A 102,898-nucleotide genomic window follows, 5' to 3' on the forward strand; every position below is an offset into this window, starting at 1 on the left:
GGCTGCGTTTCATGGCGTTCACGGACTGGTTCCACCACGACACGGCGGACGTGGCTTTCGGCGTACTCGATCCCGGTGGTACCCGGGTCGCGGTGCTGGCGGCGACGGACACTGACAGGGAACCGGCGCACTCCGTTTCGGCCTGACGCGCGCCAGGCGCCGCGCGTGCCGGTCGGGAGGCGGAGGCGTCACCCCGTGGTGGTGATGAGGTCGTCGAGTATCTGCTCCGACAGGCTGTTGTCGCCGAGGAAACTCTTCACCGAGGCGTCCTCGTTGCGCTGGGGGTCGGTGCCCGACCAGTTCAGGTCGTATCCCGCGTCCGCGCTGAGCTGGGTCAGGAACGCCCGCTGGGCACGGCCGTTGCCCTCGCGGAACGGGTGGAGGACGTTCAGGTCGCCGTACAACGTGGCCAGTTGGATGACGAATGCCTGCCGGTGGAGATTCTGCAGATGACCGGAGGAGGCGAGACGACCGAAGAACTCGCCGGCGTAGGGCACCAGGTTTCTCGCCGGACAGAACGGTGTGCGCTTGGCGATGTTCACGGTGCGTAACTCGCCTGCCCACGGATAGATGTCACCGAAGATCGCGGCATGGAACGCCTGGAGATGGCCGAGGTCGTACGCGCCGGGTAAGGGGCGTTCGGCGAGCATGACGAGGCGCGCCCGGGTGATGTCCGCCTCCGCAGCCGCGAGCAGCTTATGGTCGGTGATGCCGAGCTTGTTGCGCAGCACGCCGCCCGGCATGGCGTACGGATCGTTCACCCTGCCCGCCGCTCCGAAGTCTGTCGGTGGCGGGCGATCGCGCGGGCGACAAGGGTGTCCACGTCGAGGTCGCCCTTCACGTACGCCTCGGTGTCGCGGTCTGAGGCATTGGATGCCTGGAGCCCCTCGGCCTCGATGGAGCCGGTGGCCGAGGCGACGGCCGCACGTCGTGCCGCTCGTCCGCTCAGCGCCTCGAAGGCCTCGACGGACAGGAGGACGCCCTGGGGCTTGCGGTGGGCGCCGATCAGGACCGGGTCGGCATCCGCGCCGGACTCCGACAGGTCGGTCAGGATCCGCGACAGTCTCGTGCGCGCGTCGCTGACGGTCACGACCTCAGGAATCTCCATGCTGTCACCGTACCCATATAGAGGCTTGATTCTGTACAGATTCTAGTACGGATTCCGGTGAGTGTCCCGCCTCGGGCGGCTCTGGAGGCATCCCCAACCCCGTCCCGGAGGCGGCCGTCAGCCGAGACCGCGAGGTCCTCGCTGATGTCGGCGGGGTTGAACCGGACCACCGGCACATCGCGCCGATTGAGTTCGGTGATCACCATGCCGGCGGTGATGCCGTCCGCCTCGGTGGCCGCCGAACCGGCTTCTCCGAGAACGACGAAGCCCCGTCCGGACCGCTCCGGCGTGGGGCGCCTCCTTACGTAGCCATCAAAAGTAGTCACGGAAACGTCCTGCCTGTACGTTTGTGCAGGTCACAGCGTTTCGGTGATTCTCCCCGGCGTACAGCCCGACTCGTCTGCCGCCAAGGGTCCCTGACCAGGGAACATACTGGTCAGTGACCCTTTTTTGCCGGATCGGGAGCTTGGTCGAACTCCGGTCCGTACCGGTTCAAACCGGACCTCACGGCTACGAACGCAGCCACGAAGGTAGCCACCCACGCGGCCACTGTGGGCACTCGTCCTGATCACTGATCTGCGGTGATTCTCCGTGCATTACAGCCCGGCTTGCCGAACCCCTGACACCCTCCACCAGCCTTCCGCTGTTGGAGGGCGTCAGGGGTTCGATGCGGGAAGCCTGGGAGGCGTCACGCGGCGATGAGGGCGGCGGCCGGGAGCCGGCCCCGGCGCACATCGCGCCCAGCAGCGACATCACCTTGGCCGCCGGATGGGCCCCGCCGCTGTTGTCGGCCGCCTCGATGCGAACGGTGGCGGCCAGCTCGGGCAGCCCGGCCTGCTCGGCGAGAGCGACCAGCGGCAGCAGGCCCGCGTCCGCGATCAGATTCGGCTCGTCGAAGAGCGCGGAGACATGGACGGCGGCATGAAAAGATTGCGTCTCGGAAGAGTCTTGCCATCGTGCGTGCTGGAAGCCTCAAGAACCCCCATCATCGCAGCTCACAAGGCTCTTCCTCGTTTTCGGAGAACCCATCCACAGGCATCAGCCGGTGGATCCGGGCTGAATGTCGCCGCTCCACTTTCGGTTGACCGGCGACCTTGATCGAATTCGACGCTGTCTGGGGAGACGTTTTCAAACCACCCGGATGAGTAGCCTTTTGGCGGAGGGAACGTCGTCGGCTCTACCTGATTGGGTGGTGACGACCGCAGCACCCGCGATGAATGTTGAAACCACAACTGAGGCGAGCCCGTACGAATGCAGGGTCGTCGTAGGCGTGGGAGGTGCTGCGAGTGTCGTCGACTGCCGCTGTGGACGAGGGCCGTTCGTATCTGGTGGTGCTGTCCGCCAAACGGGCCCGGGAGCTGGTTTCCGCCGCCGCCGACCTCGCAGACCGGCTGCGCGGCCTCCCTGCGCCCGAACTCGCCGACGCCGCCTACACCTTGGCCACGGGACGCAGAAGCCACCGGTACCGGTTCGCCGTCGTGTGCCACGGCCCGGGGCAGGCGTCCCGGGCATTGACGGAACTGCTCGCGGGCGGCGTCGGGCACGACACCGCCTGCCGCCCCGGTGCCCGCCTCACGTTCGCACTCCCCGCCAACTTACCCGACAGCGGACGGCAGGCGGAGGAGGCCGCGCGTCTCCACCCGGCCTTCCACCGGTATCACCGTGCCTGCCGCCGGGCGGGCGCCCTGCGCCACGGGGACCGTGGAGCGGCCTTCGCCTTCCAGTACGCGACGGCCCGCCTGTGGATGCGGTGGGGGCTGTCACCCAGCGCCCTGCACGCCGACGGAGTGGGTCGGCTCGTCGCCGCCGTGGTCGGCGGGGGGCTGGGACTGCGCCGGGCGATCACCCTGCTCGACGATTCCGGTGGCTCCGGAGACTTCGGGGACGAGGTGTGGGCCACGGTGCCCGGCCTCGAACGCGGTGTCGCGAGTTCACGCGTTCCGGTGGAGCCCCTGGGAGCCCCGGAAACCCTGGAGCAGGACCCGGAGTCGCCCGTCGGCCTCCTTGTCCTTACGCCCGGCGTCGACTCCCCGCTCGAAGGGTTGCGGCGGGCCTGGCTCGCAGGGGCGGACGTCGACTGGGAGCAGGTGTACGAGGGTGAGGGGCGCCGACGGATCAGGCTCCCCGCCCGTGGGAGCACCGGGTCCGAAGGGGGCAGCGATCGAGCCGGTTCCGCCCGGGCCGATGTGAGCGACGACGTGCCCGAGGCGCCCTGGGTGCTCACTGCGCCATCGGCAGCCGAACTGGCGCTGCGGGCAGCCGAGTTGACGGAGCTGACGGACTTCACCGGGGCCGCCCCCGAGCCGCCGTGCGCCGGGGAGGGGCACCGGCACCGGGCCGTGGTGCTGGGCCGTCGGCCCGAGGACTTCCGGCGCGGGTTCACCGCCGTCGCGTCCCGCAGGCCCGCCGCCGGGGTGATCCGGGGTGCGGCTACGGTGACCGACGGGCGCATCGCCTTCGTCTTCCCCGGCCAGGGCTCGCAGTGGCAGGGCATGGCCGCGGACCTGCTCGCCGCCGGCCCCGTCTTCCGGGCGGAGGCGGAGCGCTGCATGGCGGCCTTCGCGCCGCTGCTGGACTGGTCGTTGACGGACGTGCTGTACGACCGGCCCGGCGCTGCCTCGCTGGAGCGGGTCGACGTGGTGCAGCCCGCCCTGTTCACGGTGATGGTGTCGCTCGCCGCGCTGTGGGACTCCTGGGGCGTCCGCCCCGACGCGGTGATCGGGCACAGCCTCGGCGAGGTGGCCGCCGCCCATGTCAGCGGCGCGCTGTCGCTCCAGGATGCGGCGACGGTCGTCGCCCAGTGGAGCAAGGCACAGGCGACGCTGGTCGGCACGGGCGACATGGCCTCGGTGGAACTGCCCCCGGAGGCGGTGCGCGAACGGCTGGCCGGCCGCGGTGGACGGGTCGGCCTCGCCGCGGTGAACGGGCCCGACTGGGTCCTCGTCTCCGGCGACCGGGGCGAGGTCGCGGCTCTGGTCGACGACCTGCGCGCCGACGGCGTACGCGCCCGGGTGATCGACGTCGGCCTGGCCGCGCACTCGGCCCATATCGACACCATCACCGACCGGATGACGCGCGACCTGGCCGGTATCGTCCCGCGCCCGGCTCGCATCCCGTTCCGCTCCACCGTGACCGGCGAACCGCTGCACGGCACCGAACTGGACGCCGCGTACTGGTGCCGCAACCTGCGGGACACGGTGGAGTTCGCCGACACCGTCCGCGCCCACGCCGAGGACGGCTTCCGGACCTTCGTCGAACTCAGCCCCCACCCGGCCCTCGTCATGGGCGTCAAGGCGGTCCTGGAGAGTGCCGGGACCGAGGCGGAGAGCGTGGCCGTGGGATCACTGAGACGCCAACAGGGCGGCCGGACGGCGCTGTTGACCGCGCTTGCCGAGATGTACGTGCGCGGGGTGCCCGTGGACCGGGCCGAACCGTTCGGCCGGGAACCGCGACCGAGCCGCGCCGGCGTGGAAGGTGTGGACGGCAGGGGAGTCGGGAACGTCGGGAGCCCCGGGGGCGAGGACGAGGCGGGCCCGGCGCGCGTGAACCAGGCCGGCCCGCAGGACACGCCGTCCGCCGCGACCGGGGTCCCTCCCGCCCCCGACCTCTCACACGCCGAGGCGGAACACACGACGCTGGACCTGGTGGGTGCCCATGTCGCCGCCCTGCTCGGCACGGACTCGCCCGACACGGTGGAACCGGAGTGGGCCGTCCGCTCGCTCGGCGACCTCGGCTTCACCTCGATGCTCGCGGTCGAGCTCCGGGACCGGCTGGCCCAGGACACCGGCCTGCGACTGCCGCGCACCCTGGTCTTCGACCACCACGTCCCCCTGCACCTGGCCCGCTACCTGGTCGCCGAACAGCGACGCACCCAGGCCGCGGAAAGCGCGGAAAGCACAGCGGTCCCGGCGGGAACGGAGGCCGCGCGGCACACCCGGGACACGGGAGAGCCCCGGGAGACGGGGGCCCCTCGGGACACGGCCGGGTCGCCGGCGGTCCTCATCCCCCCGGCCCCCGGTGCGGCCGGCGTCCGCGACGCCGTCGCCGTCGCCGTCGTGGGCATGGCCGCCCACGTACCCGGCGCCCGGGACCTGGACGCCTACTGGGAGCTGCTCAGCGGCGGCCTGGAGGGGATCACCCGCTTCGGGGACGACGAACTCGCCGCCGCCGGTGTGCCCGCGGAGCTGATCCGCGATCCGCGGTACGTGAAGGCGTACGGCGCGCTCCCGGAGGGGGAGCTGTTCGACGCCGCGTTCTTCGGGCTGAACCCCGCCGAGGCCGAACTGACCGACCCCCAGCACCGGTTGTTCCTGCAGACCTGCCACACGGCGCTGGAACACGCCGGTTACGACGCGTCCGGGCCCAGCGGCTCCGTCGGCGTCTTCGGCGGCGCAGCGAACAACACCTACCTCCAGGACAACGTGCTCGCAGCGACCGACCGGACGACCACCTCCGAGTATTTCCGGGTCCTGTTCGGCAACGACAAGGACTACCTGGCCACCCGCGTCGCCTACAAGCTGAACCTGACCGGCCCCAGCTACACGGTCCAGACCGCCTGCTCCACGTCTCTCGTCGCCGTCCATCTGGCCTGCCAGGCCCTGCGCTGCGGCGAGTTGGACATGGCGCTGGCGGGCGGTGTGGCGTTGCGGGTGCCCCAGACCCGCGGGCACCTGTTCGAGGAGGGGGCGATCCTCTCGGCCGACGGGCAGGTGCGCGCCTTCGACGCCGACGCGAGCGGCACGGTTTTCGGCAACGGGTCCGGGGTCCTCGTGCTGAAGCGGCTGAGCGACGCCGTCGCCGACGGTGACACCGTGCACGCGGTCATCCTGGGCACCGCGACCAACAACGACGGTGCGCAGAAGATCAGTTACGCGGCGCCTGCCCGGGACGGGCAGGCCCAGGTGGTCGTCCGCGCGCAGGCCGCGGCCGGAGTGGACGCGGACTCGATCGGCTACCTGGAGGCGCACGGCACGGGCACCGCCCTGGGCGACCCGGTGGAAATCGCGGCGCTCACGCAGGCGTTCGGGCAGCCGGTGGACCAGGGCCGCCACGTCCCCGTCGGCTCGGTCAAACCCAACATCGGGCACCTGGACGCCGCTTCGGGCGTGGCCGGTCTGATCAAGGTGGCACTGATGCTGCGCCACCGCACCATCGTGCCGAGCATCAACTACCAACACCCCAACCCCGCCATCGAGTTCGAGGACAGCCCGTTCCGGGTCGCCACGGAACTGCGTCCGTGGCCCGATGCCGGGGCGCCGCGCCGGGCCGGGGTCAGCTCCTTCGGCGTCGGCGGCACCAATGCCCACGCGGTGCTGGAGGAGGCGCCGCGGCGCCTCCCGTCCGGCCCGTCCCGCCCGGGACAGCTCCTGCTGCTTTCCGCCGCCACGCCCACCGCCCTGGACCGGGCCACCGCCGACCTCGCCGAACACCTGCGCCGCCACCCCGAACTGCCCCTGGCCGACGTCGCCCACACCCTGGCGGTGGGTCGCACCGCCCACCGGCACCGGCGCGCGCTGCTGTGCCGGGACATCGCCGAAGCCGTACGGCTGCTCGAAGACACCGCTGGGCACACCGACCGCACCGCGCGGGCCCCCTACACGCCACCCCGGCTCGCCCTCGCCCTACCCTCGGGCGGGGCCGGCACAGGCGACACTGCCGCCGAACTCGCCGCCATGGAAACGGAGTTCGCCCGGCTTTACGAGGCCTGTCGGACCGCCGGTTCGCAGCGACTCGGTGCGCGGGGACGGGAGTTCGCCTTCCAGTACGCCCTGGCCGGGCTCTGGCAGGAGTGGGGCCTGCTCCCCGGCGCGCTCTACGCGGAGGGCATTGGGGAACTGGTCGCGGGGTGCCTGACCGGCGCCCTGACCGTCGAACAGGCTCTCGCCGCGCTGGACTCGGGGGCATGGCCGCAGCCGGGGCCGCGGATCCTGCCGTACGGGGACCTGGGTGCCGTGAAGAAGGAGCTCGTCCTCGTGGTGGACGCCGGCGCCTCCCCGCTGACGGCCGTCCGCGACGCCTGGCTGGGCGGTGCGGACATCGACTGGGCGCGGTTCTACCGGGGGCAGCGCCGCCACCGGGTGCCGCTGCCGACGTATCCCTTCGAGGGGCGGCGCTTCTGGCTGGAGCCCTCGGCGGAACGGGGCGCCGGTCAGGGCGATGTGGCGGGCCCGCTCCCGGCCGCCGTCCAGGGCGTGCCCGCCCCCCGGCTGCGGACGTCCGCGAAACCGGTCGGAGCGCCGCTTTCCGTTCGTCACGAGATCACGCTCACCGGCGCCGAACCGTACCTGGCCGACCACACCGTACGCGCCACGCCCGTGCTGCCGGCTGTCGTGTACCTCGAACTGGTGCGCGCATTGGGCGAGTCGGCGACCGGGATGCGGTACGGCACGCTGCGGGACGTCGCGTTCCAGCGGATGCTCTCCTTCGGCAGTGATTCCCGCACCCTGCGGATCGTGCTCGAACCCCGCGACGGAACACACCACTTCACCGTCCTGGCCGACGGCACGGACCCGGGCAGGGAGGACCCGGCGCAGGATCGCGAGGGTGAACGGACCTATGCGACAGGCGAGTTCGTCCAGTACGGCTCGGGTGGCGCCCCGGAGCGGTTCGACACCGCCGCCTCCTTGTCGCGCTGCCCCACACGAGTCACCCCCGACGACTGCTACGACCTGCTGCGGCAGCGCGGCATCCTGCACGGGCCCGGGATGCGCACCCTGCGGGAGTTCGCCCACCGCGCGGGCGAGGAGGCGGTGGCGGTCGTCGAGGTACCGCCGATCGATGCCCCGTGCGTCGCGGACGGCGGCTTCGCCGGTCCCGGCACCCTGGTGCTCCACCCCGCCCTCCTCGACGGCGCCCTGCAGGCCGCGGCGTGTCTGCTCGCGGCCTCGGGCGGGGACGGCGGGGCCGCCCAGCTGCCGATCCGGATGGGTTCCCTGCGGCTGCTCGCCGAACCCGGGAACCGGTGCACGGTACACGTCACCCGGTCGGCCACCGGCGGCAGCGGGGTGGCCCGGCTTGACCTGGCGCTGGTCAGGGAGGACGGAACCGTAGCGGTACGCATCTCCGACCTGGTCCTGCGCCGCCTCCCGGACGGCGGCACGGGGCCGGGCGCGGCCGAACACCATGAGGCGCAACCGGGGCCGCGCTTCCTGCGCGGCGAGTGGTCGCCCGCGCCGCTCGCCGCCGGCAACAACGACAGCACCGGCCCCTTCCTGCTCCTCGCGGACAGTGCTCGGACGCGCGAGGATCTGCGGCGCGCGCTCCGGGAGGCCGGCGAGCAGGACACCCCGGTGGCGCTCGCGCTCCCCGGCACCGGATTCCGCCGTATCGACGGACACACGTACGAGATGGACCCGGCCCGGCCCGATTCCTTCACCGATCTGCTGACGGCCCTGCACACGGACGGGATCGCTCCCCGCCGCATCCTGCACATGTGGAGTCTCTCGGCCCCGGCCGGCCCGGCCGATCCCTTCGGCGCCGGTCTGCTCGACACCGGAATCGGTTCGCTGTTCCTTCTCACGAAGGCACTGCTGGCCCGCCGCCCGGCGGAACGTGTCCGGCTGCTGTACGTCCATCCGCTGACCCCGGACGACGGGGGCGGTGAGCAGGTTTCGGCGCACCCCGCCCACGAGGCCGTACCGGCGTACGAGGCCGTCGTGGCCTTCGCGCGCACCGCGCGGCTGGAGAACCCCGCGCTGGAGTACCGGGTGGCGGGACTCGCCCCCGGCCCTCTCGAAACTCAACTGGCTTTGGTGCTGAGGGAGTTCGGCACCGGGACCACCCCCGCCGAGGCCGGTCCCGTACCCGCGGTCCGCTATGAGCGGGGCATCCGCCTGGCCCGTACCGACCGGGCGGTGGTGCCGCCTGCGGTAGAGCGGGGGAGCGTCCTGCGCGAGCGGGGTGTCTACCTGATCACCGGTGGCGTCGGAGGGCTGGGCCTGCTGCTCGCCGAGCATCTGGCCGCCCGCGTCCGGGCGCACCTCTTCCTGGTCGGCCGCTCCGAGCCGGACGCGCGCACCCGGGCCCGGCTCGACGCGCTGACCGCGTCCGGGGCTACGGTTCGTCACCTGCGCGCCGACACCGGCCGCGAGGAGGACGTCCGCACGGTGCTGGCTGCGGTGGCGGCCGAGCACGACACGCTGCACGGCGTCATCCACGCCGCCGGCGTGCTTCGGGACTCGTTCCTGGTCGCCAAGACGCCCCAGGACCTGCTGGACGTACTCGCCCCCAAGGTCCAAGGCACGGCCCACCTCGACCGGCTGACCGCCGGGCACGACCTGGACTTCTTCGTGACCTTCTCGTCGGCCGTCTCGTCGTCCGGGAACGTGGGCCAGGCCGACTACGCCTTCGCCAACGCCTTCATGGACCAGGCGATGGCCGTCCGCGAGCGGATGGCGGCGGACGGGCGCCGCCGCGGCCGGTCCCTGTCCCTCGCCTGGCCGCTGTGGCGGGACGGCGGGATGCGCCCCGACGACACCTCGGCCGCCCTGCTCGAAAAGGCGCTCGGCTCCCGGGCCCTGCCCACCGAGGTCGGCCTCGCCGCCTTCGAGACCGCACTCACCCTGCCCGGCGGTGCCGTACGCGTGGCACTCGACGACCCCGCCACCCCGACCGTCGCGTCCCCCGTCCTTGAGGAGAGTGCCCAGGTGCCCGAGCCCGCTGTCGCCGAACCGGGGCCGGACCCGCGCGTCGTCGCCGAGGACCTGCTGCGCGGTGTCCTCGCGGCCCACACGAAACTCGACCCCGCCACGCTCGACCCCGAGGTCCCGCTGGACCGGTACGGCATCGACTCCCTCCTCGTCGTCAAGCTCAACGTCGATCTGGAGGAGCGATTCGGGGAACTGTCCAAGACCCTCTTCTTCGAGTACGTCACCCTCGCCGAACTGGCCGAGTACTTTGCCGCCCACCACGCCCCCCGCCTCCGCGAACTCGCGGGCGGCGAGCGGCAGTCGCCGCCCGGCGACAGTGTCCGGGCCCGCCCTCCCGTGGTCGCCACCGCCACCGCGTACGACGACTTCGCGTCGGACGACTGGCCCGAGGACGCCGTCGCTGTCATCGGCCTCAGCGGCCGCTATCCGCAGGCCGCCGACCTCGACGCGTTCTGGGAGAACCTGGTGGCGGGCCGCGACTGCGTGACAGAGGTGCCGCCGGAGCGCTGGGACCACCGCCGGTACTTCCAGGAGGGCGACCCGGCCCCCGGCCGCGCCTACGCCAAGTGGGGCGGATTCCTTGACGACGTCGACCGGTTCGACCCGCTGTTCTTCGGTATCTCCCCGCGTGAGGCCGAGCTGATGGACCCGCAGGAACGGCTGTTCCTGCAGACCGCGTGGCACACCGTGGAGGACGCCGGATACCGGCCCGCCGAACTCGCAGGGCGGCCCGTCGGGGTCTTCGTCGGCGCCATGTACGCGGAGTACCAGCTGTACGGCGCCGACCGCGTCCGGCGCGGCGAGGGCCCCGTACCGGCCTCGCTGCACGCCTCCATCGCCAACCGGGTGTCGTACGTACTGAACCTGTCCGGGCCCAGCCTGGCTGTGGACACCATGTGCTCCTCCTCGCTCACCGCCCTGCACCTGGCCTGCCGGAGCCTGCGCGACGGAGAGAGCGAACTGGCGATCGCGGGCGGCGTCAACCTCTCCCTCCACCCGCACAAGTACGTCTATCTCAGCCAGGGCCGATTCGTGTCCACCGACGGCCGCTGCCGCTCCTTCGGGGACGGCGGCACCGGATACGTGCCCGGGGAGGGCGTCGGCGCGGTGCTGCTCAAGCCGCTGCGCCGGGCCGTCGCCGACGGCGACCACATCCACGGCGTCATCACCGGGGCCGCTGTGGGCCACGGAGGCCGTACGAACGGGTACACCGTTCCCAACCCCAACGCACAGCAGCGCGTCGTCGAACAGGCGCTGCGCCGGGCCCGGGTCTCGCCTCGCGACCTGGGCTTCGTCGAGGCGCACGGCACGGGCACCCCGCTCGGCGACCCGATCGAGATCACCGGACTGCGCAAGGCCTTCTCGACCGTCGAGCACGAGCACGGCCGCGGGGACGGCGACACCGGCGGACCCGTGACCCCGTACTGCCCCATCGGGTCGCTGAAGTCGAACATCGGCCACCTGGAGGCCGCCGCCGGCATCGCGGGCCTGACGAAGGTCCTGTTGCAGTTCCGGCACGGCCGGCTCGTCCCGTCCCTGCACTCCGAACGCCCCAACCCCAACATCGACTTCGCCCGCTCCCCGTTCCGGGTGCAGCGCGAACTCGCCGACTGGCCCCGGCCGGACGGCGCACCCCGCCGGGCCGGACTCAGCTCGTTCGGCGCCGGCGGCTCCAACGCCCACCTGGTGCTGGCCGAGGCACCGCCCGCCCCGGCCGCACCCGAGCCGCCCGCCGCCGGGCAGCGCACCCCGCGTCCGCTGCTGTACGTGCTGTCCGCACGGGACGAGGTGCGGCTGCGGGAGTACGCCGGACGCCTCGGCCGGTTCCTGCGCACCGCGCGGGTCGAACTTGCCGATGTCGCGCACACGCTCCGCGTCGGCCGCGATCCCATGGCCGAGCGGCTGGCCGTCGTCACCGACGACGGCGCGGCCTTCGCCGACGCCCTGACCGCCTTCGCCGAGGGCACCGCGGTACCGGACTGCCTGTGGCACCGCGACAGTGGGACGGATCTGCTTTCCGACGGCGGCGCGGAGACCGCTGTCGTGACCGAAGCCCGTCGGTGGGTGGGCGGGGCGGCCCTGGACATGGCCGTCTCCCTCGCACCGCTCGCCGACACCCGCGCGCCGCGCCGGGTGCCGCTCCCGGGATACCCCTTCGCCCGGGAGCGGTACTGGCTGGGCGGCGACCTCGCCGGGCCGACGGCCTCCACCGCCGGCGTGGCGCGCATCCATCCGCTCGTGCACACCAACGAGTCCACGCTCACCGAGACCCGGTTCCGCACCGGCCTGCGCCGCGACGACGACCTGCTCGCCGACCACGAGGTCGCCGGACGACGGCTGCTGGCCGGTACCGCCCTCCTGGAGATGGCCAGGGCGGCGGTCGAACAGGGCGCCGGCCAGGCCCCCGGACGGCTGCGCGACGTGATGTGGGGCCGGCCGGTCGACGTCGTCGACGGCACCCTCGACGTGTTCGTCGCCCTGCACGCCGGGGCCGCCACCGACGCCCACACCGTCACGTTCGAGGTGTTCAGCCGGGCGGACGACGGCGGACGGATCACCCACGTGCGCGGCGTCGCGGACGCCGGCGCGCCCGGCCCGGCCGGGCCGCCGGTCGACCTCGACGGGGTGCGCCGCCGCTGTGCGGCCTCGCGGCCCGGCCCCCAGGCCTACGCCGACTACCGGCGGGCGGGCTTCCACTACGGGCCCTCGTTCCAGGTGATGCGGGAGGTGCGGACCGGCCTCGACGAGGTCCTCGTCGAGGCCGCGCTGCCCGAACCACCCTCTGGGACAAGCGGGTTCACCCTTCATCCCGCCCTCCTCGACGGTCTGCTCAGGGCCGTGCACTGGATGAACCGGGGCACGGCTCCCGGCGCGGACGACCTGGTCGTCCCCTTCTCCCTCGGGGAGATCGAGATCCACGCGCCGCTGCCGCCGGTCTGCTTCGCCCACGCGGTGCCCGCGGCGGGGACCCGGTCCGCGACCGTCCAGCGGTTCGACGTGGTCGTCACCGACGAGCGGGGCGCCGTGGTGGTCCGCGTGCGCGACTTCGCGGGACGTGTGCTGACCGACACCCCGACGCCGGCGGCCCTTCCTTCGCCGGCCGCCTCCTTCGCCCCCGGCACCCCGTCCGACGCACACGAGGCGGGCGAAGCGCTGTTCTACGCCTTCGGCTGGGAGCCCAGGGCCATCCCGGCCGCGCCCGCCGCGCCCACGGCGCCGGGAGCCGACACCCTTCTGGTGCTGTCCTCGGACCCTGAGCCCGCACGGCTGTTCGCCCGCTCGGGACGCTGGTCCCGCGTGGTACGCGTACAGCCCGGCGAGCGCCTCCACACCGGCCCCGCTGCCGCAGACGGCTGCGGCACCTGGACCATCGACCCCCGGAACCCCGGCCACTACCGGCGCCTGCTGGCCCACCTGGCCGACAACGGCGTACGCCCCGCGCTGGACGTCGCCCACCTGTGGGACCTGACGGCCGAACTCCCGGACGCCGCAGCCGAGTTCACGACCGGCCTCTACTCCGTACTGCACCTGCTGCACGCGGCCCGCGACCACCACACCATCCTGCGGCTGCTGTACGCCCACACCGGGCTTCCGGAGCAGGAGGCCGTCGCCGGGCTGGCCCGAGCCGCCGAGAGCGGGCCGCCGCAACTGCGATTCCGTGCCGTTCGGTACGACGGCGGCGTGCCGTCGGCGGCGGAACTCGTCCGTACCGTCCCGGACGAACTGGCGGCCTGCGGCGCCGGGTCGAGGACCGCCGAGGTCCGCCGCACCGAGGACGGGCAGCGCCTGGAGCGCGTGGTGCGCCGGGCCGCGGCACCCGGGCCGGCGGCCGGCGCCGTCCCGTTGCGGGACCGGGGCGTCTATCTGATCACCGGCGGCAGCGGCGGCATCGGACTGGTCTTCGCCCGCCATCTCGCCGAGCGGTACCGGGCCCGGCTGGTCCTGCTGGCCCGCTCCCCGCTGGACGAGGCCGCCCGCGCCGAGACCGAGCGGCTCACCGCGCTGGGCGCCGAGGTGCTCGCGGTACGTGCCGACGTCACGGTGCCCGACGACGTCCGCAGGGCGCTGGCCGAGACCACTGCACGCTTCGGACGGCTCGACGGCGTCTTTCACGCCGCCGGAACCTACGACCCGACCCCGTTGCGCGACGCCGACCGCGACCGGTTCGAACGGGTCCTCGCCGCGAAGACCCGGGGCACCGAGAACCTCGACCGTCTCACCCGGGACGAACCGCTCGACCTGTTCGTGCTGTTCTCGTCGGTCTCCGGCCACCTCGGCGACTACGGCGCGGGCAGCTACGCCGCCGCCAACCGCTACCTGGACGCCTATGCCGAGCGGCGCGAGGAGTGGGTGCGACAGGGGCTGCGTCACGGCCGCACCCTGTCGCTGGCCTGGCCCCTGTGGACGGTCGGGGGAGTGGACGCCGCGCTGAGTCCGGCCGTGCTGAACCGTTACCGGGACGCCACCGGGATGCGTCCGGTCACCGCGGCCGAGGGACCCGGACTGTTCGAACGGGCCTGGGCGTACGCGTCGCCGGTGCTGCTGCCCGCGCTGGGCGAGGACGCGGCGGTGGACCGGGCGCTCGGCGTCCACAGCACGGACACCGACGTCACCACCCGCGTCGACGCCTCCGCCTCCGCCATCGCCGAGCCGCCGTCCGCTTCCATGGGTGCCGCCCCCGCCGACGGCCTGTTGCGCTCCCGTACGGCCGAGCACGTCCGCGCACGCCTCGCCGAGGTGCTGAAGCTGGCGCCGGCCCGGCTCGACAGCGGTACCCCGCTGGACGCGTACGGGCTCGACTCGGTGATGGTGATGGAGGCCAATACCCTGCTCGGCAGGGACTTCCCCGGCCTGCCAGGCACCCTCTTCTTCGAGTGCCGCACCGTGACGGAGGTCGCCGAGTTCCTCCTGCGGGAGCATCCGACGGACGTGACCCGACTGTTCGGCGAACCGCAACCGGCGCCGGCCGCTCCCGTATCTCCGCGGATCTCTTCCGCACCGGTGCCGACGGCCTCCGTCACCGCCGCCGCCCCGGACTCCGACGACGCCGTCGCGATCATCGGCATCAGCGGCCGCTACCCCAAGGCCCGTGACCTCGGGGAGTTCTGGGAGAACCTGCGGGCCGGGCGGGACTGTGTCACCGAGGTGCCCGCCGACCGGTGGGACGCCGACGCGCTGTTCGACCCGGACCGGACCGCGCCGGGCCGCAGTTACGGCCGCTGGGGCGGGTTCCTCGACGACGTCGATACCTTCGACTCGCTGTTCTTCCGGCTCTCGCCGGCCCAGGCGAAGGCGATGGACCCGCAGGAGCGGCTCTTCCTGGAGACCGCCTGGGCCACCCTGGAGGACGCCGGCTACCCGCTCGACGCGCTGCCCCGGCCGCGCTTCGGGGGCGAGGGACGTGATGTCGGTGTCTTCGTCGGAGTGATGTGGGGCGACTACGCCGTCCTGGCCGCCGAGGAGTCCTTCCGCGGCAACCACGTCACCGTCCCGGCGAACCGCTCGACCATCGCCAACCACGTGTCGTACTTCGGCGACTTCCGTGGCCCCAGCATGGTCGTGGACACCGCCTGCTCCTCCTCCCTGGTCGCCGTCCACCTGGCGTGCGAGAGCATCCTGAGGGGCGAGTGCGGCTACGCGCTCGCGGGCGGGGTGAACGTCGCCGTCCATCCGGACAAGTACGTACACCTCAGCCGGATGACCATGCTCTCCCAGGACGGCCGCTGCCGGTCGTTCGGCGACGGCGGCAGCGGCTACGTGCCCGGCGAGGGCGTCGGCGCGGTCCTGCTCAAGCGCCTGTCTCGGGCCGAGGCGGACGGCGACCGCATCCACGCCGTGATCAGGACGAGCGCCGTCAACCACGGCGGCGCCACGAGCGGACTGACCGTGCCCAACCCGCGTGCCCAGCAGGCGCTGATCGAGGAGGCGCTGCACCGGGCCGGCGTCGACGCCCGCGGCATCGGCTGTGTCGAGGCGCACGGCACCGGCACCGCGCTCGGCGACCCCATCGAACACACCGCGCTGGAACGGGCGTTCCGCACCCACACCCAGGATCGCGGATTCTGTTCCCTCGGCTCCGTGAAGTCGGCCATCGGCCACCTGGAGGGCGCCGCGGGCATCGCGGGGCTCACCAAGGCGGTCCTGCAACTGCGCCACGGTGAACTCGTACCGTCGCTGCACGCGCAGGACCTCAACCCGGTCATCGACTTCGCAGCCTCCCCCTTCCGGGTGCAGCACGAACTCGCCGACTGGCCCCGGCCGTTCGCCGAGCCGCGCCGGGCGGCGGTCAGCGCCTTCGGCGCCGGCGGCACCAACGCCCACGTCATCGTCGAGGAGTACACCGGCGTCCGGGAGGACGGGAACCCCGCCGACCCGGAGACGAAACGCCCCGAACTCCTCGCTCTCTCGGCCCGCACCGAGGACCGGCTGCGCGCCCACGCGGCCCGGCTCGCCGCTCATCTGCGCCGCGAACGCGACAAGGGCCGCGCCCCGGCCCTCGCCGATGTGGCCCACACCCTCCTCGCGGGCCGCGAGGCGATGACCGAACGGCTGGCCGCCACGGTGTACGGGCTCGACGACGCCCTCGACGTCCTGGACGCGTTCGCCCGTGGCGAGACCGGGGACCGTGCGATGCGGGGCCGTGCCGCCAGGGCGGATGTCTCCGTCAGCGACCTGCTCACCGGCCTGCCGGAGGGCCGCACCCTCGCCCTCGCCCTCGCCTCGGCGGGAGACCTGGACCGGCTCGGCAGGCTGTGGACCTCCGGCATGTCCCTGGACGCGGAGATCCTCCAGCACGTACGGCCCCACCCGGCCCGCCGGGTGTCCCTGCCGGCCTACCCCTTCGCCCCGGAAAGGCACTGGCTCACCCGCCGACCGGCCGCCGCGCCGCTCACCCCGGCCCTTTCGGACCCGCGCGGCGCCGAACGGACGGACCTGTCCTCCCCGGACGCCTCCCGCGACGCCCACCTGTGGTCCCTCGACCCCGCCGACCCGGTGCTGCGCGACCACGTCGTCCGGGGCTGGAGCATCCTGCCCGGCGTCGCCCACCTCGACCTCGTGCTCTCGGCGCTGCCAGACCGGCCGAGTGCCCTGCGGGACGTCCGCTGGCAGGCGCCGGTCACCGTGACCGGGGGTGCGACGACCGCCCTCGCGCTGCGCACGCAGGAGCACGACGGCGTCGTACGGTACGAGATCCGTGGCGGCGAACTCCTCTGCTCCCAGGGCGTCCTCGCCGATCCGCGGCCGTCCGCCGGTGGCACCGTGCGCGTCGACGCCGTACGCGAGCGCTGCCCGCGCACCCGGACCGGCAGCGACCTCTACGCGTCTCTCGACGGCGGAGGGCTGCGTTACGGCCCGTACTTCCGGCTGGTCGAACAGGTGTGGACCGGCGACGGCGAGGCGCTGGCCCGGCTCGCCCGGCCCGCCGCCGAGCACCTCTCGTCCCTCGCGCCGCACACCCTGCACCCGGGCCTCGCAGACGCCGCCCTGCACACGATCGGCGCGCTCCTCGGCCCCGACGACGGCGTACTGATGCCCTTCGCCGTCGAGGAGGTCCAGGTACTGCGCCCCGTCCCGGATGGGGGCTGGTCGCACGTGACCGCACTCGGCGGACACCGCTACGATGTCGCGCTGCTCGACGCGAGCGGGCGGGTCTGCGTGAGCTTCCACGACGTGGCCTGCCGGCCCGCGCCCGCGGGGGAGGCCCAACAGACCCTGGAACACGAGACGTTCACGTACCGGCCCCGGTGGGTACCCGCCCCGCCGACCGCCGAGCCTCTGCTCCCGGGCCGGGAGAGCGTCCTGATCGCCGCCCCCGAGTCGGCGCGCGAGCCGGCCCTGGCGCTCGCCCGGGAACATCTGCGCCGGGGCGACGAGGTACGCCACCTGTGGCGAGCGGCGGACGACGGCGGCGGGACCGATCCGTCGGCCCTCCCGGTCCCGGCAGGAGGCCTGGTGTACTTCCTCGCCGGCCACCACGAAGTACCCGAAGGCTCCGGGGGTGAGGCCCGCGCCGAGGTCGTCGCCCTGCACCGTCTGGTGCGTGGTCCGCTCGCGGACGGCGCCGGACCCGCCCGTCTCAAGATCGTCACCACCGACGTGCTGCCCCTCGGCGAGGACGAGCCGTCCCGGCCCTGGGCGGCCGGACTGTGGGGCTACTGCTCCGTCCTGGACAAGGAGTTCCCGGCGCTGCGCACGGCCTACGTGGACCTGCGCGGCGACGAGGCCGCCGGTGCGGCCGTCCGGATCGCGGCCGAACCCTTCGAGACCCGCGCCCGCGCGGTGTCGCTGCGCGGCGGAGTACGCCGCATCCTGCGTCTGGAGCCGGTCGAACCGCCCGCCCTGTCCGCCGCGGACGGCGCCGTCCGCTTCCGTGACCAGGGCGTGTACCTGATCCTCGGTGGCCTCGGCGCCATCGGTCTCGACACCGCCGAGCACCTGGCACGCATCCACCGGGCGAAGCTCGTCCTGCTCAGCCGTACGGCACCCGACGCGCGACGCGCGGCGCGCATCGCCGGCATCGAGCGGTCGGGCGGCGAGGTCCTGCACCTTGTGTGCGACGCGACGGACCCGGCGGCCCTCCTGAACGCCGTGGAGCTGACCAGGCGGAGGTTCGGCGCGCTGCACGGCGTCATCCACTCGGCGATGCTGCTCGGCGCCACCCCGGTGCGCGACCTCGATGACGACGCCCTGCACGCCGTCCTGGCCGCCAAGACCGACACCACCTGGAACCTGGTCCGCGCGGTGTGGGACGAGCCGCTCGACTTCCTGCTCCTGTACTCCTCCGGCACCGCCTACGCCGGCAACACCGGCCAGGCCGGCTACGCGGCAGGGTGTGCCGCCGCCGACGCTCTCGCCCGGCACCTGGACCGCACCGCGCTCTTCCCGGTCCGGGTCCTCGACTGGGGCTACTGGCACGACGGCGGGGACCCGGAGCGCCAGGAGGCGCTGCGCCGCCTCGTCGCGGCCGGCATCCGCCCGCTCGGCGCCGCCGAGGGCATGGCCACGGTGGAGCGCTTCCTCGCCTCCGGCCTGCCCCGGATCCTCGCCACGCGCGCCACCGAACCCGTCCTCGAAGCGCTGGGAGTCGACACCGCCGTACGGGTACGCCCGCAACCCGCCCTCGGGGCAACACCGTTGGCCACCGCGGCCGTGGCACCGCCGCCGGCCGGCGACGCGGACCCGGCACGCGTCGGCGAGCAGCTCGACGCCTCGCGGGCCCTGGACCGGCTGGGCAGGCTGCTGCTGCTCGGCGTGGTGCAGCGGGCGGGTCTGCTGCGCCGTACCGGTGACCGCCGTACCGTCGCCGAACTGCGCGCCGCACTCGGTGTGGTGGAGCGGCACGAGGGGCTGTTCGGTGTGCTGCCGGACCTGTTGGCCGAGGCCGGATACGTCCGCCGGGAGCGCGACGAGATCGTGGCCCTGCCCCCGGTGGAGGGCGAGGAGGCCCGCCGGGCCCTGGCCGATCCCGCCGTCGCGCGTGCTCTGCTGCCTGCCGGGACACCGTGGACCGGCCCGGTCGCCGACCTGCTGCTGCGCTGCGTCCGGGAACTGCCCGGCGTACTGGCCGGGACGACCGAGGCGACCGAGGTGCTCTTCCCCGGCGGCTCCCTGGACGCCGTGACCGCCGTCTACCGGGGCAACGCCCTCACCGACCGGGTCGTCGAGGACCTGGCCGCCACGGTCGCCCGGTACGTCGGGCAGAGGCTCGCCCAGGACCCCGGGGCCCGGATCCGTGTCCTGGAGGTCGGCGCCGGTACCGGGAGCACGAGCGGCGCGGTACTGGCGGCGCTCGCGCCGCACGCCGGGCGTGTTCAGTACACGTACACCGACATCTCCGCCGGATTCGTCCGGCACGGGCACCAACTCTTCAACGCCGCCCACCCGTTCGCCGAGTTCCGGGTCCTCGACATCGAGGGCGACCTGGCTGCCCAGGGGTTCGAGCCCGGCTCGTACGACATCGTGCTCGGCACGAACGTCTTCCACGCGACCCGGCGCATCCACAGAACCCTGGAACGGGTCAAGCTCCTGCTCGGGACGGGCGGCCTGCTGCTCGCGGGGGAAGGCACCCGGGCGGACCACACGATGACCCTTGTCTTCGGCCTGACCGACGGCTGGTGGGCCTTCGAGGACCCCGAGCACCGCATTCCCGGCACCCCGCTGCTCAGCGAACGCTCATGGCGGGACGTGCTGCACGACACCGGGTTCGGGCCGGTGGCCACTCACGGGCTCCCCCGGGACGGGGAGGCCGCGCAGAGCCTGATCGTGGCGGTGAGCGACGGGCTGGTCGTCCGGCCAGTGGTTCAGCAAGTGGTTCAGCCAGTCGTCCACTCGGCCGCCGCGCCGAATGCCGACACCCCGGCCGGCCCGTCGGTCCCGGCGGAGCACGGGCAGCCGGGTACGCCCCGGCCCGCCGAGGATCGCTACCAAGCCGCCGAGGAACTGCTCCGGCGCGTCTTCGGCCAGGTCCTGGAGATGGCACCCGACCGGTTCGACCCGGAGGCGACCTTCGAGACGTACGGCATCGACTCGCTGGTGGTGCTCCAGCTCAACAAGGCGCTGGAGCCGTACGTGGGCCGGGTCCCGGCGACCCTGCTGTTCGAGTGGATCACCATCGGGCAGCTGGCCCACTGGCTGGTCGCCGAACACCCGGACGCCCTGGACCGGGCGGCCCCCGGGACACGGACCGTTCCCCCGGTCCGGACCGCCGCGCCGCCACCACCCGCGCCACCACCACCCGCGCCGGGCACCCTCGCGACGACGGAGCTGGAACAGATGGTCGACGCGATGTCCGACGCCCAGGTCGACGACCTGCTGCGGCTGTTGGCCACCGACGGTGACGCGACGGACGGACGGGCGGTGACCAGGTGACGGAAGGAACCAGCGGGTCCGAGCGGCCCGGCACGGCGGACCACGGCGACACGGCGCGAGCCGGACGGTACACGGCAGGCGGGAACGCGGAAATGGCAGGCACGGACATGGGGACGAACGACAAGCGCACGGCACTGCTGCGCCTCCTGCGGGACGCCCAGGCCGCCGGCCCCAAGGCGCCCGAGGCGCCCGAGGGGATCGCCGTCATCGGGCTGGCCGGCCGCTACCCGCGGTCCGCCACCCCCGACGAACTGTGGACCCGCGTACGGGACGGCGAGAACTGCGTCACCGAGTTCACTCCCGGGCACGGCCGCGGAGAGCCCGGGACACAGGCGCGCGGGACGTCCGACAGCGACGGGGGCCCGGCGGCGCGTCGTTGGTGGGCCGGGCTCATCGACGACGCCGACGCCTTCGACCCGCTGTTCTTCGGTATCGCGCCCGTCGACGCCGAGAACATGGACCCCCAGGAGCGCGTCTTCCTGGAGACCGTCTGGGCCACGCTGGAGGACGCCGGATACCCGCCCCGGCGACTCGCCCGCGAAAACAACCCCGTGGGCGTCTTCGTCGGCGTGATGAACAGCGACTACGAGTGGATGGGCGGCCATGCCAACGCTCTCGGCGCGACCAACAGCGCCCGCTCCAGCCACTGGTCGATCGCCAACCGGGTCTCCTACGTCCTGGACCTGACCGGCCCCAGCCTCACCGTCAACACGGCGTGCGCCGCGTCCCTCACCGCCATCCATCTGGCCTGCGAGAGCCTGCGCGCCGGCGAGTGCACGACCGCCGTCGCCGGCGGCGTCAACCTGATCCTGCACACCTCGCACCTGCGCACCCTCGCAGACAACGGCATGACCTCCCCCGGAGACGTCCTGCGCAGCTTCGGCAAGGGCGCCGACGGCTTCGTCGACGGCGAGGGAACCGGCGCCGTCCTGCTCAAGCCGCTCGCGCGGGCGGTGGCCGACGGCGACCGCGTCCACGGCGTCATCCGGGCCTCCGCCGTCAACGCGGGCGGCAAGACAGGCGGTTACACCGTGCCCAGCCCGCGCGCCCAGGCCGAGGTGATCCGGGCCTGCCTGCGCCGGGCCGGGATCGACCCGCGCACCATCGGCTTTGTCGAGGCCCACGGCACCGGTACGCCGCTGGGCGACCCGATCGAGATGTCCGGGCTGGCCGAGGCATTCCGCGAACGGATCGACGCCGGGCTGGTGCGAGGCGTGGAGCGCTGCGCGGTGGGCTCGGTCAAGTCGAACATCGGGCACCTCGAATCCGCGGCCGGCATCGCGGGCCTGACGAAGGTGCTCATGCAGTTCCGGCACGGGACCATCGCGCCCTCCCTGCACTCGGCCGAGCTGAACCCGGCCATCGACCTCACCGGCACGCCCTTCCATATCCCCCAGGAGGCGCTGCCCTGGCCCCGGGCGATCGCCGAACACACCGACGGCAGGCGGGAGGAGCTGCCCCGCCGGGCCGGTGTCAGCTCCTTCGGCGGGGGCGGCGCCAACGCGCACCTCATCGTGGAGGAGTACCGAACCGCCGCCGCGCCGCGTGTTGCCACCGGCCGCCCCGAACTCGTCGTCGTGTCCGCGCGCGACGAGGAACGCCTGCGCGCGTCCACCGCCCGGCTGGCGGCGTTCCTGGAGCCCTCCACGGCCGTGCCCTTCCCGTCCGGCACCGTGGCCGCCGTGCCTGTCGAGGCCGAAGCGGACGTTCTGCGCCTCGCCGCCGAGGTCGTCCAGGCCGACGCCGTCGACCTCGACGTTTTGACACCGCTGGGGGAGTACGGCTTCGGTGCCGCCGAACTGGCGCTGCTCGGCAAGAAGATCGACGCTGCCTTCGGCGTACGTCCGAGTGGGGAGACCCTGGTCGGCAGTGCCACCGTACGGGCGCTCGCTCTGCGGTCGGCCGGCCCGACGGCGGACCGGGACGCCGCCCGACCCCTCGCGCTCTCCGACGTCGCGCACACCCTGCAGACCGGGCGTGAGCCGATGGAGGCCCGGCTGGCCTTCGTGGCCACCGACCTGGCCCAGACCCGCGCCGTCCTGCGCGCGTACGCCGCCGACGGCTCGGCAACCGGCGTCAGCACCGGTCGCGCGCCCACCCGTCCCACCGCCGAGGACCGGGACCGCGTGGCCGTCGCCCTGCGGGAAGGGGACCTGGAGGCGGTGGCACGCTGCTGGACGCGCGGCGCCGATGTGGACTGGGGACAGCTGCGGGGCGAGTCGCCGGACGCGGGGGCGGTGCGGCGGGTCGGGCTGCCTGCGTATCCGTTCGCACGCAAGCGGTACTGGCTGCCCGAGCCTCCGGCGCAGGCGGCCGAAACGGGCGCGTTGCCGGCCGCCGGTGCGGCGGGGGAGCCGGCTTCGGGGTCGGCTGTGGGTGCGGCGCAGGGCATGACGGGCGTGGGTTCCGTGTCGGTCGGCCCGGGGGCCGTCTCGGGTACGTCGCCAGTGATTGCCGACGCCGTCGTGGAGCCGGCCGCCGAGCGAACTACCTTGGAAGCGCGGGCTGTTGCCGCTGTCGTGCCGGTCGGCGTGGACGCCCGGCCGGTGTTCGCCGGCCTGGGAGCCGGCCCTGCCCCGGCCGTGTCTTCTGCTACCCCGTCGGCCGTCGCGCGGACCGCGTCCGCCCTTTCGGACAATCTTGCCGCCGCCCCGTCGCCGCAGGCCCCGTCCGCCGTACCGCCGCCGGGCATGGTCTGCCACCGCCCCACCTGGGTATCGGAGCCGGAACCCATGGCCGGGGCCCCGGTCGGCCGACGCCTGCGGGTGGTGGTGCTGAGCACCGCCGACGCGGGCCGTCTCGCCGACGGCCTCGTCCGGCACCATCGGCACGACGACGTCCGCACGGTCGACCTGGACCGCGACGACCTGCCACGGGCCCTGGCCGAGGCCGGCCCGGCGGACCGGGTCTACCACCTCGGAGGTGTCCGAGCGGATGGAAGTGGGGTTGGCAACAGCAGTGGTACGGGGGAGGGGCGGTCCGGCGGGCCCGGTTCGCTCGACGACAGTCTCCGCCGTGGTGTGCTCGCCCTCTTCCAAGTCGCCCGGCAGCTGCCCCGCGCCGAGCGGCCGACCCAGCTGACCGTCGTCACCAACGACGCCGTCGCGGCCTTCGGCGGGCCGGTCGCCAACCCGTTCGCCGCCGGGCTGCACGGGTTGGCCCGGGTGCTGCCGAAGGAGCGGGCCGACATCAGGGCCGTATGCCTGGACTTCGCCCGGCAGGAGACGGCCGACGATCCGTCCGCCTGGGACGCCCTGGCAGTCGCCGTGGCCGCCGAGCCGTGCGACGCGTCCGGCCGTACCGTGCTGCTGCGCGGCGGCGGACGCTACACCCTCGCGCTCCAGCCCGTGGAGCTGCCCGCGCCCGAGCGGCCCTCGTTCCGTGAACGTGGCGTCTACGTGATCGTCGGTGGCAGCGGCGGCATCGGTCGTGAACTCACCGCGCACCTGGCCGAGTCGTACCGGGCCCGCGTCGTGTGGATCGGCCGTGGCGAGCTCACCGCCGAGCAGCGGGAGTGGGCCGAGCGCGCGGAGCGGCTCGGCGGCGAGGTGCTGTACCTGCGTGCCGACTGCGCCGACGTCGCCCAGCTGCGGCAGGCCGCCGCCGAGGTGACGGCCCGCTTCGGCACGGTCCACGGAGTGATCCACTCGGCGATGACCTTCGCCCCCGGCTCCCTGGCCACCCTGAACGAACGGGACTTCCGGGCCGCGCTCGCCGTCAAGGCCGACGGCAGCGTGGCCCTCGACGCGGTCTTCGGCGACGAACCCCTCGACTTCCTCGCGTTCTTCTCCTCGGTGGGCGCCTTCGCCGGTACGACGTCCAACGGCGCCTACAGCTGCGCCGCCGCCCTCCAGGACGCCTACGCCCTCCACCTGGGCCACCGGCGCCCGTACCCCGTCCGGGTCGTCAACTGGGGCTACTGGGGCGGGGTCGGCTCCGGTGCCCGGCCAGGCCTGAAGGAGACCTTCCAGGGCCTGGGTATCGGCGAACTCTCCGTCGCCGAAGGACTCGGAGCCGTGCACCGGGTGCTCGGCAACCGGCTGCCGCAGGTGATACCGGTCAACGCCCGCGACTTCGCCCTCGCCGCCCTCGGTACGCGCGCCGCGGCGCCCGCCGAGCTGGTCGCCGGCGGGGGCGCGCCCTCCTTGCGGGACACCGCCGACGTGCTGCGCCACATCCGCACCGACGGCGCCGCCGAGGTGGACCACGTGCTGACCGGGCACCGGCGCCTCGCCGAACTGTGCCGTCCCGCCATGCTCGGTGTCTTCCGCCGCATGGGGGTGCTCCGTGCCCCGGGCGACAGCCACGACCGGGCCACGCTGCCGGAACGGCTGGGCATCCAGCCGAAGTACCGGCGCCTGCACGAGGCGCTCCTCAACATCCTGCTGCACGCCGGATACGTCGAGTTCGACGACGGTCTTGTACGGCTGCTGCCGGGCGCCCCGCCAGAGGGGCCCGACCCGGACCGGGCGGAGGCGGAACGGGAGGCGGAGTTCGACCGTATCGCCGCCGACCACCCCGGCCTGGCCGCCACGGTGACCCTGACCCGGCTGTTCCTGCGCTCCTACCCGGAGATCCTGCGCGGTGAGACCCGGGCCACGGAGATCATGTTCCCGGGTTCGTCGCTGACGCTGGTCGAGGGCTTCTACAAGGCCAACGCGCTGAGTGACTCATTCAACGAGCTGGTCCGCGACGCGGTGAAGGCCCATCTCAACCGCAGGGTAAGGGAGTTGGCGCCCGGTGAGCGGCTGCGCCTCGTCGAACTCGGTGCGGGCACCGGGGCCACGACCGATCGGGTGCTGCCTGTGCTCGCGCCCTACGCCGACCGGGTCACGTACTACTACACCGACATCTCACCGCGGTTCCTCGAACTCGCCGAAGAACGCCTCGCCCCCACCTACGGCACCCCCGGCTTCGTGGAGTACAAGGTCCTCGATCTCGAACGCTCCATCGAGGAACAGGGATTCATCGCGGGCGGCCACGACCTGGTGCTCGCCACCAACGTCGTCCACGCCACCGGCGACCTGCGCGCCTCGCTCAGCAAGGCCAAGTCCCTGCTGCGCCCGCACGGCTGGCTGGTGCTCAACGAACTCACCGAGGTGTGGGACCACACCACGGTCGTGGGCGGGCTGCTCGACGGCTGGTGGCTGTTCGACGATGAGCAACTCCGCATGCCCGACTCGCCGTTGGCCACCGCGGCGACCTGGCGGCGGCTGCTGGGGGAGGAGGGCTTCGGAGACGCCGTGGTGGCCGGCGGTACCGGCCCCGACGGCCACACGCGCGGCCAGCACGTGATCGTGGGGGAGAGTGACGGCCTGCGCCCCGCCATCCCCCGCCCGGCCTCGGCGCCTGCTGCGGAGCCGGTCCCGGCCACCGCGGAGTCACCGGCCGGCCCCGCCTCCCCGGAGCTGCTCGGCACCCTCACGACCCTCGTCGCACGGGCACTGAAGCTCGACGACGAACTCGACCCCGACCGCGAACTGGCCGCCTACGGCTTCGACTCGCTCACCGGCATGAAGATCGTCTCCGCCATCGTCGAGGAATTCGGCGTGACGGTCTCGCTGGGCGACTTCTACGATCACCCCACGCTCCGCGAACTGGCCCGCCACTACGAGGAACAGGACGTCCTCGGCCTCAAGGCGGAGCCAACTCCGGCGAAAACGGCGGTGGCGGCGGCCGAGGTCCCGCCGGCGACTGGCGGGACCTCGGCCGCGTACGCCGTCCATCCCGTTCCCGCTCCTGCGTACGCCACCCTGCCCACGCCCGCTTCCACCCCCGTGGTGCCGCCTCGCCCTCGCACCCTCCGGCCCGCCCCAGCCGTTCCGCTGCCGCCCGTGGACCATCCGCTCTCCGAGGGGCAGCGCGCCCTCTGGGTCATCGAGCGCACCGCGCCGGGCACCTACTCCTACAACCTGCCACTGGCCTTCCGGCTGGACCCGGACGCCGATGTCGCCGCCCTGCACGAGGCGTTGCAGCACATCGTCGACCGGCACGACAGCCTGCGCTCCACGATCCGTTCCACCGTCGACGGGCCGGTGCGCACCGTCGCCTCCTGGCAGGAACTGCACTTCCAGCAGCGCTACTTGGCCGTCGCCGACGAGGAAGCCGTACGGCAGCGGATCGTCGAGGAGGCCCGCCGCCCCTTTGACCTGGAACACGGTCCGCTCCTGCGGGTGACCCTTTTCACGACGGCCGACGGTGACCAGACACTCCTGCTCCTCTTCCACCACATCGTCTTCGACGGGGTGTCCATCGCCGCGTTCCTGCGCGAACTCACCGCCGGATACCGGTCGGTGCGCGCCGGAGTCGACACCCGCTCGGCGACGTCCGCCGCCACCTTCGCCGAATTCACCGAATGGCAGCGGAAGTTGCTCACCGGAGCGGAGGGTGAACGGCTGCGCACCTACTGGCTGCGCCGGCTGGCCACGCCCGCCGAGCCGCTCGCACTGCCCTACGACCGGCCGCGACCGGATGCCCCCGGCCACCGGGGGGCCGCCGTCGAGGGCCGGATCGACGCTCAACTCGCATGCCGAGTACGGGAGTTCGCCGCCCGGCAGCGCATCTCACCGTTCACAGTGCTGCTCTCCGGGTTCTTCACCCTGCTGCACCGCTACACCGGGCAGAGCGACATCCGCGTCGGCACCCCGGCGGCCGGCCGGCCGACGGCCCGGTTCGACGACACCCTCGGCTACTTCATGAACATGGTCGTCCTCCAGGCCGACGTCGACCCCGACCGCGGCTTCGACGCGCTCGCCGGGCAGCTGCACCGCACGGTCCTGGAAGCCCTGGAACACTCCCACTACCCGCTGCTCACGCTCGCCGAGGAGCTGCGCCGGGCGGGCCGCACGGACACCGCCGAACTGTTCCGCACCGCCTTCTACTTCCAGAACTGGGTGGAACCCGGCGACCAGGACCCCGTACGGGACGTCTTCCCCGGCGTCCACCAGGAGGGCGAGTTCGATCTCACCCTGGAGGTGATCGAGGGCGAGGACGCCTGCGGCCTCACCCTCAAGTACGACCCCGACATCTTCGACGAGGACACCGTACGGCGGCTGTGCGCCCACTATCTCCGGCTCCTGGAAGCCGAGTTGGCGCAGCCCGGGCATGCCCTGGCCCAGCTGCCCCTGCTCACGGACGACGAGCGGCGCGGGCTGGCGGAGAGGTGGCGGCAGGCCCGCCGGGACTACCCGCGCGAACGCACCCTGACCGACCTGATCGATGAACAGGCGGCGCGCACCCCCGACGCCACCGCTGTCACCTGCGCGAACGAGGCGCTCACCTATGGTGAGTTGACGGCGCGTGTCGATCAACTCGCCGCGCACCTGCGGGAACGCGGGGCGGCGCCCGGCAAGGCGGTCGGCGTCCTTGTGGACCGCTCCCCCCAGCTCCTCGTCGCCCTGCTGGCGGTGCTGAAGTCGGGCGCCTGCTACGTGCCGCTCGACCCCACGTATCCCGCGGACCGGCTCCAGTACATGGCCGAGGACGCGCACCTGCACCTGATCGCGACGACCACGACCGCCGAGGCCGCGCTCGCCGACATCCCCGTACCTCGCGTACGCCTCGACCGGCTTGACCTGGGCCGGGGCGCCGTCGGCGGCGGGCTGCCCAGCGCCGCCTCGCCGGAGGACACCGCGTACGTCATCTACACCTCGGGCTCCACCGGACGGCCCAAGGGGGTCGCGGTGCCGCACCGCGCCCTCGTCAACTTCCTCACCTCGATGCGCCACGAGCCCGGCTTCGGCCCCGGCGACACCCTGCTCGCCCTGACCACCGTCTGCTTCGACATCGCCGGCCTGGAGCTGTACCTGCCCCTGATCGCGGGCGGCCGGGTGAACATCGCGCCCGACGGGACCGCCAAGGACGGTATACGGCTGCGGCGGTACCTGGAGGAGAGCGGCGCCACCGTCGTCCAGGCGACCCCGACCACCTGGAAGATGCTGTTCGCCGCGGGCTGGGAGGGCGACCCGGCGCTGACGGTGCTGTGCGGCGGCGAAGCCGTCGACCAGGACACCGCGGACGTCCTCGCCACCCGTACCCGCGCCGCCTGGAACCTCTACGGCCCGACCGAGACGACCATCTGGTCCGCGGTCGGCCGACTGCGGGCCGGAGACCCCGTGACCCTCGGCGGCCCCGTGGCCAACACCCAGCTGCTGGTCCTCGACGCGCGTCGCCGCCTTCTACCGGCCGGCGTACCGGGCGAGCTGTACATCGGCGGCGACGGTCTGGCCGAGGGCTACTTCGGCCGCCCCGAGCTGACCGGCGAACGCTTCGTGCCCAACCCGTACGACACCTCTCTCTCCGCCCGCCTGTACCGCACCGGGGACCTGGTCCGGGCCCTGCCGGACGGCCGCCTCGAATACCTCGGGCGCGAGGACGCCCAGGTGAAGATCCGCGGTCACCGCGTCGAACCCGGCGAGGCCGAGGCCGCGCTGCGGCGGCTGCCCCGGGTCGCGGAGGCCGTCGTGGTGCCGGCGCGGGCGGCGGGCGGTACCGGCCTGATGCTGCGCGGCTTCTACACGCTGACGGACGGCGACCCCGCCGCCGCGCTCGACGCCGGGCCGCTGAGCGACTGGCTGCCCGAATACCTGGTCCCGGACGTCCTGGTACCACTGGTGGCCTTCCCCCAGACCCTCAACGGCAAGATCGACCGCGGCTGCCTCGGCACGACACCCCTGGAAGACCTCCGTACACGATTCGGAACGCCGGACCCGGCGCCCGGGCCGACCACCGCGCCGGACGCGGCCCGGTCGGCCTCCGGTGCCCCCGACGGCAGCGTGGCGGCCTGCCTCACGGAGGAACTGATCCAGCTGGTCGCGGAGGTCGCCGAGGTGGCGCGGGACCGGGTGGCCCGGGACCGTCCGCTGGGTGAACTCGGCCTGAACTCCGTCGGGTTCACGACACTCAGCACCCGCCTGGGCGCGGCCCTGGGCATCGAGATCTACCCAACGGCCTTCTACCGGTACCCCACCCCCAGGGCGATGACCGCCCACCTGACACAGACCCACCCGGAGATCCTCCGGACGCGCTACGGCACGTCGGCCGTGCGGACCGGGGCGAGCGACTCTCCGGGGGACGGGACGTGGGCTGGGGCGGAGGCGTCGGCGGGGCGTGCGGGGTCGTCGTGGGCCGGTCCGGCCGCGACCGGACGGACCGCCCCCCTCACGACCCACCCGGCCGCACTCTCCGCCGGGACGGCAGCCCCCCGCGCCGCTCCAGGTGCCGTTGCCGTGATCGGCATGGCGGGCAGGCTGCCGGGGTCGTCCGATCTGGCGACCTTCTGGGAGCACCTGGCCGCCGGGCGTGATCTGGTCGAGGAGATTCCGGCCGACCGGTGGGACTGGCGCGCCCTCCAGGGCGATCCGCGCGAGGGTGAGTTCTCACGTTCCCGCTGGGGCGGCTTCACCCCGGACGTCGACCGTTTCGACGCGGCCTTCTTCGGGATCTCGCCGCGCGAGGCGGAGTTGATGGACCCGCAGCAGCGGCTGCTGCTCGAAGTGGTGTGGACGGCCCTGGAGGACGCCGGGCTGCGTCCCTCGGAGCTGGCCGGCCGCCGGGTCGGGGTCTTCGTGGGTGTCACCAACTCCGACTACCTGCAAGTACAGCGCGCCGCCGGGCGCGGTACCGACCCGCACACGATCACCGGTGCAGCCCACTCGGTGATCCCCAACCGGGTCTCCTACCTCCTCGACCTGCGCGGTCCGAGCATCGCCGTGGACACCGCCTGCTCCAGCTCCCTCACCGCGATCCAGCAGGCGACCGCCGCGCTGCACGACGGCAGTTGCGAACTGGCGATCGCCGGCGCGGTGAGTCTGATCCTCGACCCGTCGCTGTACGTCGCCCTCAGCAAGAACGAGATGCTCAGCGAGGACGGCCGCTGCCGTGCCTTCGACAGCCGCGCGAGTGGCTACGTGCGCGGCGAGGGCGTCGGCGCGGTCGTCCTGAAGGACCTGGCCGTCGCCGAGCGCGACGGTGACCCCGTGCACGCGGTGATCCGGGGCGTGGCCGTCAACCACAACGGCCGCACCAACTCGCTCACCGCACCCGGCCCCGACGCCCAGGCCGACGTCATCGTCCGCGCCCACCGCGCGGCGGGCACCGATCCGGCCACCGTCGGCTACGTCGAGGCGCACGGCACGGGCACACCGCTGGGCGACCCCATCGAGGTCACCGGCCTCAAGTCGGCGTTCGCCCGGCTGTACGAGGAGGCGGGCCGCCCGCTGCCGGACAGGCCGACGTGCGGGATCGGGTCGGTGAAGAGCAACATCGGCCACCTGGAGGCCACCGCGGGCCTGGCCGGGCTGTTCAAGGTGGTCCTCGCCCTGCAGCACGGGACAGTGCCGGCCAGCCTGCACGTCGTGGAACAGAATCCCTATCTGGACCTGGACGGCAGCCCGTTCAGGGTGGTGACGGAGGCCGCCCCCTGGGAACGCCCGTACGACGACCGGGGTGAGCCGCTGCCGCGCCGGGCGGGTCTGAGCTCCTTCGGGTTCGGCGGGGCCGGTGCCCACCTGGTCCTGGAGGAAGCCCCCTGCCGGGACTTCGTCGACGGCAGGGAAGCGGACGGCAGTAGTCCGGTCCTGCTGGTGCTGTCGGCCCGCACCCGCTCCGCCCTGAACGCCTGCGCCACCCGCCTCGCCGCCCTGCTCCGACAGGACCCCGACACGGCCTCCGAGGCGGAGCCGCCCGGGCTGGCCGACATCGCCTACACCCTCCAGCTGGGCCGCGAGCCCATGGAAGAACGGCTGGCGTTGGTCGCCGAGGACCGGGAGACCGCCGCCCGGTTGCTGCGGGTGTTCGCCGACGGTGACGCGCAGCCGGTGCCCGGCCTCGTCCACGGCCGGATCGGCGGCGGTCGTCCGCAGGACCGGTCCCGGTCCCGGGGCGCGACCTGGCAGCGGTACGTCGAGACGGTCGTCGCCGAGCGGGATCTGGACACCCTGGCCGAACTCTGGACCGGCGGCGAGCAGATCGACTGGCGGCTGCTCCACGAGGGTGCCGAACGGCGCCGGGTGCGGATTCCCACGTACCCCTTCGCACGTGTCAGGCACTGGATCTCCGCGTCCGAGAGCATGAGCGGGAGCGCGACCGGGCAGGGGGCTGCTGCTGCCGGGCCGCACCCGCTGCTCGACGCCAACGTCTCGACCTTCGGCCACCAGGAGTTCGTCAAGCGGCTCACGGGGCGCGAGTTCTACCTGCGCGATCACATCGTCGGCGGCACCCCGGTGCTGCCCGGCGTGGTCCTGGTGGAGATGGCTCGCGCGGCGGGCCGGCTCTCCCGGACGGACGGCGCGCCGCTCAGCCGTATCGAGGAACTGTCGTGGGCGGCCCCCATTGTCGTCACCGGCGAAGCGGGTGTCACCCTGCGCATCCGGCTCGTCCCGCAGCCGGACCGCCCCGACCGGGCCGGCTTCGAGATCCTCACCTCCGGCGACGACAGCCACGTCGAACAGCTGCACGCCCGCGGAGTCCTGGTCGCCGCCCCGCCGACGCCCGGGGAACGGCTGGACCCGGCGGCCGTCCGGGCGCGCTGCCCGCGCGAGGCGTCCGGCGCCGAGTGCTACCGCGACTTCATGGAACTGGGCTTCGGCTACGGGCCCTCCTTCCAGGTGGTGCAGCACATGGCGGTGGGCACCACGGAGGCCATTGCCCTGCTCCGGCTCCCGGCCCACCTGCGCGCCGAGGCCGACGAGTACGGCGTTCACCCCGCGCTCTTCGACGCCGCCCTGCAGACCGCGGGCAGCATCCTCACCGGGCCGGTCACCACCGGACAGCCCGCCTATCTGCCGTACTCGGTGGGCGCCGCCGAACTCGTCGCCGAGCACCTCCCGGAGACGTGCCACGCCTACGCCCGCCGTACGGATGACGGTGCCGCCGCCGGGATCCGGACGTTCGATGTCCTGCTGCTGGCCGAGGACGGGACCACGGTGGCCCGTATCGAACGGTTCACCCTCCGCGCCGTCCCCACCACGGCCACGAGTGCGGAGCCGCTCTGCTTCGAACCGTACTGGCAGCCCGCCGAGTCCCCCGGTTCGCCGCCGCGCGTCACCGGGGGAGACGGCGGACACCTGGTGCTCCTCGACGGCAACGGCGACCGCGACGCGGCGGGACGGGATCTCGCCGCCGCGCTCGCCGAGTCGACCGGTGCCGTGGTGACCCGGGTGGACCTGACCGCCCGGCCCGACCTCGCCCAGCTGGTGGACACAGTGGTGGAGCGCGGCCCGCAACCCGTGCGGATCGTCCATGTCCCCGCCCGGGACGGCGAGTTGGAGCAGCTTCTCGACAGCGGCTTCCACACCGCGCTGGCCTTCTGCCGGGCCTGGATCGCCCGCCGCGCGGGCCGCGCCCGCTATCTGTACGTCCACCCCGAGGGCACGCCGGCCCACGCGGCGATGAGCGGCTTCGCCCGCGCGGTACGCGCCGAACACCCCGGCCTGGCACTGACCGCCCTGGCCCACCCGGCCTCGGCCGACCTGCCTCGGCTGATCGCCGCCGAGCTGGCCGCCGACGACGCCCCCGCCGCCGTACGCACCGAAGGCGACCTTCTGCACCGGTCCGTGCCCGCCTGGCGGTCGCTGACCCTGCCGCCCGCGCCTGTCCCCTCGCCGTTCGCCGCGCCCGGCGCGCACCTGATCACCGGGGGGACGGGCGCTGTCGGTCTGCACCTGGCCGAGCGGCTGGCGGGTGAGGGAGCCGGCATCGTCCTCGTCTCGCGCTCCGAGCCTTCCTCTGAAGTGCGCTCCCGAATTGGGCAGTTGACGGACGGCGGCGCGCGCATCATGCACGTACGCGCCGATGTGACGTCCCGTCAGGACGTGGCCGAGGTAGTGCGTGTGGCCCGGGAGCGGTTCGGCCGGGTGGCCGGCGTGCTCCACGCGGCCGGTGAGCTGCGCGACGGGTTCGTGCTGCGCAAGGACCACGCCGACGCCGAGGCGGTGCTCGCGCCGAAGGTACGGGGCGCCTACCTGCTTGACGAGGCGACACGGGGCGAGCCGTTGGAGTACTTCGTACTCTTCTCCTCGACCGCCGCCGTCCTCGCCAGCGCCGGACAGAGCGACTACGCCTTCGCCAACGCCCACCTCGACCACTTCGCCGAACGGCGTGAACAACTGCGCCGCAAGGGCGAGTCGACCGGCCGTACCCTCTCCGTGAACTGGCCGCTGTGGCGCGACGGCGGCATGGCCATGGACGCCGCGACGCAGGAGGCCATGCGCCGCGAACTGGGCTTCCGCCCGCTCCCCGCCGACCTGGCCCTGACCGCCCTGGAACGCGCCCTCGCGACCGACGCGCCCCGCCTGCTGCTGGCCACCGGCGACGCCACCGTGATCGCCCGCGCCCTGCGGACCGGCGGTGTACCGGACGCCGTGGAACCGGTCCACGGGACCGCCGCCGTCAGCCCGGTGGCCGGTGCCGGTGACGACTTCCGGCCCCGTATGGAGCGCCACCTCGTGGAACTCCTCGCCGCGGAACTGAGGATGCCCGCCGCCGACATCGCCCTGGACGAGCCGTTCGACCGCTACGGCATCGACTCGCTGATGGTGATGGGCCTGACGCGTTCCCTGGAGGAGTCCTTCGGGACCCTGTCCAAGACGCTGTTCTTCGAGTACTTCGACGTGGCCGAACTGGCTGGCCACTTCCTGACCGAACACGCCGACCGGCTCCCGGAGGTCCTGGGTGCCGGCGAGCAGACACCGACCGTAGAGCTTCTACCTCCAAAGGCGCCGCCGATTCCCGTACAGGAAACGGAAGTCGAGCCGCCCAACCGTCAGCCCAACCGTCAGTCCACCCGGAAGGCCGCCCGGCACGACGACGACATCGTGATCGTCGGAGTCAGCGGCCGCTATCCGCAGGCCGACGACCTGCGGGAGTTCTGGCAGAACCTGCGCTCGGGCCGCGACTGTGTCGAGGAGATCCCCAGGAAGCGCTGGGACCACTCCCTCTACTACGACCCGGACCGGAGCAACTCCGGCAAGGCGTACGCCAAGTGGGGCGGTTTCCTGCGGGACGTCGACCGGTTCGACCCCCTGTTCTTCCGCATGTCCCAGCTGGAGGCCGAGCACATCGACCCCCAGGAACGGGTCTTCCTGGAGACCGTCTGGCATCTGCTGGAGGACGCGGGCATGCCCCGCGACCGGATGGCGGGCTCCCGCACCGGTGTGTTCGTCGGCATGATGTACGGCCACTACCAGCTCCACGGCGTCGGGGAGGCGCTGCGCGGCGAGGGGGTGGCGACGTCGTCGTCGTACGCGTCCGTCGCCAACCGGGTGTCGTACTTCTTCGACTTCGACGGGCCGAGCGTCGGCCTGGACACCATGTGCTCCTCGTCGCTCACCGCCATCCACCTGGCCTGCCAGGCCATCCGCAACGGCGACTGCGACACGGCCGTGGCCGGCGGGGTCAACATCTCCAGCCACCCGCTGAAGTACCTCCAGCTAAGCCGCGGCGGATTCCTTTCCACGGACGGACGCTGCCGCAGCTTCGGCGAAGGCGGCGACGGCTATGTGCCGGCCGAGGGCTCCGGCGCGGTGCTGCTCAAGCGCCGCTTCGCCGCCGAGGCCGACGGCGACCGCATCCTCGCCGTGGTGGCGGCCTCCGCCGTCAACCACGGCGGTGCCGGGAAGGGCTTCAGTGTCCCGAACGCCCGCGCCCAGGGCGGACTTGTCGCCGACGCGCTGGCCCGCGCGGGCTGGACACCGGGCGACCTCGACTACATCGAGGCGCACGGTACGGGTACCGGGCTCGGCGATCCGATCGAGGTCACCGGCCTGATCCGCGCCTTCGGTGACCATGATCTGGGTGGCCGGAAGATCCCCATCGGCTCGGTGAAGTCGAACATCGGGCACGCCGAATCGGCGGCCGGTATGGCCGCCGTGACCAAGGTCCTGCTCCAGTTCCGGCACGGCGAACTGGTGCCGTCCCTGCACGCGGACCGGCTCAACCCGAACATCGACTTCGAGGCGGCACCGCTGCGCGTCCAGCGCGAACTCGCCGCGTGGCCCGCGCGTCAGGACGCGGCGGGCCGCCCGCTGCCGAGGACGGCGGCCGTGAGCGCCTTCGGCGCCGGCGGCAGCAACGCCCATGTCCTGCTGGAGGAATACGTGCCGTCGACCGACCGCCCGCAGCCCGAGCACACGCGGGCCGACGCCCGCCCGCCGTACGTTTTCGCCCTCTCGGCCAAGGATCCCGAACGACTGGACGCCCACGCCCGCCGCATGGCGGACTTCCTCGCGGAAGGCGCGCGGCCCGATCCGGCGGCCCTCGCCCACACGCTCCAGTCCGGCCGGCAGGAGATGGCCCACCGGCTGGCCGTGGTCTTCACCGACCGCGCCGAACTGCTCGACAGGCTCCACGCCCACCTGGCGGGCCGGACACCCACCCCCGGCGTATGGACCGGCACCGCCCGCCGCGGCACCCGCCCGCAGCCACCGCGCCGGACGACCCCGGAGGCGCTCGCAGAGGCCTGGGTCACGGGCACCCCCGTGGACTGGAACCAGCTGTACGACGGCCCCCGGCCCGCCCGGGTCGACCTGCCCCTCTACCCGTTCGCCCGGGACCGCTGCTGGTACGGCGGTCAGGCCCTGCCCGACTCCGAACAGCCCGCGACCCACGACGACCGAGGTGACGCACCCGCGACAGCAGCCGAGTCCGGTACCGGCCACCCGTTCGGCACCGCCGCACCCCTCGCGGAACCGGTCACGTCCCAACAACCGCACGTGTACGAGGAGATCGGCCTGACCGCCGCCACCCCGGTCATCGCCGGCCACCAGGTGGACGGAGACCCGCTGCTGCCGGCCCTCGCCTACGTCGACCTTGTCCACCACGCCTTCCGTGAACACGGGTACGCGCTCGACGAGTTGGATCTGCGCGACCTCACCGTCCTCCGCCCGCTGATCGTCACCGCTCAGGCACCCGTCCGTATCGCCCTGGAGGGCCGGCCCACGGCACCGGGACGCTGGACCGTGCGCATCGGGGACAGCGCCACTCCGGACGCGCAGCCCTACGCCACCGCCGAGATCGCGACGACGGGCCGTCCGGCCTTCGCCGACCTGCCCCGTCCAGGCGCCCGGCCGGTGCCGTTCGCCGCGGCCGTGGACCTCGGGCAGGTGTACGACCGGGACGGACACCTCGGCCAGGTCTACAGCGGAGCGATGCGGTGCGGCGGCCAGGTCGAGGCGGGCGAGCAGGAGCTCCTCGCGGAACTCACCCCGCCGCCCGGCGCCGCGTCCAGCGGACACCTGTTCCACCCCGGGCTGCTGCTCGGCGCCGCGGTGGCGGCCGGCCTGCTGCTCCCCGACACCGGGGACGACGCGACCTATCTGCCGATGTACGTGGAGTCCTTCCGGGCGACGGCACCGCTGACCGGCCCCTGCACGGCCCGCGTCCGCCGGTCCTCCCTCACCCTGCGGGACGAACTCGCCCGGCTCACCATCGAGTTCCTCGACGGCGACGGGCGCGTCACGGCCGAGCTGCGCGGACTCTCCAGCAAGCTCATCCGCTCCGGCACGCGGCCCGACCGGACTTCGGGCACATCTGCCCCGGCCGTACCGGGAGGCGCGACGCCGCTGACGGGCACCCAGGACCGGCTGCGCCGTCTCATGGCGGACAGGCTCGACCGCGCTCCGGAGACGCTGGACCCCACCGTCGGCTACTACGACCTGGGCATCGACTCGGTCAGCGTCGTGGATCTCCTCGCCGCGATCGAGGAGGTGGTCGGGCAGAGGCTGACACCCACCCTCCTCTTCGAGTACACGAGCATCCGCGCCCTCGCCGAGTACCTGGACGACAACCACCCCGGGGCATTCGCCGTGGACGGACGGAGAGCGGACGGGCGGGGACAGGACCGGCCGGCGCCCGCGTCGGATGCGCCGCGTACGCCGACCCGGGTGGCCGTTCCGCCGCCCGGTACCCGGCTGCTGGTCAAGGGCTGGGAACCGGCCGAGCCGGGGGTCGGCGGTCCGCTGCCCGGTCCGGTGGCCGTCCTCGCCACCCCGCGGACCCGGGGCCTGGCGAACCGGCTCGCCGACGAGCTGCCCCAGGCCGAGGTTCTGGAGCCGGAGCAGTTGGCCGACGGGCCCGAGGCGGGGCGGTTCCGGGCGTGTGTCGATCTGACCGGATCTGCGACGGGCCGGACGGACACCTACGGCGCGCAGGACGACCCGGGCGCATGGCTGCCCTGGGTGCAGCGGTTCGTCGCCCGGAACCGGGAGCCGGTCGTCCTGCTCGGTGTCACCCGGGGCCTGGAGACCCCGGAGCCGGGGGACACCACGGTCGGCCTCGGCGGGGCGGCACGGGCCGGCCTGTACCGGATGCTGCAGAGCGAGTACGCCCGGGTGCGGTCGCGTCACGTGGACCTCGACCCGAACGGTGACGACGATTCGGCGGTCGCGCAGATCGTCGCCGAACTGGCGGACACCGGCGAGGACCCCGAGGTGAGCCTGCGCGGCGGGCGCCGTTATCGGGCGGTGCTGCGCGAGTCGTCGCCGAGGGCGGAGGCCGACGGTGCGCCGGTGGCCTTCCCTGAGGGGCAGACGCTGTGGATCACCGGCGGTACCGGGGGGCTCGGGCTTGCCTTCGCACGGCACGCGGTGGAGCACTGGGGTGTACGTCGGCTGGTACTCACCGGCCGGACCCGGTTGCCGGAGCGGGCCGAGTGGGAGGCCGGCCTGGACGACGGTCCGCTCGGCCGCAGGCTCCGCGCGCTGCTGGACCTGGAACGGGCCGGTGCGCGGTTGAACGTGCTGTCACTTCCCCTGGACGGCTCCGCCGCGGGCGAGTTGGACCGTGCCGTGCGTGCGGCCGAACGCGACCTGGGGCCGGTGGGCGGGGTCATCCACTGCGCCGGTTTCGCCGACCGCGACCACCTGGCCTTCGTGAGCAAGCCGGCTGACGCGGTCAAAGAGGTGACCGCCCCCAAGATCGCCGGCCTGGACGCCCTGGTGGAGTGCTTCGCCGACCGTCCGCTGCGGTTCTTCGCGCTGTGCTCCTCGGCGGCGGCCGTGGTGCCGAGCGCCGCGGTCGGCCAGAGCGACTACGCCGTGGCCAACGCGTACATGGACTACCTGGCGACGGCGAGGCCGCACGGTCTGCCGCTGCTGAGCGTGCAGTGGCCCGCCTGGAGCGGCGTCGGCATGGGCGAGGGGGAGCAGGGCCCCGGCTATCTGCGCACCGGCCTGGGCAGCGTGACCGAGTCGGAGGGAACAGCCCTGCTGGACCATCTGCTGGCGCACGACGTCGGCCCCGTTGTGCTTCCCACGGTCGTACGGGACCTCGCGAACTGGCGCCCCGAACTGCTGCTGCGACGCCGTATCGACGAGCCGGCCGCACACCCCGCCGAGGCCCGACAGCCGGTCGCCGAGCGCGTCATGGCGACCGGTGGGACAAGCGAGGCCACCGAGGCCGCCGCCTCGTTCGTACTTGGCCTCCTCGCGGAGAACCTGGGCTTCGACACCGCACGGCTCACGGCGGACGTACCGATCGAGGACTACGGAACCGACTCGATCGTCACCGTCCAACTGCTGAACGGCGTCGCGAAACGGCTCGGCACCGACCTGGACCCCTCCGCTTTCATCGAACACCCCACGGTGGAGGCCTTCGTGGCCTGGCTGGCGGGCGAACACCCGACCGAGTTCGAGGCCGCCTTCGCCGCCTCGCCGCCGGCCGAGCCGGGAGCGGACACCGAGGCGGCGGCCGCATCGGCGCCCGACGCCGTAGCCACGCCTGTGCCGGGGACGGTGCCCGGGCCGGGCGGCGTCCCTGTGGTCGCGCCCGTCCGGGGTGCTGTGGCAGCGCCCCGTGGCGTCTCCGCGGCCGTGGCCTCGCCCCTGTCGGCGCCGCCGACGGCCGCCGTGGCCGGATCTGCGCCGGTTGCCGGGGCGGCGACCGCGCCCGGGCCCGCCGGGGGGCCTATGGCTGCGCCTGCGTCTCCCGGCCGCCCCTCCGCGGCCGAGGTCATGCCTGCTCCGGTTGCCCCGACCACCCCCGTGCTCGCCTCCCGTACCGCGCCATCCGAACAGCCCGCCCGTGACCCTTGGGCGAGCGACCAGGCCGCCGGTCGCGACGCCGACCCCGGCGGCATAGCGGTGATCGGGATGTCCTGCCGCTTCCCCGGTGCCCCGGACCTGGAGGCGTACCGGCGGTTCCTCACGGAGGGGCGATCCGCCATCGCACCCGTTCCCGCGCACCGTTGGAGCGGGTCCGAGGGGCTGGTCGCCGGGCTCATCGACCGGGACGGGTTCGACCCGGAGGCCTTTCTGCTCGCCGAGCAGGACGCCGCCGCCATGGACCCGCAGGCACTCGTGCTCCTGGAGGAGACCCTCTTCGCCCTGAGCGACGCCGGTTACCGGCCCGCCGATATCAAGGGCCGGGACGTCGGTGTCTACATCGGCGCCCGCAGCCGGCACCTGCCCGACGAGGAGACGCTCCGTACGACCAGGAACCCCATCCGGGCCGTGGGCCAGAACTACCTTGCCACCAACGTCTCCCACTTCTTCGACCTGCGCGGACCGAGCATGGTCGTCGACACCGCCTGCTCCTCCGCGCTCGTCGCCCTGCACGCCGCCGCCCAGGCGCTGCGCGACGGCGACGCCGAGACGGCCGTGGTGGGCGGTGTGACCCTGCTCGCTGACGACACGGGACACCGGCTCTTCGAACAGCGCGGCCTGCTCAGCCAGGAACCCGCCTTCCACGTCTTCGACCGGCGGGCCGGCGGTGTCGTCCTCGCCGAGGGCGTCGGCGTGGTGCTGCTCAAGCCGCTCGCCCGCGCCCTCGCAGACGGCGACCGGGTGCAGGCGGTGGTCAAGGGCATCGCCGTCAACAACGACGGCCGTACGGCAGGCCCCGCCTCGCCCAACCTCGCCGCGCAGCAGGACGTGATGGCCAAGGCCCTGGCACGCAGCGGAAGGCGCGCCGACGAGGTCACCCACATCGAGACGAACGCGGCCGGCTCGCCGGTGCACGACCTGACCGAGCTGAAGGCGATCCGGGCCGTGTACCGCGCCGCCTCCGAGACGCCGTGCAGTCTCGGCTCGGTCAAGCCCAACATCGGCCATCCCCAGTGCGCCGAGGGCATCGCCGCGCTCATCAAGGTCGTACTGATGCTGCGCGAGCGGCAGTTGGTGCCCTTCCTCTCGGGGCAGGAGCCGCTGGACCACTTCGACCTGGCCGCGACGCCCTTCACCTTCGCCCGCGAACTCACGCCGTGGCCCGACGCGCCGCTCGTCGCCGCGGTGAGCTGCTTTGCCGACGGCGGCACCAACGCCCATGTGATCGTGGAGGGTTGGACCGGCCCGGACACCGGCAGCCGCCCGGCGCTGGACCGCCCGGCCCTCAACCGCCGCACGCTCCCGGCAGCCCAAGCAGCCCAAGCAGCCCAAGCAGCCCAAGCAGACCCGGCGCTGCCCTCGGTCCCGACCTCTTCCCTCGCCCCCGTCGCTGTTCCGGTCGCCGTGGTCGGTATGGCCGGTCGGTATCCGGGAGCGGACGACCTGGGCGCGTTCTGGGAGGGTCTTCGCGAGGGCCGGGACGCGGTGACCGAGGTGCCCGCCGACCGCTGGGACTGGCCGACGGTACCCGCCGGGAGTGACCGGCCGGTCTCCCGGTGGGGTGGCTTCCTGGGCTGCGTGGACCGGTTCGACTCCGAGTTCTTCCGTATCGCGCGGCCGGAGGCGGAGATCACCGATCCGCAGGAACGGCTCTTCCTGGAGACCTGCTGGGCGGCGATCGAGGACGCGGGGTACACCCCCGCCACTCTGGCCGAGCCGCGCGGCCCCGAGAAGCGCCGTGCCGTCGGCGTCTTCGCCGGCGTCATGCACAAGGACTACGCGCTGCTCGGCGCCGAGGCGCCACCGGTGGACGGGAGGCCGCTGCCGATCACCCTCAACCAGGGGCAGATCGCCAACCGGGTCTCCTTCTTCTGCGACTTCCACGGACCGAGCATGTCGGTGGACACCCTCTGCTCCGCCTCGCTCACCGCGGTCCATCTGGCCGTGGAGAGCCTGGCGCGCGGAGAGAGCGAGGTGGCGCTCGTCGGCGGGGTGAACCTGTCGCTGCACCCGGCGAAGTACCAGAGCTACAGCACGGTCAACATGTACGCCGGCGACGGCCGTTGCCGGTCCTTCGGCGAGGGCGGCGACGGATACGTGTCCTCGGAGGGCGTGGGTGCCGTGGTGCTCAAGCCGCTCGACCGGGCGGAGCGCGACGGCGACCACGTCTACGCCGTGATCAGGTCCACCGCGGTGGGGCACGTCGGCAGCGGCGCCGGCCTCACCGTGCCCAGCCCGCTCGCCCAGGCCGCCGTCGTCTCCGAGGCCCTCGACCGGGCCGGGATCGACGCGCGCACGATCGGCTGCGTCGAGGCGCACGGCACGGGCACCGCGCTCGGCGACCCCATCGAATTCCAGGGCCTGGTACGGGCGTTCCGCCGGCACACCGACGAAGACGGGTTCTGCGCCCTCGGGTCGGTGAAGTCCAACATCGGCCACGCCGAGGCGGCGGGCGGTGTGGCCGGGCTGACCAAAGCGGTCCTCCAGCTGCACCACCGTACGCTCGTGCCGTCGCTGCACTCCGAGACCGTCAACCCGATGATCGACCTGGCGCACACACCGTTCCGCCTCCAGCACCGGATGGAGCCCTGGCCCCAGCCGGCGGCGGGAGAACCCCGGCGCAGCAGCCTCAACTCCTTCGGCGCCACCGGGTCCACCGCCCATGTCGTGCTGGAGGAGTACGTCCCCGGCGAGCGGCCGGAGCATCCGGAGCGGCCGGCCGGCGGACCGCAGGTCGTGCCGCTCTCGGCGCGGGACACCGGCCGGCTGCGGGCGCAGGCGGAGCGGTTGCTCGCGTTCCTGGGGGAAGCGGACGGCGGCGGTACGGCGCCGGAGGTGCTGCCCGACCTGGCCGGACTCGCCCACACCCTCCAGACCGGGCGGACCGGGTTCGGCACCCGGGTGGCCTTCGTCGCCGCGGACACCGGTGAACTGCGCCGACAGCTGGCGGAGTACCTGACCGGACCGGCCGCAGCGGACGCCCCGGGCCCGTGGGACGTCGGCGCCGGCCCGGCCGCGCCGGAAACCGTCGAGAGCTGGCTCGCCCAGCGGGCGCTGCCCGAACTCGCCGCCCACTGGACGGCCGGCGGAGAACTCGACTGGCGGTGCCTGTGGACAGGCACCCGGCCACGCAGGGTGTCCCTGCCGAGCTACCCCTTCGCCGGCGCTCGCCACTGGTACCCGACCTCGGACCGCACCCCCGCCCCGCCCGCCCCCGATGTGCCCACAGCCGGGAACGACCGCTCCGACCGCCTCCCGCTGCGCGAGCTGCTGGTCACGAGCCTCGCCGACGCGCTGTGGGTCTCCCCGGACGGCATCCCGCCCGGCGCGGCCTTCGCCGACCTGGGAGTGGACGCGATCACGGGCTCGTCCTTCGCCACCTCGCTCGGAGAGGCGCTGGGCCTCTCCCTGAACGCCACCGTCGTGTACGACTACCCCACGATCGACCTCCTGGCGGAGCACCTCGCCGGACGGGTCGCGCCCTCCGCTCTCCCCCTGTCAGGAGTTCACCGGTGACCGCGCCCGTCGTCTTCATGTTCTCCGGGCAGGGGTCCCAGTACCACCACATGGGCCGAGGCCTCTACGAGACCGAGCCGGTCTTCCGCGACACCCTGCGCCGCCTGGACGCCCTCGTCGCCCCGGCGGCGGGCGGCTCCGTCGTGGAGAGGCTGTACGACCCCGGCCGCACTGCCGCCGAACCCTTCGTGGAGACCGCCGTCACCCACCCGGCGATCGTCATGGTGGAACTGGCGCTCGCCGAGACCCTCATGTCGTACGGCGTGATCCCCGACCTGCTGCTCGGCGTCAGCCTCGGCGAGTACACCGCGTCGGTGCTCGCCGGGGTCATGGAAGCGGGGGAGTGCCTGACCCGGCTCGTGGACATGGCCCGTTCGGCGGGCGACTGCGACCCCGGCGGCATGCTCGCCGTGCTGGCCGGGACCGAGCTCTACGACCGGGAACCGGCGCTCCACCAGGACCTGGACCTCGCCGCCCGCAACTACCGCGCCCACTTCGTGGTGTCCGGGCCGCTGGACGCCCTGGCCCGCGCGGAGACAGTCCTGACGGAACGTCAAGTCCCGTACCAGCGAGTGCCGGTGGCGCACGGGTTCCACTCCCGGCTGATGGACCCGTCCCGGCCCGCCTTCGACGCCCTGTGGCAGGGCGTGGAGCTGCGCCCGCCGAGCATCCCGCTGTTCTCCAGCGCCTCGGCGGGACCGCTCCGGCAGGTCACCTCCGAGCACCTGTGGCGGGTCGCCCGGGCGCCGATCGAGTTCAGCGCGACGGTCGCGGCGCTGGAGGCACGGGGTCCCCATCGGTACGTCGACGCGGGGCCGGCGGGAACCCTGCACAACTTCGTCCGCGCCCATCTCGCCGACGCCGGCACCCCGGGCTCGTCCTCGCAGTCGACGGCGCTGCTCACGCCGTTCGCCCAGGATGCCGCGCGGGTGCTGCGGCGCGTGGTCGATGAGCTGCGGTCGTACGAACGTCCGGCGACGCCCGCGTACAACGGCACGACCGTCGACGACAGCACGAGCAACAACCGTAGGAGCAAGGAGAGCCAGGTGAGCCAGGTGAGGGTGTACGGGTTTCCGGGACAGGGGTCCCAGGCCAAGGGCATGGGGGCCGACCTGTTCGACGCGTTCCCCGAGGAGGTCGCCGAGGCGGACGCGATCCTCGGGTACTCCGTGCGCGAGCTGTGTCTGAGCAACCCCGACGGGCGGCTGCGGCGCACCGAGTTCACGCAGCCCGCGCTGTACGTCGTCGAGGCACTGTCCTACCTGCGGCGCAGGCAGGAGGATCCGACGCCGCCGGACTTCCTGGTCGGCCACAGCCTGGGCGAGTACACGGCGCTGTTCGCCGCGGGCGCCTTCGACTTCGGCACCGGCCTGCGGCTGGTCGGGCGACGTGGTGAGCTGATGGGCCGGGCCACCGGTGGCGGTATGGCCGCCGTCCTGGGCATGGACGTGGACGCGGTCGAACGGCTGCTGGCCGAGGCCGGGTTGGCAGGCCTGGACATCGCCAACCACAACACCCCGGAGCAGGTCGTTCTCGCGGGCCCCACGGCGGACCTCGACCGGGCCCGCCCGGTCTTCGAGGACCGCGGCGCCCGGGTGGTCGCGCTCAACGTGAGCGCGCCCTTCCACTCCCGGTACATGCGCGCGGCGGCCGACGAGTTCCGGCGACTGCTGGACGCGACCGAGTTCCGGCCGCCGTGGATCCCGGTGATCGCCAACCTGGACGCCCGTCCGTATCGCCCGGAACACCTGCGACAGAACCTGACCGAGCAGATCACCGGCCGCGTGCGGTGGGTGGACACCATCCGCACCCTCATGGGCGTGGACCGGGGCGACTTCACCTTCGAGGAACTGGGCCCGGGCAAGGCCCTGACCAAGATGGTCGCGAAAACCCGCGAACTCGCCACCCCCCTCCCGGCACCCACCGCGGCTCCGCAGCCGCCGCTCGTGGAGTCGGAGGAGTTGCCTGCGGCGGACACGGTCGCAGCGGTGTCGGCGGCGCCAACTCCCATGGCGCACCCACTCCTTGACGCAGAGGACCTCGGGGCCCCCTCCTTCCGGGACCGCTACGGGCTGCGGCTGGCCTACCTCGGCGGCGGGATGTACGGCGGGATCTCGTCCCCCCAACTGGTGGTACGGCTGGCCAAGGCCGGCTGCATGGGCTTCTTCGGCACCGGGGGACTGTCGCCCGCCGAGGTCGAGGACGGTCTGCGCGAGATCCGCAACACCCTAGGCCCAGCAGGGGCGTTCGGGGCCAACCTGTTGCACCGCCACGCTCACCCGGAACAGGAACAGGCCCTCGTCGACCTGCTGTTGCGGCTGCGCGTCTCCACGGTCGAGGCGTCCGGCTTCCTGCGCATCACCCCCGCTCTGGTCAAGTACCGCCTCAAGGGCGGCCGGATCATCGCGAAGGTGACCCGTACGGACATGGCGGAGGCGTTCTTGCGCCCCGCCCCCGATGATGTCGTGCGCGCCCTCGCCGGCAGCGGTGAGGTGACCGCGGCCGAGGCGGCCCGCGCCCCCTCGCTGGCCATGGCGGACGACCTGTGCGTCGAGGGCGACGCCGGCTGGTGCACGGCCGGCTCGGGCCCGGCGACGCTGCTGCCCGCCGTACTGCGGCTGCGGGACGAACTGGCCGGGACCTGGCCGCGCGTCCATGTCGGCGTCGCGGGCGGCATCGGCAGCCCGGAGGCCGCGGCCGCCTCGTTCGTGCTCGGCGCCGAGTTCCTGGTCACCGGCTCGGTGAACCAGTGCACGGTCGAGGCCGGGACCAGCCCCGAGGTGAAGGACATGCTCCAGCGCGTCGAGATCCACGACACGGAACCGGCGCCCTGGAGCGAGATGTTCGAGCTCGGCGAACGGGCCCGCGTCGTCAAACGCGGTGTCTTCCTCGCGGCCCGGGCCGACCGCCTCTATCAGCTGTGGCGCCTGCACGACTCGTTCGCCGACATCGGAGCCGAGACGCGCCGCCAGGTCGAGGAGACCTGTCTGAGGCGCCCCTTCGAGGAGGCCTGGCGCGAGGCACTCGCCCGGCACGGTGCCATCCCGGTCGCCGACGGGGACGTACCCGAGAAGCGCCGTATGGCCCTCGCCTTCCGCTCCTACCTGGACCGCGGATTCGACCTGGCCCGCACGGGCAGCCCAGGCCGGAAGGTGGACTACCTCGTGTACTGCGGCCCGGCCATGGGTGCCTTCAACCACTGGGTCCGGGGCACCGGCCTCGAGCCGTGGCAGGCCCGGAACGTGGATGTGGTCGCCGACCGTCTACTGACGGAGGCGGCCCGACTGCTGCGCGAGCGCGGTCAGTTGTTCCGGTCGGCCGCCTGACCGTTTCAGGCGCACTGTCCGGGCTGCCCCCGTGCGACGACTCCCCGGACGCCTGACGGCCGCGCGTGGTGAGCTGCGACCGACCCCTGCGGGGCCGCACCGCCGAACTCCACGACCTGGCCCACGCGTTGTCCGTCGCGACCTCGGGCCGCACCTCACCCTGGCGGGCGCGGGGTGTGGCGGCAGGGGAGGGCTGCCTCACTTGGCGAGCGCGCTCGCGAGCGCGTCGACGTTGGAGGTCATCCGGCCGAGGTTGTCCTTGCCGGCAGGCAGGGTCTCCGTCACGGGTACGACGGGGATGCCGGCCGCCTTGGCCGCGGCCTTGGACTTCTCGGTCTGGCGGGCCGGAGGTCTGCTCGTTGTCGCGCCATGGCCCGTCCGGCCGGTCTCTCGACCACATCGCCGTCCCACCGCCCGGGTTGCTCGCCCGCGCGATCCGCGCGGTCAGATGCCCCGAAAGAGTCAAGCTAGAGCAGGTCGCGTGCACGCAGGTCGGTCGCGTACTTGGTGATCAGCTCGCGGGACAGGTGTGGGATGTCCTTGTCCGTGCCGATGCCTGCCTCCCGGACGGCGGTGCGGAAGCGGGCGGCTGGGGCGAGGGAACCGGGGGTGGGGGGCAGGGGGGTGGTGAAGGCATGGAGGAGGGGGAGGAGGGAGCGGTGGCGACGGTGTTCGGGGAGGGAGCGGAGGGCGGCTTCGAGGCGGGGGGACCAGTCGTTGTGGGGGAGGCGTTGGATGGGGTGGCCTGCTTCTTGCAGCCATGTCACAAACGTATCCAGGGAGATGTTGTCGTCGTGGGGGTTGACCGCGTTGTAGGTGCGGTGGGCCGGGGTGGGTTGTGAGCCGAGGGTGTTGACCGCCTCGGCGGTGAAGTCGACGGGGAGGCCGTCGAAGTGGGCGTGGCCCTCGTGGGTGTAGAAGGAGGTCGGGGCGAGTCCTGTGGTGAGGATGCTGAAGAGGAGACGGGTGAGGACGTCGGCCGGGTTGACCTGGCCGGTGTGGTGGGGGTGGGCCAGGATGAGGTCCGAGCGGAAGACTGCGACGGGAACGGCGTAGTGGGCGTGGGCCTCGCGGAGGAGGACCTCGCCCGCCCATTTGCTCGTGCCGTATCCGGCTGCGTAGCCGTCGTCGAGGGTGCGCTCGGGGATGAGCGCGCGAATATCCGTCGTCTCGTCCAGCGTCGTGGAGATCGCCGTGGTCGAGAGGTGGACGAACTGTTTGATCCGCGTGGTGAGCGCGAGGCGGATCAGCTCGGCCGTGCCCACCACGTTCGGCGTGAAGAGTTGCTCGTAGGGGAGGACATGGTTGACCAGCGCCGCCGGGTGCGCGATGAGGTCGACCTCTTCCGCCAGTCGCTGCCAGGTCTCCTCGGCCAGTCCCAGACGCTCAGCCCCGATGTCCCCGGCGAGTACGTCGAGCCGGCCGTCGGCCAACTCCCGGTACCGGCTCAGGAGTTGTGCGTCACCGGTGTCGAACGCCCGGTCCAGACGCATCCGCGCGTCCGCGTCGTCCTTCCCGCGTACGACGCAGACGAGCCTGCCCCCGCTGCCGGTGAGCCGCTCCAGCCAGTCCAGGCACATGAACCGGCCGAGGTAGCCGTTGGCCCCGGTGAGCAGCACATGACGGGGCGTTCGGCCGTCGGGCGGCGGGAGTCGATCCGCGGCGGTGAGGGTCCCGGCGTCCAGGAACGTGTCCAGCGTGAGGTCGGCGGCGCGGACGACGGTGCTGCCCGCGCCGTGCACCGAGGCGAACGTCGGACGGCCGGCCCCCGACGCGAGACGGGCCTCGATGTGCTCGGCGAGGGCGCGCAGGTCGCCGGCGGGGCTGAGGACCGTGCCGACCGGTACGTCCACCCCGAAGATCTCTGTCAGCAGCGTCGAGAAGGAGAGCGCGGACAGGGAGTCGCCGCCGAGGTCTGTGAAACGCGCGTCGGCCGCCGAACTGCCCAGCAGGGCCTGCGCGGCACGCCCCACCGTCTCCAGCACGGGCCGGTCGGCGCCGCCGTCGCGCAGGGCGCGCACCGCGTCCTCCTGGGCCCGGGCCAGCTCCTCGTACAGCGCTTCGAGCCGATCCCCGTACCGTGCCTTGAGACGGGGCGGCAGGTTCTTGCGGGTGTCGGAGAGGAGGCCGCCCGCCAGGGAGAAGGGCTCGGTCTCGACGAGGAACGCGCGCGGTATCTCGTACGAGTTCATCTCGGCGTCACGGGCGGTCTGCTGGAGGGCCTCGGTGAGAACGGAGTCGATGTCCTCGCGGGTCAGGGCCTCCTCCGTCGGCACGATCACCGCCAGCAGATACGCCCGTTCACTGTTCCCGTACACGAAGATCTGCCGGATCAGCGGATGCGTGAGGTAGACGCCTTCGAGCCGGGAGAGCGCGACGAACTCGCCTTGGGCGAGCTTGATGACGTTGTTGCGGCGGTCGACGTAGACGTACTGGTCGGGGCCGGTCCGGGCCATGATGTCGCCGGTGCGGTAGAAGCCGTCCGAGTCGAAAGAGGCGGCTGTCACCTCGGGGCGGCGGTAGTAACCAGGCGTGAGCGCCGCGGACTTGAGGACCAGTTCGCCACGCGGGTACGGCGAGTCGGTCTGGAAGTAGCCGAGTTCGGGGACGTCGACGAGCTTGATGTCGAGGACCGGCGGGCGCTGGACGCGGGTGTTGAGGAGCACGGACCCGGTCTCGGTGGAGCCGTAGCCGTCCAGGACGGGCAGGTCGAGGCAGGTCCGCATGAACTCGCGCAGCTCGGTGGAGAGGGGCGCGCTGCCGTAGAGCGCGTGGATGAGCCGGCCGCCCGTGAACCGCTCCCGCAGATCCGCCTTCACGGCCGCGTCGAGCGCCTCCTGGTCGGTGAACTCCCCCGCGCGCCGGGTCAGTTCGGCCTGGTACTCCTGGAACAGCATGTCGCAGACGCGGGGCACGAAGAGGAGGGCGGTCGGCCGGGCCAGCGCGATGTCCTCGAACAGGGCCGAGAGGTCGCTCTTCGCCGTGAAGTAGGAGATCCCGCCCCGCCTCAGCGTCTCCACGAGTGAGGAACGGCCCGCGACATGGCTCAGCGGCAGGTAGTTGACGACGATGGAGGCCACGTCGTCCGGGATGGGCACCGTACCCGCCCACGCCCGGTGCAGCATGCGTTCGGTCTGGATGGCGCCCTTGGGGGTGCCCGTGCTGCCGGAGGTGTAGATCAGCAGCCGGATCGGGTCCTCGGTGGGGCCGGGGACGAACAGCGGGGCCGGGGGCAGGGAACGCCCGCGCTCGATCACCGCCGCCAGCGGCAGTGGTGCAGCGTGCCCGGCGGCCACGAGCCTGGCGGACGCGGCCTCGAACGCCTCGCGCTCCGCGTCGTCCTCGGGGTGGAAGTCGAACACGACCAGACGCGGCGCCGACTCGGCGGACAGCACCAACTCCACTGCGCTGTCCAGCAGTTCGACGCTTGCCGCGAGCACCTTCGGCCCGGTCTCGGCGATGATCGGGGCGAGCCCGGCCACCGGAGTGCCGGACTGCAGCGGCACGCACGCCGCGCCGTGCCGCAGGCACGCCAGGTCGAGGGTGACGTAGTCGCCGCTGGTGAACCCATAGAGCGCCACGAAGTCCCCGGGGGCCAGCGGCAGTCGCTCGTCCGCCGTCCACTCGGCCGCGACCGCTCCGGCCCGCGCCCACAGCTCGCCGTAGGTGACGGTCGTGAACCCGGGCAGCAGCCGCAGCGACGTACGTCCGGAGACCGGGTCCGTGACGGGCTCCGTCGCCCGCCGTGCCAGGGCCGGACGGTCGGCGTACCCCTCCATGACCGTCGCCACGGTTCGCGCCAGCACCTGGTCCCGCGCGGCCTCCCGTACCGCCTCACGGACCGCGGGCGATGGCCTGGCGCCCCGGTACTGCGGATCGCGCGCGGACAGCTCCGAGACGAGACGGACCGCCCGGTTTCCGGGGGAGTCGTCGGTGGGGGGCTTCGCGGGCATGAGCGTCACCTGTTTCTCTGTACGGGATTCGCTGTGCGGGGTGTCAAAAGCGGGGTGGCAGAAGGGGGATGCTCGCCGGGCTCCGCAGCCCGGCACCGGGCCGGTTCTACGCGGGCCGCGCGCTGGGACGTGAGGCCGGTTCGGGGCGGGAACCCACGCGCACCACGGGCAACTCCGTGGCCGAGGTGCCGTCCTGGTAGCAACGCGCCAGCTCCACCCGGGACTTGATACCGAACTTCCGGAAGATGTTCCGCAGGTGGTAGTTGACGGTGTACGAGGAGAGGTGCAGCTTTCCGGCGACCTGCCGGTTGGTCATGCCCAGCACGACCAGTTCCGCCACCGCCCGCTCGGAGTGGGTCAGCTCCTGTTCCGGAACCACGGGGCGGCTCTCCGGGGGCGCCGAAGCGCGCGTCGTGGGCAGGTTGAACCGGGCCGCGATCCGGGACGCGTCCCGCAGCGCCCCGGCCTCCTCGTACAGCCTTCGCGCCGCGGTGAACTGCCGTACCGCCGTGCCCTCTCCGGTTCCCCGGCCGAGCAGCAGGATGCCCAGGTCCTCCGCTGCCCCGGCGGCGGCCCAGGGGCACCGGTGCTCGCGGCGGGCGCGGGTCAGGGCGCCCTCGTCGTGATGGAGCAGACCGGCCGCGTGCAGCGCCGAGACGCTCAGCGGAGCGTAGTCCGCGTTGTCGCGGGCGAGGTTACGGACCGTGCAGACGACCTGCTCGGCCAGCCGGGGGGCGTGCGCGGCGAGCGCGGTGCGCACCAGCCAGGGGGCTGCGCCCGGCTCCTCCGTGAACAGCAGGGGTCCGGTGACCAGATCGGCGTACCGGCGGCCCAGCAGCTCGACGGCCCACGGCGCGCCGTGCCGCTCGGCCGCGATCTGGAGGGCGACCCACTCGGGCTGGGCGCTGAACACGCGGTGGGAGGACAGCGACTCGTCCTGACGGCGGGCCATCAGGATCTCCGCGTCGCACAGATCACCGCCGCGCAGATCACCGCCGCGCAGGGCGGCGAGCGCCTGAATGGTGGTGGCGAGCGGGAGCAGTGCGCCGTCGGGTTTTCGGAGCACGCCCATGGCGGACTCGATCCACCGGTCGGCCCGCTGGTGATCGCCCTTGAGGCTCAACAGCCGCGCGGCGACCGTGGCGAGTGCCAGGCCGGAGGGCGGGGTGTCGTCCGGGTACGTCCAGCAGTGGGCTTTGCGCAGCAGCCGTTCGGCCTCGTCCGGCTCGCCGAGCAGAGAGAGTTCGAGCGCCACGCCGATCGTGACCAGTTCATCCAGGAAGTCCGACTTGCCGGGTGGAATGATCGCGGCGGCCTCCCTGCTCAGACGCAGCGCCTCGGTCGGCTGCCCGTCGAGCCGGGCACAGGTGGAGCGGACCACCAGCGCGAACCCCTGCCCCGAAGCGTCCTCGACCGCCGCCCGGTTGTGGAACAGGGCGGTCGCGGCCTCCCTGGCCTCTTCGGTGCGGCCCTCGTCGAGGTACGAGATGGCGCGCGCGGACAGGATCGCCGCGCTCTCCTCGCGGGGCGGGCCCGGCACGGCGGCCGGGGTGCCGGGCCCAGACGCGGCGTCGAGCAGCACCTGACGGACGCTCGGCGCGGTGCTGTCGACGAGGGTCCTGTGCAGCAGTTCGTTGCGGAACGTGAGACGGCCGTTGTCGTGGCAGTCGAGGAGCCCCGCGTCCACGGCCCGCTGGACGAGCGCGGCCAGGGCGACGGCCGGTAAGTCGACGAGGATCGCGGAGAGTTCACCGAGGCAGAACTCGGGGCCCAGGACAGCCGCGGTCCTCAGGACGTCCTGCACCTGCTCGCCCTGCTCGCTCAACAGGCAGTTGACCGTGGAGCGCAGGCGCGTGGGCACCACGGTGGAGGTGAGGGCGGCCTGCCGGCTCACGACGCGCACCAAGCCGTCCTCGCGCAACCCCGTCGCCAGGGCCGTTGCCAGCAGGGGGTGGCCCCCTGCCTCGTCGGCCAGCGCCGTCAGTCCGGCGTCGGGCACGGCCCCCAGGATGTCGGTGAAAAGCTCCTGGACCGAGTCCGGGGAAAGCCGGCCGAGGGTGAGCCGGGTGCACCCCCAGTCGTCGAGCGCCCTGACGAAACGGTGGACGTCGAGGCCGTACGCCTGGTCGCGCAGGGTGAGGAGCCAGAGGTGCGGACAGTGCCGCAGGGACGCCAGGTCGGCCGTGAGGCGGCGCAGCAGGGCCTGGTCGGTCTGCGTGTGCAGGTCGTCGAGAACAGTCAGGGTCGGGCGGTCGTCGGCCCGTGGCGGCAATGTTCCGTCATCGGCGCGGACGAGGGTGAATTCACGCTCCTCGGCGATGCGGCTGACCTCGTGTACGAGGCGCGTTTTCCCGAAACCTTCTTCTCCTGAGATCAGGATCACGCCGCCGCGGTTTGACTCCGCTTCGGCGAATGTCTGGAGTATGAGGCTCATTTCCGGTGATCGGCCGCGCAGGGGGCTGTGTGACACGTGACCTCACGTAGTTCATGTGCGGGGTGGGGAGGAGGATCGAGCGAAATTGGGGCCCGTACCTGCTGGATTGCTGGATTGTGCGGACTGGCGTGCGGAGTGCCGCTGGTTTGACGATACCTTCAAAAAATGAGGGTTGACGATACCTTTGCAAGGTGTAGGGGGCAAGTTCTTGAAGGTTGCACGTCTCCTTGGCACACCCGTTACTCGTCGGCTTCCTGCAACTCGGCCGTGATCCGCGGGACGCCGTAGGTACCGTCGGACTCCTTGTGGATCTCCCGGATCCGCCGGGACAGGCGGGCATCGGACCGCGCCCGCTCCATGCGGGCCGGGGCGCCCTTCAGTCACCGGTAGAACCCGGTCCTGGAGACCTCCAGGACCCGGCACAGCCGCTTGACGCCGAACGCGCCGCGATGATCATCAACGAACTGGAAACGGCTCACCAGTTGGTCTCGCGGGCGAAATACTTCGCGGCCCTCCGCAAGATCTCCCGCTCGGTCTCCAGCTCCCTGATCCGGGCCCTGAACTGCTTGTTCTCTTCCTTCAGTACATCGTCGGAGGGTACATCCACGGCCTGTGCCGCCCGCGGCGAGCCACTCACGGCCGCCGCGCGGCCCTGCTCGACCCTCACCCGTTCCGCAGCGTCTCCCGACTGACCCCCAGGTCCTTACTGACGCCCTCGGACGTGTTCTTCGGGTCCGGCAGGTACAGCGCGACAGTGTCCGCCTTGAACTCCGCCGAGTACACCTTCATCACCATCAGTGACGTCTCTTCCTCTGAACCCTCAAGGTCCAGTGTCCAAGGTGTCCACGCTCAAGGGTCAAGCCCCCTGCGCAGGGTCAGCCTCGACCTCGGCCGCATCACGAAAATCGTCGCCGCGGCCCTCGTCCTGCTCCAACTCGAATACGACCGCACCATCGGAACGATCACACAGCGCCATGATCCATTACTGACAAGACTCACTGACCGGATTCGGCGGTGAGGGTGGATGTCGGGGCGCAGGGCCCTTGGTCGCGTACAGAGTATTTGATCCTCGAGGGGTGTGGTGGCAATCCTGAATGGCGCGATGCCGGGGGAGGCATATTCATTAGTCATAACCTGGATCGCGGGCGGCCGCACCGAAAGCCCGCCCTGTGACGGTTCGGCCCGTTTGGGCTCAAGGTGGCGGATTGGGTCGGGAGGACAGAGATGCCGTGTCGGGAGTCGCCGCAATCCTTTCCACGGTGTGGAAGTCGCCGCAACCTTTTCCACGGTGTGGAAATCGCCGCGATCTTTTCCATGGTGTGGAAGTAACCGTAATTCTTTCCATCGTGCGGAACCACGGGAATCTGTAGTTGACTCTTTCAGCCCGCCGTTTCATCTATTTTCCGACCGGTCGAGTTGGCGGAGTTGACCTCTTCAGCGGCGTTCGGTCGCTGATCGGTTTGGTGGTTCGCCCCTATTGTCCTCTCTCTGTTCGGGGCGGGCCGTCGCGTGACGCTGCGGGTGCGCCGGATTCCACGGGCCCGGAGCGCTGCTGGTCGTCCTCCTTTTTGGTCTTTGTCCGGGCGGTGCCCGGTTTTCAGGTGACAGCCGGGAGGTCGGCGCTGCCAGCAGGTGGTGAACGCCGTCGCCCAGTACTCCAGTCGCACTTCGTGATCTGACGGGGCGACGGGCGGTGTGGGGGTGACGAGGCATGGACGAGGCCACCTGTTGATCATGGTGTTGTGACGCAACATGAAGATCAGGCGGCCTCTGCTGTCAGCATAGATCCCTCGTTGTTCCAGGAGAAGTTCGACGAGGTCGAAGCCGAGCTGGCGCCGCTGTTCGCCCGCCGTGAGCCTCGGGCGCATGCCGTGGCGTACGTGCACGGCCGGCTGGCCGACCTGCCGCGCAAAGAACTGCTGGACACTGGCCGAGCACGCCGGGCAGACGCGTGCGTTCGGGATGCAACGCCTGCTCTACCAGGCCGTCTGGGACGAGGACGGCGCCCGCGACGCGGTGCGGCGCTGCGCCGTACGTCACCTGGCCGCCCCCGGCGCGGTGCTGGTCTTCGACGAGACCGGCCAGGAGAAGAAGGGCACCGCCACCGCCGGGGTCGGACGCCAGTACACCGGCACGACCGGGCAGGTCAGTAACGCGGTGGTCGCGGTGTACTGCACCTACGCCAGCGCCCTGGGGCACTGCCTGATCGACGGTGACCTGTACGTCCAGGAGCACTGGGCCAAGGACCCCGACCGTTGTGAACGCGCCGGCCTGGGACGGGACTTCACCTTCCGCACCAAGACCGCCATCGCGCTGGAGCAGGCCCGACGCACGCTCGCCGCCGGCGTCGCAGTGGATGGGCGACGGGCGACGAGGTCTACGGCCGCAGCTCCAAACTGCGCGGCTTCTTCGAGGAGTACGCCATCGGCTATGTCTTCGCCGTCGGCATCAACTATCAGGTACCCACCGGCATCGGGCCGATGCGGGCCGACCTGCTCGCGGCGAAGAAGATCCCCAAGCGGGCGTGGAACCGACTCTCGTGCGGACAGGGCGCCAAAGGGCCACGCGTCTATGACTGGGCCCTGGTCGCCACGGCCGGCCCGCGGCACCATCTACTGGTCCGCCGCTCCCTCGCCGACCCCACCGACCTGGCCTTCTTCTACACCTACGTACCACCGGGCCGGTCGATGGCACTGGCCCATCTCGTCAAGATCGCCGGCATCAGATGGGCGGTCGAGGAGGACTTCGCCAACGGCAAGGACGCCGTCGGCCTCGACCACACGCAGGCCCGCCGCTACCGCTCCTGGCGCCGACACGTCGTGCTCGCGACGGCCGCCCTCGCCCTGCTCGCCGTGATCGCCAGCCTGGACCGACGCACCCATCCCGACCCGGTCCTGCCCGCCGACGGCAATGCGGCCCCGCCCAGGCACTTCGGCCAGATCGCCCTGACCGTCACAACCCGAGCGTGCCGAGACCGTCGTCGCCGAGTTGGAGGCCGGTCGCGAGGACGGGCTGGCCGCTGTGGCGGCGGACGACCAGGCGACCCTGGGCGAACTGCGCCTTCAGTGGCAGGGGTTGGTGCGGCGGCTGCTCGTGGCCCGGCCCGCCGCCGTCGAGGAACTGCGCGCACTGCTGGACCAACTCGATCCCGCTGGCTCGGCCGCCCGGCAGATCACCCAGCACGCCACCGCGTCCGGTCAGGCCCGGGTGTACCAAGCGGGACGTGACCAGCACATCGCCGAGCGATGACGGGCGGGACGGACGGCCACGCCGAGGACCAGGGACGCGTCTACCAGTCACGGGGCGACCAGCACATCAGCGAGCACCACCACTACGGCGGTGACGGGCCGGAGCACGGCGGGCCGGACTCGGTGCGACGCCCGGCGGTCGGCCGGCTCCCCGTCGCGCTGCGCGACCGCAGCGAGGTGATGGAACGCTTGCGGGCGAGCGTGGAGGCGGAGCGCGGCGGCCAGGTCTACGCGCTGTACGGCATGGGCGGCTCGGGCAAGACAGCGGTCGCCTGCGCCCTCTTCCAGGAGGTCACCGGAGAACAGGGCCGGGTGGGCCTGTGGGTCAACGCCTCCGACCGTGCGAGCCTGCGCGCCGGCATGCTCGCCGTCGCCGCCGACCGAGGAGCGGGCGACGGCGAACTGCTCGCCGCACGCAACGGCCTCAGACCTGCCGCCGATCTCGTCTGGACGTATCTCGACCGTTCCGCCGAACCCTGGTTACTGGTCCTGGACAACACCGACGAGCCGGAGATCCTGCGGGACGGCAACTGGCTGCGCACCAGCCCGCGCGGCACCGTCCTGGTGACCACACGGCGAGCGGCGGCCCGGTGGTGGCCGGGCGCCGAGCTGCAGCACATCGGCGTACTGCCACGGGAGGACGCCGCGCTCGTGCTGCGCGATCTCGCACCGCACAGCGGTACGACGGAGCAGGCGGCGCGGGTCGCGGACCGGCTCGGGCGGCTGCCCCTCGCCCTCACCCTGGCGGGCGGCTTCCTCTCCCACCAGGTCATCGACCCCTGGACGATGGACGCCTACGGGGACCAGCTCGACGGAGACGAACGCGTCCAGCTGATCGACCGGGGAGCCGACGCGCTGTCCGAGGCGGACCCCCGGCATCTGGTCGGCCTGACCTGGCAGCTGACCCTCGACGCGTTCGAAGCGCGCGGGCTGCCCGAAGCGGCGGCCCTGCTCAGACTGCGGGCCCGGTTCGCCGCCGAGCCGCTGCCGCTGACTCTGCTCAACCACGCCGACATCGGCGCCGTACTGCCTCGTGCCCGGACCGAGACAGCCCTCAGAGCCCTCCTCGACCAGTCGCTGTCCGAACTGGTCGACGATGCCGGCGCACTCTGCGTACAGAGTCACGGCATCCTGCTCGACAGCGTCTCGGCGGCGACCCCCGCGGACCTGGTGCCCGCCCTCGACACGACAGCCGTCCGGCTGCTCGACGCGGCCGTGCCCGGCGTACCCGACGCGGGTCCGCACGATCCGCGACTGCGCCTGCTGGTACCTCACGCGCTGGCCCTGCTGCGGCACATCGGCGGGCCGTCCGCCGCCGACGCCCTGGCCGTCGCGACGCGGCTGTCGGTCGCCCTGCACCGGACCGGTGACTACCTCTCCGCCGGGGAGACCGCCCGAAGCGCGGCGGACCTCGCACAGCGACTCCTCGGCGCGGACCACCGTACGGTCCTCGCCGCCCGCTCCAGGGCGGGGCGGGCACTGTTCCGGCTGGGCAGGTACGCCGAGGCCGAAGCGGCGCTCCGCGCGGTCCGGGACGCCCAGGAGCGCCTGTTCGGCGCCGGCGACCCCGACACGTTGGACAGCGGCTATGGACTCCAGCTCGTGCTGGCGAACCTCGGCAGACGCGAGGAATCCGTCGCGCTGCTCCGCGACACCGTCGCCGGGCGGCGCTCGGCGCTGGGCCCCACGCATCCGCTGACCCTGCGCGCCCGCGCCAGCCTGCTGGAGATGCTGCCCGCCGCCGAAGTGGTCACCGAGGAAGGCGGCACGCTGCTCACGCTGCCGTCGGAATGCGATCGCTCTCTCGGCCCCGACCACACCGTGACACTGGGCGCCCGGCACAACCACGCGTGGGCGCTGTACCTCCTGGGCCGCTTCGACGAGGCCGACCGTGAGATCCGGCGGGTCGCCGAGACGTATGTGCGGCGCTTCGGACCCGAGTACCCGATCGTGCTCGCCGCCCGGCAACTCCTCTCCCGGACCCGGGCCGCGCTCGGACACGTGGAGGACGGGATCGCGCTGATGACCGACGTCGTCGAGCGGCGGGAACGCGGCCTGGGCCCCGAGCACCCCTTCACGGTCGCGAGCCGCCAACTGTTGGACGCGTACCGATCGGGTCGATGGGGCCCGCCGCAACCGCCTGGCAGATGACGCGGCGGGGTATTCGGCGCGCGGACGAGCCGTGGCCTCAGTAGTGGTAGCGGGCCTTGAGGATCTTGACTTCCTTTTCGTCCACCCGGTAGACGAGCCGGTGCTCGTCGTCGACCCGGCGTGACCAGTAGCCGGACAGGTCGCCCTTCAGGGGCTCCGGCTTGCCGATGCCGGTGAAGGGCGTGCGCTGGATCTCGGCGATCAGGCGCGTGATCCTGCGGGCCATGGCGCGGTCCGAGCCGAGCCAGAACACGAAGTCCTCCCATCCGGCCGGGTCGAAGTGGACGCTCCTCACGCGTCACCCGCCAGCTCTTCCAGCTCTGCCATGGTCCTGGTGACCACGGCCTCGCCGGCCCTGTCCCGTGCGACGGCCTCCATGAGGCTGCGCGCGTTGGCGGGAGAGCGCAGCAGGTAGACGGTCTCCTGCCAGGAGTCGTAGTCCTCGGCGGACATCAGCACGGCGTCGCCGCTCTTGGAACTGATGCGTACGGGGGTGTGGTCGTCGTTGACGCGCTTGATGAGGGGAAAGAGGTCCTTGCGGGCCTCGCTGGCACTTATGGTCATCTGCGGCACCCTCTCCTGGTGGTACTGGAATATGGTACTGCAATGGTACGACATTCTGGTACGGCTTGCGGAGTGAGTTGTCTTCAGTAGCCCCGATCTGGTTCCGGTGGCCAGGGGTGCGCGGGCCGCCGGTTGATCGATCGGTCTGTAGACGGGTATGCAGCGCAAGGGGGGAGTAGGCGCCTGCCCGGCGGCTGGACGCTTCCGGTGCGGGTGGGCAGCGGCCCGCCTTCGCTGTCTCTGTTGGTCGGCCGAACAGGCAGCGGACATTCCGCACGATCGAGGACGAGCGGTGGCGGAGACCACCAGATGGAGAGCGTGACCGGTAATGGCCCAGCAGCCGCTCCTCCTCCGCGATGTCATCGACATCATCGAGGCCGCCCGCGCCCACCGGGACCACGCGGCGGACCTGGTGCACCAGTTGGAGGCCCACGCCTCCTTCCTCGGCCTTGACCAGACCGCCGACACCGGACGGCTCGCCCTCGCCCGCCGCTCCCTGCAACTGCTGGACGTGCTCACGGCGGAGGCGGGCAAGGGCGCGGCCGGGGCGAAGAAGACCGTGAAGGCCATCGCCTCCTTCGACCTCGGCGAGACCAGCGCAGACCGGTACGGGACCTCCATCAAGCAGGCCCACGCCGTCGCGGAGGCCGTGGCCTCCGCCCCTTGGAGCACCCTGGAACTCGCCAACGGACCTGAGGGCGAGGCGCTGCTCGAGTCGCTGCGCAACGTGGCCCGGGACGACCAGCGCACCGCGGACCTGCGCGAGGCCCTCACCCGTACCCAGCGCGAGGTCGTCGCCCTGCTGAAGCGGAACCAGGCCGTCGCCCAGCAGCCCGCGCCCGTCGCGCCGCAGCCCACGGCCGACGACCTGTCCCTGAACACGAACGCGCCGCTCCTGGGCGGAGTTCGACCCGCTGGCCGAGGACACCCCGCGTCGGCGGGCGATGGCCGCCGCCCTTCCCGCCGTGACGGCAGTGTCCCGGACATCGCTCTTCGCGGGCACCCTGATGAAGGGCACCCAGGCCGAGGAGAAACGGCCCTTCCCCGCGCTGAAGCTGTGGAGCGGGGCACCGGCCGCCGTCTTCCACAAGGACGACCTGCGCACCGAGACCGCGGGCGACACCTTCGGCTTCGCCCTCACGGAAGCGCTCACCGACGGCAGGACCCATGTCGCCGTCGTCCTCAACGCCATCGACGACCGCCTTGCCAAGGAACAGAAGCTGGGCGATGGGGCGTGGCGGGTTGACGACGTACCCGGCCTGCGCGACCTGCTCCGGGTGGCGGCGGCCCAGGGCATGGCGGTCGTCGTCACCAGCGACCACGGCCATGTCGTCGACCGGCACGGAACGAAGGCCGACGCGGCCACCGAGCCCGCGTCCGCGCGCCATCGCCTGCCCGGTGGCGGCCCCATCGGCGAACGGGAGATCGCTCTCACCGGACCGCGTGTGGTCTGGCCCGAGCCCGGCGCGTCCATCGTCGCGCTCTGGGACGCGGACTCCCGCTACATTGCCCTCAAGGCCGGCTACCACGGCGGGGCCTCCCTCGCCGAGTTCACCATTCCGGTGCTCGCCTTCCTGCTGTTCGGGGCGGAACCGCCCAAGGGGTGGCGGGAGTTGGGAGACCAGCGGCCACCCTGGTGGGCTCCGGAGGAGGCGGGCCGGCCGGTGTCGGGCGAGCGTTCGGCTCAGGCGGCCGGCGCGGCTCCGAAGAAGGGGACGGCGAAACCCCGCAAGAAGCAGCCTGACCCCGAGTCGCTGACGCGCTGTTCGACGTGGCGCTGACCGTCGGGGGCGACGACACCCTGCTCACACCGACCGTCGTTTCCCGGACCGAGGCGCTTGTCACGATGCTGCTCGACTCGGAGACGTATCAGGTGCAACTCGACGGCCTGGCGCGCAAGCCGCAGCAGGAGCAGGTTTACAAGGCCCTCGCCGCCCTGCTCGACGCGGGCGGCACACCGCCCGTGACCAAAACTGCGTCGGAGGCCTGGAACCCGGAGCCCCGCGCATCAGACTGCCTGGCCATGGATGCAGAGCAGCGGCAACGATCCGTCGTCAGTGGCCGCAACCCTGTCTGCTTCGGCATGGCGCTCGTGGTGCTGTGCGGTGTGTTCTGCGCGTGGGGCGCATCGTCGGGCCGGTGCGCCCGAGGCGCGGCCAGGCCGGCACTGTCCCCGTGACGAGATCTCGCACTCCTCGGAGCACGCCCGACTCATGGCCGAGCTGAGCCTGGCGGGCCACAGGGTCCCGAGACGCCGGTGGACCTGCCGCTCGGCACAGCCGAAGAGGAGTTCCTTCACCGTCCATGACGAGCCGTTCCCGGACGACTTCCAGATCTGGCCCTGCACGCCACGGGTGACGGGTGACGGGTGACGGGTGTCACCGTCCGTGATCCGGTGCCGCGCACGTAGGTGTCCGCGATGAAGTCGGCCGTGCTTCGCACAGGTATGCCTCCGCGTCGTCGATCGGTGTGATGCCGACGCTGCCGGGTGGCACGGCGATCGTCGGCGCCTTCGCCAAACGGGCATGTTCGGGGCGGAAGGGATATGTGGGGTGGGCGGCGCCTATGCGGTTTTGCTGAGGAACGGGCCGTGGCTGCGCGCCCGCGGCCCGCTCTCGATACGGGCGCGTATCGCCTCGTATACAACTCGAACGCCTGTGGCGGCGGAGCGGTTGGTTCGGCATCGCGCCGGAGCCTGTGACGGTGCCGAAATACCGGCGGACGAGCTTGAATACGTGTCACTGCTGCACCATTTGTGGCCTGCTTGACGTCACCTGGTGGGTGCGGCATCATCAAGCTGATCTTTGAAAGTTACCCAAATTCCTGCGTGTCGTCTTGTTCTGGCGTGTTGTCTAAATTGCGGGAAGCTCTTGCGGAGATCGCAACTGGGGGGAGGGGAGAGGGGTGCGATACATCGACGCACGACATCTGGAACGTGATCCTGATCCCGAAGGGGAGGAAATCGCTGCGGAGCTGACAGGGGATGAGCCCGCTTTACTCGATGAATATCGGAGCAAGCTCATTGAGCAGCGAAATCCACTGGGTCTGAACACCGAGGCCTGGGTAACCTGCCGTGAGCAGGCCCAGCACATTCTGAACGAGTGCCGCCACGTTCTGCGGAACGGCGTTGAGATGCCGTTCGATCTGCAACTCGCGCAGAAAACACGTCACTTGGGTGCGACCCGGATAGTGCAGGGAATCGCGCCGATCCACTCCGTTCGCGCGGGATCCCTGTTCGTCCAGGTGGTCGCGGGGTTCCTGGGACGCTCCTCGGCCGCCCGGCAGTGCTGCGGCCAGTGGCAGATGAGGGTGCTGTCGACGCTCCAGGCGTCGATCACCCGCCGACTGGACGAGGGGGCCAGCGGACACGACCTCTTCCTGCTCGATGTCGTACGTGACTCCGCCAAGCAGAGTCGCGACGGCATGGCGCGGGAGATCCATGACCGCATCGGCAGCGCGGCCAGCCTGGCCCTGCGCCAGCTGGAGCTCTACGAACTCTCCCTGAACGGGGCGCCGGGGGAGGACGCCCGCCTGAGCAGCCTCAAAGAGGCGATCCTGGAGACGATGTTCAGCACTCGGGACGTCGTGACCGAACTGCGCACCCGCACCAACACCGCCGGTTCCCTCCAGGTGGCGCTGTCCTCCTTCGTCGCGGCCATGGCGATCGAGGAACCGGTGGTGGAGATCCGGATGGAGGACTCCGGTGATCTGATGCCGGACAAGGTCGGTGACGACCTCTTCCTCGTCCTCCGCGAATGCCTGCGCAACGCCCTGGCGCACGCGTACGCCTCCCACGTGACCATCGAGGCCAGGGTCGACGCCCGTGGGCTCTGGGCCCGAGTACGGGACGACGGGGCCGGGTTCCCCGCGGAGCGGAGCTTCGGCAACGGCCTCACCTCGGTGCTGGAACGGACCCAGCTCATGGGTGGTCAAGTGAGTATCGACAGCGTTCCCGGGAGGGGCACGGTCATCGAGCTCTCGGTGCCGATCGGTGGGGAGTCGAATGCGGACGCCTGACCCGGGCCGGACGCCTGACCCGGGCCGGACGCCTGCCGCGTGCCGGACGCCGGGCGCGGACGAGCCGATCCGCATCATCGCAGTCGACGACCACTCCCTGCTGCGCGGCGCTCTGTGCCAGTTGCTCGGGGTGGAGGACGACCTGCGGGTCGTGGCTGAGGTGGACACCTCCAGAGGACTGGGCGACCTCGTGGCGAGCACGGGGGCGCATGTCGTGCTGCTCGACGTGGAAATGCCCGATCACCATGCGCCCTCCGTCGTCAGCGCGTTGACCGAGCGCTTTCCGGACCTGCATGTGCTGATGCTGAGCATGTACAGCCATGGCCCGCTGGTGCAGGAACTGCTTGCCTGCGGAGCCCGCGGTTACCTCCACAAGAGCGTGCCCCGCGATTCGCTGCTGGCCGCGATTCGAAACGTCACGGAGCGCGACTCGCCCCTCGTGATCGCGGTTCCGCGCAGCGGGATTCCGGAGAGTGGGTTCGGCGCGCCCCGGCAAATGCTCTCACGCCGCGAAAAAGAAGTCCTCACTCTTGTCTCGACGGCCCTGAGCAATCGCCAGATCGCCAATGAACTCGGCATCACCGAGGGGACGGTGAAACGGCATCTGCGGAACATCTTCGAAAAGCTCGGCGCCGTCTCCCGTATCGAGGCGGTCAATAAGGCCGTCGACGCTCAACTCATAGCTCCGGTCCGTAAATTCTGATACTCGCCGTGGACGCGAGCGCGCAGCGTCACAGGAAACTCACAGTTGGCCCCGGCGTCCGAACAGCACACGGGGGCCGGAGTTCGTCATGCCCGACAGCACGGGAAGCGGCACGGCAAACCCCCGGTGGCATACACCTTTCGGGGTATGCCGAGTGTCCCATGATGAGCGTGGCGCGAATCCATCCGTGGGGTTAGGTTCGCAGCCATGCCAAGAGTGACGTCTGCGAGACCTGTGAGAACCGCACCGTCCACCTTCGAATCGCACGTCGCGGGACCGGCTCGAACTGCACGTACGAACTGGTTGTCGCTGTGCGTCCGGGAAACCCGGCCCACGGTGCAGATCATCTTCCTGATGCGTTACGCGGTGGCGGGGACGGCCGGGGCGAGCGGGTATTCGGCCTTTCCGCCGGCCTTCGTGTTCGGCGCCGGGGTATGGCTGTGCTCCATCGCCTTCACCTATCTCTACAACGGGGTCACGGACGTGCGGGAGGACCGGGCCAACGGCTCCGGGCGGCCCATAGCGCGCGGCGCCCTGCCCGTCACGGTCGCCCGGGCCGCCGCCTGGACACTGGCCGCGACGGCCCTGACCGGTGGGATCCTGCTGGGGCCCGCGATGTTCGTGGTGACCCTCGGCATGCTGTTGCTGGGATACGCGTACTCGGCGCCCGCGCTCGCCCTCAAGAGCCGGACCCCGGCCACCATCGCCGTGGTGGTGGCCAGTGGATTCCTGACCTACGCCGCGGGCGCCCTGTGCGGCGCCGTCCCGCTCACGGTGGAACTGCTCGTCTTCGCCGTCGCGATGACCCTGTGGATGGGCATGGTCGGGGCGATAGCCAAGGACTTCTCGGACGACGTGGGCGACGCGAAGCACGGCCGCCGCAACTGGACGATCCTGTGGGGCCGTACCGTCACCGCCTGCATCGTCTCGCTCAGCGCCCTCGGCATCGGAGCGGGCGTGCTCGTCAGCGCCGTCGAACTCGACGCGCCGGCGCTGCTCGTGCCCGGGTTCGTGGTCCTCGGCGGGGCGCTGGTCCTGTCGGCGGCGGCCCTCACCGCCCGGGCCGGCGACACCCGCTCCCGCCGCAGGCGGCCGTACCGCATCTTCATGATCACGCAGTACACGGCGCACTGCGTCGTCCTCGCCCAGCCTGTCGTCTGACACGCGGGAGTTCGGGAGCGGCCGCGAGGCGTGGACCGCTGGGCAACTCCGAGGCCCGAACGGCGGCCCGAGGCCCGAACCAACAGCGTCGACCCAATCAACAGCACCGAGTTCAAGGGGCGAATGGCCGATGAACAACACGGGGGTAGCTCTCCGCGTTCAGCTTCTGGGACCGATACGCGCGTGGAGACACGGGAAGGAGGTGGCGCTGGGTCCGCCCAAACAGCGCGCGGTCCTCAGCCTGCTCGCGAGCCGGGCGGGCGAGGTCGTGGGCCCCGAGACCATCACGAGCGCTCTCTGGGGCAGCGACACCCCGCATACGGCGGCCAACGGCGTGCACACCTACGTGGCGGGGTTGCGCCGCGTGCTGGAGCCGGGGCGCGGCAGAAGGGGGGCCAGCACACTCCTCACCTCGGAACCCGGGGGGTACTGCCTGCGCATGGACCCGGCCGAGGTGGACGCGACACTCTTCGTCCAGCGGCACACCCTCGCGCGAAGGTCCCGCGAGGGAGGCCACGTCGACACGACCCTCGGGTTGTACGAGGGGGCCCTGGCGTCATGGCACGGCGAGGCCTACTCCGGTGTCCCCGGGCCGTTCGCCGCCATGGAGAGCTTACGTCTGCGGGACCTCCGGCTGACCGCGGTCGAGGAGTGGGCCGCCGTCATGCTGGAGGCCGGGCGGCACACGGAGGCGGTCAGCGAACTCACCCGCGCGGTGGCCGATGAGCCGCTGCGCGAGAAGCTGCGAGGGCTGCTCATGCAGGCGCTCTGTCGCAGCGGTCGGCAGGTGCAGGCCCTCTCCGTGTACATGGAGACGCGCCAACTGCTGCGGCGGGAACTGGGCATCGAGCCGGGTGCCGAGCTGCGCGACGTCCATCAGCAGATCCTGGCCGGGGGAGAGAGTGCCCCGGTACCCGACGGGCACCCGACGGGCGGACCGGCCGACCGCGCCGGGACGATCACGGGCGTCCGGGAGACCCTGACGGTCGACATCCCCAAGCCCGCCCAACTCCCGCCACTGGCACGAGGGTTCACCGGTCGTGTCCGAGAACTGGAGCAGCTGGACGGCATGCTGGGCGACGAGTGCCCCGAACGGGGCCAGGCCGCCTCGGTGGTCATCGTCCACGGGCCGGCGGGCGTCGGCAAATCGGCGCTCGTGGTCAAGCTCGCGCACCGCCTCTCGGACCGCTTCCCGGAGGGGCAGCTCTATGTGGACCTGGGGGGCAACGGGCTGCGGGGCAGGCCGCTGAGCGCCTCGGACGCGCTGCTGCAAGTGCTGACCAGCCTCGGTGTCGACAGCGCGCGAATACCCAGGGACCCGGCGGCCCGCACCACGCTCTACCGCAGTCTGCTGCACGACAAGCGGATGCTGGTGGTGCTGGACGACGCCCTCAGCGCGGACCAGATCAGGCCGCTGATCCCGCACGGTCCGTCCTGCGTCGTCGCCACCAGCCGACAGCGGTTCCGCGGACTGGCTGCTCGGGACGGGGCGCGCACCGTGCCGGTCGGACCGCTGGTCGACGGCGAGGCGGCACAACTGCTCACCACCCTGTGCGAAGGGCGGTTCGGCGGGCAGGAGGCGACCGCCCTGCGACTGGCGGCCCTGTGCGGCGGACTTCCGCTGGCGGTGCGCATCCTCGCCGAGAAGCTCACCGCCAACTCCGGTGTGCCGTTGGACGCCCTGCTGGAGCAGTACGGGGCGGAGAGCGGGCGGCTGGACCGTCTCACGGTGGCGGACGACGCGCTGGCCAGCATCCGCAACGTGTTCGAGACGTCCTACCAGGCGCTGCCCGCCGAGGCGGCGCGCATGTTCCGCCACCTGGGTCTGTACCGGGACGGCCTGATCACGGTCCGGATCGCGGCCGCGCTGGCGGACACCGACGCGCACACCGCGCGCCGACTGCTCGACACGCTGGTCGCCAACCATCTGCTGGAGGAGGAGGGCGGGTTCTGGTACCGCTTCGCCGACCTCATCGGGATCTACGCCGCCGAGTGCGCGCGGCGTGAGCCGCCGTTGAACCGGGAAGCGGCCCTGACCCGACTGGACGATCTGAGATCGGCCATTCCGTGGCCGAGGTCGGCGGCCGACGAGTGCGTGTCCAGAGTCGGTCCCGATGAGCCGGCCCTCGAAGAACACGGGAACGCGGTCCGACGGCTCGGGGTGTCCGGCGGTCGCCAGGACGCACCCAACTGGCCTGATTCGGCCCCCTCTTCGCGTTGTAGGGGCTGCGGGTCGACTGCGGTCGTGATTTGATACGAGCCGTTCTCGTATCAATACTCCTTGACTCCCGAGAGGAATCCCCGTGTCAACAGATGCCATCTGGGACAACCCCAAGCGTTGGTGGGCGCTTGGCGTCCTGGTCGTCTGCGTCCTCGTGAACGGCCTGGACGCGACCATCCTGTACGTGGCGATGCCGGAGCTGGTCGACGCGTTAGGCGCCTCCAACTCCGAGCTCCAGTGGTTCCACAACGCCTACCTGCTGGTCTTCGCGAGCCTGATGCTGCCTTTCGGCGTGCTCGCCGACCGCATCGGTCTCAAGCGGCTGCTGCTGGGGGGGCTCGGGGTCTTCGGCCTCGCCTCGGCATACGCCATGGCCGTGGACAGCTCGGGAGAACTGATCGTCGGCCGCGCGGTCATGGGGCTCGGTGCGGCCGTCATCACGCCCGTGTCGCTCGCCATGCTGCCGGTGCTCTTCGCGCCGCAGGAGCGGGCCCGGGCGCTGGCGATCTGGTCGGCGGGGGTGGCCCTGGGACTGCCCATCGGCCCGCTGGCCGGCGGCTGGCTGCTGGAGCACTTCTGGTGGGGATCGGTGTTCCTGATCAACATCCCGATCGTCGCGCTGGCCATGGTGGCCGGGCTGTTCCTCTTCCCGGAGCGCAGGGGGCAGCGGGAGCACGCGTTCGACTGGCAGGGGGCCGTGCTGTCCGTGATCGGGCTGGGATCGCTCACCTACGCCCTGACGCAGGCGCCCGAGGAGGGCTGGCTGAGTGCGGCCACGCTCGTCGGGGCCGCGGTGGGAGCGGTGTTCCTGACCCTGTTCGTCCTGCGTGAGCGGGCCACCGAGCATCCGCTGCTGGACGTCCTGGCGTTCCGCAACCGGCGCTTCGGCGCCTCCGTGGCGGCGCTGCTGATGGTCCACTTCGCCATGACCGGCTTCCTGTTCATGCTCAGCCCCTACCTCCAGGCCGTGCTGGGCAACTCGTCGTTCGGCACGGGCGTGCGGATGCTGCCGGTCGTCCTCGCGGTGATGGTCGGCGCGGGCAGCGCCGAACGCCTGGCTCCGCGGGTGGGACCGCGAGGCCCGGTCACGGCGGGCCTGCTGCTGCTGGGCGGCGGTCTGCTGATCTTCTCCTCCACGGGCGTGGATTCGAGCGACACCTTCGTCGCCCTCGCCCAACTGCCGCTCGGCCTCGGTATCGGCCTCACACTGGCGATCGCGATGCACACCGCCCTGTCCACGGCACCCGACGAGAAGTCCGGCGAGGCGTCCGGCGCGACCAGCGCCTTCCGTCAGGTCGGCGGTGTCGTCGGGGTGGCCGTGCTCGGCAGTGTGCTCGGCACCGCGTACAAGGACGACATGGAGTCCGCCACCCGAGGGCTGCCCGAACCCGCGGCCGATGCGGCGGGCGAGACGGTCGGAGCCGCCCTGCAGGTCGCGGCGCAACTGGGGAGCAAGGGCGAGGCACTGGCCGAGACCGCCCGGAAGGTCTACGTGGACAGCATGGACCTCGCCCTTGTCGGCGGCGGCATGGTGCTCTTCGTGCTGGCGGCGGTGGTGTTCGCCTGGATGCCCTCGGGGGCGGCCAGGGCCCACGAGAAGCCCGCCGGCCCCGTCGGGAAGCCCGCTGAGCTCGAGGACGAGCGCGTAGGATGAACTCTGCGAAGCGAACAGGGAGTTCGGCGGCACGTTTACCGAAGGGCTGACTGGACAGATGCGCGAAACCCGTGAAGGTCACCAGCTCGCACCCCGGACAATCGGCCGTCCGCGCAGCAGGAACGCCGACACCGCGATCCTGAAGGCGACGGTGTCGCTGCTGGGCGAGTCCGGTTTCCAGGGGCTCACGATGGAGCAGGTCGCCCGGCGCGCCGGTGTCGGCCGGGCGACCGTCTACCGGCGCTGGAAGACGAAGGAAGAGATGATCATCAACGCGCTCGACTCGTTGATGGCCGACTTCGACGTCCCGGAGACCGGTGACCTGCACGGCGATCTGTTCGCGATGACCTGCTGGCTGCGGGACGGTCTGCTGAACGCCCCCGAGGGGCGCCTGCTGCCCCACCTGGCCGCTCAGGCGGTCAGCGACCCGAACTTCCCCACCAGTCATATGGAGACCTGGGTCTGTCCCTGGCGGGACGCCGTGGAACGCGTGCTGGTCGGCGGGCAGGACATGGGTCTCGTACGCAAGGACGTCAACGTCACGGGCATCGTCGACATGCTGGGCGGAGTGGTCATCCTCCGGCTCTTCCTGGGACACGGACGGCCGCTGTCCGAGGACCAGATCAAGGACATGGTGGACGCCGTGCTGCACGGGGCCCTCGCCAAGGGCTGACAGCCCCTGTCCGGTGTGCCGGGCGTTCCGCGGCGGGCGTCGGTGCTGTCGTGGCCCCGTACCCGCTTCCCTCCGTTCGGCGGCAGTCGTGCGTTCGCGCACGCTCGCGCCCATTTGGAGCCCTTTCATGCCAGAACAGGCCCACCCTCCGCTCTCCGTACCCCGCCCCCCCGGCGAGACCCGTACCTGGCCCGGCTCCTTCGCGGACCGGCTGACCTCCCCGCTGCCGGGCGTCACGGACTTCGTCCGCCTGGCGCTGCGCGGGGAGCGGCTGCGGCCTCCGGCCGACACCATGCCGCAGATCAAGGAACTCCCTTACGAACCAGGCCCGTTGCCCGATGCCGGACCCAATGGGATCGGGCTGACCTGGGCCGGGCACGCCAGCTGGGTCGTGCGGGTGGGCGGACTGACCGTCCTCACCGACCCCGTCTGGTCACGCAAGATCTTCGGCACGCCGGACCGGGTCACCCCGGTGGGGGTTCCCTGGGAGGAGCTCCCCCCGATCGACGCGGTCCTCATCAGCCACAACCACTACGATCATCTCGACGCCCCCACCCTCGCCAGACTGCCCCGGGACACCCCGCTGTTCGTGCCGGCCGGAGTCGCCCGCTGGGCCCGCGCCCGGCGGTTCACCCACGTCACCGAACTCGACTGGTGGGAGGCGGGGGAGCTGAAGGGGGAGGCGGGGCCGGTCCGGTTCGACTTCGTCCCCTCGCACCACTGGAGCCGGCGCGGGCTGAACGACACCTGCCGCAGTCTGTGGGGCGGTTGGATGATCACCGCTCAGGACGGCAAGCGCGTGTACTTCGCCGGGGACACCGGCTACGGCCACTGGTTCGAGGAGATCGGCCGGCGATACCCGGGAATCGACGCGGCGCTCCTGCCCATCGGTGCCTACGAGCCACGCTGGATGCTGGCCCCGGTCCACACCTCGCCCGAAGAGGCGGTACAGGCGTGCGCCGACCTCAAGGCGCGGATCATGGTCCCGATGCACTGGGCGACCTTCCTGCTCTCCGCCGAGGCACCGCTCGAACCCCTGCACCGCGTGCGGGCGGCCTGGGCGGCGGCGGGCCATTCGGACGACGAACTCTGGGACCTGCCCATCGGGGCGTCCCGGGTACTCGGCGGAAACTGACCGGAATCCAGATCGGGTCGGCCGGGGCCGACCGGTCTGGATTTTCCATTTCAGGCATGTAAACAATCCTCGAATGTTTCCGAAATGCCTCGCCAGAAGGGATCCAGAGAGTATCCAGACCTCCTCCATTTAGGTTGCATCCAGACTTTCTCCAGGAGGGTTGATGCAGACTCGTGGCGTGTACTGGAGCAGGACAGCGCTCTTATTCGTCACCGTGCCTGCATCGGACGAGGGGAAGGTCTACGCATGTCGTCCAGTCTTTTCGGAATTTCCGCCGACTATGACGTCATAGTCATCGGGGGAGGACCGGCCGGTGCTACGACGGCCGGGCTCCTCGCCAAGCGCGGCCACCGGGTGCTCGTACTCGACCGGGAACGTTTTCCGCGCTATCACGTCGGTGAGTCGCTCATTCCCGCCTTCATGCGTCCCATGGAGGAAATGGGGCTCACCGAGCGCATGGATGAGCGGGGCTTCGAGCGGAAGTACGGCGGAAGTCTTGTCTGGGGCAACAACCAGATCCCCTGGAAGTTCGCCTTCCTCAAGGGGAAGTACCCGTACGCGTTCCACACCCGCAGGGCCGACCTGGACGCACTGATCCTGGACCGGGCCCGGGAACTGGGCGCCCACATCATCGAGGACGCCACGGTCAAGGAGCCGATCGAGGAGAACGGCCGGGTCGTCGGCGTCCGCTACACCCTCCGTGGCACGGAGGGCGTCCAGGAGGTGCGCGCCGGGCTCGTGGTGGACGCCTCCGGCCAGGCCCGGGTGCTCAGCCGCCGGTTCACCGAGGTCAAGTGGCACGACGAGCTGCGCAACGTCGCCGTGTGGACGTACTTCGACAACTGCGAGCGGCTCGAAGGCGACGAGTACACCAACATCCTGATCGAAGGCCTCGACGATGGCTGGTTCTGGGCCATCCCGATCGACAAGGGCACCATCAGCGTCGGCTACGTGACCCGGTCCGCGACGGCCGGTGAGTCCGGGCACTCGCTGGAGCAGCTGTTCCACGACGAGCGGGGACGCACGACCAAGCTCAAGCACATGCTGCGCGGTGCCCGGCAGTCCGCCGGCTTCCGCACGGCGCGCGACTGGTCGTACCACTCGGACCGGTTCTACGGCGACGGCTGGGTGCTGGTCGGCGACTCCGCCGCCTTCGTCGACCCGCTGTTCTCCACCGGTGTCGCCCTGGCGTCGCTGGCCGGCAGCACCCTGGCCACGATCGTCGACCAGATCATCAAGCACCCGGAGATCGAGGAGAAGGCGCTCGACCGTTACGCGACCGCGTATTCGGGATTCTTCGACGAGATCCGTGAATTCGTCGAGCGGTTCTACGACCGCACGAAGTACAAGGAGTTCTACCACAGCCTCGCCCAGGAAATGATCGACCCGGAACACGAGCAGAAGCCCGCCGACGACTTCGTCACACTGATCTCCGGCCTCAGCGGAAACCACCCGATGTTCCACATCGGATTGGATGACCTGATCTCGGATGCGGCGAGTCAGGAACCCGCCGAGTCCTGAACCCCGTGCGGGACAGCCGCCGCGCCGTGGCGGCTGTCCCGTCGTGCCCGAAAACCAGTTGCGCCGATTGGTGAGGACCGTTCCGGGAAATGTCTAGTCATCAACTTCAGATCCTGTTCCTCGACATCGCACTGATTCTTCTGCTGGCCCGTGGTCTGGGGCATCTGGCCGCCCGTGTCCAGCAGCCGCCGGTCGTCGGGGAGATCCTCGCGGGAGTGCTGCTCGGCCCAACCCTGCTCAACGGCGCGCTGAGCGACAACCTGTTCCCCTCGGAAGTACGTCCGATGCTGGTCGGCATGGCCAATCTCGGCGTCGTGCTCTTCATGTTCGCGGTCGGTCTCGAAATCGAGCAGAGCACTCTGCGAGGCCACGGAAGGCTCACCGCGTCGACGGCACTGGGTTCCACGGCGGTGCCGTTCGTGCTCGGCGTCGGCCTCGGGCTGGTCTTCCTGAACAGTCACGACACCGACAACCCCACCGCGTTCGTGGTCTTCATCGGGCTCTCCGTCTCGGTCACCGCGTTCCCGGTCCTCGCCCGCATCCTCACCGATCGCGGGCTGAGCAGGACGGCGGTCGGCTCCATCGCGCTGGCGACGGCGGCGGTCGTCGACGTGGTGGCCTGGGTGGCGCTCGCCGCGGTCAACGCGTCCGTCGGCGGCGCCGGAAGCCACTGGCTGGTCGCACTCACGCTGCCGTACGCGGTGTTCATGGTGCTCGTGGTCAGGCCGCTGCTGAAGTGGTTCCTCGCCCCGGGCGGCGAGGCGCGGACCTTCACTCCATGGCGGTTCGCGGTCGTCCTCATCGGAGCGCTGCTGTCCGCCACCGCGACCGAGGCCATCGGCATGCACTTCATCTTCGGTGCCTTCCTGTTCGGCCTGGTGGTGCCGAGGGAGGGCGCGCAGGCCCTGCGGGCAGACATCCACGACCGCACCAGCCACCTCACCGGACTGCTGCTGCCCATCTACTTCGTGGTCGCCGGCTTCCAGGTCGACCTGAGCGGACTCGGCGCCGACGGACTGGTGGAACTCTCACTGATCCTGATGGTCGCGGTGGTGGGCAAGTTCGGCGGCACGTACCTCGGAGCCCGGCTCCAGAAACTGCCGGGCCGCCCGTCCGCCGCCCTCGCCGCACTGATGAACACCCGCGGCCTGACCGAGCTGGTCATTCTCGGAGTGGGCCTTCAGATCGGCCTCCTGGACAACTCGTTGTACTCCCTGATGGTGGTCATGGCCGTGGTCACCACCGTGATGACCGGCCCGCTGCTGTCGCGCGTCTACACGAAGCCCGTGGAGCCGGACCTCCGGTCGGCGGACACGCGCCGGGAGGACGCCAGGGCCTCCACCTAGTCACCACCCAGGCATCTCGTCACATGGGTACACAGGCGCCGCCCGGCACGGCCCAGCGGAACACGTCGGCCCCCACCCAGAGGGACACACACGATATGTATCTGGTCGAACGTGAGCGGGAGCTCGCCGCGCTGTCGGAGTTGCTCGGGGAACGCGCCCGGGGCGGCGGGGGCGCGGCGCTGATCTCCGGTGGTATCGGTTGCGGCAAGACCGCTCTGCTGACCGAACTGGGCGGCAGAGCGGCAGAGCTGGGCTTCCAGGTGCTGGGGGCGGTCGGATCGCTGGCCGAGAGACGGTCCACGGGCGGCGTGCTGGGACAACTCCTGCGGTACGTGGATCTCCCGGCGGAGGACCACCGGGTACTGACCGGGCTGCTGGAGCGGGCCGGCGCCCCGTTCGCCGAGACGGGTCCCGGACCCGTCGCGCTCGATCCCGGGACGGCGCTCGCTCTGCGACGCCTGTGCTCCGCTGTCGAACGGCTCGCGGCGCGTGCTCCGCTGCTGCTGTGCGTCGACGACGTCCAGTTCACCGACCCGCTGTCCGTCCACTGGCTCCTGCTGGTACTGCGGCGGTTGTCGGCCGCCCCGATCGTGCTGGTGATGACCGAGTGCACCCTGTCCCGCCCCGCCGACCCCCGGCTGCACGCGGAACTGCTGCGCCGACCCGGTTACCGCCCCCTCACGCTGAACAGGCTCTCCCGCGACGGTGTGGCCGCCGTACTGGCCCAGCGCTTCACCCCCGCGCTCGCGCGGGCTCTGGCGGACGACTGCCACACCGTCAGCGGCGGCAACCCGCTGCTCGTGCTCGCTCTCGCCGAGGACAACGGCTGTCGCGCCACCGACCCCGACGGCTCCCCGCTCGTCGTGGCCGACGCCTACCTCGACGCCGCGACGGGCTGTCTGCACCGCGGCTGGCCCGCCCTGCCGCGGATAGCCCAGGCACTCGCCGTACTCGACGGGGACGTCGGCCCGCCGGAGCCGAACGGCCCCGCGGAAGCCCGTGCGCACCCCCGTACCGTACGACCCGGCACCCGCCTGGTGGCCAGGCTGGCGGACGTGGAGGAGCCGGTCCTCGTCCGCGGGATGCGGGCGCTCGACACGGCAGGGCTGCTCACCGACGGCCGGCCACCGCACCCCGTGGCGCGCATCGCCGCGCTCGGCGGCCTCAGCGGGCAGGAGCGCTCGGCGTTGCGCCGGCGAGCGGCGGAACTGCTGTACGAGGAGGGCGCGCCCGCGGTCACCGTCGCCCGGCAGTTGCTCGCCGCCGAACCGGTACGGCTGCCCTGGACGGTTCCCGTGCTGCGCGAGGCCGCCGAGCGGCACCTGGTGGCCAGCAGACCCGCCGAGGCCCAGGCCTGTCTGGAGGCGGCCCTGCGGGTCTGCGACGACGAGGTCGAGCGGCTCAGGCTCAAGGCGCTGCTCGCGGGTACGGCCTGGGTGCTCGACCCGTCGATCGGCGCCCGGCATCTGGTGGAACTCGCCGCCGCGGTGCGCGACGGACGGCTGCCGGACCAGTACGCGCTGATGCTTGCCAAGTACCTGCTGTGGCACGGCCGGTTCGACGAGGCCGCCGACGCGATCGAGCGCATCAGCCTGAGCGGGGACGCCTCCGACCCGGTGGCCGCGGCGGAGGCCCGGGCCACGCGGGAACTCCTCTCCGCCACCTACCCCGCGCTGGTGTCCAGGACCGGCGGACGGCCGCGCCCCGAGACACGGCGGCGGGGCGCCTCGCCGGGCGATCCGCGCAGCCGGGGAGCAGCCGCGCTCTCCCAGGTGCTGAGGCACGGCCCCGGGCAGCCTGCGGTGATCGCGGCGGAGGCCGCGATGCGGGCCATGCGGCTGGGCCGGAACACCCACGAGTGGCTCACGTGTGCCGTGTCGGCGCTGCTGTTCGCGGACCGGATCACCGCCGCGGCAGACTGGTGCGACCACTGGCTGGCCGAGGCGAGGAGCCGTCAAGTCCCCCTGTGGACAGCCGAGTTCTCCTCCCTGCGGGCGGGGATCGCGCTGCGACAGGGCAACCCGGTGCAGGCCAGGGAGCTCGCCGAGGCGGCGCTGGCCCAAGTGCCCGTTGAGAGCTGGGGCGTGTGCATCGGCGGACCGCTGGCCAACCTGATCCAGGCCAACACCGACACCGGCAACCACGCCGCCGCGGCCGAGTACCTGGACGTACCGGTCCCCGAGGGCATGTTCCACAGCCGCTTCGGCCTGTACTACCTCCAGGCCAGAGGGAGCCACTACCTGGCCACCGGTCAACCGCACGCGGCGCTGGACGACTTCGCCACCTGCGGCGAGCTGATGCGCCACTGGGGCTTCGACCAGCCCGCCCTGATCCCCTGGCGCTCCGGGGCGGCCCGCGCGCGGCTGGCCCTCGGCTCCGCCGCGGCGGCACTCGAACTTGCCCGGGAGCAGCTGGAGCTGGCAGGTGAGGAGCGGTCCCGCACCCGGGGCATGGCGCTGCGGGCGGTCGCCGCGGCGAGCCGGCCCTCGCAGCGGGCGGCTCTGCTCAGGAACGCCGTGGTGGTCCTGGAGGCCTGCGGCGACCGGCTTCAACTGGCGGGCGCGCTCGCCGACCTCGGGACGGCCCTGGCGCGGGCCGGCCGACCGGTCCGTGCCAGGACGCTGCTCGACAGGGCCGTCCGCCTGGCCGAGGAATGCGGCGCGCCTGATCTGGCCGACGAGGCGCGCTCGACGCGGGCCGCGCCGTTCGGGGCCGCTTCAGGAGGCCGGACGGACGCGGTCGGCTCCGCCCCGCCGGACCGGATGTACGACGTGCTGAGCACGGCGGAGCAGCGGGTGGCCGAACTGGCCGGTCGCGGGCACACCAACCGGCAGATATCCGAACGGCTGGGCATCACCGTCAGCACCGTCGAGCAGCACCTCACCCGGATATTCCGGAAGCTCGGCGTGCGGACCCGTGGTGACCTGCCGACGGGCGGCGCCATCGAGGCGGTCGCGGGCTGAACCAGGAGAACGGGCGCACACGCTCGACAAAGGACCGGTCAATCACCTTAGGGGTTGCAGAGAATGAAGAATGGCATGAATCGGAGCGACCAGTACGACGTGGCGATCCTCGGCAGCGGTATGGCCGGAGGAATGCTCGGCGCGGTGCTGGCGCGCAACGGGGTAAAGGTGTTGCTGCTCGACGCGGGAACGCATCCGCGCTTCGCCGTGGGTGAGTCGACGATCCCGTACACCTCGGGAATGACGAGGCTGGTTGCCGAGCGCTATCAGGTTCCCGAACTGCGGGCGCTGTCCAGCTTCAAGGGAATCCGCGAGAACGTCTCGCGCAACTGCGGACAGAAGCAGAACTTCGGGTTCGTCTACCACCGTGAGGGACAGTCCCAGAACTGGCAGGAGATCAACCAGTTGGTGGTGCCGTCCGTCCTGCGTACGGAAACTCATCTCTTCCGTCAGGACATCGACGCGTATCTCTTCCACGTCGCCGTCAAATACGGTGCCACACCTCGGCTGAACACCCGTATCGCCGACGTCGAGATAGACCCGGACAGCGGTGCGGTACTGCGCACGGACAGCGGTGAGGAGTTCCGTGCCAGTTATGTGGTCGACGGGAGTGGATTCCGTTCCCCGCTGGCCGAGAAGTTCGCGCTGCGTGAGACGCCCACCCGGGCGCGGACGAACTCGCGGTGCCTGTTCACGCACATGATCGGCGTGGAGCCCTTCGACAAGGCGCCCGCCGCCCGGCGGCACGACCAGCCCAACCCCTGGCACCACGGAACCCTGCACCACGTCTTCGACGGCGGCTGGCTCTGGGTCATCCCCTTCGACAACAGCCCCGAGTCCCTCAACCCGCTGTGCAGCGTGGGGCTCACGCTAGACCCGCGGGTCTTCCCCAAGGGCGACGAGGACCCGCAGGAGGAGTTCGACGACTTCCTGCGCCGCTTCCCGGAGATCGCCCACCAGTTTCGCAATGCCTCGGCCGTGCGCCCGTGGGTCTCCACCGGCCGGCTCCAGTACTCGGCCAAGCAGGTCGTCGGTGAGCGGTTCTGCCTCACCTCGCACGCGGCCGGTTTCATCGACGCGCTGTACTCGCGCGGCCTGACCAACACGCTCGAACTCGTCAACGCCCTGGGCTGGCGCATCATCGCGGCCGCCAAGGACGGTGACTGGTCCATGGACCGGTTCGGGTATCTGGAGGACCTCCAGCAGGGGCTCTTCGACTTCCACGACGACCTCGTCTACAGCTCGTTCGTCGGATTCCGCGACTACGAGCTGTGGAATGCGGTCAACCGGACCTGGATGCTCGGCACCATGCTCGGAAACGTCATGCTGGAAGACGCCTTCTACCGGTTCGAACGCACCGGGAACGACGCGGTATTCCGTGAGCTCGAAGAGCACGGACACCCGGGATCGCCCCTTCCGATCAGCTCCGGATTCAACGAGATGGGCCACCGCGCCCGGGAACTGTGCCGCGCCGTGGAGGCCGGGACGGAGCAGCCGGGGGACGCGGCCAGGAAGATTTTGCAGGTCATTCACGAAGCCGACTTCATCGCCCCCTCCTTCAAGTTCGGAGAACGTGACACCCGGTGCTTCGCCATGTCTCCGGGCAAGATGCTGATGAATGCCCGGTGGTGCCGGAACGATGCTCCACCGGAGATCGGGAAGCGAATGATCAACGCGAGTAAGGGGCTGGTCCGTATGCGGCTGAAGGCCGGTAGGTAATTCGTCGGAACACCCCACCCCTATACGTTCTTGAGGGGCCCCTGGGAATGCCGACCCGTCGCGCGAGCAGGGGGTGTTCCCGGGGAAGCACGGCCCATATTCTGACGAGTGAGCGCTCCACGGATATCCGGCATCAATGATGCTGCCGTAGAGGTCCTGGAGCGCTCGTACTTCCGGGCGGCACGGCTTCGGACCCGGTGAAACCCCTCCAGGACGAGAAGGCAGCGAATGGACGCGAACTCAGCGCTTGACCCCGCAGACCTGATCGCCGTCGTCGGCATGGCCGGCCGGTTCCCGGGAGCCCCGGACACCGAGAGCCTGTGGACGCTCCTGATGGAGCGCCAGGAGGCCATCGGGCCCGTACCGGCCGACCGCTGGGACAGCACGGTCCAGCTTGACCCGGAGCTGAGAATCCCCGCCGTCGGCGGGTTCATCGACGACATCGACCTCTTCGACGCCGGGTTCTTCGGGGTCTCGCCCCGCGAGGCCGCCGCGACGGACCCCCAGCAGCGGCTCCTGCTGGAGGTGGGATGGCGCGCTCTCGAGGACGCCGGCCAGCGCGCCGCCGACCTCGCCGGCACCCGCACCGGCGTCTACGTGGCGTCGGTCTGGCACGACTACGAACTCCTGCGCAAGGCACGGGGCGCCCGGCACACCTCGCACACTCTGGTCGGCACGGGGCGCGACATCCTCGCCACCAGGCTGTCGTACTTCCTGAAACTGCGCGGACCGAGCCTGGCCGTGGACACCGGCTGCTCCTCCGGCCTGGTCGGGCTCGACCTGGCCGCCCGGGCGCTGCGGCACGGCGACATCGACGCCGCGATCGTCGGCAGCACCAACCTGATGATGGACCCGCACGTCACCGTGGGCCTGACCCACTTCGGCGGACTGTCACCGGACGGCCGCTGCGCCTCATTCGCCAAGTCCGCCAACGGCTTCGTACGCGGTGAGGGCGTCGCCGTGGTCTACCTGAAGACCCTGAGCCGGGCGCTGGCGGACGGCGACCGGGTCCACGGCGTCATCGTCAGCACCCTGTCGAACAACGACGGGGGCGGGCACAGCATGGTGAGCCCCAGCCAGGAGGGGCAGGAGGACCTGCTGCGCCGCACCTACGAGCAGAGCCCGGTACCCGCCTCGGCCCTCTCCTACGTCGAGGCGCACGGCACCGGCACCAAACGCGGCGACCCGACCGAGGCGGCGGCCCTCGGCGGCGTCCTGGGCCGGGCACGGCCCGCCGGGGATCCGCTGCCGATCGGCTCCGTGAAGACCAACATCGGTCATTTGGAGGGGAGTTCGGGTCTCGCCGGACTTTTCAAGGTACTGCTCTCGCTCCGCCACCGGGTGGTACCCCCGACCCTGCACGCCGAGGAACTCAACCCCGACATCCCCTTCGACGACCTGAACCTGAGCGTGGTGCGCGAGCCGCTGCGGCTGCCCGACGACCGCCCCGTCTACCTCGGCGTGAACTCCTTCGGCTGGGGCGGTACCAACGCACACGTCGTCGTGGCGAGCCCGCCCGCCGAGGCCGCCAAGGCCCCCGGCGCACACCGGCCGACCGGCACCGGGCTGCCCGCCGTGGTCACCCTGTCCGCGCGGCACGCCCCCGTCCTGGCCCGGCGCGCGGCCCAGCTGCACGACAACCTCCCGGCCCTGCCCGTCGGGGAGGCCGCCGTCACCGAGCTGGCCGGGACCCTGGCCTGGCGCCGCGACCACTTCCCCGAGCGGGCGGCGTTCCTCGCGGCCGGACCCGAGGAACTGCGCACGGCGCTCACGGCGCTCGCCGAGGACCGCGCCGACGCCACCGGTGTGGTGACCGGCCGGGCGACACCGCGGGGCCGCACCGCCTTCGTCTTCCCCGGTCAGGGGTCGCAGTGGCGGGACATGGGTCGCGAACTGTACCGGGACAGCCCGGTGTTCGCCGCCGTCGTCGACCGCTGTGCCAAGGCCCTCGCACCGCACACCGACTGGCATCTGCTCGACGTCTTCACCGACACCGGCGCCTCCTTCAGGGCGGCGGAAGGCTCCGTCGTGGAGAACTGGACGACCCGCACCGACGTCCTGCAACCCGTCCTGTGGGCGATGTCGCTCGGTCTCGCCGAGCTGTGGCGGGCGGCGGGCGTCGAGCCCGACGTCGTCCTCGGCACCAGCCAGGGCGAGATCACCGCGGCCACCTGCGCGGGCGTTTTGTCGTACGACGACGCCGCGCTCATCCTCGCCCGGCGCGGCTCGCTGATCACCCGCAAGGTGTCGGGGCGCGGACTGATGCTCGCCGTGGACCTGGACCGCGAAGCCGCGACGCGGGCGATGGAGGGCTTCGAGGACGAGGTGTCCTTCGCCGCGCACAACGGCCCCCACATGTCGGTGCTCTCCGGCGACAAGGACCACATCCTGGCACTCAAGGAGCTGCTGGAGGCCGAGGGCACGTACTGCGGGCTCGTCAACATCGACTACGCCTCGCACAGCGCGGGCATGGAGGAACTGCGCGACGACATGATGTCGGAGCTCTCCTCGGTCCGGCCCGGCGCCGGGGTGATCCCGGTGATGTCGACCGTCGACGCCCGGCTGGTGGAGGGCGGCGAACTCGACGCGGACTACTGGGTACGGAACCTGTGCAGGCCCATCGAGCTCGTCTCCTCGATGACCGCGCTGCTCGACGACGGAGTCACCCACATCGTCGAGATCAGCCCGCACCCGGTACTGGCCCCCGCGCTGGAACAGCTGGCGGCCGAACGCCCCGAGCCGCCCGCCGTACTCACCACGCTGCGCCGCGGACAGGGCTCCACCCACGACTTCGCCCGGGCCCTGGCCCGCGCCTACACCGCCGGCCTCGAACCCTTCGGCGGGCTGCCCCGTGACAGCCGGTTCCCGGTGCCCGGCTACCCCATGGAACGAGAGAGCTTCTGGCCGGCCGAGGGCAGGCGCCGTACGGCCGCCGCCCAGGGCTTCGAGGCCGCCCCGCTCACCCCGGCTCCGGGCCGGGCCGGAGTCTGGCAGGGCGCACTGGAACTCTCCCTGGAGGAGCAGCCCTGGCTCGCCGACCACAAGCTGTACGACACGGCGGTGCTGCCGGGCGCGGGCATGCTGGCCCTGGCACTGCACACCGCCCGGGCCCGGACCGGGACCATGCCGCGCCGGCTCGCGGATGTCGTGTTCCGCAAGGAGGTGACGCTGGACCGGGGAGCCGTGCGGCTCACGGCCGAATGGCAGGACACGCCCGACGGGGGCGGCGGCTTCCGGCTGATGTCGCTGTCCGACGGCGGCGACGAGTGGCACGTCGTCTCCACCGCACGCGCCGATCACCGTGACAGGGCCCTTGAACTGCCCGGCTTCCCCAACTGGGCCGAGGGACTCGACAGCGCCGACCCGGAGGCCTTCTACCGGCTGTGCGCCCGGCGCGGCCAGGTGTACGGGCCCGCCTTCCAGGCCGTCACGGCCCTGTACACACACCCCTCCGGACAGGAGGCACTCGGTGAACTGCGGCTCGGCGAGCGGCTGCGCGCGGGCAACCGTCCGCCGGTGCTGCACCCCGCCCTCTGGGACGCCGCGCTCCAGGTCGGTCTCGCCCTGACCGAGGGCAACGAGGTGCTGATGCCGACGGCGGTGCGCGCCATCCACCTCCCGCACACTCCCGAGGAGCCGGTCGTCTCCCTCTGGTCCCACGTGGTCCGCAACGACGACGGCACGCTCGACGTACGGCTCTTCGACACCGACCACCGCGCGCTGCTGGTGATGGAAGGCCTGGAGCTGCGCCCCCTGCCGAGCGGCGACGGACGGCACGCGAACGCCGACGCCGACCGGCTGCATCGCGTCCGCTGGACGGAGGTCGCGCACGAGCCCTCCGTGCCGGTCGCGGGCACCGGGGGTCGTTGGATCCTGTGCGGCAGCGCCGACGCCACCGCCCAGGCGCTGGGGGCCGCACTGGCCGGGGCGGGCGCCGAGGTGCGGGACGTCGCCGCCGGCGCGGCCGAACCGCTGGGCGGCGCCACCGAGGTCGACGAGGTGGTGTTCGTCGCGCCGCGCTCGTGCGTCGGACCCGACGCCCAGCACCGCGGGCTCAACCAGCTCACCGCTGTCGTCCGGGCCTGCGCGGCCCTGGGCACCCTGCCCCGGCTGACGGTGGTCACCCACGGGGCCCAGGCCACCGACGGTACCGAGATCCCCGATCCGGGCGGGGCCCTGTACTGGGGTTTCGGACGGGTCGTCCAGCGCGAGCACCCGGAACTCGAAGCGCGCCTCGTCGACGTGGACGCCGCCGCCCCGGGCTGGGCCGCGGACTGCGCCGCCGCGCTCCGCACCCCCGCGGGCGAGAACCAGCTGGCGCTGCGGCACGGACGGCACCTGGCCGCCCGGATCGTACGCGGCCAGGACGCCCATGAGGCCCCGGCCGCCGCGCCCGAGTGGCACACCGGGCGTCAGCCCTTCCGCGTCGGCGCCGCCCGCTCCGGTACGCGGGACACGCTGGGCTTCCTTCCGCTGCCGCGTACCGCCCCCGGACCCGGCCAGGTCGAGATCGAGGTGGCCGCGGGTGCCCTGTCACCCGCCGACGTACGCCGAATCGCGGGCGGCGACACGGCGTTGCTCGGCCGGGAGTGCGTGGGCCGCGTCACCGCCGTCGGCTCCGGTGTCGACGCGCCCCGGGCCGGCGACCGCGTCGTGGCCGTGACCTCCGGCGCTCTGGCCGGCCACGTCGTCGCACCGGCCGCGCACGTCCTGCGCGTTCCGGACCGGATCGGCGACACGGAGGCGGCGGCCCTGTCCCTGCCGCTGGCCACCGCCTGGTACGCGCTGACGGAGGTCGGCAGGCTGGAACCGGACGAGACCGTACTGGTCCACTCGCAGGCCCTGCCGGACTGCCTGGCCGCCGTCCAGGTCGCCCGGTGCCACGGGGCGCGGACCGTCGTCGTCACCGCGCACGGGGAACGGGAACGCGAGCTGCTGCGGGAGCACGGCGTCGAGCTCGTGGTCGACGTACGGGATCCCGACTGGGCCGACACTGTGCGTGAGGTCACGGGCGGCGGAGTCGACGTGGTGCTGGGGCCGCAGGCGGGACCCGCCGCCGGACGGGCGTGGGAACTGCTCTCCCGGGACGGGCGGTTCGTCGAGGACGCCACCGGGGGCACCGTCGACGGCTCGACCGTCGCCCTGAACACGATCCGCGCGGGCGCCACCTTCGCCTCCGTGGACCTGGACGGGCTGCGGGAACGCAGGCCTGCCGTGTTCGCCCGGCTGCTCGGCACGGTCTGGGAGCAGGTGGCAGGCGGACGACTGGAACCCCTGCCGGTGCGCGCCCACGACTGCGCCGGGCCGGGAGGAGCCCGGTTCGCCGACGACCACGACCACGACCTGGCACGGTTGGTGCTGACGGGCTTTCAGGGCGTCGAGCACGTCGCTCCGGAACCGCTGCCGGAGGGCCGGTTCAGGTCCGACGGCAGCTATCTGATCACCGGCGGCCTGGGCGCGCTGGGTCTGTCGCTCGCCGACTTCCTCGTCGGCCACGGCGCGGGCACGCTCGTCCTTGCCGGACGGTCGGCGCCGGGCGGCGAGACCGAGGCGAGGCTGGCGGCGCTGCGCCGACGGGGAGCAGTCGTCGAGACGCTGCGCTGCGACGTCGCCGACCGGGCGGCACTGCGCCGGGGGCTCGGGGAACTGCGCGAGCGCGGACTCCCGCCGCTGCGCGGTGTCGTGCATGCCGCCGGTGTGGTCGACGACGCCACGGTCGGTACCGTCACGCCGCGTCAGCTGGCCAAGGTGCTCCAGCCCAAGGTGGACGGGGTACGCAACCTCGACGCCGTCACGGCCGGGGATCCGCTGGACTTCTTCGTCCTGTTCTCCTCCGCCGCGGCCCTGGTGGGCAACGCCGGGCAGGCCGCGTACGCCGCCGCCAACGCCTACCTCGACGCCTTCGCCGCAGCCCGCCGCGGGCGCGGGCTGCCGGCCCTCAGCGTCCAGTGGGGCCCCTTCGCGGACATCGGCCTCGCAGCCCGGGACGGACATGCCGGCGCCCGCCTCGCGGAACGCGGTATGGAGAGCTTCCCGGCCGAGGAGGCCTGGGCGGCGCTCGTCCGGATGCTGCGCGCGGACCGGCCCGTGACCGGCTATGTGCCCGTCAACCTGCGCCGGTGGTTCGACTCGTACCCCGACACCGTCGCGCACAGCGTCTGGCGGGACCTGTACACGGCGCTCAAGGAGGACGGGACCGTCGGGTCCGGCAGTACCTTCCTGGCCGCCGTGGAGCGGGTCCCGGAGGGGGAACGCGCCGCGCTGGTCGAGGCGAAGGTGCGCGAGCTGGCCGCGCGGGTACTGAGCCTCGCCCCCGAACGGCTGGACCGTGACGTCCTGTTCGAGTCGCTCGGCCTGGACTCGCTGATGAGCCTCGAACTGCGCAACCGCCTGGAAGCAGCCCTGGGCCTGCGGCTCTCACCGACCCTGCTGTGGACCTACGGCAGCCTGCGGGCCCTCTCCGAGGCGCTCAGCGAGCAGATCTCGATGACGGACGCGACGGACGCGGCGGACTCGACAGACGCAGCGGACAGGGCGGCTACGGCGGTGCGGACGTGACGCCCGCCGACGCCGAATCCGCTGTCGAGAACCTCGCTGCCGAGAACCCCGAGCCCATGACCCCGGCCGCCCCCGAAGCCGTCCCCCAGCCCCACCGCCGCCCCCTACCACGAGGAACCCACCCGATGGAAGAGACCCGCCCCCCCGGGGGAGGCAAGCAGACCCCGCTGACCAGGGCGATGGAGACCATCCGCACGCTGCGGGCCCAACTCGGCGAGCAGCAGGGCAACCAGCCCGTCGCGGTCATCGGCGCAGGGCTGCGACTGCCCGGCGGCATCGAGGACCTCGACGGATACTGGGCGGCCCTGGCCGAGGGGCGCGACGAGGTGCGGTCCATGCCGCAGCACCGCAAAGGCCCCTTCGCCGACGCCTGGGAGGGGGTGCCCCAGCGCGGCGGGTTCCTGGACGAAGTGCTCGACTTCGATGCCGAGTTCTTCGGCATCAGCCCCCGCGAGGCACGCCACCTGGACCCGCAGCACCGGCTGCTGCTGGAGGTGGCCTGGGAGGCGATGGAGCATGCCGGGCTGCCGGCCCGGACCCTCGGTGCCGCCAGGACCGGGCTCTACCTCGGCGTCATGTGGCAGGACTACCGGGAGTGGTGCGAGGGCGAACCCGACGCCTACTGGGCCACCGGCAACGGGCACAACTTCGCCGCGGGACGCGTCGCCTACGCTCTCGGGCTGACAGGTCCCGCGATGACGGTCGACACCGCCTGCTCGTCGTCCCTGGTCGCGGTGCACCTGGCGGTGCAGGCCCTGCGGCGCGGCGACTGCGACATCGCCTTCGCGGCGGGCACCAACCTCATCATGTCGCCCCGGACCATGCGACTGGTCCAGGAGACTCGAGGGCTGTCACCGGACGGCCTGTGCAAGACCTTCGACGCCAGGGCCAACGGCTTCGTACGCGGCGAGGGGGCAGGTGCCGTCCTCCTCAAGCGGCTCGACCACGCCCTGCGGGACGGCGACCGGGTGCTCGGCGTGATCCGGGGCACGGCCGTCAACCAGGACGGCCGCTCCAGCGGGTTCACCGCGCCGAACGTACTGGCCCAGGTGTCGCTCATCGAGACGGCCCTCGCCGACGCGGGCCTCCAACCGGCAGCCGTCGGATACGCCGAGACCCACGGCACCGGCACCGCCCTCGGCGACCCCATCGAGACGGAGGCCCTGGCCACCGCGCTGGGGCGGCGCAACGGGGGCGCACCGCTGCCGGTCGGCGCCGTGAAGGCCAACTTCGGCCACCTGGAAGGCACCGCGGGCGTCGCCGGGCTGATCAAGGCGCTGCTCTGCATACGTCACCGCAAGGTGCCGCCGGTCGTCCACTTCCGCACGCTCAACCCGCGCATCGACCTGTCGGGTACGGGCATGAGCGTTCCGGACACGCTCCAGGACTGGTCGCCAGGGGCCGGCGAGTGCGTCTCGGTCAGCTCCTTCGGGATGAGCGGCACCAACGCCCACGCCATCGTCGGCCCGCCGCGCCCGGACGAGGTGCCCGCCCGCGCGGAGGACGGGCCGGAGGCGGTGGTCCACGGGTTCGAGATCTCCGCGAAGACGGCCGAGGCACTTCGGGTCCGCGCCGCCCAGTACGCCGGACTGCTGGCGGACCTCGACCCGGCCGACTATCCGGCCTTCGCCTACAGCGCCACCACGGGCCGGACCCGGCTCGACGTGCGCGCCCGGGTCATCGCCGAAGGCCCGGCGGACGCCGCCGCCGCGCTGCGCTCCCTCGCCGACGGCACCTCCTCGCCCCAGGTGACCGTCACCGAAGGCCCCGACACCCCCGAGGCGAGCCCAGCCGACGGACTGCCCCGCCGCCTCCTCGACCTCCCGGCCTACCCCTGGCAACGCCGGCGCCACGCCCCCGAGACGGCGCCGCCCCCCCTTCCCGCCGCCCGCCCGACCCCGCCGGTGGTCCACGAGGTGCTCTGGGAGCCGGCTTCGCCGAGCGGGCCCCGGCCGGACGGGGGCTCCCTGGTCCTGGCCGGCGACGACGGCGTACTCGTGTCCTGGCTGGTCGACCGTGCGGCCGCGCTCGGTCTGCGCGGCACCGTCCTCAGCCCGGAGCCTTTGCCCGTGCCCGACGGCTGGCGCGCCGGCGTACTCCCGGACAGCGCGGCCGGCTGGCAGCGCTTCTGGACCGACGACCACGACGCGCCCGCCACACCCCTGCTGCTGGCCATGCGGGCGACGGAGCTGCCCGACTCGCTGGACGGCACCTCGGACGCCGCCGCCTCGGGAGCCCGCCTGTGCGCGGCGGTGACCACGGCGGTGAGCGCCCTGGCCGGCGCCGGAACCGGCACCGGGCGGGTCTTCGCGGTCACCCGCGCCGCCCGCCGCGCCGCCCCCGGCGACCCGGTGACCGCCACTGACCACGGTCTGCTGCACGGCCTCGCCCCTGTGCTCGGACTCGAACTCGGCGCGGCCTGGGGGGGAGTCGTGGACCTCCCGGGCGCCCCCGAGGCGCGGGACCTCGACACCCTGCTGACCTTCGTCTCCGGGACCGCCACGACGGAGGACCTGGCGGCGGTGCGCGGCGGAGAGCTCCGGGTGGCGCGGCTGCGCGAGAGCGCACGGCAGACGCCCGCGCCGCTCGACGTACGGGACGACGCCACGTACCTCGTCACCGGCGGTCTCGGCGGCGTGGGCCGGGAGCTGACGGCCGAACTGGTCGCGCGTGGCGCCCGCCACCTGCTGCTCGTCGGCCGCAGGCCACAGGACCGGCTCGACCCCGAAGCCACCGCGCTGCTCCAGGAGCTGGCCGAGTCGGGCGTGCGCGCCGTCTACCGGGGCGGCGGCTGCGACACGGCCGAGGCCGTGGCGGCCGCCTGCGCCCCCCTCGCGGACATGCCACCGGTCCGCGGTGTGCTGCACGCCGCGGGCACCCTGGAGCGTATCCCCGCGACGGAGACCGGCGTCCAGGAGTACGAGGCGTCGCTGCGCGGCAAGTTCGCCGGTGCCTGGCTGTTGCACCTCGTCTCCCGTGACTGGCCGCTGGACTTCTTCGTCCTGCTCTCGTCGGTCTCCGCGGTGTGGGGAACCGACCGGTGCGCCGCGTACGCGGCGGCCAACGGCGGCCTGGACGCCCTCGCGGCACACCGGGTCTTCCACGGGCTGACGGCACTCAGCCTGGCCTACGGTCCCTGGGACCTGGGCGAGACCGGCATGGCCGACTCCGCCTCGCTCGACACCTTCGCCAGGGTGGGCGTGGGAGCGCTGGACGCCGCGACCGGCCGGGCGGCCCTCACCGGCGCGGCCCCCGGCGACAGCGGCCACATCGTGGTCTGCCCGCTGGACGCGCCCCGGTTCCGTACCGTCATGGCGGGCGTCCGCCCCCGTGGTCTGTTCGACGCGGAGCCCGTCGCGGCCGGCGCGGCAGCGGTCTCCGAACCCTCAGACGCCGTACCCCTCGAACCCTCCGTCAAGGACGAGCTGGCCGCCCTGCCGGAGCGCACCCGGGCCGGCGCGGCCCGAACCCATGTGGCCCGGATCCTCGCGACGCAGCTCGGGCACGCCGACGCGGCCGCCGTCCGGCACGACGCGGGCTTCTTCGACCTCGGCCTGGACTCCATCATGGCCGTCGACCTGGTCAACCGGCTCTCCCATGCGTTCGAGGTGGTCCTGCGGACGGCGGACGTCTTCGACCACCCCACCGTGACCCAGCTGGCCGACCACCTGCTGACCGCGGATCCCGCACCCGGGACGCCCGTACCTCCGGCGTCCCCGTCCCAGGCGCCGCCCACCACCGTGGAACGGCCGGTACCCGCCGCGACGCCGCTGCCCGGCCGGCCGCCGGCGGGTGAGGACACCGGCCGTGAGCCCATCGCCGTGGTCGGCATGGCGGGCCGCTTCCCGGGGAGCGACTCCGTCGACGAACTGTGGGACCTGCTCCGCGAGGGCCGGGACCCGGTCGGCCCGGTCCCCGAGGAGCGGTACGACACCGCGGACTTCCACGGCGACGGCGTCGAGCCCGGCTGGATCACCACCGACCAGGGCGGCTTCCTGAAGGACATCGCCCGGTTCGACGCCTCGTTCTTCGGCATCCCGGCGCGCGAGGCGGAGAACCTCGACCCCCAGCAGCGACTCCTGCTGGAGTCGGCCTGGCACGCCCTGGAGAGCGGCGGAATCGACCCGCACGCCCTCAGGCGCACCCGCACCGGAGTCTTCGTGGGCGTCAGCTACGCGGACTACGCCCGGCTGCTGGCCGGGCCCGGCGCCGAACAGCTCGACGCCTACTACAGCACCGGCACCTCGCTCAACGCCGCCGCCGGACGGCTCGCCTACAGCCTCGGCCTGAACGGCCCCGCGATGGCGGTGGACACGGCCTGCTCCTCGTCGCTGGTCGCCCTGCACCTCGGCGTACGGTCGCTGCGCTCGGGAGAGACCGACGCGGTGCTCGCGGGCGGCGTCAACGTCATCCTCGACCCGATGGCCTCCGTCTCGGCCAGCCGCGCGCACATGCTCTCGCCCGACGGACGCTGCCGTACGTTCTCCGCCGACGCCAACGGCTTCGTCCGCGCGGAGGGCTGCGGAGTGCTCGTACTCAAACGGCTCGGCGACGCGCGGCGGGACGGCGACCAGGTCCTCGCCGTGATCCGCGGCACCGCCGTGAACCAGGACGGCGCGTCCTCCGGGCTGACCGCACCGAGCGGCACAGCCCAGCGGACCCTGCTGGCCGACGCGCTCGCCGACGCGTCGGTCACCGGCGCAGAGGTGTCCTACCTGGAGGCGCACGGCACCGGCACCGCGCTGGGCGACCCCATCGAACTCGGCGCCGCCTGGCGGGTCCTGGGACCCGGACGGAAGCCGGGAGAGCCCCTGCACGTGGGTTCGGTGAAGAGCAACATCGGTCATGCCGAATCCGCGGCGGGTATGGCGGCGGTCATCAAGACGATCCTCGCCCTGAGACACGATCTCATCCCGGCCAACCTCCACTACAGCGAACCCAACCCGCATGTGGACTGGTCGGACATGAACGTCAGGGTGGTGGACACCCCCACGCCCTGGCGTCCAGGTACGCGTCCCCGAGTAGCGGGCGTCTCCGGTTTCGGACTGACCGGAACCAACGCCCACCTCGTGCTCGCCGACCCTCCGGCCGCCGACTCTCCCGCCACAAGCGGAGATCCGGCCGGAGCCACCCATCTGATCCCGCTGTCCGCCCCCGACGCGGACGGTCTGGAGCGGCTGTCCCGGGCCTGGGAGCGGTGGCTGGCCGACGCGTCCGCCGAGGAACTGGCCGGCCTGGCCGCCACCGCGACCGCCGGACGCGCCCACTTCCCGCACCGGCGGGCGCTGCTCGGGCAGAGCACCGAGAAACTCCTCGCCCAGTTGGCGTCGCCGGCGCCCGAGCGGTCCGACGGCGGTCCGCGCATCGCCTTCCTGTTCTCGGGACAGGGCAGCCAGCGCTTCGGCATGGCCCGCGAGTTGTACGAGACGGAGCCGGTCTTCCGCGAGGTCTTCGACACCTGCGACCGCGAACTCGCTCCTCGGCTGGGCGGTTCCCTGGTCGAGTCGGTGCTGTACGGCGGCGACCAGGAGGCGATCCACGAGACCTGGCTGACCCAGCCCGCGCTGTTCGCGGTGGAGGTCGCGTTGGCCGCGCAGTGGGAGTCCTGGGGCGTCACCCCCGCCCTGCTCGTGGGGCACAGCGTCGGCGAGGTCGCCGCGGCCGTCCACGCCGGGGTCATGGACCTGCCGTCAGGGCTGGGGCTGATCGCGGAGCGGGCCCGCCTCATGCAGGGCACCGAACGCGGCGCCATGCTCTCCGTACGGGCCACCGAGGAACAGGTGCTCGGCCTGCTCGACGGGACGGAACTGGACATCGCCGCCGTCAACACCCCGGACTCGACCGTCGTCTCCGGCACACCCGACGGGATCGCCCGGTTCGCCGCCCGGCTCGCCGGGGAAGGGGTGCGCAGCACGCGGCTCAGCGTCTCGCACGCCTTCCACTCCCGGCTGCTGGACCCGGTCCTCGGTGAACTGCGCGGCGTACTCGAACCGTTGGAGTTCCGCCCGCCGCAGGTGCCGGTGATCTCCAACCTGACCGGACGGCTCGCGGAGCCGGACACCTACGACGTGGACTACTGGGTGCGGCACGCCCGCAACCCGGTCCGGTTCCATGACGGGGCACGGCAGTTGAGCGCCCACGACATCGACATCTGCCTGGAGATCGGCCCCGACCGCACCCTGGTGAACCTGGTGCGCGCGGCCGGACTGGCACCGGCCGGTGGTGTGGTGCCCTCGCTGTACCGGGGCACCGGCGACCGGGCGGCCCTGCTCGCCGCCGTCAAGTTCCTGTACGAGCGCGGCCAGGACATCGACTGGCAGGCCCTGCGGGCTCCCCGGCACACCCCGCGCGGCAGTGCGCCCCTCTATCCCTTCGCGGCCACCACGTACTGGCGTGGGGGGCAGCGGCCGGCCGGCCAGGCGGCACCGGCGGCGGTGACCGGACCCCCGTGGGGGACCGAACTCAACTCGCCCGCGCTCAGGGGCCGGGTGTTCGTCACCGAGCGCAGCACCGTCTATCCGCCGCACCTCGACGACCACCGGCTGTTCGGTACCGTGCAGGTGGCCGGCGCGTCCCAGACGGCCACCGTCCTGTCCGCGCTCGGCAGCGGGGGCGAGCCGGTGGTTCTGGAGGACCTGTTCTTCCCCCGGGCCCTGGTGCTGCACGACGGCGAGCGCTACGAACTCCAGGTCATCGAGGCTGTCGAGGACCACGGCACGCGCACCGTCAGCGTGCAGAGCCTGCTCGACCCGGAACGCGGGCGGTGGCAGGAGCATCTGACGGCCCGGCTGCCCGGCGCCGACCCGGTCGGCGTCAGGAACGCACCTGACCCCGAGGAGTTCATCGCGGGCGCCGACCGCCATCTCAGCGGCGAGGCCTTCTACCGTCATCTGAGGGGGATCGGCTATCTGCTCGGCCCGTCGTTCAGCTGGGTCGGCGACGCCTGGATCCGCGGCGACGAGTCGCTCATCAGGTTCGCCTGGCCGGAACACATGAACGAGGACCCGGCGGACTACCAGATCCACCCCGGGCTGCTCGACTCGTGCCTCCAGAGCTCCGTCACGTTCGCGGTGCACGAGGACGACCCGGAACCCCAGGATCAGGAGCAGGCCCTGGTCATCCCCTTCGCGGCCGCCCGGGTCTCCTTCCCCGGCCGCCCCGTCGTCGGCAAGGAGCTGTGGGGCCATGTGAAAGCGGTCATGCGAGACGTCCCGGACGGTGGCTTCCACCAGGTGGACACCGCGGACCTGCACATCTTCGACGGCGACGGCGCCACGGTCCTGGCCATGGACGGCTTCCGGTTCCGTCTCGCCTCCCGGACACTGCTCCAGTCGTCACTGCGACAGGGTGTCCGGCACGTGTACGAACTCGCCTGGGAGCAGCGGCCGTCGGCCACCGCCGGTGGCTCCGCCGGGCACCGCCGGCACGTCGCCGTGGTCGGCGGCGCGGACACCGAGCCGGGCCGGGCGGTGCTCAAGGCATGCGAGGCGCTCGGGCACCGTACGACCGTCATCAACCTGCCCGGTACCGGCACGACCGCCATCGACACCACCGCCATCGACACGGCCGTTCTCGACGCCGATCTGATCGTGGACGCCCGGTTCGGCGCGCCCACGGAGGACGGCCGACCCGACACGGCTGCTGACACGGCGCTCGACGCGGCCCTCGAACTGGCCCGGACACTCCGCACGGCGCCGCGCGGCATCCCGTACGCCGTGCTCGCGGCCGCCGCCCCGGACGCCGCGCCCGTACGGGAGACGCTGTGGGGTCTGCTGGCCTCCCTCGAAGCCGAACAGGACGACCGGCGACTGGTCCGGGTCACGCTCGCGGACGGCTGGGACGGCACCGAACTCGTCCGCATGCTCGACCGGGCGCTCGACGACGGCATCCCCGAGACCCGGCTCGAACTGAGCGGCGGCGGCGCCCGCGTGGCCCGGCTCGTCCCGTACACCGAGCAGCCCGTGCGGCAGGCCGGCCACGACGGCGGCGCGGCGCTGATCACCGGAGGGCTCGGGGCGCTCGGGCTGAGCAGCGCGGCGCTCCTGGCCCGGCACGGCGTCCGCGTCGTCACCCTCATGGCGCGCTCGGCCCCCGACCCCGTGGCGCGGCGCGTCATCGACGAACTCGCCGCCGGGGGAACCCTGGTGAGCGTCGTTCGCGGTGACGTGACCGATCCCGCGGACTGCGCGCGGGCCGTCGCCGAGGCGGGCCGGGCCGCACCGCTGCGCACCGTTCTGCACCTCGCGGGTGCCACCGACGACCGGGCCTTCGACGACGTCGACCGTGACACCCTCGAGTCGGTCTTCGCGGCGAAGGCACGAGGGGCGGTCAACCTCGCCGCCGCGCTGCGCGGGCACACCCTGGACGCCTTCGTGCTGTTCTCCTCCGCCTCCAGCGTCCTCGGCTCGGCGGGACAGACCAACTACGCGGCCGCCAACGGCTTCCTGTCCGGCCTCGCCGCCGCGCTGCGCGCCGAGGGGGTCCCCGCCACCGGCGTCGACTGGGGGCCGTGGACACCGGAGGCGAAGGGCGGACTGGCCGCCTCCGACGTCGTACAACGGGCCGTCGGGAAGCTCGGCATCGGCTCCCTCACCGACGAGTCGGCCGAGAAGCCGCTGCTGACCGCGGTCACGGACGGCCCCGCGCGGCTCGTGGCGGTGGACATCGACCCCGAGCGCTACACCGCCCGGCTCGCGGGCCACCCCCGCGCCGCCCTCCTCGCGGACATCGTGGCCGGGGACGGCCGGCGGGCCGCTCCCGAGGGGCCCGCGCGCCGACCGCGCGGCCGGCTGCGCGCCGAACTCGACGACCTCGACGCGGCCTCCCGCGAGGAGCGCCTCAGGGAGTACGTGCGTGAGACGACCGCGGAGACCCTGGGGAGCCGGGAGACGGTCGACGACGAGACCGGCTTCGGCGAGATGGGCCTGGACTCGATCATGGTGATCGATCTGCGGACCCGGCTGTCCCACGCGCTGGGGGTGGACCTGCTCGCCACCGTCGCGCTCGACCACCCCACCGTTCCCCGCATCTCGGCCCACATCCTCGGCCTGCTGTACGAGGAGCTGGAGGAGGCGGGACCGGGCAACGCGCCGCCGGTGTCCCCGCCGCGGGCCACGGACGACACCGCCGGCTCCCAGGACCTGGCCGCGCTGTCGTTCGACGAACTCGTCCGGGCCGTCCGCAGCGATGTGACGGCACAGGAAACAGCACGGAAAGGAGACGGAAAGTCATGAGTGACGGCATGAACCCCGACGACATCCGCACTCTGATGGAGGATCAGCTGCGGCTGTCGCGTCAGCTGCGGGAGCGGATCACCGAACTGGAGGACGAACAGCACGCGCCGGTGGCCGTCGTCGGCATGGGCCTGCGGTTCCCCCCGGCCATCAACACCCCCGAGGCGTACTGGGACTTCCTGCGCGGCCCCGGCACGGCGCTCGCCGACATCCCCGAGGACCGGCCGGGACTGCGCTCCGTGTACGACCCGGTCCCCGGGAAGACCGGGCGCTCCTACGTCGACCGGGCCGGTTTCCTCACCGACATCGCGGGCTTCGACGCCGACTTCTTCGGCATCTCGCAGCGTGAGGCCCGGCTGCTCGACCCCCAGCAGCGGATGCTCCTGGAGACCTCCTGGGAGGCCCTGGAACGGGCCGGCGTCGCCGTCCGCAGGTCCGACCGGCTCAACGTCGGTGTGTATCTGGGCATGATGACCTCGGAGTACTCCGAGCGGAACGAGGACCGCTCGGACATGTCCCGGATCGACCCGTACTACATCACCGGCGGCGGACTCAGCTTCGGCGCCGGACGCGTCAGCTACCTGATGGGCTTCTCCGGCCCCGTGATGGGCGTGGAGACCGCCTGTTCCTCCTCCCTGACCACCCTGCACCTGGCGGTGCGGGCACTGCGCGCTCGCGAGTGCCGCTACGCGCTCGCGGGCGGCGCCAACCTGCTGCTGTCCGCCACCCTCATGGTGTCGCTGTGCCAGACCCGGGCGCTGTCCCCGGACGGCCGCTCCAAGTCGTTCCTCGCCACGGCGGACGGCTACGGGCGCGGCGAGGGGGTCGGAGTGCTTGCCCTGATGCGCCTGGACGACGCCGAGCGCGAGGGCCGCCCGGTGCTGGCCGTCATCCGGGGCACCGCCGTCAACCATGACGGCGCCGCCTCCGGGCTGACCGCCCCCAACGGCCCCGCCCAGCAGGAAGTGATCAGGGCCGCTCTCGCCGACGCCCGGATCGCCCCCGAGGAGCTGGGGTTCGTCGAAGCCCACGGCACCGGGACGGTACTGGGCGACCCGATCGAGATAGGCGCCCTCGACGGCGTTCTGGGCAAGGCCGTACGCCGCCGGGGTACGCCCCTCACGATCGGCAGCGTCAAGTCGAGGCTCGGGCATCTGGAAGGCGCGTCGGGGATCGCCTCGGTGATGAAGGCCGCACTGATGCTCCAGCACGGGGTGATCCCGGCGGCCGCGGACCCCGACGACGGTGAGCTGAACCCGCACATCCCCTGGGACAGGCTGGGGTTCCGTGTGCCGCGGAAGAACCTGCCCTGGCCCGCGGAGCTGGCGCGCAAGGTGGTGGGCGTCAACTCCTTCGGTATGAGCGGCACCAACGTGCACGCCGTGCTAGAGGCGCACGAACCGGAGTCCGCCGGGCCGCGGTCCGCCGGAGCGCCGCGGACCGAACTGATCACCCTGTCCGCCAAGGACCCCGAGGGGCTCGACCGCCTGGCGGAGGAGGTCGTCGCGCACCTGAAGCACACGGACGCCGCGCGACTGCCCTCGGTCTGCCACACCCTGCGCGCCGGACGGGCCCCGTTCCCGTACCGGCTCGTCGCCACCGGCACCACGACGGACGGACTGTCCGAGGCGCTCGCGAAGGCCGCGGACGCCCACCGGGCGCAGCCCACCGCCGCGACACCGCCGCGCACCGTCACCCTCGTGGTCACCGGCCCGCCACAGCCGTTGCGGGCCGCGGTGGAGGTGCTGGCAGCCGCCTTCCCCGCGCTGAGCGACGCGGCCGGTGACGCCGACGCCGCTCCCGGCCCGCGGCTCGCGGCCGTCCTCGGGCTCCTCGGGGTCCGCGTACGGCAGCGGGAGGCGACGGCCCACGAGTCCGGTGCGACCGCCTGGATCGAGTGGGCGACGGACGGGCGTCCGCAGCTGTGGCCGCTGGTCGGTGCGGAGCCGGACTCCGCGCCCGAACTGCTCGTCACCGCCCTCGGCGAGCTGTTCGCCGCCGGGGCGGAACTGAGTCTGGCGGCACTGCGCGGCCCGGGCACCGCCTTCGTGGGAGACCTGCCCACCTATCCGTTCCGCCACCGGCGGTTCTGGATCGACGAGCCGGCCGTGGACGCCACCGGAGTGCGGGCGGCGGGGAGTCAGATCGCCGCGCCGAGCTCGCTCGACCCGGAGGAACTGACCACGTATCTGGCGGCCCAGCTCCAGGAGGTCCTCCAGGCCGACGACCTCGACCTCGACCTGTCCTTCCTGGAGGTCGGCGGTGACTCCTTCATGTCCACGCTGTTCATCACCAGGGTCCAGGAACACTTCGAAGTGGGCATGACCGCCGACCAGCTCTCCCTCGACATGCCCCTGCGCGAACTGCTGGAGAAGCTGGCCGAGAGCATCGCCGCGGCCAACGCCAACGCCGGACAGGGGTGGAAGGTATGACCTCCGCCGACTCGTTCGTCCGGCCCCGTACGGTCCGGAATCCCTCGCTGCGGCTCGTGGTGTTCCCGCACGCCGGCGGCTCCGGGAGCGTGTACTACCCGGTGACCCGGCACCTCCCGGCGGACTGGGACCTCCTGTTGCTCGACCTGCCGGGCCGTGGCAGAAGGCACGCTTCCGTGCCGCTGACGGACATGGCCTCGCTCGTGTCGGACGTCACGGAGGACGTGGCACCCCACGCGGACGGAACGCCGCTGGCCCTGTTCGGCCACAGCCTGGGCGCGGTGATCGCCTTCGAGACCGCCCGCGCTCTGTCGGACCGGGGAGTGGCACCGGCCTGGGTGGGGGTCTCCGGACGGCAGGCGCCCGTTCTGCAACCCCCCGTCCGGGTGCTCGATCCCAGCCTCTCGAACGCGGAGCTGATCCGCAGGCTCGGCAGGCTGGGCGGGCTGCCGGACCGGTTCGACGAACTGCCGGAGTTCCGGGACCGCTTCCTGCGGCTGATCCGCGCCGACCTGCGGGCCCTCGACTCCTACCGTCCAGGCGAGGGGCGCGGCCCGCTGCCGTGTCCGCTGACCGCGTTCGCCTCCACCGAGGACGTACTGGGCCCGCCCTCGGGGCTGTCCGCCTGGGCCCGGGAGACCACGGGCGCCTTCCGTCAACAGGTGTTCGACGGCGGCCACTTCCACTTCCTGGGTGAGGCCTTCCCGACCTTCGCCGAGACCCTGGTCACCGAGATCCGCGGCGCCATGGACGCGGAAACCGTCCCCCAGCCCAACTGATTCCGTCGGTCCCCCCTCCCAGGAGAGAAGTCGGCATGACGTCAGAACGCCCGGTGGTCCGCGGTGCCACCGCTCGGACCCTGCCCGCGGAGCCGCGGCTGCGGCCCGCCGATTTCCGCACGATGATGGCCGGATTCCCCACCGGAGTGACCGTCGTCACGACCGCGGGGCGTGACGGTGTGCCCTGGGGGATGACCCTCACCTCCCTGTGCAGTGTCTCTCTGGAACCGCCGGTCCTGCTGGTCTGCATGCGACTGGGCAGCCCCACCCTCGACGCGGTGCTGGAGAGCCGCCGGTTCGTGGTCAACCTGCTGCACAGCGGGGCCCGGACCACGGCGGAGCTGTTCGCCTCCGGCGCGCCGGACCGGTTCGAGCGCGTCGCCTGGCGGACGGACGAGAACACCTCGGGCCCGCATCTGGTCCAGGCGGCCCACACCATCGCCGACTGCTCGGTGACCGCCCACCACCTGGTCGGCGACCACATGGTGATCATGGGCGGCGTCACCGGGGTCTGCGGACTGGAGGGCGACCGGCCTCCGCTGCTGTACGGGCTGCGCCGCTTCGCCACCTGGCCGGAGACGGACGGCTATCTCTCGTACGACTTCATCTCCTGAACCGACTCCGTTGTCGAGCCGGCTTGGTTTCCTGACCGCTGCGTGGCGCGCAACGAGCGGTGACTGGCGCGCGGCGAAGCGACAAGGACGAGCGGCGCGCGGCGAAGCGACAAGAACTAGTGGGGGAGCAGCGATGACTGACCGAGCGACAGTGACGACGGGCCCGGCCACAGTGACGACGGGCCGGGCGACGCCGGCGGCGGATCGAGTGACTTCGACCCGTCGCCGTACCGGGGGAGCCCGGAGCCCGGCACCGAGCGAGGCGGCGTACCCGAGGACCGCGACGGTGGCGGCACCCCCGGTCCCCACCCTCGACCAGCTCTTCGCGCGGAGCGCCCGCCGGTTCCCGACGCGGATCGCCGTACAGGACGGCTGGCATCAACTGACGTACGCCCGGACCGAACAGCGGGCGACCCAGCTGGCGTCGGCGCTGGTACTCGGCGGTGTCCAGCTCGGTGACGCCCTGGTCGTCCACTGTGAGAACCACCGGCAGGCCCTCGTGGCCCAGCTGGCCGTGCTGAAGGCGGGCGGCGTCTGCGTCCCCGTGCCGCGGTCGCCGAGCGGCCCCGAACTGGCGCGCGCCGTCGAGGCGAGCGGGGCGCGGGCCGTCCTGTCCAGTCGCGCCGCCTATGACAGGCGCGTGCCGGGCGTTCCCACGCTGGCCCTGGACGACCCCGCCACCTGGCGGAAGATCGCCGCCTCCCCGGTGGACCCGTCGCTGCCCCGGTCCGGTCCGGAGGAGGCGGCGCACCTGATGCTCGCCGGCGATCAGGGGCCCGCGGGTGATCGGCTGGTCGACCACCGCTCCTGGTGGCTGTCGATCGCCGACCGGGTACGCCGGGCCGGTTCCGCGACGCACACCGTCGCCGTCGACGAGCCGCCCATGTCGGCTGTGGCCCTGGCCGCCATGTGGTGGGCCTTCACCGATGGTGGCACTCTTCACTCCGCCCCTTGGAGTGACGACGCCAACTGGCCGCTCGCCGGTGGCGGTTCGGGCATCACCATGATGACTCCGGCCGGGTACGCCCGGCACCTGGAGCGGCCCGCCCACGCCCGCCCGGCGACCGGGAGCTCGACGGACCCCGGAACCGTGGTGCTGCTCGGTGATCCCTGCTCCCGGAGCCTGGTCACACGGCACTTCGCGGTACGGCCCGCCACCCGGCTCTGGGCGGAGTTCGCGCCGGTGGGCGGTCCGGTGCCATGGACCGCCCACCAGCTCTTCGCCCGCGACGCACGCCAGCCCCACGCCCTGGGCGCGGGCCGCTCCGTCCCGCCCGCACGCATCCGGATTCTGGGGCCCCGGGGACACAACCTGCCGCGTGGCGAGGCCGGTGAACTCGTCGCGGTCGTTCCGGCCGGGGTGACCGAAGACGTACAGCGCTCGGGCTGGTACGGGTGCTGGACCTCCGAGCGGACGCTGGAGGTCACCGAGCGCCCGACGGCGACCGCCCGCGGTGCGCTCCGTCCCCCGGCCATCCGTCCCCCGGCCATACGCCCCGCCAACAGCCCCGAAGGGGAACGCACATGACTGCGAAACGGACCGCGCACCCGCGAGCGGGCGGCTTCTCCGACCTGCTGAACGCCTTCGAGGGGCTGCCCCGTACGTCAGCCGACACGTCAGCCGACAGGCCGTCCGACACATCAGCGGACACACCGTCCGAGACGCCGGCCGGGGAACCCCGCCCGCTGGAACCCCGCGCGCTGCAACTTTTGGCCCCGGACGGCACTCTGGTCACCCACCGCGGCTTCGCCTCGGACCACACCCCGGACCAACTGCGGGACTTCTACCGGGACATGGTGATGTCCCGCGCCATCGACGGTGAGGCGACCGCGCTCCAACGGCAGGGCGAACTGGGCCTGTGGCCACCGTTGCTCGGCCAGGAGGCGGCGCAGGTCGGTTCGGCCCAGGCCCTGCGCGGTGACGACTACGCCTTCCCCAGCTACCGGGAGCACGGCGTCGCCTGGTGTCGTGGCGTCGACCCGGTCGACGTGGTCAAGCTCTTCCGCGGAGTCAGCAACGGCGGCTGGGACCCGAACGAGCACAACTTCCATCTCTACACCCTGGTCGTCGGCTCCCACCCGCTGCACGCCACCGGCTACGCGATGGGCCTGGCCCAGGACGGCGCGGACGCGGCGGTCATCGCGTACTTCGGCGACGGAGCCACCAGCGAGGGAGACGTGGCGGAGGCGTTCACCTTCGCGACCGTCCACGACGCCCCGGTCGTCTTCTTCTGCCAGAACAACCAGTGGGCCATCTCCGAGCCCGTCGAACGCCAGCTGCGCGGAGCGCTGTACCGGCGTGCCCAGGGATACGGTTTCCCCGGCATACAGGTCGACGGCAACGACGTACTGGCCGTGCACGCGGTGACCCGGGCCGCCCTGGAGCATGTCCGCACGGGCAACGGCCCGGTCCTCATCGAGGCGTCCACCTACCGCATGGGCGCTCACACCACCTCGGACGACCCGTCGCGCTACCGGCGGGCCGCCGAAGTGGAGGAATGGCGGGCGAAGGACCCCATCCAGAGACTGCGCACCCACCTGGTCCGCGACGAACTGGCCACCCAGGAGTTCTTCGACGCCGTCGACGCGGAGGCCACCGAGGTCGCGTACCGCATCCGCCGAAGCGTCCGCACCATGCCGAATCCGGACCGGATGACGCTCTTCGACCACGTGTACGCGGACGGGCACGCACTCGTTGACGAGGAGCGGGCCCAGTTCGCCGCCTACCAGGCGTCTTTCGTCGGATCGGAGGTCAAGTAGCCATGACTGTCGAGCAGTTGACCCTGGCCAAGGCGATCAACGAGTCGCTGCGCGCGGTTCTGGAGGCCGACCCCAAGGTGTTGATCATGGGTGAGGACGTCGGCAAGCTCGGCGGTGTCTTCCGGGTCACGGACGGGCTGCAGAAGGACTTCGGCGAGGATCGGGTGATCGATACGCCGCTGGCGGAGTCGGGCATCGTGGGTACGGCGATCGGTCTGGCGCTGCGTGGCTATCGTCCGGTGGTGGAGATCCAGTTCGACGGTTTCGTCTTCCCGGCGTACGACCAGATCGTCACGCAGCTGGCGAAGATGCACGCGCGGGCGCTGGGCAAGATCAGGCTCCCGGTCGTGATCCGTATCCCTTACGGGGGCGGGATCGGTGCGGTGGAGCATCACTCGGAGTCTCCGGAGGCGTTGTTCGCGCATGTGGCGGGGCTGAAGGTGGTCTCGCCGTCGAACGCGGGGGACGCGTACTGGATGTTGCAGCAGGCCATTCAGAGCGACGACCCGGTGATCTTCTTCGAGCCGAAGCGCCGTTACTGGGACAAGGGCGAGGTCGACACCAAGGCGACCCCCGGCCCGCTGCACAGGGCGCGCGTGGTCCACGAGGGCACCGATCTGACCCTGGTGGCGTACGGGCCGATGGTGAAGCTCTGCCAGGAGGCCGAGGCCGCCGCCCAGGAAGAGGGCAAGTCCCTCGAAGTCCTGGATCTGCGGTCCATGTCCCCGATCGACTTCGACTCCATCCAGGCCTCGGTGGAGAAGACCCGCCGTCTGGTCGTGGTGCACGAGGCGCCGGTGTTCCTGGGGACGGGCGCGGAGATCGCGGCCCGGATCACGGAGCGCTGCTTCCACCACCTGGAGGCACCCGTGCTGAGAGTCGGCGGCTACCACGCCCCGTATCCGCCGGCGCGCCTGGAGGACGAGTACCTGCCGGGTCTGGACCGGGTGCTCGACACCGTTGACCGCTCGCTGGCGTACTGAGAAGAGGGTCGTGACGACGATGACCGAGACCGCCTCGGCACTGCGCGAGTTCAGGATGCCCGATGTGGGTGAAGGGCTGAACGAGGCCGAGATCCTCAAGTGGTACGTCCAGCCCGGTGACACCGTCACCGACGGCCAGGTGGTGTGCGAGGTCGAGACCGCCAAAGCCGCGGTCGAACTCCCCATCCCCTACGACGGCGTCGTACGCGAGCTGTGCTTCCCCGAGGGGACGACGGTGGACGTCGGCCAGGTGATCATCTCTGTCGCGGAGGGCTCGGACTCCGGCGGCCGCACGGCCGTGCTCGTCGGCTACGGGGTCGCGCAGAGTCCGGTGAAACGGCGACCGCGCCGGACGACCACGCCCGTCGGGATCGTCGTCCCGGCCTCCCGGGTCCGCCCGTTGGCGAAGCCGCCGGTGCGCAAGCTGGCCAAGGACCTGGACGTCGATCTGGCGACGGTCACCCCCACCGGACCTGACGGGATCATCACGCGGGAGGACGTGCACGCGGCGGTGGCACCCCCGACGCCGCCCCCGCCCCCGGCACCCGAAGCCGTACGGACTCCTGTCGCCGCTGCGGTGCCCGTGGTGGCGTACGACGACGGTGCCCGGGAGACCCGTGTCCCGGTCAGGGGTGTCCGCAAGGCCACAGCCCAGGCCATGGTGGGCTCGGCGTTCACGGCGCCGCATGTCACGGAGTTCGTGACGGTGGACGTGACGCGCACGATGAAGCTGGTCGAGGAGCTCAAGCAGGACCAGGAGATGACGGGGCTCCGGGTGAACCCGCTGCTGCTGATCGCCAGGGCCCTGCTGGTGGCGATCAAGCGCAACCCGGAGGTGAACGCGTCCTGGGACGAGGCCGCGCAGGAGATCGTGCTCAAGCACTACGTGAACCTGGGCATCGCGGCGGCCACCCCGCGCGGCCTGATCGTCCCGAACATCAAGGACGCCCACTCCGCGACCCTGCCGCAACTGGCCCAGGCGCTGAGCGAGTTGGTGGTGACGGCGCGGGAGGGCAGGACCTCCCCGGCGACGATGCAGGGTGGCACGGTCACCATCACCAACGTCGGCGTCTTCGGCGTCGACACCGGCACACCGATCCTCAACCCCGGCGAGTCCGCGATCCTCGCGGTGGGCGCGATCAGACTCCAGCCGTGGGTCCACAAGGGCAAGGTCAAGCCCCGTCAGGTCACCACTCTGGCATTGTCCTTCGACCACCGCCTGGTGGACGGCGCACTGGGCTCCAAGGTCCTGGCCGACGTGGCGGCGATCCTGGAACGGCCGAAACGGCTGATCACCTGGGGGTGAACGGGGGGTCGGCCCGGTGGACCTCACGGCCTCCAGTAGTTGTGCAGAACCCTTCCAGACAGGACCGTGCATACTGCGATCACCCCTGAAAGCTGGGTCGGTCGCCATCATTCCCCCGTGTGGCGGCCGACCCGTTCTGCGTTGTTCGAGTCTTTCCGCAAAGCCCTTGAGGAGTCTGTTGTGGTCGATGCCCTGGCGAAGACGGTGAAGAGTCTCGATCGGGTGATCATCCGGTTCGCGGGGGATTCGGGTGATGGTATGCAGTT

At 72.2% G+C, this 102,898-nt stretch carries 34 protein-coding genes and 7 pseudogenes; 32 read left to right on the plus strand and 9 right to left on the minus strand.

From position 1 onward, the window contains the following. Positions 1–11 precede the first annotated feature (11 nt). Positions 12–146, plus strand: a complete 135-nt coding sequence (locus RB628_RS10560; protein WP_318320108.1) for a DUF6183 family protein — start codon at positions 12–14, stop codon at positions 144–146. Between the two features lie 42 nt (positions 147–188). Here the strand turns inward: RB628_RS10560 and RB628_RS10565 are convergent, their stop codons facing one another. The 3 genes from RB628_RS10565 to RB628_RS10575 are packed head-to-tail and all read right to left on the minus strand — an operon-like array spanning position 189 to position 1,434. After that, complete coding sequence (locus RB628_RS10565) at positions 189–761, minus strand: Fic/DOC family protein (RefSeq protein ID WP_318320075.1); 573 nt, start codon at positions 759–761, stop codon at positions 189–191. Next, positions 758–1,108: a type II toxin-antitoxin system Phd/YefM family antitoxin gene (locus RB628_RS10570; protein WP_318320076.1), complete on the minus strand. Its 351-nt coding sequence runs from the start codon at positions 1,106–1,108 to the stop codon at positions 758–760. Before RB628_RS10570 ends, RB628_RS10565 begins: the two co-directional genes overlap by 4 nt. After that, entirely contained in the window at positions 1,087–1,434 is a 348-nt protein-coding gene (locus tag RB628_RS10575) for a hypothetical protein (RefSeq protein ID WP_318320109.1), read from the minus strand. The genes RB628_RS10570 and RB628_RS10575 overlap by 22 nt, the downstream gene beginning before the upstream one ends. Positions 1,435–1,775: 341 nt before the next feature. Here RB628_RS10575 and RB628_RS10580 point away from each other — a divergent pair, with 341 nt between their 5' ends. From RB628_RS10580 to fabD, 4 genes are all read left to right on the plus strand, one after another. Further along, positions 1,776–2,033, plus strand: a complete 258-nt coding sequence (locus RB628_RS10580; RefSeq protein WP_318320077.1) for a hypothetical protein — start codon at positions 1,776–1,778, stop codon at positions 2,031–2,033. A 361-nt stretch (positions 2,034–2,394) separates the two neighbouring features. After that, positions 2,395–20,625, plus strand: coding sequence for an SDR family NAD(P)-dependent oxidoreductase (locus RB628_RS10585; protein WP_318320078.1), 18,231 nt, complete (start codon positions 2,395–2,397; stop codon positions 20,623–20,625). Positions 20,626–20,717: 92 nt separating this feature from the next. Continuing rightward, positions 20,718–43,178, plus strand: a complete 22,461-nt coding sequence (locus RB628_RS10590; RefSeq protein ID WP_318320079.1) for a non-ribosomal peptide synthetase — start codon at positions 20,718–20,720, stop codon at positions 43,176–43,178. Then, on the plus strand, positions 43,175–46,504 hold the full coding sequence (gene fabD / locus RB628_RS10595; protein ID WP_318320080.1) for an ACP S-malonyltransferase: 3,330 nt from the start codon (positions 43,175–43,177) through the stop codon (positions 46,502–46,504). Before RB628_RS10590 ends, fabD begins: the two co-directional genes overlap by 4 nt. 198 nt (positions 46,505–46,702) lie before the next feature. Here fabD and RB628_RS10600 read toward each other — a convergent pair. The 4 genes and pseudogenes from RB628_RS10600 to RB628_RS10615 all read right to left on the minus strand — a co-directional run. Then, positions 46,703–46,865: pseudogene (locus RB628_RS10600) on the minus strand (ABC transporter substrate-binding protein); the annotation flags it as partial. 106 nt (positions 46,866–46,971) lie between these two features. Continuing rightward, complete coding sequence (car, locus tag RB628_RS10605; RefSeq protein ID WP_318320081.1) at positions 46,972–50,457, minus strand: carboxylic acid reductase; 3,486 nt, start codon at positions 50,455–50,457, stop codon at positions 46,972–46,974. A 106-nt stretch (positions 50,458–50,563) separates the two neighbouring features. After that, a complete protein-coding gene (locus RB628_RS10610; RefSeq protein ID WP_412180631.1) occupies positions 50,564–52,927 on the minus strand; it encodes a LuxR C-terminal-related transcriptional regulator in 2,364 nt (787 codons plus the stop codon). Between the two features lie 212 nt (positions 52,928–53,139). Further along, positions 53,140–53,686, minus strand: a pseudogene (locus tag RB628_RS10615) (IS3 family transposase); the annotation flags it as partial. Positions 53,687–53,756: 70 nt separating this feature from the next. Between RB628_RS10615 and RB628_RS10620 the strand changes: the two are divergent. The 5 genes and pseudogenes from RB628_RS10620 to RB628_RS10635 all read left to right on the plus strand — a co-directional run. After that, positions 53,757–53,846 (plus strand): annotated as a pseudogene (locus tag RB628_RS10620) (IS5/IS1182 family transposase); the annotation flags it as partial. A 1,007-nt stretch (positions 53,847–54,853) separates the two neighbouring features. Next, a pseudogene (locus RB628_RS42560) lies at positions 54,854–55,183 on the plus strand (transposase); the annotation flags it as partial. 56 nt (positions 55,184–55,239) lie between these two features. Further along, positions 55,240–55,722, plus strand: a pseudogene (locus RB628_RS42565) (transposase); the annotation flags it as partial. Between the two features lie 157 nt (positions 55,723–55,879). Beyond that, positions 55,880–56,140, plus strand: a complete 261-nt coding sequence (locus tag RB628_RS10630; RefSeq protein WP_318320084.1) for a hypothetical protein — start codon at positions 55,880–55,882, stop codon at positions 56,138–56,140. After that, complete coding sequence (locus RB628_RS10635) at positions 56,137–58,290, plus strand: tetratricopeptide repeat protein (RefSeq protein WP_318320085.1); 2,154 nt, start codon at positions 56,137–56,139, stop codon at positions 58,288–58,290. Before RB628_RS10630 ends, RB628_RS10635 begins: the two co-directional genes overlap by 4 nt. Before the next feature lie 37 nt (positions 58,291–58,327). Here the strand turns inward: RB628_RS10635 and RB628_RS10640 are convergent, their stop codons facing one another. Then, entirely contained in the window at positions 58,328–58,585 is a 258-nt protein-coding gene (locus tag RB628_RS10640; protein WP_318320086.1) for a Txe/YoeB family addiction module toxin, read from the minus strand. Further along, entirely contained in the window at positions 58,582–58,854 is a 273-nt protein-coding gene (locus RB628_RS10645) for a type II toxin-antitoxin system prevent-host-death family antitoxin (RefSeq protein WP_318320087.1), read from the minus strand. The genes RB628_RS10640 and RB628_RS10645 overlap by 4 nt, the downstream gene beginning before the upstream one ends. A gap of 367 nt (positions 58,855–59,221) precedes the next feature. On the opposite strand from RB628_RS10645, the pseudogene RB628_RS10650 reads away from it, so the two are divergent. The 22 genes and pseudogenes from RB628_RS10650 to RB628_RS10760 all read left to right on the plus strand — a co-directional run. Further along, a pseudogene (locus tag RB628_RS10650) lies at positions 59,222–59,737 on the plus strand (phage resistance protein); the annotation flags it as partial. Positions 59,738–59,741: 4 nt separating this feature from the next. After that, a pseudogene (gene pglZ / locus RB628_RS10655) lies at positions 59,742–60,880 on the plus strand (BREX-2 system phosphatase PglZ); the annotation flags it as partial. Positions 60,881–61,986: 1,106 nt separating this feature from the next. Then, the gene (locus tag RB628_RS10665; RefSeq protein WP_318320088.1) at positions 61,987–62,871 is read left to right on the plus strand and encodes a sensor histidine kinase; all 885 of its coding nucleotides are present in this window, start codon (positions 61,987–61,989) and stop codon (positions 62,869–62,871) included. Continuing rightward, the gene (locus RB628_RS10670) at positions 62,858–63,574 is read left to right on the plus strand and encodes a response regulator transcription factor (RefSeq protein ID WP_318320089.1); all 717 of its coding nucleotides are present in this window, start codon (positions 62,858–62,860) and stop codon (positions 63,572–63,574) included. The genes RB628_RS10665 and RB628_RS10670 overlap by 14 nt, the downstream gene beginning before the upstream one ends. A gap of 336 nt (positions 63,575–63,910) precedes the next feature. Further along, on the plus strand, positions 63,911–64,735 hold the full coding sequence (locus RB628_RS10675; protein ID WP_318320090.1) for a UbiA family prenyltransferase: 825 nt from the start codon (positions 63,911–63,913) through the stop codon (positions 64,733–64,735). 202 nt (positions 64,736–64,937) lie between these two features. Next, positions 64,938–66,989, plus strand: coding sequence for a BTAD domain-containing putative transcriptional regulator (locus tag RB628_RS10680; protein WP_318320091.1), 2,052 nt, complete (start codon positions 64,938–64,940; stop codon positions 66,987–66,989). A 49-nt stretch (positions 66,990–67,038) separates the two neighbouring features. Beyond that, the gene (locus RB628_RS10685) at positions 67,039–68,610 is read left to right on the plus strand and encodes a DHA2 family efflux MFS transporter permease subunit (protein ID WP_318320092.1); all 1,572 of its coding nucleotides are present in this window, start codon (positions 67,039–67,041) and stop codon (positions 68,608–68,610) included. Between the two features lie 58 nt (positions 68,611–68,668). Further along, complete coding sequence (locus RB628_RS10690) at positions 68,669–69,283, plus strand: TetR/AcrR family transcriptional regulator (RefSeq protein ID WP_318320093.1); 615 nt, start codon at positions 68,669–68,671, stop codon at positions 69,281–69,283. Between the two features lie 127 nt (positions 69,284–69,410). Further along, positions 69,411–70,418: an MBL fold metallo-hydrolase gene (locus RB628_RS10695; protein ID WP_318320094.1), complete on the plus strand. Its 1,008-nt coding sequence runs from the start codon at positions 69,411–69,413 to the stop codon at positions 70,416–70,418. 246 nt (positions 70,419–70,664) lie between these two features. Next, positions 70,665–71,939: an NAD(P)/FAD-dependent oxidoreductase gene (locus RB628_RS10700; protein WP_318320095.1), complete on the plus strand. Its 1,275-nt coding sequence runs from the start codon at positions 70,665–70,667 to the stop codon at positions 71,937–71,939. An 89-nt stretch (positions 71,940–72,028) separates the two neighbouring features. After that, entirely contained in the window at positions 72,029–73,285 is a 1,257-nt protein-coding gene (locus tag RB628_RS10705; RefSeq protein ID WP_318320096.1) for a cation:proton antiporter, read from the plus strand. A gap of 95 nt (positions 73,286–73,380) precedes the next feature. Continuing rightward, the gene (locus RB628_RS10710; protein WP_318320097.1) at positions 73,381–76,248 is read left to right on the plus strand and encodes an AAA family ATPase; all 2,868 of its coding nucleotides are present in this window, start codon (positions 73,381–73,383) and stop codon (positions 76,246–76,248) included. Between the two features lie 75 nt (positions 76,249–76,323). Continuing rightward, a complete protein-coding gene (locus RB628_RS10715) occupies positions 76,324–77,967 on the plus strand; it encodes an NAD(P)/FAD-dependent oxidoreductase (RefSeq protein WP_318320098.1) in 1,644 nt (547 codons plus the stop codon). 228 nt (positions 77,968–78,195) lie between these two features. Continuing rightward, positions 78,196–84,525 (plus strand): type I polyketide synthase, encoded by a 6,330-nt coding sequence (locus RB628_RS10720; protein ID WP_318320099.1) that lies wholly within the window; start codon positions 78,196–78,198, stop codon positions 84,523–84,525. Positions 84,526–84,650: 125 nt separating this feature from the next. Then, on the plus strand, positions 84,651–93,758 hold the full coding sequence (locus tag RB628_RS10725) for an SDR family NAD(P)-dependent oxidoreductase (RefSeq protein ID WP_318320100.1): 9,108 nt from the start codon (positions 84,651–84,653) through the stop codon (positions 93,756–93,758). Beyond that, on the plus strand, positions 93,755–96,190 hold the full coding sequence (locus RB628_RS10730; RefSeq protein ID WP_318320101.1) for a type I polyketide synthase: 2,436 nt from the start codon (positions 93,755–93,757) through the stop codon (positions 96,188–96,190). The genes RB628_RS10725 and RB628_RS10730 overlap by 4 nt, the downstream gene beginning before the upstream one ends. Further along, complete coding sequence (locus RB628_RS10735) at positions 96,187–96,969, plus strand: thioesterase II family protein (protein ID WP_318320102.1); 783 nt, start codon at positions 96,187–96,189, stop codon at positions 96,967–96,969. The genes RB628_RS10730 and RB628_RS10735 overlap by 4 nt, the downstream gene beginning before the upstream one ends. Before the next feature lie 35 nt (positions 96,970–97,004). Continuing rightward, a complete protein-coding gene (locus RB628_RS10740) occupies positions 97,005–97,583 on the plus strand; it encodes a flavin reductase family protein (protein WP_318320103.1) in 579 nt (192 codons plus the stop codon). A gap of 286 nt (positions 97,584–97,869) precedes the next feature. Next, a complete protein-coding gene (locus tag RB628_RS10745; RefSeq protein ID WP_318320104.1) occupies positions 97,870–99,111 on the plus strand; it encodes a class I adenylate-forming enzyme family protein in 1,242 nt (413 codons plus the stop codon). Further along, positions 99,108–100,343: a pyruvate dehydrogenase (acetyl-transferring) E1 component subunit alpha gene (gene pdhA, locus RB628_RS10750; RefSeq protein ID WP_318320105.1), complete on the plus strand. Its 1,236-nt coding sequence runs from the start codon at positions 99,108–99,110 to the stop codon at positions 100,341–100,343. Before RB628_RS10745 ends, pdhA begins: the two co-directional genes overlap by 4 nt. A gap of 2 nt (positions 100,344–100,345) precedes the next feature. Then, entirely contained in the window at positions 100,346–101,326 is a 981-nt protein-coding gene (locus RB628_RS10755) for an alpha-ketoacid dehydrogenase subunit beta (RefSeq protein ID WP_318320106.1), read from the plus strand. Between the two features lie 10 nt (positions 101,327–101,336). Continuing rightward, the gene (locus RB628_RS10760) at positions 101,337–102,632 is read left to right on the plus strand and encodes a dihydrolipoamide acetyltransferase family protein (RefSeq protein WP_318320107.1); all 1,296 of its coding nucleotides are present in this window, start codon (positions 101,337–101,339) and stop codon (positions 102,630–102,632) included. Positions 102,633–102,898 lie beyond the last annotated feature (266 nt).

Origin of the sequence: Streptomyces sp. ADMS (assembly GCF_033441795.1) — a bacterium.
Lineage (GTDB): Bacteria > Actinomycetota > Actinomycetes > Streptomycetales > Streptomycetaceae > Streptomyces.

Excerpts from the sequence above, each read along its gene's own strand:
- RB628_RS10560 (WP_318320108.1), top strand. The coding sequence starts at position 12 with ATGGCGTTCACGGACTGGTTCCACCACGACACGGCGGACGTGGCTTTC.
- RB628_RS10570 (WP_318320076.1), bottom strand. The coding sequence starts at position 1,108 with ATGGAGATTCCTGAGGTCGTGACCGTCAGCGACGCGCGCACGAGACTG.
- RB628_RS10580 (WP_318320077.1), top strand. The coding sequence starts at position 1,776 with ATGCGGGAAGCCTGGGAGGCGTCACGCGGCGATGAGGGCGGCGGCCGG.
- RB628_RS10590 (WP_318320079.1), top strand. The coding sequence starts at position 20,718 with ATGGCAGGCACGGACATGGGGACGAACGACAAGCGCACGGCACTGCTG.
- car (WP_318320081.1), bottom strand. The coding sequence starts at position 50,457 with ATGCCCGCGAAGCCCCCCACCGACGACTCCCCCGGAAACCGGGCGGTC.
- RB628_RS10635 (WP_318320085.1), top strand. The coding sequence starts at position 56,137 with ATGACGGGCGGGACGGACGGCCACGCCGAGGACCAGGGACGCGTCTAC.
- RB628_RS10645 (WP_318320087.1), bottom strand. The coding sequence starts at position 58,854 with ATGACCATAAGTGCCAGCGAGGCCCGCAAGGACCTCTTTCCCCTCATC.
- RB628_RS10665 (WP_318320088.1), top strand. The coding sequence starts at position 61,987 with ATGCCGTTCGATCTGCAACTCGCGCAGAAAACACGTCACTTGGGTGCG.
- RB628_RS10670 (WP_318320089.1), top strand. The coding sequence starts at position 62,858 with ATGCGGACGCCTGACCCGGGCCGGACGCCTGACCCGGGCCGGACGCCT.
- RB628_RS10690 (WP_318320093.1), top strand. The coding sequence starts at position 68,669 with ATGCGCGAAACCCGTGAAGGTCACCAGCTCGCACCCCGGACAATCGGC.
- RB628_RS10695 (WP_318320094.1), top strand. The coding sequence starts at position 69,411 with ATGCCAGAACAGGCCCACCCTCCGCTCTCCGTACCCCGCCCCCCCGGC.
- RB628_RS10700 (WP_318320095.1), top strand. The coding sequence starts at position 70,665 with ATGTCGTCCAGTCTTTTCGGAATTTCCGCCGACTATGACGTCATAGTC.
- RB628_RS10705 (WP_318320096.1), top strand. The coding sequence starts at position 72,029 with ATGTCTAGTCATCAACTTCAGATCCTGTTCCTCGACATCGCACTGATT.
- RB628_RS10710 (WP_318320097.1), top strand. The coding sequence starts at position 73,381 with ATGTATCTGGTCGAACGTGAGCGGGAGCTCGCCGCGCTGTCGGAGTTG.
- RB628_RS10715 (WP_318320098.1), top strand. The coding sequence starts at position 76,324 with ATGAATCGGAGCGACCAGTACGACGTGGCGATCCTCGGCAGCGGTATG.
- RB628_RS10720 (WP_318320099.1), top strand. The coding sequence starts at position 78,196 with ATGGACGCGAACTCAGCGCTTGACCCCGCAGACCTGATCGCCGTCGTC.
- RB628_RS10725 (WP_318320100.1), top strand. The coding sequence starts at position 84,651 with ATGGAAGAGACCCGCCCCCCCGGGGGAGGCAAGCAGACCCCGCTGACC.
- RB628_RS10730 (WP_318320101.1), top strand. The coding sequence starts at position 93,755 with ATGAGTGACGGCATGAACCCCGACGACATCCGCACTCTGATGGAGGAT.
- RB628_RS10735 (WP_318320102.1), top strand. The coding sequence starts at position 96,187 with ATGACCTCCGCCGACTCGTTCGTCCGGCCCCGTACGGTCCGGAATCCC.
- RB628_RS10740 (WP_318320103.1), top strand. The coding sequence starts at position 97,005 with ATGACGTCAGAACGCCCGGTGGTCCGCGGTGCCACCGCTCGGACCCTG.
- pdhA (WP_318320105.1), top strand. The coding sequence starts at position 99,108 with ATGACTGCGAAACGGACCGCGCACCCGCGAGCGGGCGGCTTCTCCGAC.
- RB628_RS10755 (WP_318320106.1), top strand. The coding sequence starts at position 100,346 with ATGACTGTCGAGCAGTTGACCCTGGCCAAGGCGATCAACGAGTCGCTG.